The 113,242-nt window shown below is 49.1% G+C and carries 116 protein-coding genes and 4 tRNA genes (1 of these 120 cut by a window edge); 71 read left to right on the top strand and 49 right to left on the bottom strand.

Going from position 1 to position 113,242, the window contains the following annotated elements; translation table 11 throughout:
• The 7 genes from tftA to A8707_RS08650 form a co-directional block, all read left to right on the top strand.
• Nucleotides 1–354, top strand: the final stretch of a protein-coding gene (gene tftA / locus A8707_RS08680; protein ID WP_068816410.1) for a hormogonium tapered terminus morphoprotein TftA. Its footprint begins 1,023 nt before the window's first position; 354 of the gene's 1,377 nt are visible here — the last part of the coding sequence; its start codon lies beyond the left edge, outside the window; it ends in the stop codon at nucleotides 352–354.
• Nucleotides 355–449: 95 nt separating this feature from the next.
• Nucleotides 450–1,673, top strand: coding sequence for a F420-0:Gamma-glutamyl ligase (locus A8707_RS08675; RefSeq protein ID WP_331711690.1), 1,224 nt, complete (start codon nucleotides 450–452; stop codon nucleotides 1,671–1,673).
• Nucleotides 1,674–1,767: 94 nt separating this feature from the next.
• On the top strand, nucleotides 1,768–3,018 hold the full coding sequence (locus A8707_RS08670) for a GNAT family N-acetyltransferase (RefSeq protein ID WP_068816409.1): 1,251 nt from the start codon (nucleotides 1,768–1,770) through the stop codon (nucleotides 3,016–3,018).
• Nucleotides 3,019–3,037: 19 nt separating this feature from the next.
• Nucleotides 3,038–3,511, top strand: coding sequence for a Holliday junction resolvase RuvX (ruvX, locus tag A8707_RS08665; RefSeq protein ID WP_068816408.1), 474 nt, complete (start codon nucleotides 3,038–3,040; stop codon nucleotides 3,509–3,511).
• Between the two features lie 84 nt (nucleotides 3,512–3,595).
• Nucleotides 3,596–4,192: a DUF3727 domain-containing protein gene (locus tag A8707_RS08660; protein WP_231947985.1), complete on the top strand. Its 597-nt coding sequence runs from the start codon at nucleotides 3,596–3,598 to the stop codon at nucleotides 4,190–4,192.
• A gap of 146 nt (nucleotides 4,193–4,338) precedes the next feature.
• A complete protein-coding gene (mltG, locus tag A8707_RS08655) occupies nucleotides 4,339–5,457 on the top strand; it encodes an endolytic transglycosylase MltG (protein ID WP_068816407.1) in 1,119 nt (372 codons plus the stop codon).
• A 177-nt stretch (nucleotides 5,458–5,634) separates the two neighbouring features.
• Nucleotides 5,635–6,159, top strand: a complete 525-nt coding sequence (locus A8707_RS08650) for a YqeG family HAD IIIA-type phosphatase (RefSeq protein WP_068816406.1) — start codon at nucleotides 5,635–5,637, stop codon at nucleotides 6,157–6,159.
• A gap of 9 nt (nucleotides 6,160–6,168) precedes the next feature.
• Here the strand turns inward: A8707_RS08650 and A8707_RS08645 are convergent, their stop codons facing one another.
• Nucleotides 6,169–7,008: a M28 family peptidase gene (locus A8707_RS08645; protein ID WP_197484694.1), complete on the bottom strand. Its 840-nt coding sequence runs from the start codon at nucleotides 7,006–7,008 to the stop codon at nucleotides 6,169–6,171.
• A 340-nt stretch (nucleotides 7,009–7,348) separates the two neighbouring features.
• Here A8707_RS08645 and A8707_RS08640 point away from each other — a divergent pair, with 340 nt between their 5' ends.
• From A8707_RS08640 to A8707_RS08625, 4 genes are all read left to right on the top strand, one after another.
• A complete protein-coding gene (locus A8707_RS08640) occupies nucleotides 7,349–9,013 on the top strand; it encodes an iron uptake porin (protein ID WP_068816405.1) in 1,665 nt (554 codons plus the stop codon).
• 243 nt (nucleotides 9,014–9,256) lie between these two features.
• Nucleotides 9,257–10,105 carry a transporter substrate-binding domain-containing protein gene (locus tag A8707_RS08635; protein ID WP_082906289.1) on the top strand — a complete coding sequence of 283 codons (849 nt, stop codon included), beginning with the start codon at nucleotides 9,257–9,259 and terminating at the stop codon, nucleotides 10,103–10,105.
• A 148-nt stretch (nucleotides 10,106–10,253) separates the two neighbouring features.
• Nucleotides 10,254–10,913 carry an amino acid ABC transporter permease gene (locus A8707_RS08630; protein ID WP_068816403.1) on the top strand — a complete coding sequence of 220 codons (660 nt, stop codon included), beginning with the start codon at nucleotides 10,254–10,256 and terminating at the stop codon, nucleotides 10,911–10,913.
• Nucleotides 10,906–11,640 carry an amino acid ABC transporter ATP-binding protein gene (locus A8707_RS08625; RefSeq protein ID WP_074382482.1) on the top strand — a complete coding sequence of 245 codons (735 nt, stop codon included), beginning with the start codon at nucleotides 10,906–10,908 and terminating at the stop codon, nucleotides 11,638–11,640. The genes A8707_RS08630 and A8707_RS08625 overlap by 8 nt, the downstream gene beginning before the upstream one ends.
• On the opposite strand, the gene A8707_RS08620 is transcribed toward A8707_RS08625, so the two are convergent.
• A complete protein-coding gene (locus A8707_RS08620; RefSeq protein ID WP_068816402.1) occupies nucleotides 11,637–12,524 on the bottom strand; it encodes a PhzF family phenazine biosynthesis protein in 888 nt (295 codons plus the stop codon). The two genes, A8707_RS08625 and A8707_RS08620, sit on opposite strands and share 4 nt — an antisense overlap.
• Nucleotides 12,525–12,607: 83 nt before the next feature.
• Here A8707_RS08620 and A8707_RS08615 point away from each other — a divergent pair, with 83 nt between their 5' ends.
• From A8707_RS08615 to A8707_RS08605, 3 genes are all read left to right on the top strand, one after another.
• Nucleotides 12,608–13,357 carry a DUF561 domain-containing protein gene (locus A8707_RS08615; RefSeq protein WP_068816401.1) on the top strand — a complete coding sequence of 250 codons (750 nt, stop codon included), beginning with the start codon at nucleotides 12,608–12,610 and terminating at the stop codon, nucleotides 13,355–13,357.
• A gap of 663 nt (nucleotides 13,358–14,020) precedes the next feature.
• A complete protein-coding gene (locus A8707_RS08610) occupies nucleotides 14,021–14,233 on the top strand; it encodes a DUF2811 domain-containing protein (protein WP_068816400.1) in 213 nt (70 codons plus the stop codon).
• Nucleotides 14,234–14,282: 49 nt separating this feature from the next.
• Nucleotides 14,283–15,080 carry a RecB family exonuclease gene (locus A8707_RS08605; protein ID WP_068816399.1) on the top strand — a complete coding sequence of 266 codons (798 nt, stop codon included), beginning with the start codon at nucleotides 14,283–14,285 and terminating at the stop codon, nucleotides 15,078–15,080.
• A 182-nt stretch (nucleotides 15,081–15,262) separates the two neighbouring features.
• On the opposite strand, the gene A8707_RS08600 is transcribed toward A8707_RS08605, so the two are convergent.
• The gene (locus A8707_RS08600) at nucleotides 15,263–15,778 is read right to left on the bottom strand and encodes a hypothetical protein (RefSeq protein WP_068816398.1); all 516 of its coding nucleotides are present in this window, start codon (nucleotides 15,776–15,778) and stop codon (nucleotides 15,263–15,265) included.
• A 58-nt stretch (nucleotides 15,779–15,836) separates the two neighbouring features.
• On the bottom strand, nucleotides 15,837–17,651 hold the full coding sequence (locus A8707_RS08595; protein ID WP_068816397.1) for a serine/threonine protein kinase: 1,815 nt from the start codon (nucleotides 17,649–17,651) through the stop codon (nucleotides 15,837–15,839).
• A 358-nt stretch (nucleotides 17,652–18,009) separates the two neighbouring features.
• Between A8707_RS08595 and A8707_RS08590 the strand changes: the two genes are divergently transcribed.
• Entirely contained in the window at nucleotides 18,010–18,357 is a 348-nt protein-coding gene (locus tag A8707_RS08590; RefSeq protein WP_068816396.1) for a hypothetical protein, read from the top strand.
• Here A8707_RS08590 and A8707_RS08585 read toward each other — a convergent pair.
• The 3 genes from A8707_RS08585 to A8707_RS08575 form a co-directional block, all read right to left on the bottom strand.
• A complete protein-coding gene (locus tag A8707_RS08585) occupies nucleotides 18,310–19,902 on the bottom strand; it encodes a glycoside hydrolase family 3 protein (protein WP_068816395.1) in 1,593 nt (530 codons plus the stop codon). The genes A8707_RS08590 and A8707_RS08585 overlap by 48 nt on opposite strands.
• 259 nt (nucleotides 19,903–20,161) lie before the next feature.
• The gene (rbfA, locus tag A8707_RS08580) at nucleotides 20,162–20,575 is read right to left on the bottom strand and encodes a 30S ribosome-binding factor RbfA (protein WP_068816394.1); all 414 of its coding nucleotides are present in this window, start codon (nucleotides 20,573–20,575) and stop codon (nucleotides 20,162–20,164) included.
• 112 nt (nucleotides 20,576–20,687) lie between these two features.
• Nucleotides 20,688–20,885 (bottom strand): DUF751 family protein, encoded by a 198-nt coding sequence (locus A8707_RS08575; RefSeq protein ID WP_068816393.1) that lies wholly within the window; start codon nucleotides 20,883–20,885, stop codon nucleotides 20,688–20,690.
• Nucleotides 20,886–20,921: 36 nt separating this feature from the next.
• Between A8707_RS08575 and A8707_RS08570 the strand changes: the two genes are divergently transcribed.
• Nucleotides 20,922–21,773: a DNA adenine methylase gene (locus A8707_RS08570; RefSeq protein WP_068816392.1), complete on the top strand. Its 852-nt coding sequence runs from the start codon at nucleotides 20,922–20,924 to the stop codon at nucleotides 21,771–21,773.
• A 25-nt stretch (nucleotides 21,774–21,798) separates the two neighbouring features.
• Here A8707_RS08570 and A8707_RS08565 read toward each other — a convergent pair whose 3' ends face one another.
• Together A8707_RS08565 and A8707_RS08560 are read right to left on the bottom strand one after the other, a co-directional pair.
• On the bottom strand, nucleotides 21,799–22,458 hold the full coding sequence (locus tag A8707_RS08565) for a class I SAM-dependent methyltransferase (RefSeq protein WP_068816391.1): 660 nt from the start codon (nucleotides 22,456–22,458) through the stop codon (nucleotides 21,799–21,801).
• Nucleotides 22,459–22,469: 11 nt separating this feature from the next.
• Complete coding sequence (locus A8707_RS08560; protein WP_068816390.1) at nucleotides 22,470–23,393, bottom strand: metallophosphoesterase; 924 nt, start codon at nucleotides 23,391–23,393, stop codon at nucleotides 22,470–22,472.
• Nucleotides 23,394–23,518: 125 nt separating this feature from the next.
• On the opposite strand from A8707_RS08560, the gene A8707_RS08555 reads away from it, so the two are divergent.
• Both A8707_RS08555 and A8707_RS08550 read left to right on the top strand, forming a co-directional pair.
• Nucleotides 23,519–24,541 (top strand): hypothetical protein, encoded by a 1,023-nt coding sequence (locus A8707_RS08555; RefSeq protein ID WP_068816389.1) that lies wholly within the window; start codon nucleotides 23,519–23,521, stop codon nucleotides 24,539–24,541.
• Nucleotides 24,542–24,643: 102 nt separating this feature from the next.
• Nucleotides 24,644–24,716, top strand: a tRNA-Arg gene (locus A8707_RS08550).
• A 166-nt stretch (nucleotides 24,717–24,882) separates the two neighbouring features.
• Here A8707_RS08550 and A8707_RS08545 read toward each other — a convergent pair.
• Nucleotides 24,883–25,203, bottom strand: a complete 321-nt coding sequence (locus A8707_RS08545) for a PIN domain-containing protein (protein WP_068816388.1) — start codon at nucleotides 25,201–25,203, stop codon at nucleotides 24,883–24,885.
• Nucleotides 25,200–25,454 (bottom strand): hypothetical protein, encoded by a 255-nt coding sequence (locus tag A8707_RS08540; protein ID WP_068816387.1) that lies wholly within the window; start codon nucleotides 25,452–25,454, stop codon nucleotides 25,200–25,202. Before A8707_RS08540 ends, A8707_RS08545 begins: the two co-directional genes overlap by 4 nt.
• Before the next feature lie 39 nt (nucleotides 25,455–25,493).
• Between A8707_RS08540 and A8707_RS08535 the strand changes: the two genes are divergently transcribed.
• Nucleotides 25,494–26,054: a Uma2 family endonuclease gene (locus tag A8707_RS08535; RefSeq protein WP_068816386.1), complete on the top strand. Its 561-nt coding sequence runs from the start codon at nucleotides 25,494–25,496 to the stop codon at nucleotides 26,052–26,054.
• Nucleotides 26,055–26,150: 96 nt separating this feature from the next.
• Here A8707_RS08535 and A8707_RS08530 read toward each other — a convergent pair whose 3' ends face one another.
• Entirely contained in the window at nucleotides 26,151–26,327 is a 177-nt protein-coding gene (locus tag A8707_RS08530) for a hypothetical protein (RefSeq protein ID WP_156518443.1), read from the bottom strand.
• A 314-nt stretch (nucleotides 26,328–26,641) separates the two neighbouring features.
• On the opposite strand from A8707_RS08530, the gene A8707_RS08525 reads away from it, so the two are divergent.
• The 5 genes from A8707_RS08525 to A8707_RS08505 all read left to right on the top strand — a co-directional run bounded on the left by A8707_RS08525 (nucleotide 26,642) and on the right by A8707_RS08505 (nucleotide 31,704).
• A complete protein-coding gene (locus A8707_RS08525) occupies nucleotides 26,642–27,004 on the top strand; it encodes a hypothetical protein (protein ID WP_068816384.1) in 363 nt (120 codons plus the stop codon).
• Nucleotides 27,005–27,733: 729 nt separating this feature from the next.
• Entirely contained in the window at nucleotides 27,734–28,387 is a 654-nt protein-coding gene (locus A8707_RS08520) for a HEAT repeat domain-containing protein (RefSeq protein ID WP_068816383.1), read from the top strand.
• 79 nt (nucleotides 28,388–28,466) lie between these two features.
• Complete coding sequence (locus tag A8707_RS08515; RefSeq protein ID WP_068816382.1) at nucleotides 28,467–30,377, top strand: lipoxygenase family protein; 1,911 nt, start codon at nucleotides 28,467–28,469, stop codon at nucleotides 30,375–30,377.
• Nucleotides 30,378–30,463: 86 nt separating this feature from the next.
• Nucleotides 30,464–30,901, top strand: a complete 438-nt coding sequence (gene cynS, locus A8707_RS08510; protein ID WP_068816381.1) for a cyanase — start codon at nucleotides 30,464–30,466, stop codon at nucleotides 30,899–30,901.
• A 53-nt stretch (nucleotides 30,902–30,954) separates the two neighbouring features.
• Nucleotides 30,955–31,704, top strand: coding sequence for a cation diffusion facilitator family transporter (locus A8707_RS08505; protein WP_197484692.1), 750 nt, complete (start codon nucleotides 30,955–30,957; stop codon nucleotides 31,702–31,704).
• 2 nt (nucleotides 31,705–31,706) lie between these two features.
• On the opposite strand, the gene A8707_RS08500 is transcribed toward A8707_RS08505, so the two are convergent.
• From A8707_RS08500 to A8707_RS08490, 3 genes are all read right to left on the bottom strand, one after another.
• On the bottom strand, nucleotides 31,707–32,348 hold the full coding sequence (locus tag A8707_RS08500) for a HEAT repeat domain-containing protein (protein WP_082906286.1): 642 nt from the start codon (nucleotides 32,346–32,348) through the stop codon (nucleotides 31,707–31,709).
• 133 nt (nucleotides 32,349–32,481) lie between these two features.
• On the bottom strand, nucleotides 32,482–32,961 hold the full coding sequence (locus A8707_RS08495; protein ID WP_068816380.1) for a GNAT family N-acetyltransferase: 480 nt from the start codon (nucleotides 32,959–32,961) through the stop codon (nucleotides 32,482–32,484).
• 108 nt (nucleotides 32,962–33,069) lie between these two features.
• Nucleotides 33,070–33,885, bottom strand: coding sequence for a HEAT repeat domain-containing protein (locus A8707_RS08490; protein ID WP_068816379.1), 816 nt, complete (start codon nucleotides 33,883–33,885; stop codon nucleotides 33,070–33,072).
• 236 nt (nucleotides 33,886–34,121) lie between these two features.
• Between A8707_RS08490 and A8707_RS08485 the strand changes: the two genes are divergently transcribed.
• The 4 genes from A8707_RS08485 to A8707_RS08475 all read left to right on the top strand — a co-directional run bounded on the left by A8707_RS08485 (nucleotide 34,122) and on the right by A8707_RS08475 (nucleotide 36,786).
• Nucleotides 34,122–34,667 carry a DoxX family protein gene (locus tag A8707_RS08485; protein ID WP_068816378.1) on the top strand — a complete coding sequence of 182 codons (546 nt, stop codon included), beginning with the start codon at nucleotides 34,122–34,124 and terminating at the stop codon, nucleotides 34,665–34,667.
• A gap of 192 nt (nucleotides 34,668–34,859) precedes the next feature.
• A complete protein-coding gene (locus A8707_RS27990; protein WP_156518442.1) occupies nucleotides 34,860–35,006 on the top strand; it encodes a hypothetical protein in 147 nt (48 codons plus the stop codon).
• Between the two features lie 126 nt (nucleotides 35,007–35,132).
• Nucleotides 35,133–35,993 (top strand): acyl-CoA desaturase, encoded by an 861-nt coding sequence (locus A8707_RS08480; protein WP_068816377.1) that lies wholly within the window; start codon nucleotides 35,133–35,135, stop codon nucleotides 35,991–35,993.
• Nucleotides 35,980–36,786: a DUF362 domain-containing protein gene (locus A8707_RS08475; RefSeq protein WP_068816376.1), complete on the top strand. Its 807-nt coding sequence runs from the start codon at nucleotides 35,980–35,982 to the stop codon at nucleotides 36,784–36,786. The genes A8707_RS08480 and A8707_RS08475 overlap by 14 nt, the downstream gene beginning before the upstream one ends.
• Here the strand turns inward: A8707_RS08475 and A8707_RS08470 are convergent.
• Entirely contained in the window at nucleotides 36,766–37,749 is a 984-nt protein-coding gene (locus tag A8707_RS08470) for a nucleoside hydrolase (protein WP_068816375.1), read from the bottom strand. The genes A8707_RS08475 and A8707_RS08470 overlap by 21 nt on opposite strands.
• Before the next feature lie 136 nt (nucleotides 37,750–37,885).
• Between A8707_RS08470 and A8707_RS29595 the strand changes: the two genes are divergently transcribed.
• Together A8707_RS29595 and A8707_RS08460 are read left to right on the top strand one after the other, a co-directional pair.
• Nucleotides 37,886–38,107, top strand: coding sequence for a hypothetical protein (locus A8707_RS29595; RefSeq protein WP_068816374.1), 222 nt, complete (start codon nucleotides 37,886–37,888; stop codon nucleotides 38,105–38,107).
• Entirely contained in the window at nucleotides 38,104–38,454 is a 351-nt protein-coding gene (locus tag A8707_RS08460; protein ID WP_068816373.1) for a hypothetical protein, read from the top strand. Before A8707_RS29595 ends, A8707_RS08460 begins: the two co-directional genes overlap by 4 nt.
• A 98-nt stretch (nucleotides 38,455–38,552) precedes the next feature.
• Here the strand turns inward: A8707_RS08460 and psbM are convergent, their stop codons facing one another.
• Nucleotides 38,553–38,663 carry a photosystem II reaction center protein PsbM gene (gene psbM, locus A8707_RS08455; RefSeq protein WP_068816372.1) on the bottom strand — a complete coding sequence of 37 codons (111 nt, stop codon included), beginning with the start codon at nucleotides 38,661–38,663 and terminating at the stop codon, nucleotides 38,553–38,555.
• A 50-nt stretch (nucleotides 38,664–38,713) separates the two neighbouring features.
• Nucleotides 38,714–39,109, bottom strand: coding sequence for a 2Fe-2S iron-sulfur cluster-binding protein (locus tag A8707_RS08450; protein WP_082906285.1), 396 nt, complete (start codon nucleotides 39,107–39,109; stop codon nucleotides 38,714–38,716).
• 366 nt (nucleotides 39,110–39,475) lie between these two features.
• Between A8707_RS08450 and psbB the strand changes: the two genes are divergently transcribed.
• From psbB to A8707_RS27985, 7 genes are all read left to right on the top strand, one after another.
• Complete coding sequence (psbB, locus tag A8707_RS08445) at nucleotides 39,476–41,008, top strand: photosystem II chlorophyll-binding protein CP47 (protein WP_068816371.1); 1,533 nt, start codon at nucleotides 39,476–39,478, stop codon at nucleotides 41,006–41,008.
• 102 nt (nucleotides 41,009–41,110) lie between these two features.
• Nucleotides 41,111–41,206 (top strand): photosystem II reaction center protein T, encoded by a 96-nt coding sequence (locus A8707_RS08440; RefSeq protein ID WP_068816370.1) that lies wholly within the window; start codon nucleotides 41,111–41,113, stop codon nucleotides 41,204–41,206.
• 139 nt (nucleotides 41,207–41,345) lie between these two features.
• Nucleotides 41,346–41,966, top strand: a complete 621-nt coding sequence (locus A8707_RS08435) for a GNAT family N-acetyltransferase (protein ID WP_082906284.1) — start codon at nucleotides 41,346–41,348, stop codon at nucleotides 41,964–41,966.
• Between the two features lie 83 nt (nucleotides 41,967–42,049).
• Nucleotides 42,050–43,366: a cytosine deaminase gene (locus A8707_RS08430; RefSeq protein WP_068816368.1), complete on the top strand. Its 1,317-nt coding sequence runs from the start codon at nucleotides 42,050–42,052 to the stop codon at nucleotides 43,364–43,366.
• 1,064 nt (nucleotides 43,367–44,430) lie between these two features.
• Entirely contained in the window at nucleotides 44,431–45,783 is a 1,353-nt protein-coding gene (locus A8707_RS08425) for an FAD-binding oxidoreductase (protein ID WP_068816367.1), read from the top strand.
• 206 nt (nucleotides 45,784–45,989) lie between these two features.
• Nucleotides 45,990–47,114 carry a geranylgeranyl reductase family protein gene (locus A8707_RS08420; protein WP_068816366.1) on the top strand — a complete coding sequence of 375 codons (1,125 nt, stop codon included), beginning with the start codon at nucleotides 45,990–45,992 and terminating at the stop codon, nucleotides 47,112–47,114.
• Nucleotides 47,115–47,149: 35 nt separating this feature from the next.
• Nucleotides 47,150–47,302, top strand: coding sequence for a hypothetical protein (locus tag A8707_RS27985; RefSeq protein ID WP_156518438.1), 153 nt, complete (start codon nucleotides 47,150–47,152; stop codon nucleotides 47,300–47,302).
• On the opposite strand, the gene frr is transcribed toward A8707_RS27985, so the two are convergent.
• From frr to A8707_RS08405, 3 genes are all read right to left on the bottom strand, one after another.
• On the bottom strand, nucleotides 47,270–47,791 hold the full coding sequence (gene frr, locus A8707_RS08415) for a ribosome recycling factor (RefSeq protein ID WP_414858395.1): 522 nt from the start codon (nucleotides 47,789–47,791) through the stop codon (nucleotides 47,270–47,272). The genes A8707_RS27985 and frr overlap by 33 nt on opposite strands.
• Before the next feature lie 13 nt (nucleotides 47,792–47,804).
• Nucleotides 47,805–48,533 (bottom strand): UMP kinase, encoded by a 729-nt coding sequence (gene pyrH, locus A8707_RS08410; RefSeq protein WP_068816364.1) that lies wholly within the window; start codon nucleotides 48,531–48,533, stop codon nucleotides 47,805–47,807.
• Nucleotides 48,534–48,603: 70 nt separating this feature from the next.
• A complete protein-coding gene (locus tag A8707_RS08405; protein ID WP_068816363.1) occupies nucleotides 48,604–49,152 on the bottom strand; it encodes a thioredoxin family protein in 549 nt (182 codons plus the stop codon).
• A 149-nt stretch (nucleotides 49,153–49,301) separates the two neighbouring features.
• Here A8707_RS08405 and A8707_RS08400 point away from each other — a divergent pair, with 149 nt between their 5' ends.
• Nucleotides 49,302–50,195 (top strand): alpha/beta fold hydrolase, encoded by an 894-nt coding sequence (locus tag A8707_RS08400; protein WP_068816362.1) that lies wholly within the window; start codon nucleotides 49,302–49,304, stop codon nucleotides 50,193–50,195.
• On the opposite strand, the gene pyrE is transcribed toward A8707_RS08400, so the two are convergent.
• A complete protein-coding gene (gene pyrE / locus A8707_RS08395; RefSeq protein WP_068816361.1) occupies nucleotides 50,192–50,806 on the bottom strand; it encodes an orotate phosphoribosyltransferase in 615 nt (204 codons plus the stop codon). The genes A8707_RS08400 and pyrE overlap by 4 nt on opposite strands.
• A gap of 119 nt (nucleotides 50,807–50,925) precedes the next feature.
• Between pyrE and A8707_RS08390 the strand changes: the two genes are divergently transcribed.
• Complete coding sequence (locus tag A8707_RS08390) at nucleotides 50,926–51,330, top strand: hypothetical protein (RefSeq protein WP_068816360.1); 405 nt, start codon at nucleotides 50,926–50,928, stop codon at nucleotides 51,328–51,330.
• An 18-nt stretch (nucleotides 51,331–51,348) separates the two neighbouring features.
• Here the strand turns inward: A8707_RS08390 and A8707_RS27980 are convergent.
• Nucleotides 51,349–51,421: transfer RNA gene (locus tag A8707_RS27980), tRNA-Ile, on the bottom strand.
• Between the two features lie 142 nt (nucleotides 51,422–51,563).
• Here A8707_RS27980 and A8707_RS08385 point away from each other — a divergent pair.
• Nucleotides 51,564–52,214, top strand: coding sequence for a hypothetical protein (locus tag A8707_RS08385; protein ID WP_068816359.1), 651 nt, complete (start codon nucleotides 51,564–51,566; stop codon nucleotides 52,212–52,214).
• Nucleotides 52,215–52,286: 72 nt separating this feature from the next.
• On the top strand, nucleotides 52,287–53,738 hold the full coding sequence (locus tag A8707_RS08380; protein WP_082906283.1) for a hemolysin family protein: 1,452 nt from the start codon (nucleotides 52,287–52,289) through the stop codon (nucleotides 53,736–53,738).
• Between the two features lie 62 nt (nucleotides 53,739–53,800).
• Here A8707_RS08380 and A8707_RS08375 read toward each other — a convergent pair whose 3' ends face one another.
• Nucleotides 53,801–54,457 carry a TMEM165/GDT1 family protein gene (locus tag A8707_RS08375; RefSeq protein ID WP_068816420.1) on the bottom strand — a complete coding sequence of 219 codons (657 nt, stop codon included), beginning with the start codon at nucleotides 54,455–54,457 and terminating at the stop codon, nucleotides 53,801–53,803.
• A gap of 708 nt (nucleotides 54,458–55,165) precedes the next feature.
• Here A8707_RS08375 and A8707_RS08370 point away from each other — a divergent pair.
• The 3 genes from A8707_RS08370 to A8707_RS08360 all read left to right on the top strand — a co-directional run bounded on the left by A8707_RS08370 (nucleotide 55,166) and on the right by A8707_RS08360 (nucleotide 57,022).
• On the top strand, nucleotides 55,166–55,828 hold the full coding sequence (locus A8707_RS08370; RefSeq protein WP_068816358.1) for a hypothetical protein: 663 nt from the start codon (nucleotides 55,166–55,168) through the stop codon (nucleotides 55,826–55,828).
• Between the two features lie 454 nt (nucleotides 55,829–56,282).
• On the top strand, nucleotides 56,283–56,531 hold the full coding sequence (locus A8707_RS08365; RefSeq protein WP_068816357.1) for a UPF0175 family protein: 249 nt from the start codon (nucleotides 56,283–56,285) through the stop codon (nucleotides 56,529–56,531).
• Complete coding sequence (locus A8707_RS08360) at nucleotides 56,528–57,022, top strand: PIN domain-containing protein (protein WP_068816356.1); 495 nt, start codon at nucleotides 56,528–56,530, stop codon at nucleotides 57,020–57,022. The genes A8707_RS08365 and A8707_RS08360 overlap by 4 nt, the downstream gene beginning before the upstream one ends.
• A 32-nt stretch (nucleotides 57,023–57,054) precedes the next feature.
• Here A8707_RS08360 and A8707_RS08355 read toward each other — a convergent pair whose 3' ends face one another.
• Nucleotides 57,055–57,678, bottom strand: a complete 624-nt coding sequence (locus A8707_RS08355; RefSeq protein WP_068816355.1) for a hypothetical protein — start codon at nucleotides 57,676–57,678, stop codon at nucleotides 57,055–57,057.
• A gap of 18 nt (nucleotides 57,679–57,696) precedes the next feature.
• The gene (locus A8707_RS08350; protein WP_068816354.1) at nucleotides 57,697–59,421 is read right to left on the bottom strand and encodes a succinate dehydrogenase/fumarate reductase flavoprotein subunit; all 1,725 of its coding nucleotides are present in this window, start codon (nucleotides 59,419–59,421) and stop codon (nucleotides 57,697–57,699) included.
• A gap of 465 nt (nucleotides 59,422–59,886) precedes the next feature.
• Between A8707_RS08350 and A8707_RS29590 the strand changes: the two genes are divergently transcribed.
• Nucleotides 59,887–60,660 carry a PAS domain-containing protein gene (locus A8707_RS29590; protein WP_156518434.1) on the top strand — a complete coding sequence of 258 codons (774 nt, stop codon included), beginning with the start codon at nucleotides 59,887–59,889 and terminating at the stop codon, nucleotides 60,658–60,660.
• Complete coding sequence (locus tag A8707_RS27970) at nucleotides 60,558–61,877, top strand: hybrid sensor histidine kinase/response regulator (RefSeq protein ID WP_231947988.1); 1,320 nt, start codon at nucleotides 60,558–60,560, stop codon at nucleotides 61,875–61,877. Before A8707_RS29590 ends, A8707_RS27970 begins: the two co-directional genes overlap by 103 nt.
• Here the strand turns inward: A8707_RS27970 and A8707_RS08335 are convergent.
• From A8707_RS08335 to A8707_RS08315, 5 genes are all read right to left on the bottom strand, one after another.
• Nucleotides 61,795–62,394 (bottom strand): hypothetical protein, encoded by a 600-nt coding sequence (locus A8707_RS08335; protein ID WP_068816351.1) that lies wholly within the window; start codon nucleotides 62,392–62,394, stop codon nucleotides 61,795–61,797. The genes A8707_RS27970 and A8707_RS08335 overlap by 83 nt on opposite strands.
• The gene (locus tag A8707_RS08330; protein WP_068816350.1) at nucleotides 62,372–63,589 is read right to left on the bottom strand and encodes an urease accessory protein UreH domain-containing protein; all 1,218 of its coding nucleotides are present in this window, start codon (nucleotides 63,587–63,589) and stop codon (nucleotides 62,372–62,374) included. Before A8707_RS08330 ends, A8707_RS08335 begins: the two co-directional genes overlap by 23 nt.
• 45 nt (nucleotides 63,590–63,634) lie before the next feature.
• Entirely contained in the window at nucleotides 63,635–65,566 is a 1,932-nt protein-coding gene (locus A8707_RS08325; RefSeq protein WP_068816349.1) for a DICT sensory domain-containing protein, read from the bottom strand.
• A 39-nt stretch (nucleotides 65,567–65,605) separates the two neighbouring features.
• Nucleotides 65,606–66,226, bottom strand: coding sequence for a pentapeptide repeat-containing protein (locus A8707_RS08320; RefSeq protein WP_068816348.1), 621 nt, complete (start codon nucleotides 66,224–66,226; stop codon nucleotides 65,606–65,608).
• A gap of 327 nt (nucleotides 66,227–66,553) precedes the next feature.
• A complete protein-coding gene (locus A8707_RS08315) occupies nucleotides 66,554–67,636 on the bottom strand; it encodes a Gfo/Idh/MocA family protein (protein WP_197484690.1) in 1,083 nt (360 codons plus the stop codon).
• A gap of 272 nt (nucleotides 67,637–67,908) precedes the next feature.
• Between A8707_RS08315 and A8707_RS08310 the strand changes: the two genes are divergently transcribed.
• On the top strand, nucleotides 67,909–68,229 hold the full coding sequence (locus A8707_RS08310) for an ArsR/SmtB family transcription factor (protein WP_068816347.1): 321 nt from the start codon (nucleotides 67,909–67,911) through the stop codon (nucleotides 68,227–68,229).
• Here A8707_RS08310 and urtE read toward each other — a convergent pair.
• The 13 genes from urtE to murA all read right to left on the bottom strand — a co-directional run bounded on the left by urtE (nucleotide 68,218) and on the right by murA (nucleotide 79,002).
• The gene (gene urtE / locus A8707_RS08305; protein ID WP_068816346.1) at nucleotides 68,218–69,000 is read right to left on the bottom strand and encodes an urea ABC transporter ATP-binding subunit UrtE; all 783 of its coding nucleotides are present in this window, start codon (nucleotides 68,998–69,000) and stop codon (nucleotides 68,218–68,220) included. The two genes, A8707_RS08310 and urtE, sit on opposite strands and share 12 nt — an antisense overlap.
• Before the next feature lie 42 nt (nucleotides 69,001–69,042).
• Entirely contained in the window at nucleotides 69,043–69,801 is a 759-nt protein-coding gene (gene urtD, locus A8707_RS08300) for an urea ABC transporter ATP-binding protein UrtD (protein ID WP_068816345.1), read from the bottom strand.
• Nucleotides 69,761–70,948, bottom strand: coding sequence for an urea ABC transporter permease subunit UrtC (gene urtC / locus A8707_RS08295; protein ID WP_068816344.1), 1,188 nt, complete (start codon nucleotides 70,946–70,948; stop codon nucleotides 69,761–69,763). The genes urtD and urtC overlap by 41 nt, the downstream gene beginning before the upstream one ends.
• Nucleotides 70,949–71,175: 227 nt before the next feature.
• Nucleotides 71,176–72,336: an ABC transporter permease subunit gene (locus A8707_RS08290; protein WP_068816343.1), complete on the bottom strand. Its 1,161-nt coding sequence runs from the start codon at nucleotides 72,334–72,336 to the stop codon at nucleotides 71,176–71,178.
• Between the two features lie 344 nt (nucleotides 72,337–72,680).
• Nucleotides 72,681–73,997: an urea ABC transporter substrate-binding protein gene (gene urtA, locus A8707_RS08285; RefSeq protein ID WP_068816342.1), complete on the bottom strand. Its 1,317-nt coding sequence runs from the start codon at nucleotides 73,995–73,997 to the stop codon at nucleotides 72,681–72,683.
• Nucleotides 73,998–74,209: 212 nt separating this feature from the next.
• Nucleotides 74,210–74,833 (bottom strand): urease accessory protein UreG, encoded by a 624-nt coding sequence (gene ureG / locus A8707_RS08280; RefSeq protein WP_068816341.1) that lies wholly within the window; start codon nucleotides 74,831–74,833, stop codon nucleotides 74,210–74,212.
• A 27-nt stretch (nucleotides 74,834–74,860) separates the two neighbouring features.
• Nucleotides 74,861–75,529, bottom strand: a complete 669-nt coding sequence (locus A8707_RS08275) for an urease accessory protein UreF (RefSeq protein WP_197484689.1) — start codon at nucleotides 75,527–75,529, stop codon at nucleotides 74,861–74,863.
• Complete coding sequence (gene ureE, locus A8707_RS08270; RefSeq protein WP_068816339.1) at nucleotides 75,519–75,959, bottom strand: urease accessory protein UreE; 441 nt, start codon at nucleotides 75,957–75,959, stop codon at nucleotides 75,519–75,521. The genes A8707_RS08275 and ureE overlap by 11 nt, the downstream gene beginning before the upstream one ends.
• On the bottom strand, nucleotides 75,956–76,291 hold the full coding sequence (locus A8707_RS08265) for a Dethiobiotin synthetase (protein ID WP_068816338.1): 336 nt from the start codon (nucleotides 76,289–76,291) through the stop codon (nucleotides 75,956–75,958). Before A8707_RS08265 ends, ureE begins: the two co-directional genes overlap by 4 nt.
• Before the next feature lie 35 nt (nucleotides 76,292–76,326).
• Nucleotides 76,327–76,551, bottom strand: a complete 225-nt coding sequence (locus tag A8707_RS08260; RefSeq protein WP_068816337.1) for a hypothetical protein — start codon at nucleotides 76,549–76,551, stop codon at nucleotides 76,327–76,329.
• A gap of 21 nt (nucleotides 76,552–76,572) precedes the next feature.
• Nucleotides 76,573–76,654 (bottom strand) — tRNA-Leu (locus A8707_RS08255).
• Nucleotides 76,633–77,505: a M48 family metallopeptidase gene (locus A8707_RS26765; protein WP_074382479.1), complete on the bottom strand. Its 873-nt coding sequence runs from the start codon at nucleotides 77,503–77,505 to the stop codon at nucleotides 76,633–76,635. Before A8707_RS26765 ends, A8707_RS08255 begins: the two co-directional genes overlap by 22 nt.
• Nucleotides 77,506–77,598: 93 nt before the next feature.
• A complete protein-coding gene (murA, locus tag A8707_RS08250) occupies nucleotides 77,599–79,002 on the bottom strand; it encodes a UDP-N-acetylglucosamine 1-carboxyvinyltransferase (protein ID WP_068816336.1) in 1,404 nt (467 codons plus the stop codon).
• Between the two features lie 188 nt (nucleotides 79,003–79,190).
• On the opposite strand from murA, the gene A8707_RS08245 reads away from it, so the two are divergent.
• Together A8707_RS08245 and A8707_RS08240 are read left to right on the top strand one after the other, a co-directional pair.
• A tRNA-Leu gene (locus A8707_RS08245) sits at nucleotides 79,191–79,274 on the top strand.
• 170 nt (nucleotides 79,275–79,444) lie between these two features.
• Nucleotides 79,445–80,218, top strand: a complete 774-nt coding sequence (locus A8707_RS08240) for a TrmH family RNA methyltransferase (RefSeq protein WP_068816335.1) — start codon at nucleotides 79,445–79,447, stop codon at nucleotides 80,216–80,218.
• 22 nt (nucleotides 80,219–80,240) lie between these two features.
• Here A8707_RS08240 and A8707_RS08235 read toward each other — a convergent pair whose 3' ends face one another.
• Nucleotides 80,241–80,657 carry a hypothetical protein gene (locus A8707_RS08235; RefSeq protein ID WP_156518432.1) on the bottom strand — a complete coding sequence of 139 codons (417 nt, stop codon included), beginning with the start codon at nucleotides 80,655–80,657 and terminating at the stop codon, nucleotides 80,241–80,243.
• A 401-nt stretch (nucleotides 80,658–81,058) separates the two neighbouring features.
• Here A8707_RS08235 and A8707_RS08230 point away from each other — a divergent pair, with 401 nt between their 5' ends.
• The 19 genes from A8707_RS08230 to A8707_RS08140 all read left to right on the top strand — a co-directional run bounded on the left by A8707_RS08230 (nucleotide 81,059) and on the right by A8707_RS08140 (nucleotide 104,046).
• Nucleotides 81,059–81,919, top strand: coding sequence for a metal-dependent hydrolase (locus A8707_RS08230; protein ID WP_231947984.1), 861 nt, complete (start codon nucleotides 81,059–81,061; stop codon nucleotides 81,917–81,919).
• A gap of 304 nt (nucleotides 81,920–82,223) precedes the next feature.
• A complete protein-coding gene (gene rplI, locus A8707_RS08225) occupies nucleotides 82,224–82,682 on the top strand; it encodes a 50S ribosomal protein L9 (protein WP_068816333.1) in 459 nt (152 codons plus the stop codon).
• A 169-nt stretch (nucleotides 82,683–82,851) separates the two neighbouring features.
• Nucleotides 82,852–84,210: a replicative DNA helicase gene (gene dnaB, locus A8707_RS08220; protein WP_068816417.1), complete on the top strand. Its 1,359-nt coding sequence runs from the start codon at nucleotides 82,852–82,854 to the stop codon at nucleotides 84,208–84,210.
• 239 nt (nucleotides 84,211–84,449) lie between these two features.
• Entirely contained in the window at nucleotides 84,450–85,226 is a 777-nt protein-coding gene (locus A8707_RS08215) for a M48 family metallopeptidase (protein WP_068816332.1), read from the top strand.
• Nucleotides 85,227–85,321: 95 nt separating this feature from the next.
• Nucleotides 85,322–85,528 (top strand): hypothetical protein, encoded by a 207-nt coding sequence (locus A8707_RS08210; protein WP_068816331.1) that lies wholly within the window; start codon nucleotides 85,322–85,324, stop codon nucleotides 85,526–85,528.
• A 262-nt stretch (nucleotides 85,529–85,790) separates the two neighbouring features.
• The gene (locus A8707_RS08205; RefSeq protein ID WP_068816330.1) at nucleotides 85,791–86,876 is read left to right on the top strand and encodes a glycosyltransferase; all 1,086 of its coding nucleotides are present in this window, start codon (nucleotides 85,791–85,793) and stop codon (nucleotides 86,874–86,876) included.
• A gap of 50 nt (nucleotides 86,877–86,926) precedes the next feature.
• Nucleotides 86,927–89,128 (top strand): GumC family protein, encoded by a 2,202-nt coding sequence (locus A8707_RS08200; RefSeq protein ID WP_068816329.1) that lies wholly within the window; start codon nucleotides 86,927–86,929, stop codon nucleotides 89,126–89,128.
• Between the two features lie 847 nt (nucleotides 89,129–89,975).
• Nucleotides 89,976–90,905, top strand: a complete 930-nt coding sequence (gene hepC / locus A8707_RS08195) for a heterocyst development glycosyltransferase HepC (protein ID WP_068816328.1) — start codon at nucleotides 89,976–89,978, stop codon at nucleotides 90,903–90,905.
• Nucleotides 90,906–90,936: 31 nt separating this feature from the next.
• Nucleotides 90,937–92,793 carry a heterocyst formation ABC transporter subunit HepA gene (gene hepA / locus A8707_RS08190; protein WP_068816327.1) on the top strand — a complete coding sequence of 619 codons (1,857 nt, stop codon included), beginning with the start codon at nucleotides 90,937–90,939 and terminating at the stop codon, nucleotides 92,791–92,793.
• 25 nt (nucleotides 92,794–92,818) lie between these two features.
• Nucleotides 92,819–93,988 (top strand): glycosyltransferase family 4 protein, encoded by a 1,170-nt coding sequence (locus A8707_RS08185; RefSeq protein ID WP_068816326.1) that lies wholly within the window; start codon nucleotides 92,819–92,821, stop codon nucleotides 93,986–93,988.
• Nucleotides 93,989–94,007: 19 nt separating this feature from the next.
• Nucleotides 94,008–95,147, top strand: a complete 1,140-nt coding sequence (locus A8707_RS08180; RefSeq protein ID WP_068816325.1) for a glycosyltransferase family 4 protein — start codon at nucleotides 94,008–94,010, stop codon at nucleotides 95,145–95,147.
• Nucleotides 95,144–96,274: a glycosyltransferase family 4 protein gene (locus A8707_RS08175; RefSeq protein WP_068816324.1), complete on the top strand. Its 1,131-nt coding sequence runs from the start codon at nucleotides 95,144–95,146 to the stop codon at nucleotides 96,272–96,274. The genes A8707_RS08180 and A8707_RS08175 overlap by 4 nt, the downstream gene beginning before the upstream one ends.
• Nucleotides 96,271–97,653: a glucose-6-phosphate isomerase gene (locus A8707_RS08170; protein WP_068816323.1), complete on the top strand. Its 1,383-nt coding sequence runs from the start codon at nucleotides 96,271–96,273 to the stop codon at nucleotides 97,651–97,653. Before A8707_RS08175 ends, A8707_RS08170 begins: the two co-directional genes overlap by 4 nt.
• Before the next feature lie 25 nt (nucleotides 97,654–97,678).
• Nucleotides 97,679–98,887, top strand: coding sequence for a hypothetical protein (locus tag A8707_RS08165; protein ID WP_068816322.1), 1,209 nt, complete (start codon nucleotides 97,679–97,681; stop codon nucleotides 98,885–98,887).
• A gap of 281 nt (nucleotides 98,888–99,168) precedes the next feature.
• Nucleotides 99,169–100,005, top strand: coding sequence for a CheR family methyltransferase (locus A8707_RS08160; RefSeq protein ID WP_068816321.1), 837 nt, complete (start codon nucleotides 99,169–99,171; stop codon nucleotides 100,003–100,005).
• A gap of 61 nt (nucleotides 100,006–100,066) precedes the next feature.
• Nucleotides 100,067–101,689 carry an ATP-binding protein gene (locus tag A8707_RS08155; protein ID WP_068816320.1) on the top strand — a complete coding sequence of 541 codons (1,623 nt, stop codon included), beginning with the start codon at nucleotides 100,067–100,069 and terminating at the stop codon, nucleotides 101,687–101,689.
• On the top strand, nucleotides 101,679–102,071 hold the full coding sequence (locus tag A8707_RS08150) for a response regulator (RefSeq protein ID WP_068816319.1): 393 nt from the start codon (nucleotides 101,679–101,681) through the stop codon (nucleotides 102,069–102,071). Before A8707_RS08155 ends, A8707_RS08150 begins: the two co-directional genes overlap by 11 nt.
• 356 nt (nucleotides 102,072–102,427) lie before the next feature.
• On the top strand, nucleotides 102,428–103,534 hold the full coding sequence (locus A8707_RS08145) for a catalase family protein (protein WP_068816318.1): 1,107 nt from the start codon (nucleotides 102,428–102,430) through the stop codon (nucleotides 103,532–103,534).
• Between the two features lie 188 nt (nucleotides 103,535–103,722).
• Complete coding sequence (locus A8707_RS08140) at nucleotides 103,723–104,046, top strand: cupin domain-containing protein (RefSeq protein ID WP_068816317.1); 324 nt, start codon at nucleotides 103,723–103,725, stop codon at nucleotides 104,044–104,046.
• A gap of 4 nt (nucleotides 104,047–104,050) precedes the next feature.
• On the opposite strand, the gene xylB is transcribed toward A8707_RS08140, so the two are convergent.
• Nucleotides 104,051–105,505: a xylulokinase gene (xylB, locus tag A8707_RS08135; protein ID WP_068816316.1), complete on the bottom strand. Its 1,455-nt coding sequence runs from the start codon at nucleotides 105,503–105,505 to the stop codon at nucleotides 104,051–104,053.
• Between the two features lie 80 nt (nucleotides 105,506–105,585).
• Here xylB and rbsK point away from each other — a divergent pair, with 80 nt between their 5' ends.
• A complete protein-coding gene (gene rbsK / locus A8707_RS08130) occupies nucleotides 105,586–106,518 on the top strand; it encodes a ribokinase (RefSeq protein ID WP_068816315.1) in 933 nt (310 codons plus the stop codon).
• On the opposite strand, the gene nudC is transcribed toward rbsK, so the two are convergent.
• Entirely contained in the window at nucleotides 106,490–107,008 is a 519-nt protein-coding gene (gene nudC / locus A8707_RS08125; protein WP_231947983.1) for an NAD(+) diphosphatase, read from the bottom strand. The genes rbsK and nudC overlap by 29 nt on opposite strands.
• A 104-nt stretch (nucleotides 107,009–107,112) precedes the next feature.
• On the opposite strand from nudC, the gene A8707_RS27965 reads away from it, so the two are divergent.
• Nucleotides 107,113–107,286: a hypothetical protein gene (locus A8707_RS27965; RefSeq protein WP_156518431.1), complete on the top strand. Its 174-nt coding sequence runs from the start codon at nucleotides 107,113–107,115 to the stop codon at nucleotides 107,284–107,286.
• 52 nt (nucleotides 107,287–107,338) lie between these two features.
• Here the strand turns inward: A8707_RS27965 and A8707_RS08120 are convergent, their stop codons facing one another.
• Together A8707_RS08120 and A8707_RS08115 are read right to left on the bottom strand one after the other, a co-directional pair.
• Nucleotides 107,339–110,716, bottom strand: coding sequence for a tetratricopeptide repeat protein (locus A8707_RS08120; RefSeq protein WP_068816314.1), 3,378 nt, complete (start codon nucleotides 110,714–110,716; stop codon nucleotides 107,339–107,341).
• Nucleotides 110,709–112,265 (bottom strand): TIR domain-containing protein, encoded by a 1,557-nt coding sequence (locus A8707_RS08115; RefSeq protein ID WP_068816313.1) that lies wholly within the window; start codon nucleotides 112,263–112,265, stop codon nucleotides 110,709–110,711. The genes A8707_RS08120 and A8707_RS08115 overlap by 8 nt, the downstream gene beginning before the upstream one ends.
• A 426-nt stretch (nucleotides 112,266–112,691) precedes the next feature.
• Here A8707_RS08115 and A8707_RS08110 point away from each other — a divergent pair, with 426 nt between their 5' ends.
• Nucleotides 112,692–113,063, top strand: a complete 372-nt coding sequence (locus tag A8707_RS08110) for a hypothetical protein (RefSeq protein WP_068816312.1) — start codon at nucleotides 112,692–112,694, stop codon at nucleotides 113,061–113,063.
• Nucleotides 113,064–113,242 lie beyond the last annotated feature (179 nt).

Genomic DNA, 113,242 nt, shown 5'->3' with positions numbered 1-113,242 from the left:
TACGATATCGCCTTTTCTCAAATGTGTTTAGAAACAGACTTTCTGCGATTTGGGGGGGTGGTCAAACCGAGTCAAAACAATTTTGCAGGGCTAGGCGATGTCGCAGGCACTCCCGCCGGAGCTTCGTTTCCCAGTGCCCGCATCGGGGTCAGAGCACACATTCAGCTTCTCAAAGCCTATGCCAGTACTGCCCCACTCACTCAAGAGAGTGTGAATCCTCGATTTAATTTTGTGACGCGTGGGGTTGCGCCGCTCATCGATCAGTTGAGTGGACGTTGGGCAGCCGATTTGCAATATGGTGCAAAAATTACAGCAGTTTTGAGACGACTGTATGAGGTGGCACAAGTCTTATAGGTTGGAAAGCGATTCATCAATTCAACGTTCAAAACTCTTTCCCGTTTCCCCTTTTGCTCTAGACTTTGTTACAGCGTTATTGAGAGTCAGAACTCGTGGCAATTATCGAGAGCGTCTTCATTGGCATCATCGGCAGCGCGATCGGCTTGGTCGTGCTGATCCTTTTAGCACTCGAAGCGCAATATCGGCAGCGTCCCGGCAACGATTTAGAACTGACCTCTGGAAAGTGGGAGTTTGACCTCTATGAGCCACAGCGATATTTGCTAGTCGGCAATCTAGAGTTCCGCAACCGCACTCGTCGCCTCGAAGTCATGGTGCCAGAGATTCGAGCGCACGTCACGCTCCTCTCGTCTGGCAGCCTAAAAGGAGTCACCACAGACACTCGCATTACGCCACTCCACCCAGACGCAAACGCTAGAGACGATCGCTACTGGGAAAGTCGGATCGTCACAGTCAGCAACGAAGACCCGATCGAGATCTCGATCGACGTGCAAGGTCAAAACCTCAGCGATCTCAAAGTCGCCTGGGTGCAGATTCACTACGTCACCTATGGACCGCAAGGGCGAATTCCTAAAACTCGGCACATCATCGTGCCTCTCAAGTTTCCTAGCACTGATGACTCTAAACGCTGGCGACCTGCCGCTAACTCAGACGTGTTGCCCATTCGGACTCATCTACTGACCGAGTTAGACGACCCCGTAGAAGTGGTGCGCCGCTATGTTTTGCCCCATGCCCAACCTGGCGACGTGGTGACGATCGGAGAATCGCCCCTCGCCATTATGCAAGGACGCTTTATTCACCCCAGCGAGATTAAACCGGGCTGGTTAGCGACTCGGCTGTGCTATCTATTTTTGCCAGCTTCGAGCCTTGCAACCGCGTGCGGATTGCAGACCTTAATCAACATCGTCGGACCTGTGCGCGTATTTCTGGCGTTTGTCGCAGGCGCGATCGGAAAAGTCTTTGGACAACCAGGCTTCTTTTATCGAGTCGCCGGGGATCAAGCTCGCCTGATTGATGATGTCACCGGAACCCTGCCTCCCTACGACAAATTCATCGTGCTTGGACCTGAGAACGCTCAAGGCATCGTCGATCAAATTCAGCGCGAAACAGGACTATCTGCGGCGATCGTAGACGTGAACGACTTGAAAGCGGTTAAGATATTGGCAGCGACCTCTGATTTGCAGATGAATTTTCTCAAACAGGCGTTAATTACCAATCCTGCTGGAAATGCCGACGAGCAAACCCCTGTGGTGTTAATTCGTCCGACTGAATCGCTGCTCGATCGCACGTCTGCCCAACCTAACGCTGGCACCCTTTAAGGTTTTGTCTAATTCAGCAACGAATCTGCCTTAAGGTTAAAACCAGAATCGCAGCCAAACCCACACCCTGAGGGTGAATAGCCGCCTTAACACTATGATTCGAGCCTTTCCCCAAACCACCAATATTGTGATTCGTCCCATCCAGTATCGCGATCTGGAGTTGGTCGAACAGCTTTGCGCGGAGGCAGAAGACCCCGAAAGCCCCAATTGCTCGATGGTGAGAGAAAAGCCATTAGCCATTCGACGCTGGTATGGCATTCTCAAGGTTTTGAGTCTGTTTCCCAATCCCTTTCAAAACTCTTTCTGCATTCACGTTGCCGAACTTAACCAGCAGATTAAAGGACTCATTCAAGTATCGCCCTTTAACCGCACGGGGACGACTTGGCGCGTCGATCGAGTGGCAGTCGATGCGGTCATGGTTCAAAACGCCGCAGAGCTAGAAGACGCAGAAGACGCAGAACCTTCGACCGCCGCATCGTCTCTCGTGACCTCCAGCGATATTGGCTCGCTGCTGCTGCGCTATTGCCTAGAGAAAATTTGGCAAGCCCGCACTTGGATTTTAGAAATTGACATTAACGACAAGTCAGCCTTGGCGCTCTACCGCAAAAACGGGTTCCAGCGCTTGGCACACATGACCTATTGGGGCATCGCTCCTGAGCGTCTCAAAGAGCTGTCAGAACGAGAGCCAGATTTGCCCAACCTTTTGCCCGTCAGCAATGCCGACGCTCAGTTGCTTTATCAACTTGACACAATGGCAATGCCGCCTCTCGTGCGTCAGGTCTTCGATCGTCACGTTCAAGACTTTAAAACTAGCTTGGTTGGCTCGGTTGCCGAAGGAGTCAGGCAGTTGTTTAGCCGCACTGAATTTGTGAGCGGCTATGTATTTGAGCCACAGCGCAAAGCCGCGATCGGCTATTTTCAGGTGCAACTGTGTCGCGATGGCTCTCAGCCCCACGTCGCCCAACTCACTGTCAATCCTGCCTACACCTGGCTCTACCCCGAACTCATGGCTCAAATGGCACGAGTGACGCAAGAAGTTCCGGCGCAATCGCTTCAACTCTCGTCATCTGACTATCAGCCTGAGCGAGAAGAATATCTAGAGCGAGTTGGAGCCGATCGCATTGCCCACACGTTAGTGATGTCTCGATCGGTCTGGCACAAACTCCGAGAAGCTAAACCTGCCGCAGCGGAAGGGCTACAGCTTTCCGACGTTTTACAAGGGCTTCAGCCGTCTCGCAAACCCGTCCCCGGACGCATCTCACTGCTAGAGTCGGTGAAACGAGAAGAATCTAAACACGATTCACCGTCTAAAAAAGAGCCTCGCGGGGAAGATCCTTGCTGTTAAATTATCTAACCGTCCAGGCATGAGTATGATTTTTATCTCTGCCCTGGGGTTAGATGTGGGTCAAAAGCGCATCGGCGTTGCGGGTTGTGATGGCACAGGGCTAATCGCAACCGGGTTGACGACGATCGAGCGCAAATCTTTTCAGCAGGTCATCGATGAATTGCAGGCGATGATCCACGATCGCCAAGTTCAAATCCTAATTATTGGGTTGCCCTACAACATGGATGGATCATTGGGCTTTCAGGCAAAACAGGTGCAAAAGTTTGCTAGGGCAATTTCTCGTGCGCTCAGTCTTCCGATCGAGTATGTAGACGAACGTTTAACTAGCTATCAAGCCGAACAACTCCTCCACGCTGAAAATATTTCACCCTCTCGCAACAAAGGACTCATCGATCGCAAAGCTGCGTCCCTTATTTTGCAACAATGGTTAGATGAACGGCGACTTCAGAAAAAGATCAGAGATGAGGAACGAAATTGGACTGAATCACTCTAATCGTTACCCTTTATCCGTTTTAATGGTTCCCATTCTGAGGGATACTTTTCTGAGAGCTAAGTGCGATCGCGCCGAGGATCAATAATGCCTAAGTCGAATCAAGATAGAGAGAGTCCAATGGATGAAGATAGCATTGATATGGATGCTCCGACCGTCACCCTGACCGATGAGGCAGGGCTAACCCTTACCTGCTACATCGAGCATTCTCTAGAAGTCGAGGAGCAGGAGTATGTCTTGCTGCTTCCAACGGACTCTCCTGTAGAAATTTTTGCTTGGCAGGAAGACGGAGAGGAAGATGAAGCGGTTTTGGTCGAAGATGAGGAAGAACTCAATCGAGTCTTTCCGACCGCTAGAGCCGTGTTAGAGGAGCAAAACTTGACCCTCAAGCGCACAGCGGTGGTGTTGACGGTTGAAGGCGATTTGCCCGACTTTGTAGACGACGAAGAAGAGTGGGCAGGCGTTGAGCCTGAATCGGATGATGAGCAGGAAGAACTCCAGCTTCTATCTAGCTTTTATTATCAGGAGCAGGAGTATGCCATCTATGCGCCGCTCGACCCCTTCTTTATTTTAGCGAGAATGGACGAAGAGGGTCAACCTCATCTACTCTCTCAAGAAGAATTGGAGAAAATCGAGCCGATGTTGCCCATGATCGAAGACCAACTCTTTGATGAGATGGAGTAACCTACACGGGTGAAAGGTGAAACAATCTCGACTTCTTTCATCTTTCACTCATCAGAACTTCTAATAAATCTTGACTCGTAGCTCTTTAGCGTCGATTATTTGTTCTGACTCAAGCGATCGCTCCGGGTTCAACTTAAATAATTAACATGAAAGCTGTCCAGAGAATTGCAAAATCGTCGTTTTATCTGCTGCTGATCGGGTCGGCGATCGGGCTATCAGCATGGCAGGCAAACGCTTGGTGGAGTTGGGCAAGCGCGCCTACCGTTCAATCTCTGCCTCAGCAGGGTAAACGAGTCATGATTCAAATCCCGCCCGGAACGTCGGCACAGCAGATCGGGCAAGAATTAGAGACGGCAGGGCTGATTAAATCAGCAAGAGCCTGGGATCTGTGGACGCGTTGGCTGATGTGGAAACAGCCCGACGGAGGCTTTCAAGCCGGAAACTATGAGCTATCAACGGCAGAACCGCTGCAAACGATCGCTCAAAAAATTTGGACGGGTGAAGTCGCTCAACGGAGTTTCACCATTCCTGAAGGCTGGTCGCTCAAGCAAATGGCAAGCTATTTTGAGCAGCAGGGCTTCTTTAAGGCACAAGATTTTCTCAATGCCGCCAGTCAACTCCCGACCGGAAAATATCCCTGGTTGCCGACTGGGTTTGCTAGCTTAGAGGGCTTTCTCTACCCAGATACTTACCAGATCTCAGCCGGAACAGAGATTACGCCTGCTGAAGTGATTGCTCAAATGCTCGATCGCTTTGAGCAAGTCGCGTTACCTCTCTACAATCAAGGGCGCGGGCGCACTCAATTCTCATTATCGCAATGGGTGACGCTGGCAAGCATTGTTGAGAAAGAAGCCGTCGTTACGGCAGAACGTCCTCGCATTGCCGGAGTGTTTGTAAATCGTCTGAAACAGAATATTCCATTAGGATCTGACCCAACGGTTGAATATGCGTTGGGCATTCAACAAACCAAAGAGCAGCCGCTTACCTTTGAGCAAGTGAAAGTTGCATCTCCCTACAACACTTATATAAATGTGGGGCTGCCACCCGCCCCGATCGCTAGTCCGGGGATTGCCAGTCTCAAAGCCACTTTAGAACCCGAAGCCACCGATTATCTTTACTTCGTGGCGAAATATGATGGCACTCATGTATTTAGCCGCACTTTAGGTGAGCACGAGTCGGCACAGGGAACGATTCGAGATACGATCAATGCTCAGCAAGCGACCAAATCTCCAGAAAAGTCGCCGCCCAAAAAATCCGGTAATTAATCGGGTTACGATCGGACTTCGACGCAGACTAAAGGGAAAGATTAGATTTCTATTGCAGGGTCTAAAGATTGGAAAGAGGAATCTGTTATCATACGAAGCTCTGCGTTTATTTGCATGGGCGTTTAACAGGGAACCCCTTCATTTACTGAACACTTATTGATTACCGGACTGCATTTTATGTCTTGGGGCAAACTCTTACAACCTGATCTCATCTTAGAAAGCTCTATTCTCAGTTTGACCCCTGAAATCATTCAGCGCTCTGGTCTCAGAGGTCTCGTGCTAGATGTAGATGAGACACTAGTGCCCATCACATCGGCTCACGCGTCTGAGGAACTACGACCGTGGGTTGAAGCGGTGCAGCAGGTGGCAAAGCTCTGGTTGGTCAGCAATAATATCAGTGAGCCTCGAATCAAACGAATTGCTGACCCGTTTGGTTTGCCCTATATTACTGGAGCCGCAAAGCCGTCTCGTCGAAAGTTAAGACGTGCTTTAACTGAGATGAATTTGCCTCCCGAACAGGTCGGAATGGTAGGCGATCGCTTATTTACAGACGTTCTAGCCGGAAATCGCTTGGGGATGTTTACGATTTTGGTGAAGCCGATGGTAGACCCTGCAGAAGCCGTCCGAAGCTACCCGGTCCACACGTTTGAGGTTTGGCTTTCTCAACTGCTAGGCGCTTCGTTGACCCCTCACAAACCCTAAAGTTCTGACTTACAAACTGCGAATTCCTGTGATTAACCCGTGACAAATTTTGGTTAAAAAATCAAGATCAAGCGTTTCTAATCGATCGCTCGATTTGTGATAGTTGGGATTGCGAAGATCTGCTGTATCAGTCACCATGAGCGCACGATCGCCGCGATCCCAAAAAGGGGCGTGATCACTCCGACGCGTTAATGGCAGAATCTTGCCATTATTGGGCACCGGAAGCAATTCGCACTTGACTCCTGCTTGACGAATGTTTCGTCGTAAATGGATCAAATCTGGAATCGATTTTAGGTTACCAATCAATCCAATAAAGTTGCCTTGATTTGGATAGAAATACTTCAATCCGATCGGGTAGATTTGCGAATTGGAACGAGACACGCAGTAGCCCAACATCTCTAAAGAAATCATCAGACGTAGCGGCTCGGTGAGAGAACGTGCGTAATGAGTGCTTCCGGCACGATCGTACGAAGTCTCCTCAAAGTCAAACGCCACAAGTCGAATCGGGTATCGAGCAGGTTGGGCATGAAAAGCCCGTGCCATCTCTAGCAGCACCGCAACTCCTGTCGCATTATCATCAGCACCCGGCGAACCCGGTACCGTATCGTAATGGGCACCGATGACGATCGCAGGTTTGTTGGACTGACTCAACGCAGGCAGATTCAACACCCAATTAAAGTGCGGTTTGGTGCCCACTAAAAATTCGTGAGTCTCAGCCGCTCCCCACTGGCTAAACTCTTGACGAATATATTGCTGAACGTAGAAATGTCCCTCAGTTGCGAGATAAGCATCCCGTTCGCGAACGATTTGCTGAAGGTGCGATCGCAGCCGTTCTTTTAACTCCAACATTCTTTAGCCTTCTCTTAATAAATTAATTAGTCTTCAGATAGATGACGACTTATAGCAGTCGCCAATCAGGTTACAACAAGGGGCTTAAGCCCCTTGTTCAGACGGTGTGTGTTTTACGTGCCGCAATGTCCTAATCCAGTTAGCTAAAGCTATACAACCTGTTTCAAGAGTATTCTCCTTGACAGTTTTTTTCAGTTTGTAGTTAGAAGATTAGCTGACCCATGTGATTAAGCTGCTTTATTTTGAATGCTATTTCATCGGACTTTTCTAATAAGAATGACGACTGTGATAGCTTGACAAATTTTCGTTTTTCACGAGTGAGTAGTGTGAGTGTGTAGCTATGACAATGCAATTAAAAAGTGTCGGAATTGGGCTTACCCTTTTAGGAAGTGGACTGGTTTTATCGCCTGTTGCCCTAGCGGAAGATAGTTCGATTAAAGAAATTTCTACTCAGCCGATTGAGGTGATTGACCAGTCTGCTGTCAACTCTTTAGAGCAGGCAGCTTCAGAAGATCAGGTAACTTCAGTCTCTCAGTTAACCGATGTTCGCCCGACTGACTGGGCATTTCAAGCATTGCAGTCATTAGTTGAGCGCTATGGCTGCATTGCGGGCTATCCTGACAAGACCTATCGGGGCAATCGTGCCATGACTCGCTATGAATTTGCAGCAGGGCTGAATGCGTGTCTCGATCGCGTCAATGAGCTGGTCGCAGCTTCAACGGCTGACCTCGTAAAGAAGGACGATTTGGCAACCCTGCAAAGACTGCAAGCAGAATTTGTCATAGAATTGGCAACGGTGCGCGGTCGAGTGGATGCGCTAGAAGCCCGAACCTCTGCGTTAGAAAAGCAGCAATTCTCCACGACAACAAAGCTTGGAGTTGAACTGGCTAGCTATCTAGCAGATGCCTTTGGAGAAACTGCGAGTGACAGAAACAACGCAAACTTGGGCTATCGGCTGCGGTTAGATTTTGATACCAGTTTTTCGGGCAAAGATCGCTTAAGAGTTCGGCTGCAATCTACTAATTTACGACGGCTCGATACGGCAACCACCTTTCCAGCAGGTCCTCTAGCTGGCGGCACTGATGAGTCTCGCTTCCTCGCAACTAGCGTTTCTCAAAATGGTGAATTTCGGATCAACCGCTTGCAGTATCGCTTTCCGGTTGGAGAAAAAGTCACCCTTTTTCTGGATGCCAACACGGTTGACCCCAGCATTGTCACCGATCCGATCACGCCGTTTAATGATCAAACCCTTGGCTCTCCGTCTAACTTTGCTCAAATTAATCCCATCTTTTTCCCTGTTGGCAACCGCGCTGGACTCGCCGCCAATGTTCATCTCACCCCCGCCATTAGCTGGGATTTTGGCTACTACGGTGAAGATTCGACGATCGGAGGACCGAACTTTACCGACAATAAATCAGGGCTTTTTAACGGTGGTCACAGCGCTTGGACTCAACTAATTTATAGTGCAGGCGCGCTCAAAGCTGGGTTTATATACGTCAATACTTACTCAGTTGTGAATGGGGTCGATTCGCTGGCTGGCAGCAACGCGGCAAAAGTAATTGGCGCAGGTCCGACGATGGGTAACTCCTACGGCTTTCAGTTTGACTATCGCGTTGCGCCCACCTTTGAGCTAGGCGGCTGGGTTGGCTACACGGCGGCTCGGACGTTAGGAGATGGCACAAAAGGCGATGCGTCTATCTGGAACTTCGCCCTCAACGTCGCCTTTCCTGACTTAGGCAAAAAAGGCAACTTGGGCGGCTTTATCTTTGGGATGCAGCCAAAACTCACTTCAACCAGCAACGATGCTGTGGCACAAGCGATCGGACTTCCCGCAGGTCAGCGCAGCGATCGAGACACGGGTTATCACATCGAAGCGTTTTATCGCCATCAACTCACCGATAACCTGTCGATTACGCCTGGTGTAATTTGGTTGACGGCTCCCAATCACGACGGTCGTAATCCTGATGTGGTGATCGGCGTGATTAGGACGACGTTTGTTTTTTAGCAAAACCCTATTGTTCGTATACTAAACATACGAATTTCTAATAAGTAGGTAGGCACAATTAAACTGAAGACCCTCATCCCCTAACCCCTTCTCCCCAAGGAGAAGAGGAACTAGATTCTGGCTCCCTCTCCTGCGGGAGAGGGCTGGGGTGAGGGCATCTCCGGCATTTTATGTTTAATTAAGTCTGTCTACTTAATCGTCAACGACCACAAGATTTAGATCAGCACACATGAGGCATCACAAGTGAAACGCAGAAAACTAATATTATCCGGTTTGTTTGCAGTGTCATTGGCAACTACTACGATCGTCGGTTGCAGCAATCAATCCGCAAGCAATTCAAATGATCCTAATAAGAAATTATTAACGCTAGTGACATCACCCGATTATCCGCCCTACGAGTTTTATGATACGGCGAGCGGCGGTCGGACGATTGTTGGATTTGATATTGATATTGCCAACTACATCGCTAAAGAATTAGGACTTGAGCTAAAAGTTCAAGAATCTGATTTTAATGGTTTGATTCCGGCGATTCAGGCAAATCGGGCAGATTTTGTGATGGCAGGCATGACTCCCACCGACGAGCGCAAAAAGAACGTAGACTTTTCGACCCTCTATTTTCAGGCGCAAGACACGATCGTTGCCCCGGTAGGCAGCAATCTTAAAAAGCCCGAAGATCTTGCAGGCAAGCGAGTCGGCGTGCAATTAGGCTCCATTCAGGAAGGAAACGCAAAGAAAATCGCTGAGAAAGTGAAAGGAATTGAGATTAAACCTCTGAATAAAATTCCTGAGATTGTGCAAGAAGTGAAGGCAAAACGCATTGATGGCGCGATCATCGAAAACACGATCGCGGAAGGATTTCTCAAAGCAAATCCCGATTTAGAGTTCACACTCATTCCCAATGAAGGACCGTCAGGCTCGGCGATCGCGTTTCCTAAAGGGTCGCCTCGCGTGGCTGACTTCAACAAGGTGCTGCAAAAAATGAAAGAAAACGGCGAACTCGATCGGCTAGCGAAGAAGTGGTTTTCTCAAAGCATTCCACCGTCTCCAGCAGCGTCGCCATCGGCTTCTCCGTCTCCCTCACCCAGCAAATAATTCATAGGTCTATCTAGCATTTCCGATTCTAGTGAGGTTGTGAACAAGGGGCTTAAGCCCCTTGTTGAAAGGTATCCGCTCGACTTCTGTTGTCTAGAAATCGCTATAAAAACGTTAGACGATTTGTGCTCTTATCACTTCCACAACCATGAATCTAGATTTCGCTCGCATCCTGCCTGATATTCCTTTCATTCTCAGTGGCGTTCCGCAGACGTTGCTATTCACATTCTCATCTGTGTTTTTTGGACTGCTGCTAGGAATGCTCTTATCACTATTTAAAATTTCTGGCATTAAACCGCTCTATTGGTTTGCAGTTGCCTACACTTCTGTATTTAGAGGCACACCTTTGCTGCTGCAATTGTCGTTAGTCTATTTTGCAACGCCGCAACTAACAGGCTATGACATTTCTGCACTGCAAGCGGGGGTGCTTACCTTTAGTCTCAACTCTGCGGCATATATGTCAGAAACGATTCGTGCTGGAATTCAAGCAGTTGATAAAGGGCAAACCGAAGCCGCGCTCACGCTAGGAGTTCCTTACCCTCAGCTAATGTGGGATATTGTGCTGCCCCAAGCGCTGAAGAATATCCTCCCGGCACTGGTGAATGAAACTATTTCACTGCTCAAAGATTCTTCGCTGGTGTCTACGATCGGAGTCGTTGAAATCCTCCGCAGTGCCCAGATTGTCGGCGCAAACAAATATATCTACTTTGAGCCGTTGATCATAGCAGGATTAATTTATTACATTTTGGTGATGGGGTTGACTTATACGGCATCCATTTTAGAAAAGAGGTTAAGACGCAGTGAATGAAGTTGTGATTCGAGTTGAATTTCTCTGTAAATCTTTCGGCACGCTCAAAGTTCTTGATGACATTTCTACCGAGGTTCATCGGGGCGAAGTGGTGTCGATTTTGGGTCCTTCTGGCTCTGGCAAGTCTACGTTTTTGCGCTGTATGAACTTGTTAGAACGACCCACACGAGGGCGAGTTTATTTCAACGAGCAAGACATCACTGACCCTAAAGTTGACATCTCAAAGGTGCGTCAAAAGTTGGGTATGGTGTTTCAACACTTCAACTTGTTTCCCCATCTAACCACTCTGGCAAATGTGACTTATGCCCCAATTAAGCTCAAAGGCATCAGTCATGAGCAAGCTAAACAGCAAGGCTTAGAGCTACTCGCCAAAGTCGGGTTAGTTGAAAAAGCCGATGTCTATCCCTCCCGATTATCGGGCGGACAAAAACAGCGAGTCGCGATCGCCCGTGCGTTAGCGATGGAACCCGAAGTGATTCTCTTTGACGAGCCGACTTCAGCCCTTGACCCTGAAACCGTGAAAGAAGTGCTGGAAGTCATGAAAGCTCTGGCTAAAACCGGAATCACAATGGCAGTTGTCACGCACGAAATGGGCTTTGCGCGAGAAGTTGCCGATCGGATTCTCTTTCTCGATCAAGGAAAACTAGCTGAAGACAGTTCGCCCGACGAGTTTTTTAGTCATCCTCGCTGCGATCGCGCCAAGCAGTTTCTCGAAAAGATGCTCTAGACAAACTCACCTCGTGCGACCATCACTACATGACCGCCGACTGACACCTCAATATCGGCATCTGTTTTTTGCGCCTTGAGCAACAGCAACGAAGGTCTGCCCATCTCATAGCCTTGCTCAACGCGCACGTCAACTGCGGCATCGCCAAAATAATTATAGTGAGCCAGATATCCGGCGAGGCAACCGTTAGCGCTTCCTGTTGCTGGATCGTCTGGGATGCCCAACCCATCGACAAACACGCGCACACAAAGCTGATTCTCGGCGTGATAGGTTTCAGGGCAAAAGACGAGAATTGCTTTGGCTTCTATAGTTTGAATCAGATCAAACAATCGCTCTTTGTTGATTTTGGACTGCTGGAGCGATCGCTGCTTTTTCAACGGCGCAATGATAAACGGCAATCCGGTTGAGACAGATTGAATGGGATAGCGATCGTCAAATTCATCGACATCGAGATTGAGAATAAGCGCGATCGTGCCCCGATCGAATTGTTGTCCAAACTGGGGCGAATTTTGACGCATCCACAGCAGGTCGATCGCGTTTTGTTGATACGTTAGCGTGACCGGAATCTGTCCCACTTGCAGATTTAGCATCACCGTTTCTACAGCGTTTTGAATCACTTCTTGCTGCAAAATAAATGCGGTTCCTAACGTCGGATGTCCGGCGAACGGCAACTCTTGATGAGGCGTAAAAATCCGAACGCAATAGCCGCCATTCTGCATCGTTTCAGACACGATAAACGTCGTCTCGGAGTAATTCATTTCTTTTGCAATCTGCTGCATCTGCTCAGTAGAGAGCTTTTCCACGCCACGAAACACTGCAAGCTGATTTCCTGCATACTTCTCTTCAGCAAAGACATCGACAATATAAAACAGACGTTTTTCCATCGCTCAAAACTCAAAACTTACTAGAATCTCCCAGCGTAGGGTGGCAAAATAGACGTTACTCTTTTCGTTTGTTGAGAAGCATCATGACGATTCATCCCACGCTACAGAATGCCCTTGATCACGCCCACGCCTTAAAAATCATCAGTGGCTTAAATAACTTTAATGCAGAGCGAGTCGCGGCTGTGGTCAAAGCAGCCGATCGAGGCGGTGCAACCTTTGTCGATATTGCGGCTGACCCCGATTTAGTGCGGATGGCAAAACAACTCACGGACCTGCCCGTCTGCGTGTCTGCCGTCGAGCCAGAACTGTTTGTGACTGCCGTTGATGCAGGTGCAGACCTGATCGAAATCGGCAACTTTGACAGCTTCTATGCTCAAGGTCGTCGGTTTGAAGCCGCAGAAGTCTTGGCGCTGACTCATGCCACTCGCGCTCTGTTGCCGACCATTACTCTGTCGGTTACAGTGCCTCACATTTTGCCTCTCGATCGACAAGTCCAACTGGCAGAAGACTTGATGAAAGCCGGAGCCGATATCATTCAAACCGAGGGCGGCACTAGCAGCGCCCCGGCTCACGCTGGCAGCTTAGGTTTAATGGAGAAAGCAGCCCCAACCCTAGCAGCGGCTTATGAGATTTCTCGTGCGATCGAGATTCCAGTGCTTTGTGCATCGGGGTTATCGAGCGTGACGGTGCCCTTGGCGATCGCGGCGGGTGCATCGGGTGTCGGCATCGGGTCTGCAATTAATCAACTCAACAGCGAAGTGGCAATGGTTGCAGCGGTTCGCAGTTTGGTTGAGGCGTTGGCAACCGTGAGCCGTGCAGCGTCACGCGTTTAGTGTTTCGCCGTGGAAGTAGGCTTTTCTAGGACTTCCAAGTCTACTGTAAAAATGGAGAGAGGAGTCATCTTCTCTCCATTTTGGTGCGCGAATTGAGGTAAAAGATTGCATTGAGAGTAAAGCTGCATCAGAATTCCCTAACAAAGTTGAGAATTTGGGTTGCTCTTCATAAAACCCAAGAAACGTTACAAAACTTTACATCAACGGCTCTTTTCCCCAGGCGTTCCCCACTCATTCCACAGATAATGAATGTCTTTTCCCCAGGTTTTCCCCACCCTTATAAAAGTTTTCCACAGGGGATCGGCTTCTGATCGGCTTGATCGGTTCACCTGTGGATAACTCGATCGTGACCTTAACCTGTAGTGGAAAGCCCCACACTTTGCAAAGTTATGTAACGAAAAAGCGCCTCAAAGCTTGATTCTCTCGTTGGTTGTTTTTTACTCCTCGCCGCATCTTTACACGCCGTGACGTTGTAATTTTGAGGACGATCGCGCAAGATATAGCGACTGACCTGAAGCGCTCAGACCTCAGCGAAACTCACCTCCTGCTAAAGATAAAAACTGTAGGAAATAGAGTTCAGCGGGGTTTGGTCTGCGCGAATTTTTCCAATGCAAATTCGTTCTCAGAAAGCAGTCCCATCACTCATTCACAAAAAGGTTTGTCATGGATAGCAACATCAGCATTTTGGTCGAAATTCCTGAATCTCTGCACCAATCATTTATGACGTTTGTTGAGACGCGCCCCGATTGGGATCAAGACCGCGTGTTTTCGGCAGCCCTCTCGCTGTTTTTGCTGCAAAACCGAACGACGAACGATCGTCAAACTGCTCGCATCTATCTCGACTCCCTTTTCAAACGCACCGTCGAGCCAGTTTAAGTCTCTACTGCTTCATCCCTACCACCTTTGTCACTGCGATTGTTGGGCTATGACCTACCAGATTTCTGCAACCAAACTCCAGGCTTATAATCGATGTCCTTATGCTTACTATCTGCGCTATGAGCGGCGGCTGAGTTCTAACGAGTTCTTTGGCTCTGCGGCGTTGGGTTCTGCACTGCATCAAGCCCTTGCAAAATTTCATCGAGATTGGCACTACAACGACCCTATCCCTGACCTGCGCTGGGCGCAGCGTTGTTGGGATGATTATTCAACCGGGCTGACTGCCAATCAGATTCTCGAAGGCAAAGATATTCTCGAAGGCTATTATCAAAAGTTTGTCGCTGGCGAGTCATCGCTGAGGCAACCGCTGGCAGTTGAAGGCAAGATTCACGCTTATTTGCAAGTTGAGAATCTAGAATTTTGCGTCACGGGGCGCTATGACAGAATCGACTACTTAAGCGATGGCTTGGAGCTAATTGACTATAAGTCAAGCCGAGAGGTTAAGATGCTTGACCCCAATGAGATGGATCTGCAAATTGGGCTATATTATCTAGCGCTAGAGCAGACTTATCAAAAAAGCCTGAAGTATCTCAGCCTGCTGTTTTTACGAACGGGAGAAATGGTGCGGTTTCGGGCGACTCGGAAGCACAAAAAGCAGGTGCAGAAGGTGATTTCTGATTTGGCAGTGCGACTGCGCGAAGACCACACCTGGGAACCGACTCCTGGAAAACAGTGCGATCGCTGTGCCTATGTCCGCTATTGCCCTGCGATGACTCCCGATCCAACGCCCCTACCCGCGTCTCTCGGTGCCTCTCCTGAATTACAGCTTGCCTTGAGCCTGAAATAAAGGATTTCTACCACTAAGTCCGATCGCCCATCTGAATGCAACCCTGATGAATCGATTTATCCGACTGTCTCAATCTTCTGCTTCTGTGTCATCGCTTCGCGTCTCGTTGTTTGAAGACGATCGAGTCTATGGCGGCTATTCAGCCGTCTGTGTCCATCCGACGCACCGAATTAAAGTTCAGGCTAACTCTTTGATAAATAGCGCAAAACGCGCTCCTCGACCCGTTTGCCGCTGGGGAACTCAATCCCTAGCACTGGGTTAGGAATCTGAGACATGGGCATTTGCAGCACATAGCTATAGCCCTTGTTTTTGAATTCAAAGTAGCGCATTTGGCGAGGGTCATAGTTCGTCGCTTCTAGATTGAGGCTGCTTTTGCGATTGCGGCGATCGCGGCTTCGATAATATCGGGGCTGGGTGCGATCGCGCTTATCGGCACAGATATAAACCAAAAAGCTCTTGGTCTCGGCGTAGGTCATGATGCCCCCGGTGCCCTGACACGTTTTATCTCCCCTTAACTCCTTAAGCGAACCTACTTTGATGGGTTCGTTTTTTTCTTTAAGCAGTGGGGTCAGCGCTTGCTGAGTGATTTCTGGCTGAAGTGCAAACGACACGGGACTTTGATTGGCATATAAAGCGGTTAATGTGCTGATGGCGATCGCGCCTACAATGCCGAGCCGTTTGTCGGGGTAAAAATCCATTGTTGCCTCCTCTCACTTCGTCCTTATATAGGGAGAATCTCGCAAAAGTGGAAACAAATCAACGCCCTAATTTAATGGTGAGTTGGTAGCTGGTCGATTCAGAGGTTTGAGACACGATCGCCAGTTCATAGATGCCTGTTTTGGTGATCTTGCCTGACCACGATAGATCAGAAGAGTTTTGAAACTTGGGCAACTCTGACTCTTGAGAAGGAAACAGGGATAGTCGAATGGCTCGATCAGGCGCTTTGATCGCAACTTGCAGCGTTTGACCCTGACTGACGCGAATGCTATATACCTTTCCCTGTCCGGGTTTTAAGGTGTTTTGCTCATTAAAAGATTGGGTGCTAACGCGACTCAAACCGGACTGGTTGCGAAAAGCACTGACCTGATCACGAGCGATCGCATACCAAACTTGCCCAAACTTGCGAGGGTTCAAGGGTTTGCCCTGCTGATCAGGAAACCAATAGACAAATTGGGCATCGGTTAAGGCAGAGAGCGATCGCCCACTCACATTGAGTTGATTAGCGGCTGTCACCCAGGCGTTATAACTGGCGCGATCGTAGCGACCTAAATTCCTCCGAGTGTCTTGGCTCAGGTTTGCCAACTTTTCCAAAACCGTCTCAGCTAGGGCGTTCCATTCGGCGCGAAATTTGGCGGCTTCGGGTTCTGCGTCTAAGTTGCGGGTTTGCAGTTGAGGATGTTGAGCATAAAACAATTCATCGACTAAATCAGTGAATAGATTGAAAGAAATCCCTAATTGTTTGCGACGATCGCGCAAGGCTTCTTGAGTCTGCTCATCATTTGGGCTAGATTCGGGAGACGTTTGGGACGCGATCGCTCCCAGTGGGTCAGGTTTTAACAGCGATAGAATTCTCCATCCGGCGATCGCGGTTAGCCCGACGAACACAGACACCAAGATCAAAAATGATAAATCTTGCCAGATTGGAGGTTGAGCCGAGATTTTTGGGGTTTGAATCTTAGATGTTTGCGTCAGATCCCTTGATTTTGAGCTTCGGACTTTGGAGTTTAAAGTCTTCTCTTTAACGGTAGTTCTCAATGCCTGTGCCACCTTGCTTGCTGTTGAATATCGCCTATTAGGATTTGATGACAGCATTCGCTCTAAAACTTGGGTAAATTTTGGGCTAACTGCTGCCCATTCTTGCCAAGACCAGCGCTGAGTTTTGTCATCATAAAGTTCTTCTGGCTCTCGCCCCGTCAGCAGCACAACGGCGATCGCTGCCAGCGCATATAAGTCACTATCTCGTGCGACCCGATCGCCCAATCGCTGTTCTAACGGTGCATAGCCCCAATCACCCGCCTTGCCGTAAGGACGAAGCTGCAACGCTAACGACACGTCTCGCACTAACCCAAACTGCATCAAAACAGGCAACCGATTGGACGTTCGCAGCACAACGCTATCGAGATTGAGATTTTGATGAATCAGATCACGATCGTGGAGTTCTCGCAGCACGGGCAATACGTTCTCTAACAGCGTCAACACTTCTGCCTCTGAGAAGACGTAGCCTTGCGCTAATCGTTGGTTGAGCAACGCTCGATAAGTTGAGCTGTCGATATAGTCTCTGACCCAAAACAACCGTCGATCGGACTGGTCAGAATGAATAATCATCACCCGAAATCGCGGAATCTGAGGATGGTGAAACTGCGTTAAGACACTCACCTCTTGTTGAAATTGATCGCGAAGTTCATCAAGGGCATCGGTTTTAAGCGGAATGAATTCTTCTAATACACAGAGTTCGTCCGATCGCTTCAAGTCTTGTGCAACATACGCCCAGCCATAGTCTCCTTGTCTTAGCACCTCAACGATTCGATAGCGATTGTGCAACAGAGTTTCTAATGGAATTGGAGATGGCATATCAGATTCGTAATACTAGATTTGCTCCCAAGCCTGAGTGTTAGATAGGGTAATCGAATAAAATAGAACTTTTGTACTAATTTAACATTAGCAATCAATTTGGAGCTAACTTTTTGAAGAAAATCAATATTTTATGCTGACGGGAATAAAACGAAGCTTGTCGTTATGGACGAAAAATTTGTGAGAATTCTCACATTAGAACTTACGCACGATCGTCTGGCGTTGCTGAATGCAGATATGAAGTGCCCTCCTCACGAAGTGGGGCGAAGCTCTCCCCAACCCTTCTCCCTAAGGAGAGGGGAGTCAGAACTCTTGTCCCCTCTCCTTTTGGGAGAGGGCTAGGGTGAGGGTAAAATCTGTGCCTCATAAATCGATTCAGCAACGCCTCAATTTTCATCAGCTTTCGGTTAAGAAAAAACGTCTTCAATGTGAGCTAGACACGATCGAGCCGCGTCGCGAGCGCATTCAAAAGCGGTTGACATTTTTAGAGAGTCAGGTTGTTGAACTTCAAAAAACCCCACAGCCCACAGAAGAGGCTAGATCGCCCGTGCGATCGAGTGTCTCGACAGCCGCTCCTGATAAAGCTGCTTTCAAGACGATGTTTCTCGAATATCAATTTGACCTGAAACCCAAGAACTTTAGAGGCGCGATCGTGCCTCTATTTTTTTTGAGCAAACAAAGCGGCGATCGCAATTTCTTGAGCTAACTGCATTTGTCCATAGCTAAAAACGTAGGGCACTTCTGACGGCAACAAAGGCAGAAATTGCTCCAACACATAAGGGCTACCGTAAATAATTAACGCTTGTAGTTGCTGGGATTTTAGCAGGAACTCAAACCAATTTTGGGCAGTTTCCGTCAAGCCTGCGCTGCCTCTAAACGGGTTGCCTCGAATAAATAATTGCAGAAGAGTGGGATAAGAACTTGTGAGATTTGAGTCGAGTGAGAGAGTCGGCGTGTAGCGGTCAATCACCTCAACGTGAGTAAACCCAAACTGACTCGGAGCGGCGATCGCGGGTGCAGTTCGTCCTAAAAAGTCACAGTCAATGCCATCGTCAATCAAAATCAGATTTCGTCCCGTATCAGGCAGGCGGTCTAACCGCGAAGGCGTAGGATGATGCACTCGCATTGAGGCTTGCAATATTTCTGTGTTGGTCGCGATCGCGCTGGGTTCTGCCAGTTGAGACATCAGCGATGGGGTTTCTGAAGGTGAACAGACTTTGAGTTTGGCGCGCCAAATCCGTTCGACTGATGCCCGAATTCGTTCAGGTGCAATCCGGTTTGCGGTGACGGCTGCACAAACTGCGTGAATTGCCTTCTCTGCATCAAGGGGCATTAACAAGACATCGGCTCCGGCTTCGACTGCCAAAACTGCCGACTCTTCAACACCGTAACGGTTGGCGATCGCGCCCATTACTAACGCATCGGTAACGATCAAGCCTTGAAAGTTCAATCGTTGTCGCAACTCTTCAGTCAAGACTTTGGGCGACAAGGTTGCAGGATAGCGATCGTCCAACGCAGGAATTTGAAGATGAGCGCTCATCACCGCATCGACTCCGGCTTGAATCGCCGCTTGAAATGGGGGAAGCTCAACTCGTTCGAGTCGTGCCCGATCATGCGACAAAACAGGCAGTTCCAAATGAGAATCGATCGCCGTATCGCCGTGACCTGGAAAATGTTTTGCAGTCGTTAAAACGCGGTAAGACTGTGCGCCTCGAATGAAGGCGGTTGCTAATTTGCTGACGATTTCTGTTGTTTCACCAAACGCCCGCACGTTGATTACCGGATTATCGGGGTTGTTGTTGACATCGACGATCGGAGCCAGCACCCAATTGATGCCGATCGCTACCGCTTCTTGAGCAGTCACGGCTCCCATTTTTTCTGCGTAATCACAGGCGACGGAGAGATTGGTTTGGGCGATCGCATTCAGCGCCATCGGCGGCGGAAACCACGTTGCGCCTGAAAATCGTTGCCCAACGCCTTCTTCAATATCGGCTGAGATCAGAAGCGGAATCTTTGCCTGGTCTTGAAGTTGCTGAGTCCGCAGCGCAATCTCTCCAGCACTTCCACCTAACAAAATCACGCCGCCAACTCCTAAATCTTCGAACAGATAGCGGAGAGTTGCAGCGTTTGCCTCCCAGCTCGGATATTGAATCTGATGGTCAAACAGATAGCCAGAAGTGCGAACGGTGACCATTTGAGCGACTTGCTGGGTCAGAGTCAGTGAGTCGATATCAGGCAAGAAAGACTGCATATAGGAATGGGTGCGCGATCGTCACTCACTATAGGATCGTGGATTAAATAACCTGTCAATCTTGTCATCAAATCTCTTGATTCGTCATGGCTGAGATCTTCGCCCCCAAAATGGAGGATTTAGGGGGCACAAGACGACTCAAACGGAGCCATCAATGAACTTATACATACTCTAGTTGAGGACAAGAAGGTGCACCTTGATAAATCCACGTTCCTATAGCGGTTCTCACCTGTCTAAATCACATTTCTACGGCTATGGTCTATTCCTCAGATGAAACCGATTCTTCAGTCGAAGCGGATTCATCACTGGGATCTTCATCCTTGCGTTCTCGACTTAGACGACTAATCAAATTCAAAATGTTGTCGCCGCGTTCTAGACCGCGATCTTCAACAAAAATGATCTCAGGCGTGCGACGCAGCCGAACTCGACGACCCAACTCGCCCCGAACAAACCCAGTCGCAGATTTTAACCCCGCCATTGTCTCAGCTTTCGCTTCGTCTGAGCCATAAATACTCACAAAGATTTTGGCGTGCTGTAAGTCACCAGACACATCGACATCCGTGACGCTCACCATTCCACCAATGCGATCGTCTTTGATGCCGCTCAACAACATCTGGCTAATTTCGCGTTTAATTTGCTCTGCAACACGAGCCATGCGCCGATCGGTAGCCATTATTTCTCGTCCTTTCTCTGCAACCAAGACTCTTATACTAGCACCGTGGATTTCGTAGACATCAAGCCAAAGGAAGAGGGATCAGATGTGAACTCTATCCCTCTTCTTGGTCTTAGCCTAACGCCAGCATTGCCTTGAGCGTAAAGCTGAGACAGGCAAAGGCAGCTACAAAAAGACCGACGAGCGCGATCGCCGTCACAGGTTTCTTAAACAGAGGGGCAAAGGGCGCAAACGCATTGAAAATTACGCCCAAGATCACGCTGATTAAAAAACGAGGATATTTAGAAACAGTACTCCAAAGGTCTTGCATGGTTTCAATTCGCGGATTCCCTTTTATGATAATTGAATGATCACACAAATTCGTGCCCCAATTTGCCCTCGTCCTTTTCTTAAATGGGCAGGTGGAAAAAACAAACTCATTCAACAATATCTTCCTTATTTTCCAGAAGGTTATCGTCGTTATCACGAACCATTTTTAGGAGGAGGGGCAATTTTTTTCTACTTGCAGCCTTCGCAATCGTTTCTTACCGATATCAACATTGAGCTTGTCAACGTCTATCGGTGTGTGCAAGAACAGGTCGAGGAACTAATCGTTCTTCTTGAAGAACACGCTGCTTTGCACGGTCAAGAACACTTTTATGCGGTGCGATCGCAGCTTACAACGTCTGATGATTGGTTCCTTGATGGCAACAATTTAAAGCGGGCAGCGCGATTTATTTATCTCAACAAAACCTGTTTTAACGGTCTTTATCGAGAGAATTCTAAGGGGCAGTTTAACGTTCCGATCGGAAGCTACGAAAAACCCCTAATCTGTGATCCTGATGCGATTCGAGATGCGTCTTCTGCGCTGCAATCAGCTCAGATCGATCGAAGTTCGTTTGATATTGTGTTAGACCACGCCAAAGATTCGGACGATTTTGTTTACTTCGATCCGCCTTATTATCCCCTTAGCGCAACGAGCAAGTTTACGAACTATAGCCGCTATTCGTTTAACGAGTCTGATCAGATTCGACTTAAAGAGACGTTTGTTGAGTTGAGCAACCGAGGCGTAAAGGTGATGCTTTCTAACTCTGATTGCCCCTTTATTCGAGACTTATTTAAAGATTTTAAGATTCACACTATCTATGCTGCACGCAACATCAACTGCAACACTGAGAAGCGCGGCAAAATCACAGAAGTGTTAGTGACCTCTTATTAAAGCTGCGATCGCACATCTGATTCGGTTACGAACGCCGATAAGTCACGCGAAATCGTCGTGCAGAAGTGCCTGTCTCAAAATAATCCTCAAACTCTACCTCGTCTAAGCCGTTAGCTTGAAATGCGTTTAACTCCTCACGAGTCAACGGAAATGGCACCGTTTCGGCAAGTTCATTTGCGCTGCGTCCTCGACAGATGATCAAGAGAGAACCGTTAGTTTTAACGAGCGCGGCAACTTTGGGAACGGCTCGATCTCGCACCTCTTTCGGCATGGCTTGCAGCGTGTAAGACTCCAATACAAAATCAAACCCGCCCTGCCAAGTCATCGGAGTCTCAAATAAATCGGCGACCTGATAGCTCACCGTTGAGTCAGGAAAGCGAGTTTGACACCACGCGATCGCCGTTGGAGAAATATCAAACGCTGTGACCTCAAACCCCAATTGCGCCAGCGCTTCGGCATCATCTCCCAACCCACAGCCGACGACGATCGCGCGGTTGCCCTCACCTCTTATCCGCTCTCGCTCTAGCCACTCTGCAAGATTGAGATTCACCGTCATATCTGCCCAGGGAACCGCTTTTTCGTCTCCGTTGGCATCGTCATAAAGCCGCTCAAACCAGCCGAACGGATCGCCCTTGTCGATAAATTCTTTGGCAAGCTGCTTGGTTTTATTTCTAATGGGTTCCACGATGCAACTCTCTAAACGGATTTAATGGGAACGATACCCCGATCGAACACCTGACTATCGGTTCCGATGCCCTGAATCTCTAAGCGATCGTCATAGACCTCAACTCCTGAGAAGCCAAATCGCGAGACCGAGTGTTCTGTCCAGGGCGATCGACCGACCGGACGCAAATGGGCACCGCCGATGCCCGTGATCAGATAAGTTGTGCCATCAATGGGACGAGTGCGCTCATAGTTATGCTCGTGACCATTGATATAAAGCTGAACGCCATGCTTTTTAAACAGTGGCGTTAGCATCGAAACCATTTCTGGACTGGTGCCATATTGCCCAGACGAATAGATTGGATGGTGCCCATACACGATTTTCCAGGGTGCGGTGCTGCGGCTCAACTCTTGCTCTAACCAGGCGAGTTGCCCCTTCCAATCGGCATTGGTGTTGGTGTCTAAAACGAAGAACTGCGCCGACTTTTCGCGGTAGGTATAGCGCCGCCCATCCATGTGGTATCCGGCATAGCGCAGTTGCAGCTCGCCGTTTTGATTGCGGATGTCATGGTTGCCGAGACAGGCGTGAAACTTGACTCCCTGTTTAAGCAATGTGGCATAAGGCTGTTCAAACACGGCTCCAATCTTTTCCATCTCGCCATTGGTGTAGATGTTGTCTCCTGCCAGCACCGCCAGCGAATAGGGATTTTGCTGATAGTAGCGAGTCATCGCGTCTGAAACCGCGTTCTGATTGCGATCGCCCGCTCCCACATCTGCCACTGCCACAAATCGCAGCACTAACTCTTTGTTTGTTGGGGGCACGATCGCAGTCGAAGCAACCGCATTGAGTGGATAGGGTGCCGATTGAGATGATTCCATCAAGGTCTTCGCCAAGACGCTCAACCCTAAACCACTCACTCCACCTAAGATCAAAAACTTGCGGCGTTTTAAGCTCATAATTCTAATTTGCGTGAGGAACGAAAGAGAGGGCTAACGTGAAATGGTAAATTGATGCTCGTAGGGTGGCACCCGTAGACGTAACTACGCTGATGTTTGTTTGTGCCGCCGCCAAGGAGATTTGTATGCCGCAAAACGAACCCAACCCGTCAGACGCTTTTGAGGAAACCCCGCCTCGACCCAGTGTGGCACAGCCTCCCACCTCTGAGCAAACGGGCATTCAAATTCTTCCTCTGCTGAGAGGGGTAAGCATTCGAGCGTTGAGAACCACCGTTCGAGGACTTGAAGGTGCCATTAACAAGCTAGAAGCCGACACCTCAACGGGGGCAACGCTGCCCATCTCACCCAAACTGCAAACTCAGATGCGATCGGGCTGGAATCGCGTTGTGCCGTTTTTCAAAAATCTTTGGCAGCGATTTGTGCCGCTTTGGGCGAAACTTGTAACCCAAATTCGGACTCGACTCCCAGAAAATCTGAGCCAGACTCTTAACGATCGCGCTCTTTCTAGCATTGTGGCAAGCGTTCTGATCGTTTTGTTTTGGACAACCTCTAGTTTATTTTCGTCTAAACCTCCTACCAAAGTTGCCGTCGCTCCAGTGCCGACTGAAAGAACGGCTTCTAAAAAAGTTACGCCCGTTTCTAAACCAATCCAACCCGAATTTGGTAGCCCTGCTCCGATCGCCGTTCCAACCGATTTGACCGCTCCCGAACCAGAAAAACCTGCCGTCAGCCCTGAGCCGATCGCAGAAGAACCTTCTGAACCTGTAGTCGTAGAACCTGCTCCCGAAGCTGCACTTCCCGAACCGGAGAAACCTGCGGCTCCGATCGTCCCTTTGACTCCAGAACAAACGTTAATTGCCTCGATTCAAGATCAGGTCGTGACCATCACTGATCCTTATTTAAGTGGGTTAATTGAGTCGATTAAGCCTAGCTTTGGCAAAAGCCGTTTGAGCGTTTTAGTCAACGATGGCTGGTATGGGCTGAATCGATCGCAGCAAGATAAACTCGGCGATGAACTATTGAAGCGATCGCAGGAACTCGATTTCAGCAACTTAGAAATCACCGATGCCAAAGGAACGGTATTGGCGCGTAGCCCAGTGGTTGGCTCGACAATGGTAGTTTTGAAGCGCAAGGCAGACGTTGCTTAAAACTTTGAGTGTAGCGAATCGGTTTGCCTCGCAGACTGAGAGAGAGCTTCTAGGCCATTGACAGCTTCCCTTGTTTTCGGTGCTATAATTTCACAGTGACGAGGGTATGTAGCTCAGTGGATAGAGCATCAGGTTCCGGTCCTGAGGGTCGGGGGTTCGAGTCCCTCCATGCTCGTAAATATTAAAGCCTTGAGGAATGTCGATTTCTTAAGGCTTTTTCTGTTGGGTGAAACAAGTCTTGATCATCAAGTCATTTAGATCTATTAACCCAGCAACGATTGATCGGTCATTGCAGAACTCTTTCGCCCCCAAAATGGGGGATTTAGGGGGCATAAGCCGACTCAAACGAAGTCAGAAAGCCGAGGTGCAATCTCATGTTCTGAGCTTCCAACCAGATCTCCCCACAGCAGCATCGTTTCTGCATCAAGATTTTGAATTCTACCTGCAAAACGATTTGAAAGATCTTGGTGCAGCCAATGGATAAGTGTTGATTTGCGCTGAGATTCTGGCAGTTTACGAATGCCTTTCGCGATTTCACCAATGGTAATAACTGCTAGATAGAGCGTTTCTGAAGGCTGGGCATTAACCCAATCGAGAACAGATTGATTAGGCTGTTTTGCAATTAATTCTGAAACAATGCAGGTGTCGATCAGATATTTCACAGGATGACTCGATCGGGAATAGAACTCTGATCACGGGTGAGATCAATCTGATCAGCAACTTCGCAAAGTGGTGAGTTGCGGAAGAATTCTACCAAGGAGTTTGACTCCGCCTTTTGCATAGGTAAAGTAGGAGGGGTTGATGAATCGATCGTGGGTTCTGTAGTCAAACTTTGAGTGAGAAGCTGAATCAATCGGCACTTTTCAGCAGGATCAAGGCTAAGGAGTTGTTGTTCTAATTCCTGGATAGTCATTATCGATCGCGGCTATCGGCTTTTGTCTAGTCTATCTGATTGGCAAATAACCTAATTCCAAAATCGATTGTGCCGAACGGTGGCACAACGTCGATCGAGCCTGCAAGCGAATATATTGATGGACGGAGCGTTCAAAAACCAATGCCACAAGGGGAGCATAGTGTAATTCGGGGAGAACTTGTACCTGCTATCAATGTAATCGTGAAGCCTCAGCGCATTGCTCGTGCGTTTCCTGAGCTTCGCTGTACGTTTGGTGGGCAATCGATCGTGCCGGATGTTTCTGTATTTGTGTGGAGTCGGATTCCTCGAAAGGAAAATGGTGGGGTGGCTAACGTTTTCTCGATCGCGCCAGATTGGACGGTTGAAATTCTTTCGCCTGACCAAAGCCAAACGAAAGTCACTAAAAACATTTTGCACTGCTTGAAGCACGGAACGCAGATGGGCTGGTTGATTGACCCGTCTGAGCAATGTGTGTTTGTTTATTTGCCCGATCGACCCACAGCATTTTACGATGAGCCGGATGCACGGTTGCCAGTGCCAGAGTTTGCAAGAGAATTTAATCTTACGGTTGAAGGTTTATTTGCTTGGTTGCTTGAGTAAGTGAAAACTTGACGATTATCTATTAAGTAGGTAGGCGCAATTATTTGTAGGACGGGTTAGCATAACCCATCTGGGCGTTGAGTTTTGTGTCTCAACTCAGCCTACAGCTACGTTGGATTTAATTCTACTCACTTGCTCACCTGCTGCTTGTTTTAGCTGAATAAATACGTTACTTATGTTGAGGGAATAATCTCGCTTTATTCCAAAGTTACCTGTGTCGAATCGCTCTAGCGCACCGCCGATCGAGCCACCCCCCGCAACGTCGATCGCCAACCGCAACACCAAAAATTCTTGTAAAACATTCCCGTACTTGATTTTGCATAAGCATTACTTAATTAAAAAATCCCGTACTTGATTTTGCATAAGCGTTGCTTAATTAAAAAATCCCGTACTTGATTGCGGATATTTTTCTAACTTTCAGCATCCGTTTTTTCATGAAAATTAAAAATTTTGGTGATTTCAGCAAAATTACTAAGATTTTTAGCCTTTTAGATCAATAAATCCGTAATTCAACAGACTCTGGGTTGCTGAAGCGGATAGATCGATGGGAACTCTGAGAAAGCAAACCCCTATTTATGGAGGTCACTATGCCTCGTGTTAAGCGAAGCTCAACCATTGTCGAGAAAGCGGGACAGCGGCTTGCTAGCCTACAAGCGATTGATCCTAATCTCGATCTCAATAAAGGACTCACCATTCAAGCCTTTTCAGACTCGATCGAGACTGCCCGCCGCCGAGTTGCTGCTTACAACACTACGCTGTCTCACCTTGATGCCGATCGAGCCGCAATGGTCGAAGCCGAAAAAGCTGTTAGCGCATTTGCAGAAAAAATGCTGATTGGCGTTGCGTTTGAGTATGGCAAAGACAGCCGCGAATATGAAATGGCGGGCGGCACTCGCAAAAGCCAACGCAAACGCCCTGCCAGAAAAGTGAGTGAGCCAGCGCCTGTCTAAGACACGGCAACGATTCGCGATCGACAGACCTCGCTTCGCAAAGTCCTTACTTAACATGAATCACTCTCATCCTCGATTTCCCTCTTGGGAACGTGGATTTATTAAGGTGCCACTTCTCGTCCTTAACTAGAGTGTAGATAAGTTCGTTGATGGCTCCGTTTGAGTTGGCTGGTGTCCCCTAACTCCCCCAATCTGGGGCAGGGCTAGTTTATTGAGGAGAGAAAAAACAGACGGGAATTCTGGCTCAAAATCTCCCATTCATAGGGGATTTAGGGGGCGAATATCTCAGCCATGACGAATCAAGAGATTTGATGACAAGATTGACAGGTTATTTAATCCACGATCCTTAAAGGAGATCAGAGCTAAAGATCTTGTTCCCTCTCCTGCGGGAGAGGGCTAGGGTGAGGGCGAATTCATTGATTCATGCCCAGGTTTAGCAACACCAAAAGTTCATCATTTTGGCTTGATAACCTCTTCAGCAAGTTAGATGCCCAACACAGTTTGATTAAGCTGCAATAGTAGGGTGAGCTAAATCAATACTTCGGACAAAATTTGAGCAGGTTTCAGACCTCAAACCCTGATTCAGCCGTAGGCTTGATCTTTTTTTCAAAGTCAGAGGTGGAGCTAACTTTGAAAAAATAGCTCAGTCCTGAAGCCATAAGCCCTGAAAGCCTTTTGAAACCGTTCAAAAAAATGTCCGGAGTATTGCTAAATAGAACTAACAAAAAAATGACTATTGCATTAAGCATTTTGGCACTGTTTGCGATCGTAACCGCGATCGGAGCCGCCTCTCGTGTGCAGAGACAAATAGCACACCCTCAACCTAGTCGTTCGTCTTTGCAAGAGCCTAGTTTGTCAGCAACGTCTAAAACTCAGTTAGAGCCTGACCGCGACGTAGATCGAGCGATCGACGATTCTCCTAAATCTCAGCCATCTCCTGCTGATCAATGGGGAAATCTTGAGAGGTTACAGTCTAATATTTCGCTTGCCGGATCGCTTTCTGTCTCAGAAGTAATTCACCCCAGTGAAGTTGAGCCGTCAATCTTTGTGAAGACTGCCCATGAGTCGGCGATCGCGGGGCTAAGTTCTCACGATCAAACCACGCAATCTAATAGTCTGCTTCAAGAAGTCGCTGAGTTAGCACCCGGCGGACACAAAACTCAAATTTCTCATCTTGCCCACTATCTAAATCACGCTGACTCAGTGATGCGAGCCGCCGCAGCCTTTGCCCTTGGCGACCTTGCCCCACACTGTCACGGAGAGGATCTCGAAAAAATCTTTTCTATTCTCCAGCAATTTAGTCAAGATGCAAATCCACAGGTGAGATTGCAAGCAGTCACCGCACTAGCAAATCTGAAACCCTCTGACTTATTCTCTGAATAGCTGCACTCAAAAATTCTATTGAATTATGAGCTGAGAATTGCTATACGATCGGGCTGTCGCATATTTACGGGAGCCAGCAATGTCTCAGCGTTCACTTCAGCAACAGCAGGGTCATTATCGCTATGACCCGACTCAACTCAGTCAGGCTGCCCCGGCGCGAATCTTTCCTCACGCTGGAGAGGATGGTGCATTACGATATGTTCTGACTGAGCTACGACACAATTTATTAAAGCAAGGGCAACTGTCTCCGCCGCTCACTTGGGCATTAGAACAGATTGAGTCGAGCGACCATCAGTTGACTGAAACTTGGCTAAAGTTAACGACGCTGTTGGTCGATTTTAAGATTTTTCAGTCCGATTTGTTTAACTTTAATCTGCCGCCAGATGAGCAATTTAACGCGGAGTTTGTGCAGTTGCGGCGACAGATGGGGGAAGCGCTAAACGCCGCAGACAAAAAAGTGAAGACCCTGAATCTCGGTGAAGTTGCTCAGGTTCAACGCCTCCAGTTTTATCAGACCCTAGAAGAACATGGACGATCGCGCCCTAAAATTATTAAAATTCACGAGCGAGATGGCGGACTGAGCGATCGTGAATTTGCCCGTCAGCGTCTCTCAGGACCGAATCCGACTTCGATCAAAAGAGTTTGCGATCGAGAAAATTTATCAGATTGGCAAAGCGATCGAGTGTGTGCGCTTTCAAATGGTGAGACGATTGGTTTAGACACTGCCGCCGATCAAAATCGCCTGTTTTTATTAGACTATCCCTTCTTAAAATTCTCACCCGTTGAGTTGCAAACTGGGCGCTATGTAGGCAGCCCGAAAACGCTATTTTATCGAAGCGAACAGGGATTAGAACCGCTTTTGATTCAATTAGAATTGGGTGGAAAAATCCACGCGCCGACCAGCGATGCCGATGATTGGATGCGATCGAAACTGTTTGTTCAAGTTGCAGATATCACCCAACATGAGTTGTTAACCCACTTGTGTTACACCCATCTCTCAATGGAGGCATTTGCGATCTCCACTCCGCGCAGGTTGCCCGCCAATCACCCCGTTTATCGATTACTCAAACCGCACTTTAGATTTTTGCTTGCCATTAACACGCGCGGCAATGCCATTTTGCTTGGAGAAGGGGCGGCGATCGATAGTCTCATGGCTCCCACGCGTGAAGCGTCGATCGCGGTGATGAATCGGGCATATCGCGATCGCTCGTTTGAGTCTTATGCGCTGCCCACCGATCTCAAGCATCGAGGCGTAGAATCTGAATTTTTGTCAGACTATCCCTATCGAGACGATGCTCAACTGCTGTGGGATGCTATTCATCGCTATGTCACTGCTTATTTGCAGCGCTATTATCTCGATGATTTAACCGTTCAGCAAGACACAAACTTACAATCGTGGGCGGCAGAACTCGGCGCGCCATTAAATACCCGATCGCAAACTGAATTTGCCCAAGCTCCTGACTGGGTTTCTCCCGAAATTGCCGCCGAGGTAGGCTTATCGATCGCGGATCTGCCCAATTATCCGCGTGTTCCAGGGTTTCCTTCCCATCGAAATCCGGGGACGATCGTGACTCTTCAACAGTTAATCGATGCGGCAACGCAAATCATTTTTACGTGCAGTGCTCAACACGCAGCAGTGAATTTTAGCCAATTCGACTATTTTGGCTATCCTCCCAATGCGCCCCTGGCTGCTTACACAAAGCCTGATGCTTCTGCATCGCTGGATGAAATGCTGCCAAAACCCGCTCAAGATCTTGCCCAAATCGAGTTAACCTTCGCCCTCAGCGGCATTCTTTGGAGTCGTTTAGGAAGTGACGACGTGATTCAATTTGTAGATCAGGGTGATCGAGCAGTTTTGCATCAGTTTCAAGCCGACCTTCGCACCATTGAAACTGAGATTCAAACTCGCAATCGAATGCGCGATCGCGACACCGGAATCGATTATCCCTACCTTTTGCCTTCTCAAATTCCTAACAGTATCAACATTTAGCGATTCGGCTTGTATTTGTAGCATCGATTACAAACACAACCCATCAGTCTTGCTAGGAGTGGTATCAAACGTATCGAAACTATCTCATGATCTCAGATGTTACCGAGAAACTTTTGACCGCTAAAAAGGCAAAAGGATTGAGTTTTGCTGATTTAGAAACGACGATCGAACGCGATGAAGTGTGGATCGCCGCTTTGTTTTATCAGCAAGCCAGTGCCTCTGATGACGAAGCCACCAAATTACTAAACGCTTTAGGACTCAGCCTCGATCTTGTTCCCGCTTTAACCGCATTTCCCGTGAAAGGATTGGGTCCGATCGTGCCCACTGATCCCTTAATTTATCGCTTCTATGAGATCATTCAAGTCTACGGGATGCCAATGAAAGAAATTATTCATGAGAAGTTTGGCGATGGCATTATGAGCGCGATCGACTTCACTCTAGATATTGACAAAATAGAAGACCCCAAGGGCGATCGCGTCAAAGTCACGATGAATGGAAAATTCTTAGCTTACAAAAAGTGGTAGGCACGGAGGCAGTCAAACGGGAAACCAAACGAGGATAGTTCAAGTCGAGTAGGATGGGTAGAGCACCTGCGAAACCCATCAAAACCTACACTCGATCGAGCGACCCACTGACCCGATTTCCTCAATTCACTATGCACTCAACAAACTGTGATTGCCATGACATCGATTCTAAAACAAAGCAAAAGCAATTATTGATCGCACTCTTATTAGTGGGCGGTTTTGCGATCGTAGAATTAACCGTAGGGTTAAGCATTCACAGTTTGGCACTGCTTGCAGAATCAGGACATCTTGTATCTGACTGTCTAGCGTTGCTGTTAGCATTATTAGCCACTCGCATTTCTCAATCACCACCAGCGTGGGGGTGGCTAGGAGTAAACCAAGTGGCGATCCAAGAAAACCACTCGATCGAAACGTGGGCAGCTTTGATTAACGGATTGGGATTAGTCGCCGTAGCCCTCGTGATTGGCTGGGAAGCCGTGAGTCGATTTCAAATTGATGCCGTTGAGATCGCCAGCAAACCGATGTTAATCACCGCGATCGTCGGGTTAGTGATCAATGGCATCAACATTTCTCTGCTGCATCAGGGAAGTGATCATGACCTCAATTTGAGAGGCGCTTTTCTGCACGTCGTGGCAGATGCCTTGGGCGCGATCGGGGTGATTGTCGCAGCAATTGCGATCGCGGTTTGGCACTGGTCTTGGGCAGATGGTGCCATTAGTTTAGTGATTTCAGCCCTAATTATTGTGGCGGCGATTCCGTTAATCCGTCAAAGCTGGAGAACATTGCAGACGATCGCGACGTGACATCAAACCCTAGCGTTTTGGATCTGCTGTTGAGCCAATCGAACACGGGCACGAATCGTTAAACTTTCATCGGTTTCAGCCAACTCATCGAGCCTGGTCTGAATTTGAGCCAGCCAATCGGGTCGAGATTTTGACCCCTCGATCGCAAGAGACTGCAAACTCAAAATAGCTGCATAGCGCACAATCCACTCGTGATCTTGAGAGACGTGCAGCAAAGCTTCGAGCGCTTGAAGTTGAGCAGATTGAATCCGATCGTCCTCTAATTTCTGCCAGTGAATGCTGCCTAACCCTTTGGTTGCTGCCCGTCGCACGCTCATCGCAAAATCGTTTTGTGCCGCATGAAGCAAAATCGTCAAACCACGCGGATCACCAATGCCAGCCAGCGCTCGAACTGCCCAAGCTCTCGCCCCATAGTTATAGCCATCTAACTGCTCTAAAAGCGGCAGCACCGACGGCTCCCCAAGACGAATCAGCCCATCGACTGCCGCAACAGCTGCTCCCGGATTGTTGTAGCCAAGGGCAGCAATCAAGCTAGGAATCGCGGCTTGAGTATGGGCGATCGCCAACGCTTGCACCGCTTCTAGGAGATGAGTTGAAGAATCTGCTTCATCAACTGCACGAATCAGAGTTTGAATATCAGTCACAGGATTTTGGAGAAGAGTGAACAAGCTTCAATTCCTATTCTAAAGCTGATCGATCCACCCTTATATCAAGATGAGCAGCGACAGATAATTGCGACCTTACCAAAATCTCGCAACTGTCTCCTTCATCGCCTCGTTATGCAGCCATCCACGGAACCCACCTCAAAAAACATCGATTACCATGCTGCTCTATAACGTCTGCACCCAGCCGATCGTAAAAACTAAGCCCACGAGTATTTCGAGCATCAGCATTCCAAGCAAGATGGCTACAGTCATTTTCCTTAGCAATATGGGCGAGGCGATCCATTAGGGCGGCTCCTGCACCTTGACTTCTCATCTCTTGATCCACGTACAGATCATCAAGCCAGATGCTAGGTTGACCTGCAAATGATGAATACCTGAATCCATATAATGCAAAACCAACCTCATACCCTAAGATCTCCGCGAACAAAACGTAAGCAAAGGGAATAGTTCTGAAAATTGTTTTGTAGATCTTGTCCTCGGATATTTGCAACGCACCAGAGAATGCGCCAATGTCTCTATCAAATTCTGATTTCTTCTGAATGAACGAGAAAATCAGCGACACATCAGTAGGAGTAGCAGATCTGACTTTCATTGACTTACGATCGCTTGAGGATTTCCTTGAGTTTCTAAAGTGTGCGTGAAACCACCGCAAACTCCTTTATCTCTGTGTAGAACACATTCTTCTCTAGCGCAAACATTATTAAAGCAGCGAGTCCATTAAATTCATAATCTTGATGGCTCCGTCAGAAAGACTAGGCAGAGGGATGTCACAAAACTGGTGTTCTAACAACCCTTTGAGCGCAATCAACTTCAGACTATTTTCAGCTAGTGTTTGCGCGATCGCGTCAGCGGCAGGAAGATAGCCGATCGCGCCCAAATCAGCCAGAGCTGATCGCCGCAGTTGCAAATCTTTACCCTTCAGCGCTTTGACCAGCCGATCGCCATATCGACTATCCGCTGTAAGTTGATAAAGCGCACGGGCTGCTGAATATTGCACTCGATCGACCGGATGGTTTAAAAAAGATTTGGCTAAGGGAATAGCTTCAACGGCTCCCAGCGTTCCTAATGCCTCTAAGATCGCATCGTAGGGTTGAGGAAAATCGAGCCGAACGGGTGACGGCTCTGTCCCAGGAATCTCATTCTTGAGTAGCTGAATTAAAACAGGAATGCATCTGCGATCGTCCAACATCTCTAGCGCTTGTGCGGCAGCTTCTCGCACGTAAAAATCCGAACATGAGAGACTCTCGATCAGAGCTGGAACAGCACGACGATCGCCCAGCTTTCCCAACGCTCTCGCTGCATTTCGCCGCAGTGGATAGCCACCCGCTGGGGTGCGATCAGCTTCATCTTCGAGAGCGTGAATCAATCGTTCTACGACTCCGGGCTGATTGACGCGAAACTTTCCTAACCACCAGGCAGCATAGACGCGCAAACCCAAATCAGGCGACTGCAAGGTTTCGATCGCTTGGGACGGAGTTAGTTGTTCACCGTTAAAGCTGTCAGAGACATCAGACATGGGATCTGTGAAAAAAGAGAACTTGATGTTTAGTTTATCTGAGATCTTACACCTGATTAAAACCCCTTATTCAGGGCGAGTTGTCGGGCTGACTGAGAATGCTGCAAGACCTCAGTTAACGCTCGATCGTTGCCCCCATATCGGCAACAAACCGCAGTATTTATGCACACATATCATTAATATATGTTAAGATTATGAATATAAATCAATAATCCCTTCTGTAACAGGCATCCATCATGTCGATTACTGCTCTCTTAACCAAAATTCTCAAGCCCAGCGTCAGCACTGGCTTTTGGACTCAGACTACTTGGGCTATCTTGCGAACCGTTGCGGGCATCATGATGATCCACAATGGGCTAGACAAGCTCGGAGATATCGAAAGCTTCTCTCACGCTTATGTTGAGGTGATTGGCTTACCCTTTCCGATCGTATTTAGCTACCTGGCAGCGTTTACCGAGCTACTAGGTGCGCCCCTTCTGGCAATTGGGCTATTGACTCGTCCAGCAGCGCTAGGGCTATTTAGCACCATGTGCGTTGCGATTTACCATCACCTTCTCGTCGCCGGGCTAAATCTTCCTTATTTAGAACTGTCTGCGGTTTATGCGGCTTGCTTCCTGCTCTTTGCAGTAAATGGGGCGGGTTTATTCTCGACCGATGCGCTGATTGTCAATTGGCTTGATGTTAACGCATTGTCTCTGCAAGCGAAGCAAGTGATGGGTCTAGAAAAGGTTTATCAAGCTTCAAATTCTCAAAAAGAACCTGCTACTTCTGCTGCTGAGTAGTCGCTTTGACTCTCAATAATTGAGTTGCAGGTTCTAGAAATCAGTGAACGTGTGAGCAAGCCCCGGAAGGAATTCTGGGGCTTTTTTTAAACTCATGATCTAACTTGCGGATGAATGCTGAATCTCTCTTTTGGGCGTAGCATCTCCGTAGAATCTCCGATAAAGTTTTGCTTTACTTAACGGAGTAATCTCATGCTAGTGGCAAAATTCCTATCTAGTTATTATGCAAGCGCTTATATCAAAGCATTCCAACTGATGACAACTGCGCGTCTAGACTTGCTTGAACCGATCGAGTATTCAGACGATCGTGCTCATTCTATAGACGCAGATAAAGACTAGATGTTAGGTAAAATGCAAGTGGCACTTGCAGCCCACGCTCGAACTTGATAGCATATAAACAATCAGGGCTTGCGTGGATTACACCGCAACGCTCTGTGAGCTAAAAATCGAGTCTCTAGAACTTTAATGACCTCAAAATCTCTGGAGACTGTTCTTCCTAAGAGCAGTGAGCCACTTGCGATTGATTGGACGACGGTAGCTTTTTTGACGGCAATGCACGGGCTAGCGCTTCTAGCTCCCTGGTTTTTCTCCTGGTCTGCTTTGGGTATAGCTTTATTTCTCCACTGGTTGTTTGGCGGAATCGGCATTTGCTTAGGATATCATCGCCTCTTGAGCCATCGCAGTTTTCAAGTTCCTAAGTGGTTAGAGTATACGATCGCGACGTTGGGTGCGCTTTCCATTCAGGGCAGTCCTCTTTCTTGGGTCGGCGGACATCGTCAGCATCACGCTCACACCGAGGATGTTGATAAAGACCCCTATTCAGCAAGGCGTGGATTTTGGTGGAGTCATATGCTGTGGCTGCTCTATCGTCGCCCTGAATTCTTCGATCGCGAAATCTATTCCAAAAATGCTCCTGATCTGGCGCGCCAACCGTTTTATCGCTGGCTCGATCGCTACTTTTTAGTGTTGCAGATTCCGCTGGCGATTTTGTTATATGGTTTGGGCGGATGGTCGTTTGTGCTATATGGAATTGTGGTGCGATCGGTCTTGCTGTGGCATTCGACTTGGCTAGTCAATTCGGCGGCTCACGCGTGGGGCTATCGCACGTTTGAATCCGATGATGGTGCTCGCAACCTCTGGTGGGTGTCGCTTTTAACCTACGGCGAAGGCTGGCACAACAATCATCATGCTTATCCTCATGTGGCAAAGTCTGGCTGGCGCTGGTGGGAAATTGATACAACCTGGTGGGCGATTCAAGTGCTCAAGAGTTTGGGGTTAGCAAAGAAAATCGTCATGTCTCCAGCAAATTTAAATGTTGAGCGATAAAACGGTTCAGACCGCTCTCGCGCAATCATTTATCTATCAGCCTCCGATGTCTGCTCATAACGCTAAACGTATTCTCGTTAAACCCAATTTGGGCTACCCAGTTGCGGCTCCGGTTACGGTGAGCATGAAGATTTTGGGTCAAGTTTTAACGGCGCTGCGGCAGGCAAGTCCGAGTGCTGAAATCTTGATTGTGGAGGGAGTTTGCTCTCCGGTGAGTTTGGCGGATATCGCAGGACGAAATGGGCTGTATCCTCTGCTAGATGAGGGGATGCAGCTTGTGGATGCCGATACTCTTCCGCTTTTGGAATACCCAAATCTTTCTTCAGTTCCAGTGCGCTTTCAGACGATGTGGGCACCTGCTCTGCTTCAAGAAGTCGATTGTCGGATCACAGTCGGGACGCTGAAGCGAACGATTCTAAAGGATGAACCGCTGATTTCTGCATCTCTAAAGAATCTCTATGGGCTATTTCCACGATCGAAGTATAAAGCCCGTAGCCCAAATTCTCGCGGACAACTGCATCGCCCGTCGGTGCCTCAAGTGTTGCAAGATGTCTACTTTTGCATCGGACATCTGTTTGATGGGGCAGTAGTGGATGCCGATCGCCGACTGATTAGCCGCGACTGGAAGCCCGATAAAGGAGACACGATCGAGTTCGGCAAAGTGTTTTTTGGTGACGATCCAATCTCGGTCGATCGCGCTGCCTGTCAAGCAGCAGGAGAGGCAATTCCTCACTATTTGGACGTGATTGATCAGATTCGATCTCGTCAATCATCATCTGATCAGCGTTTTTAAATCTTCGACAAAACTGGTAAAGAATCCTACCCGATCGACGTGCAGAGCAACCCAGGCGTTCGCAGGTCGCTTGACTCGCTTTCGACGATCAATCAGAGCTTGCCCGCGAGTCCATTCACCTTGGGTTTCAACGTGGACATTAGCTCTGCAAAACGTCAGAGTTTCGGGGTAGAAGAGATACCCGATCGTGGCAGCATCGTGAACCAAAAACCCCTCGATTCCTTCGGTTTCTCGGTAGGTGAGAGCAGTCTGAATCATAAACCCGCAGAGGTTTTGCATGAACTTAGCAACCTCGCCGTCTGAGTTGGTCTGGACGATCGTGTCCGCCATCTCTCTTGTAAAAATCAGATGTCTCGTCACATCTAATGGCATCACTACCAGATCATCTCGGCTGTCAAAAACAGTCTTTGCGGCGGCTGAATTGAACCAAATATTGAATTCTGCATGAGGCGTGACGTTGCCGGGGCAAAGAAATGCGCCTCCCATCACTACAATTTGCTTTGCTTTTTTGAGAATGCCGGGACTCTTCTCTTCTGCGGCTGCCAAATTAGTTAAGGGAGCGATCGCGACCAGAATAATCTCTCCGGGCATCGCATTGAGTTTATCGATAATAATGTCGTCAGAATATCGAGCCGTTTCATAATCATCTAGAGGCTTCGGCAGCGTGGTCGATAAGTTGCCCATTCCATCACTGCCGTGAATGTGTGCCGCATCCTCAGCAGGGTCTCCTTTGATTAAGACTCCTCGCCCAATCTCAACGTCAGGCAATCCTCCTAGTTTGAGAATTTGACTGGCACTCGCAAACGTCTTTTTAGCAGACACGTTGCCTTCGGCAGTCGTTATAGCAACGAGTTCTAAATGCCCCTGCTTGACCAGACTTTGCAACCAAAAAAACGCGAAAATATCATCACCGCCCGGATCGGTGTCGAGAATGATTTTTGAAATGCCAAACAAATCAGACATAGTTGAGTGGGTGGAATCAAATGTAAGATAGACGTAGGTCGGGTTGAAGCATAAAACCCAGTGTCCGTATGGGTTACACTGTCGCTAACCCATTTTACAAGCAAGGGTGCTTCTCTATTTAGCTGACTGGTCATTTATGGCGAAGAGCCGACTCCTCTATGGGTCTCACACCCTATACCCTTCTGAAAAAGCTCTTCAGAGTCCGGTCACGTCTCAAGTAAGTAATGAAACAGGCGGAGTGCAGACCCCAAATTTAGCTGAAGCTATAGCGAAATGCCAACGCCTGATTAAGCTGTTAAGAGCGGGTATGTTTAACTATGCAGACGGTGTGGAATTTCGAGGGGTAGGACTGGGATGAGTAGGGATGTGAACGTTGAGTCAGAATTGCCTGATTTTGAGAAAATTGTAAGCTCGATTCAGAAGCTAGCCGAAGCGTCAAAGGGTGACAGTATAAAGCTTCTTGCCTTGCTCAGGCTTCTAGAAGGATTGCATCGAGACATATGTGAAGGTCTATTTCAGGAGTCATTGCCAGACAATCGACAAGCGCTTTATGCACTCTTGAGAGACATTGAAGCTGAAGGTGGCTGGCCCTACATTCGACGACTGGGGCTGCAATCTCTCATAGTCAATTTGCATTCAGAGCCTTCTAGTGAAGACCCTGAATCCATTACTTCTAAAACAAAATCTGAGACTGAAGCTTCATAATTCGTAATATCTAGCGGCTTTTCTCGTAAAGCAAAGAGGGTACGGAGCGATCGTTCCATACCCTCTTCAAAATAAACTTAACCAGTGGAGATTTGCTGTTATTTGTCTGACTGACGGCTGGCGGTTTGAATATAGAGAATCAGCAAGAACACACTGGGAACTAGCACAAACAAAAGGCTTGCAATAAACCCTAAATCATTAACTTGCATAAAGCCCAGCCCCTATCTAAAATCTCGGCATCGACCCCTTTAGAATACCACTAAGGCTTGGTTTTGACGCTGACTGACCCGTGGACTAATGCTTGGCAAGCCAGTCGATAGGCAGCAGGTTTCTTTTTGAGTTTGCGGGTCTCAAAATCGGTGCGGGGCGAGAGATTATCCATGCCATCTACGATCTCTACAATGCAAGTGCCGCACTGACCATAGCCTCCACAGTTCATCATTTTTCCGCCGAAGGTGTAGATGTCAACCCCGTTCTCGATCGCTTTGATTCTCAGATTTGCTCCGTCAGCCACGATCGCTTCTTTCCCTTCTTTAACAAACGTAATGCTGGCGGATCGAAACAGTGGCTTTGTGGGGTCGCTCACGGTCTCTGGCTTGACTGCGGCTGTTTCATCGGTGCCGATCAATTGAATATCGGTGTCTGCTGGCTGCATGACTTTTACCTCTTAACGGGATTTTTTGTTGACTAGATTGGACTGAAAAACTATCTATTTAACTTGTAACTTAGTTTGTCAATCAATTAAGAATTATTAACGGCTTGGCGATCGATATTTGTCCTTTTCTCACGTATCTACAAATTACTTGCAATAGGCTCTAACACTGGTTACACTTCTTTATACACCTTCATTTTTACAGTAGCGCATCAAACCATCCACGCTCTTCTTTTGAGGGGTCGCGGAGCGCGATCGCAAAGTGAGAAGTCGCCTCTAAATCTGGTAGATTTACAAGTACATGGCACTTTAACAAAATGCTGAAACGAGCGTTGCAGTAGACATAATTTATAGGAGGAGCGTAGTCACATGGGACTACCCTGGTATAGAGTCCATACCGTCTTGGTGAACGATCCAGGTCGGTTAATCGCAACCCACCTAATGCACACTGCCTTAGTGGCAGGTTGGGCGGGTTCAATGGCGCTGTATGAACTAGCGATCTTTGACCCCAGCGATCCAGTCTTAAATCCGATGTGGCGGCAAGGGATGTTTGTGCTGCCGTTCATGACCCGCTTGGGCGTGTCTTCTTCGTGGGCGGGTTGGAGCATCACGGGTGAATCCGGGCTTGATCCTGGTTTCTGGTCATTTGAAGGAGTAGCGATCGCCCACATTGTGCTGTCTGGTCTGCTGTTTTTAGCCGCTTGCTGGCACTGGGTTTATTGGGATTTAGAGCTGTTTAGAGATCCTCGCACGGGCGAACCTGCTCTAGACTTGCCGAAAATGTTCGGGATTCACTTGTTCTTATCTGGCTTACTTTGCTTTGGCTTTGGTGCCTTTCACTTAACCGGGCTGTTTGGTCCTGGAATGTGGGTGTCTGATGCCTATGGAATTACGGGCAGCGTTCAGCCCGTTGCGCCAGAATGGGGTCCGGCAGGATTCAACCCCTTTAATCCGGGTGGAATTGTCGCTCACCACATTGCGGCGGGCATCGTCGGCATTATTGCAGGTCTGTTTCACTTGAGTGTTCGTCCTCCTGAGCGACTTTATAAGGCGCTGCGGATGGGCAACATTGAGACCGTGCTGGCAAGCAGTATTGCGGCAGTGTTTTTTGCAGCGTTTATCGTCGCCGGAACGATGTGGTATGGAAATGCGACAACTCCGATCGAGCTATTTGGTCCGACTCGCTATCAGTGGGATGCGGGCTACTTTAAGCAGGAGATCAATCGGCGCGTTCAGACTAGCATTGCCAATGGCACCAGCCCTGAAGCGGCATGGGGAGAGATTCCTGAGAAGCTGGCGTTCTATGATTATGTCGGCAACAGCCCTGCGAAGGGCGGTTTGTTCCGCACAGGTCAGATGGACAAAGGCGATGGAATTGCCCAAGCTTGGTTAGGGCATCCCGTGTTTAAAGACAGTGACGGTAGAGAACTCTCCGTTCGTCGTTTGCCAAACTTCTTCGAGAACTTCCCGGTCGTGTTGACGGATGCTGATGGTGTCGTTCGCGCCGACATTCCGTTTAGAAAGGCTGAGTCGAGATACAGCTTTGAACAAGCAGGTGTCACGGCAACCTTCTATGGCGGAGTGTTGGGCGGTCAAACCATTTCTGACCCTGCTCAAGTCAAGCGCTATGCGCGTGCGGCTCAATTGGGTGAACCGTTTGAGTTCGATCGGGCAACGCTCAACTCTGATGGGGTGTTCCGCACCAGTCCAAGAGGTTGGTTCACATTTGGTCATGCAGTCTTTGCTCTGCTGTTCTTCTTTGGGCACATCTGGCACGGCTCTCGCACCATCTTCCGAGATGTGTTTGCAGGGGTTGACCCAGATCTGGCAGAAGAGCAGGTTGAGTGGGGCTACTTCCAGAAGTTGGGTGACAAGAGCACCCGCAGACAAACTCAGGTTTAAGGTGGGTTGGCTTGGGTTCAGCCGCTTCTGTTTTGAGGACTGGCTGAACCTGACTGACCGCTGGATAGTCTGAGATACACTCACAACTGAGGATATGGAGATATGGAAAGCGTTGCTTACATTTTGATTATTGCGCTCGCGATCGGCGTGCTGTTTTTTGCGATCGCCTTCCGCGAACCTCCTCGGATTGGCAAATAGCACGAGCGATTCGTGAGCCAACACCTGTCTAGTTCACCTTTGGCTAGGCAGGTATTTTTATGTCAAAAAACACGTTTTGGGTTGCGGCAGATTGTGCTGCTCAACTTAGGATGGTCTGTGTTGCCTTATTCAGTTGGTTGTGAACACTCCTTCTTCACCTCGCGAACAAGATTCTTCAGAGCCGTTATCGAGTTCTCCACGCTTTCTGATCCGATCGGTTGAGCCGCAGGACTTGTCGGAGATTGCTGGAATTTTGGCGGAAAGCTTTCATCTGCAACCAGAGTTTATGCGCTGGCTGATTCCGATTATGCGAGTGGGAATCTATGAAGATTTGCGAAATCGATTAAAGACGGCTCCTTCTCACTATGTCTGTCTGGTTGCGGTCGATAGCGGTGTCTTGGTGGGGACGGTGGAGATTGGGCTGCGATCGTTCAACCCCTGGCAGCCGCGCACGAGTCAATATGCTTATCTGTCAAATTTGGCGGTCAAGCTAGAGTGTCGGCGTAAAGGAGCCGCGATGCAGTTGCTGGAGGCGTGCGATCGAGTCGTTCTCGCGTGGGGATTTGAAGACATTTATCTGCATGTGTTGGAGAATAACCATTCGGCAGAACAACTCTATGCAAAAAGCGGGTATCGTTTGCGAGATACGGATGCTGGATTGATAACCTGGCTGTTGGGTCAACCCCGCCGACTCTTTTTGCACAAACCTTTAGAACCGATTCGCAGAGTGAATGCTTCTACTGACAGTCAACTGAGTTGAAATCAGGGGCGGGTTAAGCTTTTTTGGGTGAGGGTTACTGGTAAGTTAGGACTGAACTCCGATCGCACTGGCTCACTGCTCCTATGCTGTTTGACTCTCATCGCTACTGGCTCAGAAATGCCCACGTTCCTCCGTCGTTGATTGTGAGTGGAACGAAGTGGACTAACAAAAAATCGTCTGGTGACTCGCTTCTCGCCGTTGATCTAGAAATTGTAGATGGCACGATCGCCTCGATCGTGGCTGCCGGAACGTGTAGCACCTACAACGATCCCTCAGTCGATTTGAAGGGTAGCATGGTGTGGGCGTGTTTTGTAGATATGCACACTCATCTCGACAAAGGGCACATTTGGAACCGTGCCCCAAACTCTGACGGTACGTTTAACACTGCTCTGACGACGGTTAAAGCAGACGCGGCTAAAAACTGGGACGAGAACGATGTCTATCGCCGCATGGAGTTTGGACTCAAATGCAGCTACGCCCACGGCACAAAAGCCATTCGGACTCATATTGACTCCTTTGGCGAGCAGGGAGACATTGGCTTTCGGGTTTTTAAAGCGTTGCGCGATCGCTGGGCAGAGAAGCTGATCCTTCAAGCCGTCTCGCTGGTGACGCTAGACTACTTTCTGACCCCCGAAGGAGAGAAATTAGCTGATTTAGTCGCTGATGTTGGGGGAGTATTAGGCGGTGTTGCCTACATGAACCCAGACATTGATGCCCAACTCGATCGAGTCTTCGCTCTCGCCCAGGAACGCAAGCTAAATTTAGACTTCCACACCGACGAAAATGACGATCCTGGCTCGATCACTCTGAGGCGTGTTGCAGAAGCCGCAATTCGACACAAATTTAAAGGAAAAATTGTCTGCGGACATTGCTGTAGTTTGGCAGTGCAAGAGGAAGCCGAGGCAACTAAAACGATTCGTCTCGTCAAAAAGGCGGGAGTCGGAGTCGTGAGTCTGCCGATGTGCAATCTTTATCTGCAAGGTCGCACGGCGGGACAGACTCCCCGATGGCGTGGGGTGACGTTGTTGCACGAAATAAAGCAGCAAGGCGTATCAGTCGCGATCGCCAGTGATAATTGTCGCGATCCATTCTTTGCGTTTGGCGATCACGATGCTCTGGAAGTGTTTAATCTCTCCGTTCGCATTGCCCATCTCGATCGCCCTTACACCGATTGGGCAAACGCGATCACCCTGACTCCGTCAGATTTGATGGGTCTTCCTCAAGTCGGCAGAATTGGAGCCGGACTTCCCGCCGACCTCGTTTTATTTAAGGCGCGCAGCTACAGCGAATTGCTGTCTCGCTCACAGCACGATCGGATTGTGCTACGAGACGGCAAATCGATTGATACAACTCTGCCCGATTATGCAGAGTTAGACGATCTCTTTCACTCTTCTCAGTAGCGGTCGATCGTCACCCACGATCGTGCCGCTTAGAATTGAGTCATTCCCGTACACTAGGTTAACTCGATAGGCTTGGTAGCCCCGATCTTTCAAGTCGGGGTGGAAAAGCCAACGCGCAGTTTTAACTGCCGTGATAAGATTGAAGCGTGATTAAGGAAACACTCCTACGTGACGAAGCAACTCCAGTACGGTGAAATTCCGGCATCCTCGGAATCGCATTGCGACGATCTCCCCGGAAGGCAAGCAAGGCGGATTGTGGAGCGTACCGAATTGGCTGAGTGGAGAATCCCGGAAAGCATTCAACAATTGAAAAGTAGCTGCAAGGTTCATGGCTCTCGTGGTCAGTGAGTTCGAGCAGGTAGGGGGACTTTTGACTGTCCCTTCCAAGTGCGGCTTGGAGAATCCCCGTCTCTTTAGAGCGGGGAGTGTCAAAGTCCTGTATTCGCCATGCAAGTCAAAGATTTGACGACAGAAGAACTCAAAGCCCTGATCCGCGAAACTGTTATGGCAGTTTTAGAAGAAGTTTTGGACGATTTTATAGTGATAAGCGACAAAAGAATATAGAGTAAACGGCAAGCGCTTTCTCAGAGTGGCGAGTGTAGATCGCAGATCAAGTAACGACTGGTATATTGCCCACAGCCCAAATATATCCGTTGCCCCTGTTTCCGATAGACAAAAGTGCTACCTAATCGATCCTCAAGTTTTAATCCGTGACCTTCTAGAATGTGCTGAAGCTCTGTCAGGTCGCGAACTAGATAGCGTTGTCCACTAGCATCGATGGCGGTCGCTCCTTTCGATTCTAGTTGTAACCTTGCCGCTGCCCACAAAATTGCAACGGTGTCTTTCTATTGCCCTAAAGCTGACCCAAACCAGAAGAAGAAGCCGACCGCGCTAAGTGAGAGACTCAGTAGGAAGATGGTTAGGAAATTTTTGTAATCAGTAATCATTGATGATTTGGGGTGGTGATCGTAGCGTCTGTTCCTCGATCGTCTAGAAAGTTTGGATACCAATTTCTCTTCAGAATCGATTTAAGATGCAGAAGAACTGTTCATACAGAACGTCCGATGACTTCGACAAAAACTAGCCCCATCCACCTAAATTCCCTGATTGCTGACCTCGCCGGACTCGACATTGTTACCGATGCCAACCAGATTTTCAAACTCTCGCAAGATTATTACACCTTTAGCCCAGTGCTACAGCCTCTGTTGGGAGACAAAACAGGTGATTTAGTGGTGCGTCCCGCTAACGAAGCTGACGTTCTCAAAGTGGCAGCGGCGTGCGTGAAATTCAAAGTGCCGCTCACCGTGCGCGGAGCCGGAACCGGAAACTATGGGCAGTGCGTTCCCCTCAAGGGTGGCGTGATTCTCGATATGACGCGGATGACTGCCATTCACTGGGTCAAACCCGGATTCGCTTGTGTCGAACCAGGGCTAAAAATGGCGGCAATGGACAAGCAAACCCGCGAGAGTGGCTGGGAAGTCCGCATGGCTCCCTCGACTTATCGCACTGCCACGATCGGAGGGTTTATTGGCGGCGGCAGTGGGGGCATTGGTTCGGTGACCTATGGGCAACTGCGCGATCGCGGCAACCTCAATGCGGTTCGCGTCGTGACGATGGAAGATCAGCCTCGCGTGATTGAGCTTCGAGGAGACGATGTTTATAAAGTCGCTCACGCCTATGGCACTAACGGCATTATTACTCAGCTAGAGATTCCCCTCGCTCCTGCTTATCCCTGGGCAGAAGTGATTGTTAACTTCTCAGATTTCATGTCTGCCGCCAGATTTGGGCAAGCGCTCACTAATTCTGATGGCTTGATTAAAAAACTGGTCTGCGTCTGTGCAGCACCGATTCCCACCTATTTTGCGGCTCTCCGCAGCTACATTCCTGATGGCACTCACTGCGCTCTAATCATGATAGCTGAGAGTTGTTTAGAGCCGTTGGGTGAATTGGTTGAGGAATTTGGGGGCACGATCGGCTATCAAAAAACCGCCCAAGAAGCCAGCAAAGGCATTACGCTCGGAGAATATTCCTGGAATCACACCACGCTTCACGCCCGCAGTGTCGATTCATCGCTGACTTATCTGCAAACGATGCTGCCAGACGACAATCTCGCCTTGCTTGAGCACCTCTATCACCATTTTGGCGATGAAGTCATGCTGCACCTAGAATTTTTGCGCGTCGGTGGATCTGCCCGTCCGGCGGCGCTGCAAGTCGTCCGCTATACGACAGAAGACCGTCTCAATGAGATCATCGCTTACCACGAGTCTAAAGGCGCGTTTATCTTCAATCCGCACACCTACATTCTGGAAGATGGCGGCATGAAAACGGTGGATGTTGAGCAACTCAAGTTCAAAGAAATGGTCGATCCCTACGGACTACTCAATCCTGGTAAAATGCGTGCCTGGGCAGAGCGATAAAGGCGATATCTTCATATCGCGTGAACAACACTTCATAGTCAGGCATTCGATCGCACAAAAGGGTATAAAACTAAGGAACCGTTCTCAAATTATGTCCAGCGAATTTGGCAGAGGCTTGATGAGGATTGCTTAAACGGTGCTGATCTTGAGCAACAACCTCTGTAGTGAGCAATGAACGCATAAATTAGGGAGTGAATTCCAGAGTGATGTTTGATTGTATTGTCGTAGGTGCCGGACCCGCCGGAGGAACTGCTGCTTATCATTTAGCAAAACGTGGGCGATCAGTATTGGTGTTAGAACGAGAAGCGCTGCCTCGATATAAACCCTGTAGCGGTGGCGTGTCGCCTGCGATCGCCCAATGGTTTGACTTTGACTTCTCACCCGCAATTTCGCTCAAGGTCGATGCAATCCGCTACACCTGGAAGCACGGTGACCCTGTTGAGGCAACGCTCAACACACCAGAGCCGATGTGGATGGTTAAACGCGACGTATTTGACCACTTCCTGATTCAGCAGGCACAGCAAAAAGGGGCAGAACTGCGCGATCGCACCACCGTCACTGGAATCGAATTTAAGGGCGATCGTTGGATCGTCAACACTTCCAGCGGGGCGTTAGAAGCCCGCTATTTGATTGCCGCAGATGGATCAAAAGGTTCGATGGCAAAATGGCTGGGCTTTAAAGAACGCAAAACCCGCATGGGTGCTGTGATGGAAGCACCGCGATCGACCGATGACGGTCGCGCCCAATTCGACTTTGGCATCGTCAAAAACGGCTTTATCTGGAATCTTCCCAAAGCGGATGGTGTCTCGATCGGAACCAGCACCTTCCGAGGCGGCGACTCTGAAGATCTGAGGGCTGACCTCGCTGAATATGCTGCTCTTGCTGGAATCGATGCCAAAAGCAGCCAAGTCCATCTTCACCCAATTTGCACCTGGGACGGCGACCAGAAGCTGCACGCCCAAAATGCAATTCTCGCGGGTGAAACGGCGGGTGTCGTTGACCCATTTACTGGGGAGGGCATTCGTCCCTCTATCTTTAGCGGCGTGAAAGCAGCCGAAGCGATCGACCGGGCGCTGTCGGGCGATCGCACGGCACTAGAAAACTACACCTCCGTGATTCAAAAAGAATGGGGCGTAGATATGGTCTGGGCGCAGCGACTCGCGGGTGTGTTTTATCGCATTCCTGGCATCGGCTATAAAGTCGGGGTGAAGCGACCTACCGCCACCGATCGCCTGGGTAAAATTATGTGTGGCGAGATGCGCTATGCTGATGTTGCGACCCGTGCGCTAAAACGTCTCAGCGGAAGTCTGATTCCTGGCATGGGCGGCTGAATTACTGAAATTTACTTACAAGTAAGGCGATCCGAATGGTTGGATCGCCTCTGTCAATCGAAAGCAGTGAGACGTTCCGGTGGAACGTCTCACTGCGTTGGGTAAATTCGGTGTTGATCGCGTTTGTGGATAAATTTGGTATCACGATCGATCTCTTAGACGGTCAAAATGTCTTTTTCTTTCCCTGATAGAACTCTGTCTACTTCGGCAACATATTTATCCGTCAGCTTTTGAATTTTGTCCTGAACATCTTTTGATTCGTCTTCAGAGACTTCTTTTGCTTTCTCTTGCTTCTTCACCGCATCGATCGCGTCTCGACGAATATTCCGCACAGAGACTTTGCCCTCTTCAGAATATTTGGTCGCAAGTTTCACGAGTTCTTTGCGGCGATCGCTGGTCAACGGGGGAATATTTAACCGAATCGCTGACCCGTCGTTGTTTGGCATCAACCCCAAATCAGACATCGAAATCGCTTTTTCAATAATCGCCAGACTGCCGCGATCGTAAGGCTGAATCTGAATCGTGCTCGAATCAGGCGTACTGATGTTCGCCAAAGCCTTGAGAGACGTAGGAGTCCCATAATATTCGACCGACACTTTATCTAAGAGACTGGTGCTGGCTCGACCCGTCCGAATGGTATTAAAAGACCGTTGAGTGGCTTCGATCGCCTTCTTCATGTGGTCCTCGACATCAGCAAACTTCACAGAAACCTCCGACAATCGTTCCGATAGATTCTCCCATCACTGCACGGCGCACATTTCCGGCAACCGATAAGTCAAAGACAATGATGGGGATATTGTTATCTTTACACAATGAGATGGCGGTGCTGTCCATCACTTTGAGATCGTGAGTCAACACATGAGAGTAGGTCAGACTCTTAAAGCGCTTTGCGTCGGGGTTGTGCGTAGGATCGGCATCATAAACTCCATCAACTTTTGTGGCTTTAAACAGCACATCTGCCCCAATCTCAGCCGCTCTCAGAGCAGCCGTGGTGTCTGTGGTGAAGAATGGATTGCCCGATCCCGCTCCAAATACGACGACGCGACCTTTTTCGAGATGACGCATGGCGCGCCGACGAATGTAGGGTTCGGCAACTTCTTGCATGGCGATCGCTGTTTGCACCCGTGTGGGCACTCCAAGGTGCTCTAGGGCATCTTGTAAAGTCATGGCATTCATGACAGTGGCAATCATGCCGATATAATCTGCGGTGGCTCGATCCATTCCGGCTGCTGCGCCTTTGACGCCCCGAAAGATGTTGCCGCCGCCAACGACGATCGCAATCTGCACTCCGGTGGCGGCGATTTCCGCAACTTCTTCGGCAATCCCGTTGACTACGGCAGGATCGATCCCGTAGGACAGATCGCCCATCAGGGCTTCGCCACTCAGCTTCAGCAGAATCCGCCGATATGTTATTCCCATGTGACGATGACTTGCGTGACTTTAATTGCTTTCACTTAAGATAGCAGCAGATCAGACGCTTTTATCATTTCTAGCTGTTGCGCCATTTAACAGAACAGCCGACTGGGTCAGTCGAGGTGGGAACGATCGTTTCTCCAGTTAGAACTTTAGCGATCGCGTCTCTTAAATAATTTGTTTTGACCGATCTGGAGTCTTGGGGGTTGTCATCGATCGCGCCTTTATAGCAAAGCACGCCTTGCTGATTAAGCAAAAACACATGAGGCGTTTTCGTTGCCCCAAACGTGTAGGCGACTTCTTGAGTCACATCTCGAATGTAGGGAAAATTTACCTGATTATCGGCGGTAAACCGCTTCATTTTTTCAAAGCTGTCTTCAGGAAACTGCTCTGCATCGTTGGGGTTAATGCCGATTAGCGTCAAGTCCTGTGGGTTAAAGTCGCTCTGAATCTGCTTCAGCCGCTCTAGATACATCTTCACGTAGGGGCAGTGATTGCACATAAACACGACTGCCACTGCACGAGATTGTTCAAGGTAGTGAGCGAGATGATGCACCGTGCCGTCGGTTCCCGGCAGTTCAAAATCTGGGGCGTAACCGCCAATCTGAGTTCCGATCGGGTCCATAGAGTCAGCCTTGAAAGATGAAGAGTACAGAACTTTAATAGTAGTCGTATCCGATCGTGACACCAAGATCAATCAGATCTGACTCGCAGCCGTTAAAATGGACTACATAAAAGTTCACAACCGTCTCATTAAACTTGTCTTTAACCTATATGGTAGCTTCTACTTCTCTCGCAATCGACACTAAAATCTGGATGTGGAAAGGCTTTAAAGTTGCCTATCAAGCTCAGGGCAGTGACGGACCTGCGGTCGTTTTGATTCATGGGTTTGGAGCGTCGTTTTATCATTGGCGCAAAAATACGCCAGAGTTAGCAAAGACGTGTCGGGTTTATGCAGTGGATTTAATTGGGTTTGGTAAATCAGAAAAGCCCATTCCGATCGAGCAAATTGACTACACGTTTGAGACGTGGGCGCAGCAGATCGCCGATTTTTGTCGTGAAGTGGTGGGCGAATCGGCGTTTTTGGTCGGCAACTCGATCGGCTGTATTGTCGCGATGCAAGCTGCTGTCGATTGTCCAGAAATTGCGCGGGGATTGGCGTTGATCAACTGTTCGTTAAGGTTGCTGCACGATCGTAAACGCATCGGGCAACCCTGGATTAAGCGCGTCGGTGCGCCCGTTTTACAAGGAATTCTCAAGCGAAAATGGGTCGGCAATCTGTTTTTTAAGCAACTCGCACAGCCGAAGACCGTTCGGAACATTTTGCTCAAGGCGTATGCCCGATCGGAAGCTGTCACCGATGAGTTAGTCGATCTGCTGATGGAAGCCGCCAGCGATCAGGGTGCGGCAGCGGTGTTTATCGCGTTTACAGGCTACTCTCAAGGACCCTTACCCGAAGACTTATTCCCGAAATTGCCATGTCCGACGATTATTTTGTGGGGCGCTCAAGATCCGTGGGAACCGATCAAGCTTGGCAAAGCGTTTGCAAACTATCCTCAGGTCGAAAAGTTCATCCCGTTAGAAGGGGTGGGTCACTGCCCCCAAGACGAAGCTCCTGAACTCGTGAATCCCATCTTAGAAGAGTGGATTTTGTCGCACTCAAGTTAAGCGTGGAGTTCCTGCCAGCATTTTTGCAGGTCTTGAATGGTGAAAACGGCTTGAAACTTTAACCCTGCTTTCTCGTAAAATTCTGCGCCGCCCTGCTGTCGATCGACCAGCGTAATCACTTCTTCAACCTGATACCCTGCTTCTCGCAAGCGATCAACTGCTTTCATCGCTGATTGTCCTGTTGTCACCACATCTTCTAACACCACAACTGGACTGCCCTCTGGTAGCGTCGGACCTTCGATATAAGCCTGAGTGCCGTGTCCTTTGGGTTCTTTGCGGACAATTAAAGCGGCAAGCGATCGTCCTTCATAGGCGGCAACGACACTCACTGCGGTGACGATCGGGTCTGCTCCCAGCGTCAAGCCTGCCACCGCTACCGTTTCAGATGCGATGGTGGGTAACAAAATTCGTCCCACGGCTAAACCGCCTTGGGGGTGCAGCGTCACCTGTTTACTATTGATGTAATAGGTGCTTTTCTGACCGGAAGAGAGCAAGAAATCGCCTTCTCTATAGGCGACTTCACAAAACAACTTCAGCAAGGCTTGACGAAGAGCAGGCAACTCTGCGATCGACCACGGGAAATTTGCTGAAGATTGAGACAGATTTGTCATAGGTAGGGCAGACTAGAGTTATTAATTACTAAGAAGATAGCGTTGTAAACCAGTTTAAAAGCCTGGTTTTAACCATCAATCCAAAGTTAAACTTTAGCGGAATAGTGGAGACAAATTCTATGGGCGTGAGGTTAAAGAGTGTGTTGAGCTTGATGGCTCTGGTGGCTGCGTCTACGGTTTCAACAGCAGTGACTGCTCAAGAAAGACCTGCAGCGTTTAAGCCTCGTGAGACGATTCCCAATGCGGTTGATCGGGCATTCTTTGGGTCGAGCGAAGGGTTTCAGGATTTCAAACGTCCGATCGAGGCATTGATTGGGATTCCTAGATTTCCAGAGAATGGAATTGCTCGTGATGGCGATCGCCTCGATCGCATCTACCGCGATTTGTTGATTCAGCAAGCGGCTAATGACCCACTTATTCGCACACCAGATTTGCCAAATCCTTACAACACATCAATTTTGACGCTTCCTAGTGCTAGCGTCAGCAATCGATTAGTCGGCAGTGAGCTAGTGTTTGAGCGCTAGATTTCAGAGGTTGGGCAATGCGCCGTGCTGGAATCGAACCAGCCTGAAGGCGAATTATGAGTTCGCTACCTCCCCAATCGGTCAACGGCGCGGGTCAGTTCTGTGTAACATTTTAGCCTGAGTTTCGCGGTTGTCAGTCAGCCGCGATATTTTTTTTAATAGAGGTGTTCTCAACCCCGTTTAGCGAATACAATTCAGGTCACCTGCGTTCACTTAATACTTGATCACGATCGATGCGAATTAATTCTACGGTTGCCCTCACGTTTATTTTGCTCACCTTGATGTTTGGCGCAGGCATTGTAACGGGAGCGTGGGGGTTTGCGATCGGACGAGAAGCCCTGAAGGGAATTACGCAGCCCGATGCCCGCCCGACTAATAAGGTCAGCAAGAAAAGTGGCTCGGCGCGCGCGACAGACGAGCTAGTGGTATTGCAAGAAGCAGACATCATTAAGACGGTGAAAGCCCGCTTAGATGGAAACGCAAAATCGGCTTCTGCGAGCACGTCTCAGCCAGAGCCAGAAAAGACAGCAGCGGCTCCGGCTAAGTTTCCGATCATTAGTCAAGACAAGGGTGTAACCGTGGAAGTGAGCGGAGTGCGGCAGCGGAAAGACTCTGTGGTCTTTGATGTCTCAATGCGAAACGAGGGCACTCGATCGGTGAAGTTCCTCTACAGCTTTTTGAATATCACCGACGAGCAGGGACGGGTGCTGAGTGCAGACACTGACGGCTTGCCGACCGAGTTGCCGCCTAATAATCAAAAATTTGCTGGCACGGTTTCGCTTTCGACGACCTTGCTCGACAAGGCGAAAAAGATTTCGATTCAGCTCACCGATTATCCCGATCAAAAGCTCCAACTGCGGATGGCTGACATTCCAGTTAAGTAAGAGCAAACTGGGACGTAATGTCGCGTTTCTGATCATCTACGACGGTGCATTGTTCATTGGTTTTCTTCGCAAATGATTGCCCCTTTTGCGGTTGGTTTAGCGCCGATTGCCCTTCAAAGTCTTAGCTGGACGGATGTGGCGCTGAGGTTTTTGTCGGTTTTGCTGCTGATTACGATCAACGCGTTTTTTGTGACCACAGAGTTTGCGATCGTCTCGGTGCGGCGATCGCGAATCAATCAACTGGTTGACGCAGGTGACATTCAAGCTCGCACGGTGCAGAATTTGCAGCGCAGCATCGATCGCCTGCTGTCTACGACTCAGTTGGGCATTACGCTGTCGAGTCTGGCACTGGGCTGGATTGGTGAAAGCACGATGGCAGTCGTCGTTGCAAGCTGGATTGCTCATCTGCCGTTTCCACCGACGATCGTACAAACGCTATCGCACTCGCTGTCGGTTCCTCTGGCGTTTTTGCTGATTGTCTATTTGCAAATCGTGTTGGGAGAGTTGTGTCCTAAATCGGTGGCGATGCGCTACGCCGAGGAGATTGCGCGATTTTTGGGTCCGTTTAGTTTGGCGATCGCTCGATTTTTTAACCCATTTATTTGGGTTCTCAATCAGTCTACGCGCTTGCTGCTGCGGCTGATCGGGGTTCAATACACGGGGCAAGGCTGGTATAACCAAGTGACTCCTGAAGAGTTGCAGCTCATTATCTCGACCTCTAGCGAATCGACCGGGCTAGAAGCTGAAGAACGCGAGATTTTGAGCAATGTCTTTGAGTTTAGCGACGTTCCGGCGACCGAAGTGATGATCCAGCGTCCGAGTATGACGACGCTGTGGGTTGATGCCACCGTTCGAGATTTGCTCGAAGAAGTGGCGCATTCGGGGCATTCTCGCTATCCGGTGATTGGCGACTCGCTGGATGATATTTGCGGCATGATTCACTTCAAGGAGCTTGCAGAGCCGCTGGTGCAGGGGACATTGACCCTCGATAGTCCCATTAAATCCTGGATTCACCCGGCTCAATTTGTTCCTGAATACACGCCATTAGGCGAATTGCTGACCTTGATGCAGCGATCGCGAACGCATATGGTGGTCGTAGTCGATGAGTTTGGCGGCACCGCCGGGTTAGTCACAATTCAGGACATTATTAGTCAGATTATTGGCGATAGCTCTGAGCCACAGGGCGATGAAGAACATTCGATTCAGATTTTGGATGAGAACACTTTCCTGATCCAGGCACAGATGAATTTAGAGGAAGTCAATGAAGAATTGAGTCTAGACTTTCCCCTGGCGGAGGAGTATCAGACATTAGGGGGTTTTTTGTTTTACCAGTGGCAAAAAATTCCGGCTCCGGGTGAGACGCTGCAATATGGTGACTGTGAGCTAACGGTGATTTCAGCCGAAGGTCCGCGATTGCATCAGATTCAAGTGCGGCGAATTGAACCCTCGGACGGGACTCGATCGTCCGATCATGCTGTAAATCGGGAGAGGACGATCGGGGGGGAATCGTGGATGGGGGATTGATCGGGTTACCCGATGGTTTGCGGGAGACGTTCCACCGAAGAAGACGTTCCACCGAAACGTCTCTACGGGCGTTCAAACCATCCGACTACGGCAAATAGTAGAAATAGGATGCCGCCCAACTGGGTGACGGTTCGCTCTGAGATGCGTCCGGCGATCAGTTTGCCACCGACAACCGCGATCGCGGTACAGATTGTATGTCCGGCAATTGCGCCCAATGTCACCCCGACAGGATTGTTGGCAGCCGCCAGAGCGATCGTGGCAAATTGAGTCCGATCGCCCCACTCACCCGCAAAAACCAGCACAAAGGCTTCTAAACAAATCGCGAAGGGCGTTTTTTGTTTGAGGTTCGCTTCGGCTTGAGTGACGGCAGCGATCGCGTCTCGCTCTGCTTCAGAAGCACATTCAACACAATCATCTTCGCCTGCTAATGTGTGATCGCGACATTCAGGTGACATTTGATGGGCATCGTAGAGCAGCTTGATGCCAAACGCGACAAACAGCAAAATCGATGCGTAATGCGTTAGGTCTTTGGGCAACAGTGACACCACCCGTCCCAAACAAACCGACAGAATGGTCATGGCAGCGAGTGCGACCACGCTTCCGGTAAACACATAGCGGCGACGATGGCGCATTGCCAAACACATTGCAATGAAAAACGTCTTGTCGCCCAATTCAGAAACGGTGATCAATAATAGACCCGCAGTAAACGCAGTTAACACGCTCTCAAGCTCCTCAGAATCAACAGTGTAGAGATTTTCTGAGTGGGCTTGATGAGGGTGCAACGACTCCACCAAGCTCACATCAGATGTGAACTCAGTGAAGGTCTCGCTTACAAGTTGGGGTTCAAGTTTTGGGTCTCAGAAAGAGTAAGTTTTTCTACTCGATTCTCTGAATCCTTAATCTCCGACCTCTGCTTATCACTTGAACCAGGCTCATCACCAGTATGTTGATTCAAGTGGGCTGGTGTTGAGACCAGCAGCTACTCCCCTTCAAACTACGGTTATTATACCTGTCTTTGGAGAGAGGCGATCGAGAGTTTAATTTTTATGGGACGATCGTGTCAAAAAATGAGCGCAGCAGGCAAAGGATGAGCGATCGCTGTCAGCTGTACTGAATTCTGCAAATAGGCGGAACCTTTCCGCGTATCCATCCGCATGAGCATACTATGCAGAAAGATTCTATCTATCTATCTATCTATCTACCTGATTTGGAGTGTTATGCGGAAACCATCTGCTTATCTACCCGTTTTGGCATGATATGGAGAAAGTTTCTCCCTAAAAAGAAGTTAGGCAGCTTAAGTCCTTGGCAAAGATAGTGATTGAAGATGGTCTATGAGATGATTAATAGCTGTAGGTTGTAAATTTCTTTATCTACGGTAGGAACAGTTATACTCATAACAGCAAACTTAGCCGCTTTGAGGACAACAGATGGACTTGAATCCATTCACAAAACTAGAAATTCGAGATCTCTTCTACTTAATTTCATTACTCATATCCGCAATCTCTCTATTTATATCTGGTTATTGGAACAGCCTAAGGGGGGCAAAATTTATGACCATAGCTCCTCGTTTTATTATCTATATCTACGCTGTAGAGAAACAAGATTTTCTTATTTTGCCAATAACAATCGCGAATATTGGCGCTCAAATTGGGGTTGTTGACTCTCTATACCTCAGAATAACTAAGTCAGCTTACAACAATGGTTCGGACTATTGTTACAAGAATGATTCAACTTTCTATGCTATCTCAGACGGGGAAGGGCTTGAGGAATTTTTTAAGCATATTCCACTAACAGATATACCGTATGCGATACCGTTCACTGAACCTAGTCTGGGAGATTTACCTCGTCCGTTTGTGCTTAAGCCAGGAGAAAGCCAAACGAAATACTTATCTTTTATCGCTCCTATAGATTGGGACTTATCTTTGTCCATCAGAAAAATTACTGTTTACGGCAATATTAGCGGTAGGAAAAAACCACAAAAGGTTTTAGAGCAGGATTTCAAAATTCAAAATCTCCCAACTATAACAAGTTATGCTCAAGGCTTCAATCTTGTGCCAAACCAAACTCTAGTATTAGGTAACTTTCCATAACTGAACAGCTAGCGATTAGTCATCAAGATCACTAGCTACAAGTTCACATTGCCTAACAACGCCCATGCACACCGACCGCCAAAAGTTGATTGGTTATTATGCAGAGGTAATTTGCGGCGGGTGATGGGCAACGTTAGTTCGTTAAAATCGATCGCCAACATCAAGATTTAGATGTACTTGCTAATTTCTCTTAATTGGCGCGTCTCATTAGCAAGACGGCAGCGATCGCGCCCATCAAAATTCCCAAAATTTGGTTGACTTCTCGAATGTAGTACTCGATCGCGTCAATATGAACCGTTTTTCCTCAACAATTCCAAATTCAAAAGTTCTTGATCTTTTTCGAGCTAGGCACTATTGATTTGTCGTGATGGATCAGTACCTAAATAAATGTTATCCGTCAGCCTTGAAGGTTTTTGGGCTACCTTGAAAACATAGTTGGTGAAGTCGTTCTACTATGAGCATTACAATTTCAGACGAGATCCTGCAAGCATCTCAGCTTACTCCAAGCGAGTTTCGCCAAGAAATTGCATTACACCTTTTTCAAACAGGTCGGTTGACGCTGGGTTACGCGAGCAAATTAGCGGAGATGCCCCTTAGTGCGTTTCGCCAACTCCTCAAACAACGGAGCATTCCCCTCTATGTTTACGACGTTGAAGACTTTGAATTAGATTTGAAAAACTTACAGGCATTGGGGCGATTGTGATTGTCATTAGCGATACATCAGCAATCACAAATCTAGCAGCCATTCAACACTTACAACTCTTGCCTCAACTCTACAAGCAAGTCACTATTCCCGAAGCGGTGTATCGTGAACTTGCAGAAATTGATCCTCCGGTTCCAGGAAGTCTCGAAGTTCAAACTGCTCCTTGGCTTGAAGTGAGACAAGTTCTCGACCGCACGGCTGTTGAGCGTCTTCAGATCGAAGTGCGATTAGACCCTGGCGAATCTGAGGCGATCGCTCTTGCCTTGGAACTCAACGCAGATTTGCTTTTGATTGATGAGCGTCGTGGCAGAGCAGAGGCTAATCGCTTGGGGGTAAGGATTACTGGATTGCTTGGTATCTTAGTTGAGGCAAAGCAGAAAAATCTAATTGTTGCCGTTAAGCCACTGATGGATTCTCTGATCACCACGTCAGATTTTAGAGTATCTTCAGCTTTGTACAACCAGATTCTAGATATCGTTGATGAGATGTAGTTGCTAAAGAGGTTTTGGCTTGCCAATTTCTCTCAAGCGGTGCGTTTCGTTAGCAAGACGGGAGCGATCGCGCCCATCAAAATTCCCAAAATCTGATTGACCTCTCGGATGTAGTATTCGATCGAGTCAATGTGAACCGTTTTTCCTTCTAGGGTTATAAACCGCCAAAGGGTGCCACTGGTCGTCGCACCATAGATAACAGAAATTTCATTTCCTGCCTTTTGGTTAAACCGTTGAGCCGCAATCATCGAAGCTACACATTGTCCTAAACCCGCTTTGATGTTTTCATTCTTTGCTTCTGTGATTAGCACAACGGGCGCAGCTATAAAGAACTGTTCTCTTGAGCCACTGATGATAAAGTCGCAAAAACCAGCGAGTCCTTGTTCGGGTTCGACATTAAATTCGGTTCCTGAAAACAGGCTGATTTGGCTTTCTAACTGTCGTCTGACTTCAAGTAAAATTGGCGCGATCATCATCTCAGAACGAGCCTTTTCAGTATTGATTGCAGTGGCTAATGGAATGTAATCTTCTAGGATTTGTTTGAGCAGATCAGAAGGTTCTACGCTCTCAATTTCAGCAAAAAGATTCTGCCTTTCTTCGAGGGTTAAGTCAAAGTCTTGCTGAACTTTGGCGAGAGTGAAGTCACTGTAAGCCATAAGAGAAGGTTGCCTTTATTAATATTTTCGTTCTTGTGGCTCAAACATATTGACGACGACGGGCATATAGTCGAGATCGATTCCAGCCGGAGAGTAGTAGGTGAGGGTATGCTTCAAGAAGTTTTGATCGTCCCTTTGTGAAAAGTCTTCGCGGAAATGAGAGCCTCGGCTCTCTTGTCGATTAAGGGCGGATGTAAGAATCATGTCGCCCACGATCAAAAGGCTTCTTAGCTCCAAGGCTTCTGTGATTTCCGTGTTCCAGAGTTTGCCTTTGTCGTCGAGGCGAATCTGAGTATATTTCTGCTGAATTTCTTTGAGCTTCGCCAGTCCTTCTCGCATCACGGCTTCGGTTCTAAACACGCCGCAGTGATCGGTCATGCAGTCTTGATAAGCTTGACGAATTTCGGCGATGCGATATTGTCCCGGTTGGTCGAGGAGCGCCTGAATTTGGGTTTCAGTTTCGGTGATGTAGCAATCGCCATTCACCTCTGGCAGTTTTCGGGTTTGGACATATTGGGCGATCGCGGCTCCCGTTCTGCGCCCATAGACGACGCATTCCAACAGAGAATTGCTGCCCAGCCGATTGGCTCCATGCACCGACACACACGCCGCTTCTCCGGCTGCAAAGAATCCTTCGACGAGATCGTTTGCGCCGCTTCTCACCCGTCCGTCGGTGTTGACCGGGATGCCACCCATTGAGTAGTGAACCGTCGGACGAATTGCCATCGGCTGCGTCACGGCATCAATGCCTAAAAAACGATGGGCTTCTTCCCAGCAGAAGGGCAGCTTGCTCATGATCTTTTCTTTCCCCAGGTGGCGCAAGTCTAGATAGACAAACGAGCCGCCTTTCGTGCTGTCGAGATTGACTCCTCGCCCCGCCCGAACTTCGTAGGTGATGGCGCGAGAGGTGATGTCGCGGGGGGCAAGCTCCATGCGAGACGGGGCGTAGGATGCCATGAAGCGATCGCCCTCGCTGTTGATCAAATACGCCCCTTCTCCGCGCACGGCTTCAGAGATCAAGACTCCGACGGGCAACCCGGTGGGGTGAAACTGCACAAACTCCATGTCTTCGAGGGGCAAACCTGCCATTGCGGTCATAGCTAACCCGTCACCCGTCGAGGCGTAATCATTGGAGGTGGTACTATAGACGCGACCATAGCCGCCCGTCGCAAACATCACGGCTTTTGCTCTGACGACTTCCAGAGTCCCGTCTTGAATGTTTCGCATGACGATGCCTTTTGCCTGCCCGTCTTCGAGAATCAAGCGGGTGACATACCATTCTTCGTAGACCTTAACGCCGTGTTTCATCAAGTTGCAGATTAACTCGTGCAAAATGGCGTGTCCGGTTTTGTCGGCGGCATAGCAGGTGCGGTTGTGGGAGTGCCCACCGAAGGCACGTTGAGCGATTCTGCCGTCTGGGAGGCGAGAGAACAAAACCCCCATGTGTTCTAAATCGATCACGACATCGGCGGCTTCTTGAGTCAAAATCGCAACCGCATCTTGGTCTGCTAGATAGTCTGACCCCTTGACCGTATCGAAGGCGTGAGCTTCCCAAGTGTCGGTGGCATCGACATTCTTTAAGGTGGCAGCCATTCCGCCCTGTGCCGCGACTGAGTGAGATCGAATCGGGTGAGTTTTTGCGACTAAGCCGACGCTAAGACTGGGATTTGTGCGGACAATTTCTAGAGCCGCACGAGATCCTGCCAATCCGCCGCCAACGATAATTACGTCATGATTGATCATGGTGAAGGGTAAAGGGTGAAACGCTAGAAATCAAATTTTGTGAAGGTAGATTTCAAACTTACCCTTATATTCAAACAGATTTTGTTCAGATTCTTTGAGACCGATCGTGCAAAACCCAGCACATCGTCAAAAATATCCCTGTATTGCCCAACACTGTCCTACTTATGCAGAGAACTCTCTCTTTGTGTAGATAAAGACACCCCTCTCTCTCCCATACTCTGCTTTGATGATCGGTGTTTGAAGGGTTGCTTTGCAATTCGGCGTTGCTGAATGCAGATATGAGATGCCTTCCTCATGAAGTGGGGCAAGCCCTCGCCAACTCTTCTCCCCAAGCAGAAGGGAGTCAAGAACTCTTGTCCCCTCTCCTTTTGGGAGAGGGCTAGGGTGAGGGCAAAATCTGTGCTTCATCGATTGATTCAGCAATGCCTGCAGTTCTAAACATGTTTGATTTTGCCAAAAGATAAAATGTCTTCTGAAGAAGTTAGCGCTATGCTCCCTGATCAATCCTTAGAGCAAGACACCGATAGCAGTGAGCAGTTAGAGGAACGAAATGAAGCGTTAGCCACCGTCAGCGAAGAGTTGCAGCTTACCTATGAGGAACTGAAGGCGGCGGAAGAAGAACTGCACGAGCAAAATCGCAAACTGGTAGCCGAACGGCAGCGCTATCAAGACCTGTTTAATTTTGCGTCTGACGGCTATTTAGTGACCGATGAGGCTGGGGTGATTCAAGAAGCCAATCACGCGATCGTCAACTTGCTCTCCCTAGACTTAAAGGTTTTAGTCAAAAAACCCCTGATTGTTTTTACTGCTCCTTCAGAGCGACGGGCTTTTTATCGCCGCCTCAGTCGCTTGCCAGCGCTTGAGCAGATCCAAAACTGGGAGTTGCTATTGAAGCCTCTACGGAGTGACACGATTCCGGTTGAGGTGACAGTAACTTGCATTCGAGGCGCTTTTGGCAAGCCTGAGGGTCTGCGCTGGCTGATTCGTGATATTCGCGATCGCAAGCAAACAGAGGCACGTCTTCTAGAAAAAGAGTCTTTTTCCGAGCAGCACGAGACGCTGAGAACGCCAATCGTCTCAAAGATGAGTTTTTGGCGGTGCTTTCTCATGAATTACGCTCACCCCTCAACCCAATTTTGGGCTGGGTCAGGCTTCTGCAAACTCGCACATTTGATCAGGCAAAAACCGCCGAGGCACTCGCCACGATCGAGCGTAATGCCAAACTACAAGCAAAGCTGATTGAAGATCTGCTAGATGTCTCACGAATCTTGCGTAATAAACTCACGCTCAAGATGATCCCAATTAATTTAGAATACTGCATTTCTGGGGCGCTTGACACGGTTCGGTTAGCGGCGCAGGCAAAAGAGATTGATATTCAAACCGTGTTTGATCCGACGGTGGAAGTGATGGGAGATCCCACACGCTTGCAGCAGGTGATTTGGAATCTGCTGTCCAATGCGGTCAAGTTTACCTCCGAAGGAGGGCGAGTTGAGATTCGGCTCAGGTGCATCGATGCTCATGCCCAAATTCAGGTGATTGACACAGGGAAGGGCATTGGCGCAGACTTTTTGCCCAACGTATTTGACTATTTTTGTCAGGAAGATGGCTCGACAACCCGCAGCTTTGGCGGACTGGGGTTAGGACTGGCGATCGTGCGTCAAATTGTTGACCTACACGGGGGCACAGTTGAGGCAGATAGCCCCGGCGAAGGGCAAGGGGCGACGTTCACCGTTTATCTACCGCTCACCGCAGAGTCTGCACCTCCGGTTGAGGGGCTGCAACCTACTGCTGCTTTGAGCCTGGAGGGAACGAATATCTTAGTCGTCGATGATGACGCAGACTCCCGCGAGTTAATCACTTTTGTGCTAGAGCAGGCAGGAGTCAGCGTCACCAGCGTCACCTCGGCTGAAGAAGTGCTGCAAACGCTAGCGCAGACTCCTCTCGATGTGCTGGTGAGCGATGTCGGGATGCCAGAGATGGATGGCTATGAGCTAATGCGACAAGTGCGAACCCTGCCACCTCAACATGGGGGAGAGATTCCGGCGATCGCTGTGACTGCTTATGCTGGAGACATCAATCAGCAGCAGGCTTTGTTGGTTGGGTTTCAAGGGCACTTATCTAAACCCATTGACCCAGACGAACTGATAGCGGCTGTGGCGAGGCTGGGCAAACCCGAAATATCCGGCGATCGTTCCCAGTCCTTTAGGACTGGGAACGATCGCTACACGAGACCTCTTGCAAGAGTCCCTGCCCTCACCCTAAATTCCTCTCCCACATGTGGGAGAAGGACTTTGAAATCTGGCTCCCCTTCTCCCAAGCTTGGGAGAAGGGCTGGGGATGAGGGCATCTTCGGACTTTTGCGAGAAGTTTACGCTACTTCCGTTTGGTCAGCCAAACCACGACTCCTAGCAGGGCAGCGATCGCGACTCCAGGCACGAGCCAGCGGGTTGCACTAGCTGTCTCAGTTGCCGTCGGAGCTTGGGCAAGAGGTGAGGGAACGATCGACGGCTGCGCCGCTTCACCCGACTGAACAGTGACATTATAAGACAGTTCAAACGGCTGAAAACTTTGCCCATCTTTGGCAGTGCCACTGAGTTCTAACTCGTAGATCCCCGCCTTCGGAAAGATAATCTCTGCACCCGGAACGCCCTGATATTGCTCGGTAGAAATCGCTTTGAGCGGTGGTTTTAACAGCGGTTCTGAGCCTTCTTGATGGGGTTCTTGATGAACTTCTAGCTTACAGTCACATTTTTCTAACGGAATTAGCTCTCCGCCCTTTTTAGTTAAAGCAAACCAGGCGCGAGAAGCCTGTCCCGCTTTGGGATTGTGGTCTGGCTCAATGTGAAACAGGGCTGCCACATCGCCAGAGGTTTTAACGTTGTGCGCCTGAGCAGCCAGGATAGGCAACAGGCAAGCCGCGATCGACACCCCGGCAGAAATGATCAGTCTTTTACTTGCGGGACGGTGCGACATAAAATTTTTCGAGCGATAAGAGTGACCAAACGAAGCGCGATCGAGCCAAGAACACGCCGATCACAGACACGCTTAACAAAATTACCCTTAGCCAGTGAGCGCTGGTGAGCTGCAGTTCTCCCAGATAGCTAGAACCCACCAATCCCGTGTGAATGGCGACCAAAAGCAGCGCAGGCAGACTCAACAGGTGAATTTTGCGCCACACATCACCCAGTTTTGTCATTAACCCATCAAAGCTGGTGAGCGCCGCCGGAACCATCAGCAGCAAGGCGAGAATGCCTGCCCACATTCCCCACTGTTGCCGAGGCAGCATGAAGAAAATTGCCTGAAGATTCCAGTTAAAGGCGTGATCGACAAAGTGCGAAACGTGCGCCAGCGACAGCACGAATGCGCCGACTCCCAACGCCCGACGATAGCGTAAGGGTGCAGACCACAGACGGCTAATTGGTCGGGCAATCAGTGCCAGCATCAGCATTATCAAGGCAGCGTGTCCGGTGTAATCGACCATATCACCACTTCGCAGCAGCAGCAAAAGACCGATCGTCAAACTGACCCAGCCCCCCAGCCGAAACAGTTGGCTGCGACGATCGGCACTTACCAGCGCAGTCGAAACGCCGACCCCCAACATCATCGGCGTGGTTCCCAACCCAAACGCCAGCATCGTCACGGCACCCATCCACAAACTGCCAGTCTCAGCCGCTTTAATTTGCGCCGCATAGAGAAACCCACACGGAATCAAGCCCCACACCATGCCTAACAGCGCGGGGGTCCACCAGCGATCGGACTGGGAGAGGTGGATCATGGCGCGACTGAGACGATCGTGCAGCTTCCCCGCAACTGGATGCAGCACGGGCACATGAGGCAAAAATTTGGGATTGATATTCGAGAGTCCAAACCAGATCAGCAGCAGTCCTGTAAAAATCGCCAACCCGCGCCGCAAACTGCTATCGATTCCCGCGAGTTGTCCTCCCGCGATCAGGACAGAGCCTAACGCCCCGATCGCTGCCCCAACTAGCGCATAGCTGACCACTCGCCCCAAGTTGAGCAGCAGATTAAAGGTGATCTGACGCTGCCACGACGAAGCAGCAGACTGCCCAGACAGAGAAAAAGCGGCAGTCAAAGGACCACACATTCCTAAACAGTGCCCAAAGCTTCCGAGAAACCCCAGGGTCGTGATGAGCAGCAGATCGAGCATTTTACGCTGAGAGTGGAAGTTCTTTCATCGTCGCACACTCGATCGCTATGCCACCCCCACCGTGAAGTGGAACTCACTGCCCAGATTTTTGCCCATTGACTCTGCCCAGATCGTGCCGTTCATTGCCTCGATCGTGCGTCGACAAATCGCTAATCCCAATCCAGTCCCGCCAACGGTGCGCTGCAAAAAGCCTTCTTCTTGAGAGAAGCGATCGAACACGGCTTCTAAGCGGCTCGACTCGATGCCCCGTCCCGTGTCGGCAATCACAACTTCTAATTTAGAATCTGCCAGATCGGGTTCTGGAATCCGGGCACTGATCATAATTTTTCCGTCCGCAGGGGTAAACTTGCAGGCATTGTCGAGGAGTTTGCTCAACACTTCGATCAAGCCATCCCCATCGACTAAAACGAGAGGTAGCTGTGACGGGATGTCTAACCCAATGTGCGGTTGATCTGAGCTAGAGGCATAACGGCTCAACACTAAATCGAGACATTCCTGAAAGGAGATCGGCTCGACAAACCAGCGAGTTGCTCCACTCTCTAGTCGCGACAGCGTGAGAAAATCTTGCACCAGTTTTCGGAGCCGTTCGGAGTCTTCTAGCGCCGTTTCGAGCATGATTTGCTGAAAGTTGAGCGGCATATCTGGCTCGGTTGCCAAACTCTCTAGGCAAACCTGAATCGTCGAGAGAGGGGTTCGCAATTCATGACCGACGATCGCGATCAGGTTGCTCTGAGTTCTTTCTAAATCGGCAAGCTGATGATTCAAAACTTCCAGACGGCTATAAGCCTGAGCCTGCATCAGCGCCACCGCTACCTGAGCCGAAATTGTCTCGACGAGTGCCACCTCATCGGCTTTCCAGATATGAGCGTCGGGCTGATGCAGTTCTAATAGCCCCAGCAAATTGCTTCGATAGCGAATCGGCACCATTAAGCAAGACCCAATCTGATAACGCTGAAGCTGTGCTTTGAGATCTGCGTCAGACTGAATGCCTAAATCTTGACTGACATCGGCGATCGCGATCGTGCGTTCTGAGTCAGAGGTTTCAACTTGGGGTTGCTCTAATGTCTTCTGAAACAGAGGATGCGATGCTAATGACCAAACCTGCCCCCGCAGAGACTCTAACCCAGGGGCAACCGACTCATATTCGACCTCTGGACAGTCTGATTGGTCGCGATGCAGCAGACACCGCCCCAGTCTAAAGACCTGCCCCAACTCGCTGACAGTGACGCTGAGAATCTGTTCGGGGTTGAGAGAGCGACGAATTGCCGTGGCGATCGAGTTGACCAGCCGCTCTTTTTGCTCTTGACTGGCGATCGTGCGATAAGCGTTGAGCAAGCGATATTGGCTGGCTTGCAGATAGTTGACCATGCGATCGACAAAGAGATTTGGATCAATCTCGCTGGATGTCTGAGTCGGCAAACTTGACTGGGTTAGTCCATATTCTTGCTCTGCCAACCGAACTTTGGGTGCCAATTCTGGTCGATAGTCAACGATGCGCTCTAGCAGCAGCCGAGCCGCCTGCACCGTGATTTCAGGGTCAAACGTCCAAAATCCTTGAAACTGCCTGACTTCATCTAGAGAAGGGGTGCTAATCGGTGCCGCGTGTTCTCGACACACCAAACACGCTGAATAGTGATGCCCCACAATCACCAAATGCCACTCTTGAGCGAGTTGGTCATCGGGGGACAGAGCAACTGTCATGTAAGAGACAGAGCCTTCGTTAAAAGCGGTTTCTGGAGCTGCCAATACATAGACCTGATCGGTGATCTCACCAATCTTTTGATAGCGCGGGGCTTCTTGACGATAAAAGCGCTCTTGTTGAAAATTGGCGATTACCAGGGGCTTGTCAGTCCCAGACAGCACCAGGTCTTCCATCGCGTGAGAGAGCGCTGTTAAAGACGCTTTGAAATAAATTTGCGATCGTAGCTGCGGTAAAGCTTGGCGCAAGTCTTGCAATAAAGAATTTTGAGTCCTCATCACCAGTGATGTATGCATTTAAAGGGGGCAATCGTTCTATTACCGTTGCGGGGTCAGATCGGCGGTTGAGAAAATGGCATCCGTCAACGTCGCTCGACGCAGATCAGTTTGGGTGAGATCAACTCCTGTCAGATTGGCTGAAAGAAGAGTTGTTCGGGTCAATATCGCTCTATCAATACAGGCACCCGTTAAGTTTGCCTTGCTGAGATTTGCGCCTGTCAAGTCTGCCCTGCTGAGATTTGCGCCCGATAGGTTTGCGCCAAACAAATTGGCATAGCGCAAGTCGGCTCCGGTGAGGTTTGCGCCCGTGAGGTCAGCATACCGAAGGTCGGATAATCGTAAATCAGTTTTGATCAGAGACGCTTTTAGAAGGGTCGCATGACTGACTCTGGCTCGAATTAGGTTCGATCGGTTCAACGTTGCCCAAGTTAGCGTTGCCCCTTGAAGGTCAGTTCTCCAGAGGCTAGCGGCAGTCAGGTTTGCTTCGCTCAAGTTGGCTTGGCGCAAAATGGCTTGAGACAAAATGGCGTTGGCAAGATCCGATCGAGCCAAATTGATGTTTGCTAGACAAACCTCGCTCAAACTCGCGGTGTGCAGGTTTGCTTGAGAAAATTCGCGTTCCCCAGTTGCATAGCGCTCTAGAAGTTGATCAGCGTTCATAACAGTTTTTGATAGTTGATAGGTCACAGAATTTTCTAGTAAGCGAGTTAAAGCAGGGAACGGATAGGAAGTTTCTGATCTTTATGTAAACTAATTTAAACAACTTGTTACAAATTAGCAAGTAGTTTCAAAGAGAAGAAGCCTATTCCTCGATTGATGCAGATAGAGTCACTGAAACGAATCTAAACTACGATGCAAACTATTAAGCAATATGAAGGGTTTTTAAACAGATTTATCATTTCTGAGAAGATGCTCCGATGAGGCGACACAAAAAAGGCGGACCCATTGCCCGCCTCGTAGAATGTAAAGAAATTGATTTAGAAAACTCTAAACTGCCATCGCTGGAGCGTCTAGCTCAACCACGTTGCTTTCTCTCGGCGATTGCCAAGCCTTTCCATCTAGCGCCATCTGCTCAATCAGGCTAGCTAGACGCAGCGCTTTCAGGGCTTGCTCACCGCCCACCGACGGCTGATTGCCTCCGCGCACACATCCTACAAAATGTTCTAACTCGGCGTGAAGTGGCTCGATATTGCTGGTGTAGACTTTTTCGATCAGCCCGTCTTGGCGATATAAGACTTGACCATATTCAGCCATATAGTTCGCCGTGGTTTGACGGTGAATCAAAATCTCATTGTTGAGAAAATCAGCTTCGGTCAGCGAGTTTTTGCAGTGAGCCGCAATGCGACGAATTTTGCGATGGGTGACTTTGCTAGACGTTAGAGTCGCCACGATGCCGTTGGCAAACCCTAGGGTTGCTGTCACATAATCTAAATAGCCCGAATCAGAGGCGCGACTGCCGCTTGCGGTCAGCTTCACCACTTGTGATCCTGCCAGTTCTAACATCAGGTCGATGTCGTGGATCATCAGATCTAAAACGACCGAAACATCGTTGGCTCGATCGGAATAGGGACTCATGCGATGAGCCTCGATCGCCAGCAGTTCTTCTGTCTTCAAGACTTTGCTCAGTTCTTGAAAGGCGGGGTTAAATCGCTCGATGTGCCCAACCTGCAAAATGCACTGACATTCGGCGGCAGCGTTGACCAGCGACTCGGCTTCGCTGATGCTAGCCGCGATCGGTTTCTCGATCAGCACATGCACCCCTGCTCTCAAGGCTGCCATGCCAACGGCGTGATGCAATCGGGTTGGCACCGCGATACAGACGGCATCGACATGACTGATTAGGTCGTGATAATCTTCAAAAAATCGGACACGATATTTACTAGCCGTGTCCAATCCTCGTTCTACATTAGTGTCTGAAACCCCAACCAGTTCAACGTCTTTGAGCATACTCAAGACTCTGGTGTGATGCTGACCCATGTTGCCCACCCCGATCACCCCAATGCGAATGGGTTCTAGGTGACTTCGCTGTAGATATAGACTCGAATACCCGATCGGTATACTATCTTTCACTCTTACTCCTCCTCCACCACCGAAAGTATGCTGATAAACAGCCGTAACGTCTCCTCAAACATCCAGATACTAGCACAGCAACAATAAGTATGAAGAATTTCAAAGATTCAGCGAAGTTCCCATGAATCTTATGTTTCTCAGTTTCAGGTTTTTATGCCTCAAGAAGAAACACCTCTACTTAGAAGGAACGACGCTATGCGTTCTTTTGTTCCCCAATAGTTCAATAATCTCGAACGACTGAACTAGCGAGGGCTGTATGGCATAATGCAGGTATGAGATTGTTTTATCACCCGGAGATCACAAAAGTCTCGCTAGCAGGGGTTTTGTATGCGCTAGGCGACCCGGTGCGGTTAGAAATTGTGAAGCGATTGGCAGATCAGGAAGAATTGCCCTGTGCAGCGCTGTGTATTCCGATCGCCAAATCCACCCTGTCCCATCACTTCAAAATTTTGCGCGATGCTGGCGTTTTGCACTGCCGCAAAGAAGGGACGCAGCACATCAATTCACTGCGCCGTCAAGAATTAGACGATCGGTTTCCTGGCTTGCTCGATGCCGTCTTAGAATGCTCTGAAGCTGATGAATCAGACTGCTAAAAAGCGCTGAACGACTTCGTTGCTTAACTCGCTGGTAGATCCTGATGCCACAATGCCGCCTTTTTGCATGGCGTAATACCAGTCTGCCTGACGGACGAAATGCAGATGTTGCTCGACGAGTAAGACTGAGATGCCTGTGGTCGCGACGATACGACGGACTGCCACCTCAATTTCGAGAATAATCGAGGGCTGAATGCCTTCTGTAGGTTCATCGAGCACGAGCAGACGGGGACGACCCATCAACGCACGAGCGATCGCGAGTTGCTGCTGTTGTCCGCCGCTTAAGTCACCGCCTAATCGCCACAGCATCGTCTTGAGTACGGGGAATAATTCAAAAATCTCATCGGGGATATCTTGAGTTTTGGACTTGCGAGTGCGAAGCAATGTTCTTTCAGAAACGGGCAGTGCCTCCATTCCCAAAATCAGGTTTTCTTTAACCGTCAATCGCGGAATCACTTCGCGTCCTTGAGGCACATAGCCGATGCCCGATCGGGCGCGTTGATCGGTCGGTTTGCCAAGAATCGGGATTCCGGCTAGCTCGATTGAGCCACTGCGCGGTTTCAGCAAGCCCATAATGCTTTTGAGCAGAGTCGTTTTGCCCACGCCGTTGCGTCCAATTAAGCAGACCATCTTGCCGGGATGCACCGTCAGATCGACGTTTCGCAGAATGTGACTCTCGCCGTAATAAACGTTGAGATCCGAGACTTGCAGCATGGGAGTTGCGGTGGTCGAATCGGTGAAAGATGCGGTTGCGCCGTTTGTCAAACTCATATCGTTTGGGATTTTAGAGTGCCAGTAATTCAACTCAAATGGTTAGGCTGCTTCGTCTTCGTCTTGATGTCCCAAATAGACTTCGATGACGCGGGGGTCGTTTTGCACCTCGTCCATCGTGCCCTCACACAAGACAGTGCCCTCACACAAGACAGTGACTTGCCGGGCGATTTGACGGACAAATTCCATGTCGTGTTCGATCACAATAATCGAGTGACTTTCGGCAAGTGCCATCAGCAAATCACCGACTTTTTCAGTTTCTTCATCGGTGAGACCTGCGACGGGTTCATCGACGAGCAGCAGATCGGGAGACTGGGCAACCAGCATTCCGATTTCTAATCGCTGCTTTTCACCGTGGGATAAGAGCGCGGCTTGAATGTCAGCTTTGTGGGTTAGCCCGATCGTCTCTAGCAGTCCGCCGACAGTGCGCCGTTCAGCCGTGGTGGGTTTGCCAAACACGGCTCCAATAATGTTTTTGCGTCGATTGCACGATAGCTCTAAATTCTCGCGGGGCGTGAGGTTTAAATAGACACGAGGCGTTTGAAACTTGCGACCGATGCCCATGCGCGCAATTTGGTATTCTTTAAGTCCGCGCAGGTCACGACCTTTGAAAATAACTCGTCCGATCGTCGGCTGAGTTTTGCCTGTGATCGTGTCGAGAAAGGTGGTTTTGCCTGCGCCGTTGGGTCCGATGATCACCCGCAATTCGCCTGGATCGAGGCTGAAATTGAGATTTTTGATCGCTTTGAAGCCATCAAAACTAACCGTCAGATTTTCGATTTGTAAGATCTTGTCGCTCATATTCCACATCCGGATCTTCTTCAAGACTTGGGTAGGTTGTCACTCGCTGTTTGCCTCTGAGGAGCGTTCGTGAGTAGTCGAGTCCCTGCGATCGCACCCAGCCGACCAATCCACCCGGCAAAACCGTAACCACAATCAGGAACAATGCCCCTTGAAAAAACAGCCAGACTTCGGGAAACTTCTCGCTCAAAAAGCTTTTGGCAAAGTTGACGATCAGGGTTCCTAAAATCGCACCGATGAGGCTAGCGCGTCCGCCGACTGCAACCCAGATCACCATCTCGATCGAGAAGGCGATATCCATTGCTTTAGGGGTGATGATGCCAGACTGCACGGTGTAGAGCGCACCCGACATTCCAGCTAACCCGGCTGATGCAGCAAACACCAACACTTTGAATGCCGTGGGGTCATAGCCCGTAAACCGAACTCGCGGCTCATCATCCCGAATCGCAATTAACAGCCGCCCCAATCGCCCACTGGTAAGCCATCGACACAGCGCATATGCTACTGCCAGCAGCACTACTGTCAGCATATAGAACGACCACTGCACGGTAGACGATCCGACCGTTTGACCAAAGATCGTCGCGGTGTCGGTCTTGAGACCGTTGGTGCCGTTAATTAGTTTTTGCTGACCGTTAAAGAAGTTGAAAAAGACGATCAAAGCCGCCTGTGTCAAGATGGCGAAATAAACGCCTCGAATGCGGTTGCGAAACACGAGATATCCCAAGACAGCCGCCACGACGGTTGGGATGATAATCGCCGCAAAAATTGTAAAGGGCAACGAGCTAAACGGCTGCCAAAAGATAGGTAACGATTCCACTCCGTAGAGCGAAAAGAAATCGGGCAACTGTCCGTCTGGCTGCAACTGGAGATACATCGCGAGGGCATAGCCGCCGAGGGCAAAGAACAGCCCATGACCCAGGCTGAGAATGCCCGTGTAGCCCCAGATGATATCAATGCCGAGTGCCACGATCGCCAGTGCCAGATATCGCCCTAGCAGATTGACGCGAAACGCTTGACCAATGCTGACCAGAAACGGTGGAATCACAAAAATCAACAGCAAAATGATCGCTAGCACGATCGCGCCTTCGATTAGCAAGAATCGTCGTTTACGCCAATCAAACCCTGGTTTTGTCGCGGTTATGTCCACTGCGATCTCCCTTTACAATGTTTCAGTTCGGGTTTTGACTTTAGATCAGACAGCATTTAGCCTCTGAAATCCTACATTAAACTTCTCGTAGAAGCCTGAAGATGCCCTCATCCCCCAACCCCTTCTCCCAAACTTGGGAGAAGGGGAGCAAGATTTCAAAGTCCCTCTCCCAAACTTGGGAGAGGGATTTAGGGTGAGGGCAGCGACGTTTGCAAGAGGTCTATTCATCATGCGTCAACGGTGCGTCCCTTCTGCGGAAATAATCCTGCGGGACGAAACTGTAGAAACACGACAATCAACGCAAATACCATCACTTTTGCCATGCTGGTGGTGGCAAAAAAAGTAAAGAAATCTGCAAGTGGTTTGACAGGTTCTAGCAAGTTAGCTAAGGTTCCAGATCCCACCAGATAAGTAGCCGTGCCAATCACCATTGCCGCCACGATGCTGCCCACCAGTTTGCCAACGCCGCCCACGACGACCACCATAAAGGTGTCAACGATGTAGTTCTGTCCGGTGTTGGGTCCGACCGAGCCGAGCAAACTTACCGCACATCCTGCGATGCCTGCGAGACCCGAACCGAGGGCAAAGGTCAGCGCATCTACTTTTTGAGTCGGAATGCCTAGACAGGCGCTCATGCTGCGATTTTGAGTCACCGATCGGATTCGCAACCCCCACGCCGATCGATTCAGAAACAGATAGACCGCAACGACGCAGGTGATCGTCAGCACAATAATAAAGATCCGAGCGTAGGAGAGTTGAAAGTCTCCGACCGGAAGCCCCCCGCGTAACCATCTGGGCGCAGTCACATCGACATTTTGGGCACCAAACCAGGGTTTAGTTGCAGCAAGTTTATAGGTCTGTCCGATTACAATTCCGGTCACGATCGCGATCGCTGCTGACAATGGCAGCATGATTGTAATCACCCAATTGCGAATGCGATCAAAATCAGGACGACGCGACAAAAATTTTAATGCACCAAAGAATAGGAGACAAAATAAAACAATTCCAATCACTAAAACCCAGCTAACGCTGCGCACAAACTGCTGCAAAATTAGACTTACGCCCCACGTTGCCAGCAATGTTTCGAGCGGTCTGCCATAGAGATAGCGAATCACACCCCGCTCTAACACTAAGCCAAACAGAGCTGTGACAATAAAGGCAGCGATTAGCGCAAAGAAAATGTAGAGATCAAACCACACACCGCCAAATCCTTTAAACACGTTCTGAACCACAAACGTCGTGTAGGCTCCGAGCATCATTATCTCACCGTGCGCCATGTTGATCACACCCATGAGTCCGAAGACGATCGCGAGTCCCAACGCGGCTAGCAGCAAAACGGAACCGATGCTGATTCCGCTAAAGATACCGTCTAATAATCCTGATAGCATTTAAATTTCGAGTAATGGGTTACGCGAACGGAATCTAGAATCCCACAGCGCAAATTTGAAAAGTGTGCTGTGAGATGCAAAGTGAATCTGAGCAGAATGTCTAGGCAATCACTGTAGGGTACGGTTCAAGAACGGGACTGCTTAACTTAGGTGTTAGAAGATTCTTCCTAGAAGTGGGCACGATCGTCCGTTGCAAAGGCGTGAACTGTGTACGTTTCGCTCAACCTAAATCAGAGGGTTTGGGAGTTGAGTTTAAGTAAGAAAGCACGACTATTGATCAATAGAATGCGACAGATAAAGGATCTATCGCATTCAAAAATCAGTAAGCTCTAATCAACTCAGAGTTAAGTCGTCTTATATTTGCCGCCTTTTGCAGGATCAGACCAATCGCAGGCATAGCCTTTGGTGTCGGTCACAAACTGGTTCCAAGGAATGGGCTTCACCGCGTCTTTGGTTGCGTAGACGATCTTAAATAAGCCATCATCTGCGACTTGACCAATCCGCACAAACTTAGACAGGTGATGGTTCGTGTTCATTGTCACCACACCTTCAGGGGCATCAAAGGTCTGTCCATAAGCTGCCATCTTCACCTTGTCGAGATCGTCTGCTGTTTTCGCTTTCTCGACCGCTTGCTTCCACAGATAGACCATGATGTAAGACGCTTCCATCGGGTCATTGACAACCCGATCGGCACCATACTTCGCTTTGAATGCATCGACAAACTTCTTACTCGCAGGAGTATCCACTGTTTGGAAGTAGTTCCACGCTGCGTAGTGACCTTTGAGATATTCCACCCCGATCGCTTTGACTTCTTCTTCGGCAATGCTCACCGACATCGACGGATATTTGTCAGGACCCATCCCAGACGCTTGCAGTTCTTTAAAGAAGGCAACGTTGCTGTCTCCGTTCAAACTGTTGTAAATCACGCCACCGTTAGGAAGCGCTTGCTTGATTTTGGCGATGACTGCCTTTACTTCAGTGCTGCCGAGAGGGATGTAGTCTTCACCCAGGGTTTTGCCGCCCTTTGCTGCGAGTTGGGCTTTGATAATCGTGTTTGCCGTTCGAGGGAACACATAGTCTGACCCGACGAGGAAGAAGTCTTTGCCTTTGTTGTCGAGCAACCACTGCACCGAAGGCTCGATTTGCTGGTTAGGCGCAGCTCCCGTGTAGAAGACGTTGTTAGAACATTCTTGCCCTTCATACTGCACCGGATACCAGAGCAAGCTCTTCTTCGACTCAAACACGGGCAACACGGCTTTGCGGCTGGCAGAAGTCCAGCAGCCAAAGACGGTTGCCACCTTATCTTGGTCAATTAACTTCTTGGCTTTCTCAGCAAAGGTAGGCCAATCAGAGTTGCCATCTTCGACGATCGCTTCAATCTGTTTGCCTAAAACACCGCCTGATTTGTTGATTTCTTCGATCGCCAGTTGTTCAGCATCGACGACGCTCTTTTCAGAGATTGCCATCGTGCCACTCAGCGAGTGCAAAATGCCCACTTTAATGGTGTTGCCTGATGCGGCAGACGTGGCGGCGGTGGTTGCTGCCGGAGATGTCGAACTGCCTGCGATCGGAGGTGCACTAGAACACGCCTTTAATAAGATACTGCCCGTTGCAGCCGAGCCAAAAATCAGGAATTCACGCCGACGAAATCGCTTTGTCATATTCAGCTACTTTGCTCCCCACGAGCGAATCGAAACAATGAGGTCAAACCAAGTCTAAAGTCACTGTGGTCTAGAGATTCAGGTCATAAACCTCTAGGGTCTATCGTCTAAAATCCATTGTTCAAACGACTAGACTCACAGACTCAGCCGTGACTTTGTGATATTAAGACTGGCTTTGAGGAGTAATTGTATAGCAGATTACAAAAAATGGACTAAGTTGTTACGTCTGTCTCCAAAGTCAGCCCTGCGCGGGATTGAATGAAGTCTACGATCGCTCCTAATCCGTCTTGAGTTTTGAGATTCGTGAACACAAATGGCTTTTGTCCTCGCATTTTTTGGGCATCTCGCTCCATCACGCCCAAATCTGCTCCAACGTAAGGAGCGAGGTCGATTTTATTAATGATCAGTAGATCAGATTTTGTGATGCCCGGTCCGCCTTTACGCGGGATTTTGTCACCTCCTGCTACGTCAATGACATAGACATTTAAATCCACAAGTTCGGGGCTAAAGGTCGCCGCTAAATTGTCACCGCCACTCTCGACAAAAATCAGATTCAAGTTGAGAAAGCGCTGTTCGAGTTCTTCGATCGCCGCCAAATTCATCGAGGCATCTTCGCGAATTGCTGTATGTGGACAGCCGCCCGTCTCGACACCGAGGATGCGATCGCGCTCTAGTGCCTGACTTCGCACCAAAAACTGGGCATCTTCTTGGGTATAAATATCATTCGTCACGACCGCAATATTGAACGTCTGCCGCATTGCTTTGCAGAGCGCATCAACTAACGCGGTTTTACCTGACCCCACTGGACCCGCAATCCCGACTCGAAAAGCATTCATATAATCTCACTCAATATTCAGTATTGTTTAACTGCGAAACAGGCGACTATAAAGCGTTTCGTGTGCCATGCTTGCCAATGATAAACCCCAGCCGCAGCTACTCAAATCGTCATCTTGCAACGTTAGAATCTCCTGAGTTGCCCGATCGAGTTCCTCATCCAGTTCTAAAAGCAGCCGTTGCCCTGCCGTTTGCCCTAGCGGAATCAGCTTGATGCCTGCACCAATTAGATTGGTTGCCCAACTGTGAAGATAGCCGATAGTGGCAGATTGTTCGTCGATTTGCCATCGAGCCGCGACGGTGCCAAAGGCGATCGCAAAGTTGCAGTCTTGCTTTAAAAGTAGCGTTGTAATCTCGTTCTCCTGTAAGTCCTGAATGAGTCGCAGCAGCGATCGCCCCATTTGCCAGCTTTGCGATCGTAGCTCCTCAGTTTCTCGCGTGGCAGACAGCCAGCGATTCCAATCAGTCAATGCCAAAAAATCTTGGGCGAGGCTCGATCTATAGGCGCGAATCATCACCGCCGCTTCTAATCTGACAGCTCCATAGCGCAATTCTTGCCGCAGCCAATGGTCGAGACTGGCCGCACTCGTGATTTTGTCTGCCAGCGCTTCGAGTCCCTCAGAATAGCTGTAGGCACCAACGGGCAGAGTCGGACTGGCAAGCTGTAGCAAACTTCGCAACGCAGAATTAGTGGGCATGGTGTCCATAGGCTCCGGTTTCTGGCTGAAACGGGGCGATTTCTTCGACCACGGTCAACCCGCGATGGTTGAGCAAATCTTGCAGCACCGGATCGGGCGAAAGGCGCAAGTAAGTCTCGGTGATTTCGAGCGAAACGTGACGATTGCCCAGATGATAAGCCGCTTGCAGCAAGTCGATCGTTCTCTCCGCCGTGACAGTGAGTACAGGTTCGGGGCTGGCACGCACTTGAGCGAGTTCCCCCGATTCGGCTTGAAGCCAATCGCCTTCTCGCAGCGTCGTGCCTCTGGGAAGATGTAAATAAACCGCTTCCCCAGCGTCAGTTTGAACGGGATGACGCGATCGCGATCGTTCTTCTGCATTCAGGGATAAAACGTGGTGAACAGAGCCACGATCAACTGCCGACAGACGTTGAGTAAATGTCAGAGTCATTGCCAAACTCCCGAAAAAATGCTTCTTACGGCGGCAGCGATGCGATCGAGGTCTTCATCCAACAACGGCGGACAGTCAGAATTCTGTTTGAGTCCGGCTTCAAAGAGTCGTCTGCCTTCACTGGCGATCAGATAGAGCGCGTAGGAGAGGTCACGATCGAGCGTCGTCTCTCCTTTTAATGCCTCGAACAAAACTTTGAGCGACAGCAAAATCGACGTGACCTGACCTGGAATCGGCGGTTGCCCTTGCCGCAATCGCACGACAAAGCCATCAGAACCCAGGTTTTCGCTGCTTTGATCGATCAATAAGCGACGAGCCGTTTCATAATCCACGATCGAGACGCTCTCAAACTATCAACTGTTAGACTTTAGCCTACTCTTTTAACGGGTTGCGGTATTTTTTTCAAAAAAGAAGGGAGAGAACTGAATGTGTTCTCTCCCTGTTTGACTTCAGGCTCAAAGCCTTCTTGGAGCTTTTTGCGAAGCATTTGAGTCTGTTTTTTGAGCTGTCTTTGACGAGCAGAGCCGCCTTTGCCTTTGTGGTTGCGTCCCTCACGGCGAGGAGACTCCCAGCGTTTGAGCAGTCGAGCCATAGTAACCTTCCTTAATTGAGATGGGCGGAGGGAGAATCGAACTCCCATACCTTTCGGTGCCACATTTTGAGTGTGGTGCGTCTACCAGTTTCGCCATCCGCCCTTAGATTTCGCTTCACTATCATAGCCTATTGTCTGCTTTTGCAGCAAGGATTGATAACTTTGGCTGCTTGCCCAGCGATCGATTTCTCGCGCCCGCAAAACGGGCACTGGGTGAGTCAGTTGAGACGTTTGCATTTGTTTGAGCAGTTGACCGATCTCGGTTTTGTCTACGTCGTCATACGCCCGTGCCTGAGCAATGAAGGCATCCAGATTAAGCTGACTTGCGAGAGATGGTGAGCCTCCGGTAAGCTTCATCATCACAGACATGATGGTTTTGGGGTCTTGAGTGGCAAGTAGGGCGGCGCGATCGCACGTAAATTCCGCACAGCGAACCCATTCTAAAATCTGAGCCTGTAGCCCTTGTGTAATCACGCCTCCGAGGGGAAGCTGCCCAGCGGCTAACACGATAATATTTGCCAGAGTCAGGTAAACCCCGTGATCACATTTGAGGTGCCCCAACTCATGGGCAATGACCGCCTGAATCTCTTCGGGTGTCAGCAACTCAATCAGCGACGTGTGCATCACAATAAACGGCTGCTTACCGCGCATTGCAAACGTGTAGGCATTGGGAACCGGATTTTGCCGCACATAAAGCTGGGGTGGCTCAACATCTAGCACTCGACAGGCTTCTAGCAGCAGATCATAGATTTGAGGCAACTGCTGTTCACCGACGAGAATGCTCGACGCAATATTCTCTAAATAAAAAAACTGTTCCGCAACGGGTCCCAGCAGATTGCGGATCAGCAAATCGAGTCCGGGTAGCTGCTTGAGAGAATTGGTGGCTTCTAAATCAAGAGGGTGACGGAACTGGTCAGCTTTTAAGCCAACAAGGAGCGACTTTGAGAAAGACATGAAGGGTAGTCAAAAGGGCATCTCAAAGACAGTATAACGAGAAGAACGAAAGGAAGGATGAAGGCAGAGAAGACTGTCATCCTTCCTCGGGTTTTAAGTGGACGATCGGACAGACGTTGGCGCGATCTCGATCGTGCTTGGTTCTAGGTCAGAGGGTTCTTGAACGCGATGAAGTTTGGCTCCGAGATTCTTCAGTTTTTGCTCTAAGTTCTCATAGCCTCGATCGAGGTGATGCAGCCCTTGAATTGTGGTTTTGCCTTCTGCCGCGAGCGCCGCGACGACCAGAGCCGCCGAAGCCCGCAGATCCGTTGCAACCACAGGCGCACCTGAGAGCAGTGGTACCCCGCGAATGATGGCGTGATTGCCTTTGACGCGGATGTCTGCGCCCATGCGATTCAGTTCGGGCACATGACCCAGACGATTCTCAAACACCGTTTCGCTAATCACGCTATCGCCTTGAGCAAGCGTCAGCAGCGACATAAAAGGCGCTTGCATATCCGTTGGAAAACCCGGATAGGGAAGGGTTTCGATGTCGGTTGAGCGATAGTTTTGACTGGGCAAAACTCGCATTTGCTTGGGGCTGTCCATCACGACCCGGATGCCCATGTCGCGCATTTTGGCGAGAACGGCAGTCAAGTGGTCAGGAATAATTGGGGATAGAGTAATCTCCGATCGGGTCATCGCCCCCGCTAGCAAAAAGGTGCCTGCCTCAATGCGATCGGGGATGATGCTGTAATCGACCGAGTGCAGACTGGGAACGCCAGAAATGACGATCGTGTTCGTGCCCGCCCCGCGAATCTTGGCACCCATTGCTCGACAGAAATTTGCTAAATCTGCGACTTCGGGTTCTTGAGCGGCATTCTCGATCGTCGTCTCACCCTCGGCTAGAGTCGCCGCCATCATCAGAGTTTCAGTCGCTCCGACGCTGGGGTAGTCGAGGTAAATCTTGGCACCCTGAAGGCGTTTGTTTGCACCCGTCACATAGGCGTGAACGATGCCGTGATCGATGTGAACGTTTGCGCCCATTGCCTGTAACCCGCGCACATGCAGATCGACAGGACGAGCACCGATCGAGCATCCTCCGGGCAGTGGCACCCTCGCCACACCCATTCTGGCAAGCAGAGGACCGATCACGAAAAAGCTTGCCCGCAGTTGGCTGACCAACTCATAAGGCGCTTTTGTATGACTGATATGAGAGGCATCAATATCGAGGACATCCCCATTTTGAGTCAGCTTGACTCCCAGCGCTGCTAAAATCTCGCCCATTCGGGTGACATCGGCTAACAAGGGAACATTCCGAATTCGGCAATCTTGTGAACATAACAACGCGCCGACGATGATCACCAGCGCCGAGTTTTTTGCGCCACTGATCTTGACGTGTCCACTGAGAGGGGTTTTTCCCCAGATTTCAAGCACTGAATTAGTTTCTTCGGGTGAAGACTGAGAGTTGGGCAGGCTGAGAGCGGAAGTAATGGGTTTGTCCTCCTGAGTTAGCATTTTTACAACAACTTCAAAGTTGGTTTTGATTCTACTGGAAAGATCACAGATGTCCAGACTTTGAAGTCACAGCAACTAAAAGTCAACCGTGTCAGTGTAATCTCGATCGCTGAATAAATTTCAAAAATCATTGACAGGTGGATCACTCTACTGCATAGTTGGAGATCGTGACGCTCAAAACGTCTCATGCGGGACTGGCGGAATTGGTAGACGCGCTAGATTCAGGTTCTAGTGTTCGCAAGGACTTCCGGGTTCAAGTCCCGGGTTCCGCATCGTTGGAAGAGCCATGCCTTCCCAAGGGTTATCGACTGTCTGATAAACCGATCGGCACGATAAACCCTCTGATCACTGCAATTCTGCTTATGGATGGTTAAAGTTTTGTAACGAAATCTTAATCACTTCCGCAACCAGTGTTCTGACATTCTCAATATTCTTTAGCGCAATGTTGACAAGTCTCCAAAACTCTTTGGTCAAGCAATTGCGGAGGTTGCATCGCGCCAAAGACCGACGAGAACAGCAGCTTTTTTTGCTAGAAGGAACACACTTGCTGGAAGAAGCCTGTGCCGTTCAAGCTCCATTAGAGGTTGTCTGCTACACCGAAGCGTGGCGATCGCGACACGAGGCGCTGTGGCTGCGTCTGTCAGAAGTTGCCCAACGAATTGAGTTGGTCAGCCCCGACGTTTTGAAAGCGATCGCAACCACCGTTGAACCTGATGGCGTTGTGGCAACAGCAGAGCGAATTCATACGCAGTCGCTGCACTTTGCTCAGTTGGGGTTGGTTCTAGAAACGATTCAAGACCCAGGCAATTTAGGAACGATTATTCGCACAGCGGCGGCAGCCGGAGCAGATGGCTTGCTGGTGAGCGATAACAGCGTTGATTTAGATCATCCCAAAGTGCTGCGATCGTCCGCAGGGCAGTGGTTTAGACTGCCGATGGCAGTGAGTGCTGATCTCAGGACCGATATTCTCAAGTGCAAAGCGGAGGGAATGCAGGTCATATCGACCGTTCCTACGGCATCTCAGACATATTGGGAAGTCGATTTTTGTCTGCCGAGTCTGATTTTGTTGGGCAACGAAGGCGCAGGGCTATCTCAAGAGTTAAATGACCTCGCGGATCAGCAAGTGACAATCCCGTTGAGTCCGGGTGTGGAATCATTAAATGTGGCAATCTCAGCCGCGTTGATTTTGTATGAGGTCAAGCGGCAAAGGGTCTAGAATTCGCGAATGGAAACCGACATTACTTCGGCACTCGATGCCAAGATTCAGGGATCTGCGCCAACGTCCAAACAGACCCCAGCTTGTGGTCATGAGTGAGCGTTTCTTCAGATGAGGATAGGCTTTTAACATCTGACCCAGAAAAATCTCGGTTCAAGACTTCGTGGCTGACTAGAGTATGGTCAAGCCAATGATCTCGATCGGGTTCTAAGCCAATCACAGCGTCTGACTGCTTTAACTGTTGGTAAAACTGCGAGTCTAAAACGGAGGCAAATTGTGATCGCCTTCCATAAGAGCGAGTTGCCTGAGACTCTGAAGACAAAGACAGGTCAGATATAATCTGAGTAGAGGCAACTTCGATCGCGACTAGCGCTCCCATTGAGGCGACCCAACTGCCCAAGGCAGCGATCGTGAGCCATTTTTCAAATTTTTCGTTCATCTCTAGACTCCACAGGCTGCATTGTGCAGTGGTTTCTTTCGAGGTTTCTAGATTCCCTGGGGCGTTGGGGTTTGCAGACACGACTTGAAAATTAAAAGAAGAAGCGATTTCTTTGAGGCTGGTCTAAATCTATAGCCTTTCTAGTAAGACGGCAAGGGTATTTATGGTGTAATGTCAACGGTCAATTGACGCAATTACACACGAAGTTTTGCTGAAGCAGTGGTTCTCTCTGTAAAAGTGAAGTTGTTCATCGAGCTGCTGATTAAGATTAACCCTAGTCGTAAGGGAACGTCACTCTATCAGACTGTTTTAGAGACGCATTAACGGTAAGCTATGTTCCAAAAATGGCTCTAATCTGAATAGGTGAGCAGTTTATCTCTACTAGATTAAGGCTTGATAAAATGACGACTTTAAAGCAGATGAAGGCGCATCTCTCTGTAGCTAGAGGTGCATTTGCCGCCCTCGTTTTGACAGCGATTGTCTTTAGCAGCAACGTGTTCAGCAGCAGTGCTCAACCTGCTCTTAATACTCAACTTCAGTGGTATGGACAGTCTGCCTTTAAACTGACAACGCCTTCGGGCAAAGTTTTGTTGATTGATCCCTGGCTCACAAACCCAGTCAACCCGACCGGAAAAGCAGATTTGGCGAAGCTCGATCGAGTCGATTTGATTCTGATCACTCACGGACATTTTGATCATGTGGGAGATGCAGCCACGATCGCTCAAAAAACAAAAGCGAAACTTGTTAGCACGGCTGATCTCGGTCAAGCTCTGGTAAATTACGGAGGCTATCCAAAAGACCTCGTAGGGTTAGAGACTCAAGGCAACTTTGGAGGAGAGCTTACCCTGCTCAATGGAGACGTAAAAGTAGCCTTCATTCCTGCGATTCATAGCTCGGCGGTGGCATCAGATGGTAGCCCTGCTCACTTTGCGGGCAACCCTGGCGGATTTTTGATCAGCGTCAAAAATGGACCTGTAATTTATCACACGGGCGACACAGACTTGTTTCAGGACATGACGCTGATCCCCCAGTTTCACAAAGTCAATCTAATGCTCGCTTGCATCGGGGATCACTTCACAATGGGACCGACGCGAGCAGCCGAGGCGGTTAAATTGGTGAATCCCACGATCGTAGTGCCTATGCACTTTGGGACTTTTCCAGCCTTGACAGGAACCCCAGACGCGTTTTCTCAGGCTCTCAGACAGCAAGGAGCCAAGAGTCAACTGCGAGTGATGAAAGTTGGGGAAACGCTGAAAATTTGAGGGTTGAAAGCTCTCATATAGAGAGATAAAGAGCGATATGCGACTTTCCTGAAACACCTGCGAAAACTACCCTCACCCTAGCCCTCTCCCGTAGGAGAGGGAACCGGAACGGTCCGAGAGCCTTTCTCCTTGGGGAGAAGGGTTGCGAGGGCTTTGCTCCACTGCGTGAGGAGGGCAATTAGTTGCCCATCGTGTAGACTGAAGAGCGATCGTATCCCTTAAATTCAACCCTCAAAGATCACCACCCAGCCCTTTCTCCAGTAAGATAGGAAGTTCGGCGGCACAGTTGACAACAGGAAACATTATGGCGAAGCGCATTCAGTTAGTCCTCAATAAGGACGTTAGCAAGCTCGGTAAATCGGGTGATTTGGTCGAAGTGGCTCCCGGTTACGCCAGAAATTATTTGATTCCGCAGGGTATGGGGCAGAACGTGACTCCTGGGCTGCTTAAGCAAGTTGAGCGACGCAAAGAAAAAGAGCGTCAGCGTCTCGCAGAGCTGAAGGAAGTCTCGATGACCCAAAAAGCAGCGCTTGAAAAAGCAGGTCGCTTGACGATCGCCAAGCAAATCGGTGAAAACGATGCCATCTTTGGAACGGTCACCAACCAAGATGTGGCAGATGTGATCAAGCAAGTCACAGGTCAAGACATCGATCGGCGGGGGATCACCGTTCCCGATGTTCACAAGATTGGTGACTATAAAGCTGAGATCAAGCTGCATCCTGAAGTGACTGCGACGGTGATGATTCAGGTCGTTGCAAGTTAGGGTTAAGAGTCGAGGGTTGCATCAGGTCTTCTGATGACAATCCTCAACTCTTAGTACAAGGCTACTATTCTTTGCTAAACTATCGTTGTATAGTGATGGGGTCGAGTGGAGCATTTGAGGCGGTGGCTCACCCCTAAAAATGCCCTTAATCTGCGGTAGCCGCCTGATCATGGCTCAAGAACAACTTAGCTTTCAACCATTTCAAGATCGAGTCCCCCCCCAGAACATTGATGCAGAAGAAGCGATTCTGGGAGGCATCTTGCTCGACCCCGAAGCGCTGACTCGCATTCTCGATCTGATTGCTCCAGATGCGTTTTATCTCAGCGCCCACAAAGAAATTTTTAGGGCAGCGATCGCCCTTCAAAGTCAGGGCAGTGCGACCGATTTGATGAGTGTCACCACTTGGCTTCAAGATCGCGGCTTGCTCGATAAAGTAGGTGGGCAAAATAAATTAGTGCAGTTAGTCGATCGCACGGTGAGCGCGGTCAACATCGACCAATATGCGCAGCTTGTCACCGACAAACATCTGCGTCGTAAATTGATCAAAGTTGGGCAGCAAATTTCTCAGCTAGGGCACGAAACGGCTGAAGATTTAGAAACGGTCTTAGACGACGCAGAGCAGAAGATCTTTAATGTCACTCAGGCACGCCCCCAGCAGGGACTCGTCGCTGCCGCCGATGTTCTCACTCAAACATTCTCTGAGATCGAACGTCTCTCAACCGGGATGGCAACCCCCGGTCTGTCTTGCGGATTTTATGATCTAGACGCAATGACCCAGGGATTTCAACGATCGGATCTGGTGATCGTCGCGGGTCGTCCATCCATGGGGAAAACCAGCTTTGTGCTGAATATCGCTCGTAACATTGCGGCTTATCACAAACTTCCGATTGCCATCTTTAGCTTAGAGATGTCAAAAGACCAGCTTGTGCAGCGTCTCTTAGCCAGCGAAGTGCGAATCGAGAGCGGACGACTGCGAGCCGGACGCATCAGTCAAAATGAATGGGAGCCGTTAGGACACGCGATCAGCACTCTATCGCAGTTACCAATTTTTATTGACGACACGCCCAACCTGGGAGCCAACGAGATGCGATCGCAGGCTCGACGACTGCAAGCAGAGCAAGGCGGCGCTTTGGGACTCGTGCTCATCGACTATTTGCAGTTGATGGAAGGCAGCGGCAGCGAAAATCGAGTTCAGGTATTGTCACGAATTACGCGATCGCTCAAAGGTCTGGCGCGTGAGTTAAACGTTCCGGTGATTGCGCTGTCTCAACTCAGCCGAGGCGTAGAATCGAGAACCGAAAAGCGCCCGATGATGTCTGACCTTCGCGAATCGGGATCGATCGAGCAAGACGCTGACCTCGTGATGATGTTATACCGCGATGAATATTACAACAAAGACACGCCCGATCGTGGCATCGCAGAAGTAATCATCAGCAAACACCGCAATGGACCCACAGGCACCGTGAAACTTTTGTTTGAGCCACAGTTTACGCAGTTTCGGAATCTCGCCTCCCCTAACCGAAGTTAGCGACGATCGAGCCAAAACCCTTCCTTAGACACTATCGTTTGGTTTAGGCAATCCTTAATATGGGACTGAATCCAACTCAGCAATCCCAATGATGCTGGTATTATAAATAGTAGTAATCTTACTAATTCATTCGGCAGCCCGTTATGTTGGCGCTTAGCAGGGTGAGAGAATTGAATGCCTCCTTCAGTCAGTCACCGTTAAATTATCTTACTGATTAGCAATCGCCGCAATAGATACAAATGGCTGAGTCTACACTGATCACGGGTCAGCTTACGGCGCTCCCCGGCTACAGAGTTCGGGAGAGCTTGAAGGCAAAACACGTTAGCCTGAGAATGACCGTCCAAGGCGGGCTAGAAGTCATCGTTCCGAAAGGGTTTGATCAGAGTCGCATTCCTGAGATCTTGCACACCAAGCAAAGTTGGATTGCTAAGACAACCGATCGACTCGAAGAACAACGTCAACAACTATCGCTTGAAGCATCTCATGAGTTGCCCGATCGGTTGCAGCTTAGAGCGATCGACCAACGCTGGCAAGTCGAATATCAACCCACTCAGTCTAATCGCGTCACCCTGACCGAAAAAGACAAATCACGGCTGATTTTGCGAGGCTGCACCCAAAACGAAGATGCCTGTAAATCGTTGTTGCAGCAATGGCTTAGCCACAAAGCCTATCAGCGTTTGGTGCCGTGGTTGTGGTTAGTCAGCCAAGAATTAAATCTTCCCTTTAATAAAGCGTCGGTGAGAGGGCAAAAGACCCTCTGGGCAAGCTGTTCTCAGCAGAAAAACATCAGTCTTAACTACAAACTCTTATTTCTGCCGACTCATCTAGTCCGCTATGTGCTGATTCACGAACTTTGTCACACCATTCATCTCAATCATTCATCGCAATTTTGGGGGCTAGTCTTCGAGAAAGAATCGGACTATAAAGCGCTCGATCGAGAACTCCGTAAGTCGAGTCACTATGTTCCTAGCTGGTTAGAGCCTTCGATATTAGACAAGAACGAAGATCAGATCTAGCGATCGACTTCTGTGATAAATTCCTCCTATAGATAGGCGTTGTCAGCACGATCGTCTCTCTAAGCTTGGGCAAGCTGTCATTGAGAGAATTTGCTATGAGCACTGAGCCGACCGAAAGACTTCCCGACCTAGACAGTGACGATGCAGAAGAGCGGAAAGCGAAGACCGTTAACCCAATGGATCTCGTGTATTCAGGGGGTTATGTAGGTGACCCTAGAGAACTGGTTGAAAATCCGGCGGTGACTCCAGAGATGCTAAACGAGCCGGGAGATTTACGGGCAGATGAAATCGATGGAGATTAATAGTCTGAGATCGCGAGTATCTAATCTTGCACAAGCCTACTGACTCATGTCATTAGACATACAGAAGGCAGTGAGATAGATACTTCGATCGGATGATGATAAGTTCTTCTCACAAAATTAGAGTGTTGCGGTAAATGATCGTCTAGAAGAATTAACCGTCGTCAGCTTCGTGCCGTTTGTTTTACCTGTTTATAACGCTTTAACTGTAAATTATTCTTCAAAGATTGGCTCCAAGACTATTGCCTTTACTCAGCGTGCAGTCATGAAAGTTGCCCTCGTCCATGACTATTTGACGCAGCGGGGTGGAGCAGAGCGAGTCTTTGAGTTGCTCTGCAAACATTACCCTGATGCAGATATTTTCACCTCTCTCTATGATCCCCAGCATTCGATCGACTTTGGCGATCGCCAAGTATACACCACTTATTTGCAGCGAATTCCTTCTGCGGCTAAACACTTCAAACTGTTAGCCCCTTTCTATTATTCGGCGTTCCGTGCCCTTGATTTGAGTGACTATGATTTGATTATTAGCAGCAGCACAACGTTTGCAAAAGGGGTAAAAAAGCGTCCTGATGCAAAGCACGTTTGCTTTTGTCATAATGTCACTCGCTTTTTGTGGGACACCAAAACCTATCTGCGAGAATATTCTGCATATCGACGGTTTTATCCTTTAATCGAGTCGCTGTTTCAACAAATGCGAAAGGCAGATTTGGCGTTTTCTCAAGAGCCAAGTTTGTATATCGCAAACTCTAGCGTTGTGGCACGGCGGATTCAAGAGATCTATAAAAAACCCGCTTTGGTCGTTAATTATCCGATCGACAGCGCTCAGTTCACGTTCTCAGACCAAAAAGAGGACTTCTATCTAGCGTCAGCTCGGTTACTCAGCTATAAACGGATCGATGTCATTGTCGAAGCGTTTAACTGGTTGGGATGGAAGCTCGTGATCACCGGAGATGGACCAGAACGAGAAAACTTGCAGGCTCGTGCTTTAAAGAACATTCAGTTTCTAGGTCACGTCAGCGATGTCGATCGTAAGCATCTACTGGCAAAGTCTCGATCGGTGATTGTGACGGCACTCGAAGATTATGGTTTGGTTCCGATCGAGGCAAACGCCAGTGGAACGCCCGTGATTGCCTATGGTATGGGAGGAGTGTTAGACACTCAAGTTCCTGGCAAGACAGGCGTGTTTTTCAAGTCACAAACGCCAGAATCACTGCACAATGCCTTGCTCGACGCAAGCGAGATACCCTGGGACTACCGCACCATTCGTCACCATGCCCTCAGCCATTTCTCAGAAAGCGTCTTTTTCGACTCAGTAGATCGGGTGGTTAAAGAGGTCTGTCTGGCATAGCAACGGTGGCTTTAACAACTCAACGTTCTTTCAGTTAAGGAGTTCCGATCGTGGCTCAGAGCAATCTAAATTTAATCACGGTTGCCGACCCTGATCCGGGATATGGACAACTGCTGTCGGTGCTGATGCGGCGGCGGCTGTGGCTGATTGGCGGGTTGGGGCTATCGCTGTTGGCAGCGGCGGCGTTGACGCTATTTTCTAAACCGACTTATCGTAGCTCAATGCAACTGCTGAGTGAGTCTAATTATCGCAGTCGCAAAACAGACGCAACGGTCAACACCCCATCATTTGCAGACTCGAATGTTGAGATTGACAATGCCACGCAGTTAAATTTGATGCGATCGTCGCAGCTTCTGCAACGTGCGGTGGATCAGTTGAAAATCAGCGATCCCGACCTGACGGTAGGGGATCTGCAAAAAGGACTCACCGTTAGCCAAGTGATGGAGCAACGAGGCAATGACAAGATCAACACCAGCATCTTTGATGTTGTTTACGTTGACCACGATCGTCAAAAGACCCAAGCCGTTTTGCAGGCGCTTCAGCAGGTTTATCAGCAGTATAACCTTGAGCAGCAAAAGTCGAGATTGACCAAGGGCTTAAGGTTTATTGACGAACAGATCCCCATAGTTGAGGCGCGAGTCAATCAGGCAGAAGCCGCACTAGAGCAGTTTCGCAAAACTCAAGATTTGATTGATCCCGAACTTCAGTCAAAGGCAACGGTCGATTCTCTCGCGGCAGTGCAGAGAGACCAGCGGACAAACCGGACTGAGTTGCAGGATCTGAAAGCTCGCAATGGGGCACTTCAGCAGCAGCTAGGGCGATCGCCTCAACAGGCTGCGATAGCGGCGCGATTGAGCCAATCATCTCGCTATCAGGCGTTGCTTAACGAGATTCAAAAGACCGAGGTGGCGACCGTCCAGCAGCAGTTGCGGTTTAAAAAGGGTCCGTTTATCGATCAGCTTCGCGAACAGCGACAGAGACAGCAAGCCCTTTTGCAGCAAGAGGTGCAGCGCATTTTAGGAGCGCAAGCAGGAGCGATTGCTCAGTCGGGTGATAGTTTGATCTCGATCGGGCAGCTTGGAGAAAACGATCTCAAATTTGCCGGCTCACTGGTGGAGTCTCAAGTCAACTTAGTGGCGGCTCAAGCGCGCGATCGCAGCCTCACCAATAATGAGCTACAGCTTCGGGCTGAGCTAAAGCGATTTCCGAGTCTGCTGGCTGAATACAATCGCCTTCAGCCCAATGTGCAGGTGAATCGCGACACCCTACAGCAGTTGCTCAAAGCCAGACAAGATCTAGGGCTAGAAATTGCCCGTGGCGGGTTTGATTGGCAGGTGGTTGAGCAGCCAAAAGTTGGGCGACAAACGGGTCCAAGCTGGCTGCGAAATTTGCTGCTAGGAGCCGTGGGTGGCTTGATGTTAGGAGGGGTTGCTGCCTTTTTGCGAGAAGCTGCCGATGATGCGGTTCGCACCTCTGAAGATTTCAGGAAGCAAGTTTCGCTCCCGCTGTTAGGCATGGTGCCGGATGTACCATTAGGAGAGATCAATCCCCGATCGATGATGCCTTTCCAGAGAACCGAAACTCTGGCTCCTTCAATGATGCAGGTGATTCACTGGGCACCGTTTCGAGAGTCGCTAGATCTGATTTACAAAAACATCCAGCTATTGACGGCGGCGAATCCGCTGCGATCGCTAGTGGTCACGTCTGCGTTAGCCGGGGAGGGAAAATCGACGATCGCGCTAGGGTTAGCGATTAGTGCGGCGCGACTGCATCAGCGAGTATTGGTTATTGACGCTGATCTGCGTCGTCCGGGGCTGCACAAACAGCTTGAATTGCCGAACGAGCAAGGATTGTCGAATCTGCTGTCGAGCGATCGGATGCCTAGCCAAAGTGTGATTCAGCCAGCAGGCAACTACAGCGATCTGTCGATTTCGGTGTTGACAGCGGGTCCGGCTCCGAGCGATCCCGTTAAGCTGCTCAGTTCTCGGCGCATGAAGGAACTGATGGCAGTGTTTGAGCAAACCTACGATTTAGTGATTGTCGATGTGCCCCCGGTCTTAGGAATCGTTGATGCAATGCTGGCAGCTTCGTTTTGTGATGGAACGTTGATGGTCGGCAAAATTGGGCAGGTGACGCGCCAAGAAGTGACGCAAGCCGTGACAGCGATGAATCGGTTAAATTTGATTGGCATGATTGCTAATGGCGCGACTCTTCCTAGCAATCAGTATTATCGGAACGTGCCAGCTTATTAGAGATAGCTGCAAGGATTTGAAGTCCTCTAGTTTAGGATCGTGGATTAAATAAGAGCCGGATTTGCCCTCACCCCAGCCCTCTTCCTAAGGAGAGGGAGCAAACGTCTAGTTCCCTTTCTCCCTGGGGAGAAGGGGTTAGGGGAGGGCTTGCCCCACTTCGTGAGGAGGGTAACCCCGTTTTGCAATGACTGACCTCATTTAATTCATGATCCTTGACTTTCTGATGCGATCGGATCTCAGAAACTAGATGAAAAAACACGATCGTAGTTTCAAAATCTTTTAAAGGATCGGTGAAACACTCACACGATTGTTCTCGACTGAACGAGCTTCAATAGAGTTTGTGTCGATGAATTTATGAGTGCGATCACCTCTCGCAAAGTGAGGGATCAAGAGTTGGACGTCCCTTGCGGGAGATATGAACTTCTGTTAGAAGAAACTATATTACTGGGATCACAGATTAGGCTTTCAAGAATTCTACATTTTTTGTATAGAAGCCTACTTTCTTGTGCAAGAGGTGATCAACAGACGTTAATTACTTCTTAATTGATAGTGTGTATCCTTTATTACTTAAAAAATTATCCTGCCTTTTCTTTACTTACATGACTCAAGTTCCATGAACAAAGACCTATGCGAGATTTCACTTCTAGACTCAAAATCAGAGACTCTGTATCTAACCTGATGTAGATTCTTTTTCTCGCTCACTCATTAACATTTGGGTTATTCAATACTTCATGTAGATGAAGAGGATTTAGGAATTTATCTGGACTGAACTGCCAATAGACAAAGCAGTTGTATTGATTCGCTCATCTCAATTTGTGCCTCTTGTTGTAATCCCAGCCAAACTCCTATGACGACTTTTAATCCTTCAACTTTGCAGGAAAGCCGTTCTTTAATCAGGGAACGATCGAGTGTTGAATCTCCTGGATGTGTGCTTAAATGGCGGCAAAAACAGTTGCTCGTCTTGCAATCTCCTCAGCAGACTCCTCCCCATCTCCCCCCTCTGACTAACGAACAGTGGCTGATCGACTGTCTCAACCACTCGCCGATTCGCTTAGTGAGAATTGATCCAGGCGTGGGCGAAACCGGACTAAGATTTTGGGCAAATGCCTGTAAGCGATCGGGCAAGATGCTCTATTTGAGATTGCCCAATACTTCCCGGCTTCCCAATCGCGTCAGCGTTTCTTGGGGATGTAAGCGCCTGTTAGACTTGAGTCTAGCGTCGTTGATGCTGTTGCTGTTGAGTCCGTTGATGGTGGCGATCGCGGTATTAATCAAGCTTCATACACCGGGTCCGATCATGTTTCAGCAGTGGCGAGTTGGGCAGCGAGGCAAACTATTCAAGGTGTTCAAGTTTCGCACGATGACTGTTAATGCTGAACGAGAGCATCATCAAGTGATGGCAGGACAGGTGTCAACAAACTTGCACAAACGGGAGGACGATCCCCGCATCACCTCCTTGGGCAAATGGCTGCGAAAATATAGCCTGGATGAGTTGCCTCAACTGTTCAACGTGCTGCGAGGTGAAATGAGCCTCGTCGGACCGCGACCCTGGGCAATTTATGATGCAGTTCGCGTTCGTCCAGATAGGTTGCAGCGGCTAAATGCACTGCCCGGAATCACAGGCGCATGGCAAATTGAATCTCGATCGCACCTCCTCGACATTGACACGGTGAACGATCGTGACTTGGAATATCTGCGAAACTGGTCTTTGACAGAAGATTTAAAAATTCTGTTGAGAACAGTGCCCAAAGTGCTATCAGGATTTGGGGCGTGTTGAGCTAAACCAAGAAAACTTTTAATGAATATCCATGCGATTTAAGTGTCTCAACGGTGTGCGGAGAGGAGTCAAAGCTACGCGATTTTGGCGAGACAACTCCTTGATTTTGAGAGAATTTCGATTCTTCCCGTGGGTTGCGATCGCGGCGATTTTCTTTGCGCTGTGTGCTGCCTCCTTTGAAGGGTTTGGGTTTGGCTTTCTCTTAGCGTTTCTGCAAAGCCTCGTCAGCCCAACGGCTACCCCCTTTAAAACCGGGGTCAACTGGTTTGACCTCTGGGTTTTGGGGATCAACACATCCACGACGAGCCGCCTCTATCGAGTGTCGGGTTTGATTCTCGCCTCCACCTGGATTCGAGCCGGATTTAACTACTTGACTCAGGTTTACACTGAGTTGACTCAGCAAAAGCTCGTCGATCGACTCCGCAAACAGATTTTTGAACAACTGCAATCCGTCAGCCTCAGCTATTTTGGCAAGACTCATTCGGGGCAGTTGATCAACACCCTGACTGGTGAATTGGGTCGATTGCAGTCAGCCTTTTCGCTGATCGCTTTCATGATTTCTAAGGGATTAACGCTGATCGTCTATGCCGTGTTGATGTTTACAATCTCCTGGCAGTTGACGGCGATTTCTTTAATGTTGTTCACACTGTTAGCTGTCGGGTTGTCAACGCTGAACGCACGAGTGCGTGAAAGCAGTTTTGCCGTCTCGACTGCATCAGGGGCGTTTGCAACCATTTCGCTAGAGTTTATTAATGGAATTCGCACGGTGCAAGCCTCAGCGACTCAGGATTATGAGCGCAAACGCTTTTATCAATCTAGTCACGAGATGCTGAGAAGCAGCATGAAGGCGACCACTCACAGCGCGATCGTGCGACCCATAGCAGAAGGGTTAGCCACGACCGTTTTGATCAGCATGATTATTGTGGCGATCACCATCTTTGTCGCGAACGGAACGCTACAAACCGCGTCGCTGTTAACGTTTCTGTTTATTTTGTTTCGGCTCGTTCCGGCGGTGCATGAGTTGAACGGCAACCGGGCACAGTTGAGCGGCTATGGAGGCACGATCGCCAATATTACCGAGGTGCTGCGAAGTGACAACAAGCCCTATCTACTTGATGGAACCAGTCAGTTTTCAGGATTAGAGAGAGCGATCGAGTTCATCGCCGTTGATTTTGGTTACGATCCCGCGTCTCCAGTGCTGAAAGACATTACGCTCACCATTCCTCGCGGCAAAATGACGGCACTGATCGGCGCATCGGGTGCCGGAAAAACGACGCTGGTAGATTTGATTCCTCGATTCTACGATCCGATCCGGGGACAAATTTTGCTGGATGGTAAGGATCTGCGATCGTTCTCCACCAAATCTCTGCGACACAAGATGGCAATCGTCAGTCAAGAGACATTTGTCTTCAATGCGTCGGTGCGGTATAACATCGCCTATGGTTTAGAGAATGTGACTGACGCTGAAGTCTGGACTGCCGCGAGACAGGCAAACGCGCTGGATTTCATTCTAGAAATGCCTCAGCAGTTTGAGACGACTTTGGGCGATCGAGGGGTGCGGCTCTCAGGTGGACAACGGCAGCGACTCGCGATCGCCCGTGCCCTTTTGCGAAATCCTGAAATTCTGATTCTTGACGAAGCCACCAGCGCTTTAGATTCTGTCTCAGAGCGATTGATTCAAGAATCGCTAGAGCAACTGTCAGAAGGTCGCACCGTGATCGCGATCGCGCACCGATTATCGACAATTTCGCGTGCCGACAAAGTTGTGGTGTTAGAACAAGGGCAAATCGTTGAGCAGGGCACTTATCAAGAGTTGCTCAACCTGCGCGGCAAACTGTGGAACTATCACCAAATTCAGCATGACGTGAACGTGAAGACAGACGGATAACTTAATGTGGAGGAGAGGGAACCCGATGCACTTAATTGCTCTAGAGCGAGTGCCGTCTTCAGATCGAGGCGGACAGGAAAAAAACCTATTAGAAATCTGTCGAGATTTAGTCAATCGGGGTCACAAGGTCACCCTTCTTTACGAACGGGAAGGCAATTCTCTCGACCAGTACCGCGAGTTTTGTGAATCTGTCTGGCACGTTGATGCCTACGGGTTTGATCGGCGGAGACCCAAAACTGTTTTGCAGTTTTTTCGCAATGTTGCTGGAATGGGCAAAATCCCGGTTTATAAAGACAGCATTGTGTTTAGCAACACCTGCCACACGGTCACCTTTGGATATGCCTTATCGCGGTTTAGACGGCTACCCTTTGTTTGCTATTTTCAGACTCCCTTCTCTTCTGACCTAAATCGACAAAATCAGTTTGCGCTAGCTCATACCGATCGCTATATTGCCGTTTCTCACCAAACCAAACAGACTTGGGTCGAGTTTGGTCTGCCTGACTCAAAAATCGAGGTGGTTCACAACGGTACTGATCTGCGTCAGTTCAAATCTCCCCAAGATTTTTTAGCGACTCGCCAACAGTGGGGGATTTCTGAACACGCGAAAGTAGTTAGCTATGCGGGGCGCATCGATCCCGAAAAAGGAATTGAATATCTGATCAAAGCAGTGGCACTTTTAGCAACTCAAGAGCCAGACATTAAGCTCATGATCGCAGGAAGACCTGTCGTCCATATCAATGCGGTGAAGGGCACCGAATGCGAAGACAAAGGGATGAACTATCAGCGATCGCTAGAGCAGTTAGCAAAAGATTTAGGCATCGGCGATCGAGTCCAATTTGTAGGTCATTTATCTGACCCGGCTTCTCTCTATCAGATTAGCGATGTCAGCGTCTTACCGAGCATTTGGGCTGAGCCGTTTGGTCGCTCAATTATTGAATCTCTCGCTTGCGGAACGCCCGTTGTTGCCAGTCGTGCTGGAGGAATTCCTGAGATTTTGACGGGAGAGCTTGCCGCTAATCTAGTGCCAGCTAGAGACGAAAAAGCCTTAGCTAAAAGACTTTCTGAAATCATTCACTGGCGAGAGACTGACCCGGGACTTGGGCAGCGATGCTCTGATCATGTGGTCAATCACTTCAGCTTAGAAAGCATGATTAGTGGAGTCGAAAAAACGTTGTTGAGCGCTGCAAAAACGTAACTCCTATCTTCCATAACCTATGAACACTCCTAGAATTTTGTCAGTCACTGAAAGCTTTCTCGGACATCTCACTTATGGGCGTTTGATGCGAGACCATTTAAGTCAATCTTGCCCGATCGACGCTTATTGGCACAACGACGATCGAGAACTGCGAACTCGGATTGCGATCCGGGTGTTTGGGTATTACCGCATCCCGCCGACTCGCTGGACATCGGAACAAAATGCTGACTTTTATCTGTTTCGGTCTCAGATGTGTCTAAGTTATTTTGCGCGGCGAGTGATAGCGAGAAAAATGGCAAAAACTCACTATTCAGCCCTCCATTTTCATACTCAGCCGCTTGCCTATCTGTGCCTCGATCTGATGAAAAAAATGCCGACCGTGGTGAGTCTCGATCGGACTGCCGCTCAAGCCTCTAGAGACTCCACAAAGCCAAGTATGAGATGGACGTTTGCACCCAATCTTCATCTCGATAAAAAAGTCTTTGACGCTGCAAAAACCATCGTCAGCTTCTCAGAAGTCGCCCGACGATCGGTGATTGAAGATTTTGACATTTCACCTCAAAAAGTCGTTGTTGTTTATCCCGGAGTCGATATCGATAAAATCCCCTTAGCTGAGTCGCGAGACAAATCCCGTGAGAAACGCCTGAACATCCTGTTTATCGGCGGCGATTTTGAGCGGAAAGGCGGTCATGATCTGTTGAACGTGTTTTTAGAAAACTTTGCCGATCGAGCCGACCTTCACCTCGTCACCCAAGTCCCGATTACGGTTGATCATCCCCACGTTCATATTCACAGAACGATCAAAGCCTACACACCCGAATGGTTGGCGCTTTATCATCAGGCAGATGTTTTTGTCATGCCCACCTATTCAGAGCCGTTTGGCTGGGTGTTTATCGAAGCAATGGCTGCCGGATTGCCGATCGTCGCCACCAACATCACTGCCATTCCTGAGATGGTGACATCGGGTGAGAACGGATTTTTGATTGAACCCGGCGATCGCATTGCGCTTTCTCAAAGCATTGATCAGTTGATTAACGACCCTGAGTTAAGAAAAACAATGGGCGATCGAGGGCGCGATCTCGTTGAACATAAATTTAATGCTCAAACCCATTTTGAAAAGTTAGAACATCTATTTCATGAGGCGATCGCGGCACGATGAAAACGTTATTCACTTGTCATTATCCGTTTGATGTCAATGCAGGTGCGGCTGGCGTTACTTGGCGGCTTGGTCAAGAATATCAAAAGCTAGGACATGACGTTAATTATTATTCGCTTGATGATGTGCCACCCATTCATAAACTGGCAAGATTTTCGGCGTTTCCGATTTTTGTTGCTCGTCAGATTTCTCAACTGCTAGACCAGCAAGCCGTCGATGTTGTCGATGCTTCCACAGGTGATGCTTGGATGTGGGCAACGCTGTTCAGCAAATTTCGCAAACGTCGTCCTTTATTAGTGGCACGGTGCCACGGCTTAGAGCACATTGAGCACCTCGAATATTTGGAGGAAGCGCAACGCGGCAATCTGCGCCTGAGTTGGAAATATCCGCTCTACCGCGGTAGCATTCGCCTCTGGGAAGCCGCCACTTCTATGCGCTACGCCGATGTGGTTTTGTTGCTCAATCAGCGCGATCGCCAGTATGTGATTGATCATTTAGGGGTTCATCCCGATCGTGCTCACATCGTCCCTAACGGTATCTCTGATGCTTATCTCAATCTCCCGTTTGAGCCGACTCCTGCTCAGGGTGAGCCGTTACGCATTGCTCAGGTTAGTAGCTACATTGTCCGCAAAGGCATCCAATACGGTACACCTGCACTCAATCGCATTCTTCAACGCCACCTTCATGTTGAGGTTAGTATGCTGGGCACCGAACGTCCGATCGAAGAAGTCTACGCAGAGTTTGATCCGGCTGTGCGAGATCGGGTCAAGGTCGTTCCCTACTATGCCAATAACACGCTGCCAACCTTGCTGAAAGGGCATCATATTAAACTCTTCCCCACCATCTCAGAAGGGTTTGGCGTTGCACTCGTCGAGGCGATGGCGTGTGGACTAGCACCCATTACTACTGCCACTCCGGGTCCGCTAGAAATCGTGCAAGATGGCAAAGACGCGATCGTGATTCCCTGCCGAGATAGTGACGCGATCGAGCAGGCGTTAGACCGATTGATTGGCGATCGTGAACGCCTCGATCGACTTCGCCGCAATGCCTACAGCACGGCTCAAACCTATAGCTGGTCACGGGTCGCCCAAGACAATCTTCGCTGCTACGAAAAAGCCCTTTCCCCATGACTTCTTCCTCCCGTCTTCTCTATCCTGCCCCCGCCTGGATTGCGATTCTCAGCCTGGTTCTGTTTTCAGCGCTCTGTCTGGCTGTCCATGCTGGCGGACTGTTGCGCTATGCCTTCCCAGCAGGCTCTTTGGCGGTCGGGGCGTTTCTCTATTGGCGCTATCCGCTCCTCTATATCGGGTTTACGTGGTGGATCTGGTTTTTAGTGGCATTTGTGCGGCGATTGGTAGATGTGCAAGCGGGATGGGCTGATCCCAATCCGGTGCTGTTGGCTCCGTTTTTGGTGACGATCGTCTCTCTAATCACCTTTGCCAAAGAGTTGCCCAAAGCCTTGAATGGAGGAGGTTTACCCTTTGTGCTTTGCATGATGGGAGTGCTATATGGTTTTTTGGTTGGGCTGATTAACAATTCGCCGCAGACCACGATCGTCCCGTTGCTAAACTGGTTAGCGCCCGTTGCGTTTGGCTATCATCTTTATTCTAATTGGCATATCTATCCTGATTTGCGCCAGAGTTTTCAGCGCGTTTTTATGGCAGGTGTGTTGGTGATGGGAGCCTATGGCGTAGTGCAATTCTTAATCGCACCCGGATGGGATCGGTTTTGGCTTCAAAATCAAACCACTCAAGTGTTTGGAACACCAAACCCACTGGGAATCAGAGTGTTTAGCACGATGCAATCACCGCAGCCGTTTGCCTGTGTGATGGTTGCCGGATTATTTTTGCTGCTTGCGAGTCGAAACCCACTGCGATTTTTGGCATCGGGTGTGGGTTATCTATCATTGTTATTGTCGTTGGCTCGATCGGCGTGGCTGAGTTGGGTCGTTGCATTGGTCGTGTTTTTGCCATCGCTGAAACCAAAGCTACAAATGCAGCTTCTCTTAACGCTGTTAGTCATGATGATTGTCGTGTTACCGTTGACGACTATTGAGCCGTTTGCGTCGGTAATCAGCGCTCGCTTTCAAAGTGTGTTTGCGGGACAAAATGATGTGAGTTACGCAGATCGATCGCAGGGTTACAGCACGATTCTCACCGACGCTGTAACTAATGTTCCGGGTTTAGGAATGGGATTTGTGCTCCAAGACTCTAGCATTGGCGGCAATGATAGTGGAGTCATTACGCTGCTGTTAACGCTTGGATGGCTCGGACTGTTGCCCTACTTAGGAGGGTTGCTGTTACTGATTGCGAGTTTGATTCAAAGTCGCGAGGCGATGAATGACTCGTTCATGAGTGCAGCACGAGCGATCGCTATCGCCACCTTTTCTCAAATTGGGTTGAATAATGTGATGTTAAGTTCGTTTGGTATGGTGCTATGGAGTTTTATTGGCATTACGATCGCTGCCCGTCAATATTATGCAAAGTCAGCGTTAATAAGCAACGTTTAGAATCAACTCGTTTGGAGTAATTACTGTGACTCAAGCAAACAAATGGCTCAAACCCGTCAACATTTATTGGATTCTAGGGTTCTTAATCATTGGTTACGGCATTTTTGCCTTAAATGGCTATGGAAATGATGACGACACCTATCGAATGTTAAATACTTGGAAAACGCTCATCAGCGAGGGTCGATATGTCCCGTCTAGATTTCAAGGTTATTTGATTCCAGAATTGTCGATCGGGCTAGCGTCTGAAATTGGAGGATTTTATCTCGCAAACTTTGTTTCAGTTGTGCTTTCTGTCTCTAGTCTGTTTATTTTCTATGTACTGCTATTAAGAGTTACAACTTCTTTAATCGCAGCTTTATCGGTGTTGGCGATTGCGTCAAATCCCTTTTGGATCATTGCATCTACCACATCAATGGACTACGTTTATGGGGCGTTTTTCTTTATTTTAGGACTCTTTCTTCTAATTAAAGAAAAGCCGAGATGGGCTGGTGTGCTATTTGCAGCATCGGTTTGCTCTCGGTTGACCTATGGACCGATGGGCGCGATCGCGTTTCTACTCTACTTTCCTTATGTTCGGGAGAACCTCAAGCTCAGAAATTCACTGATTCAAGGCTTTCTAGTTTTTTTGGTGACGACTGGCGTATTTTATTTGCCTGTCTTTTTCGCCTCTGGAATGTCCCTCTCATTTTTAGCAGTTGGACCGGATGCCTCTGGTGGGTTTATTGGCATTATTGCCAGATTTATCTACAAGAATGTCTACTTTTGGGGACTTCCCGCGTTTGTCTTATTGGTCATCTTCTTCATTCAAGGCGAAAGCATCTATCAAAAAATTGCGACGAATCCTTTTCAAAAGGTTCGGGTTAAGAAACTGCTATTTCATGGAGCTTTATGGTGCATTATTTATAACGAAATCATGTTTTTCAAGCTTCCTCATGAGTATGCCTATTTGTTGCCACTCTTATTTAGTGTCGCTTACCTGATTGCAACTTCCGATCGCGTTAAAAAAACTAGATATTTGAGTTTTCTGATCGGGCTACAGCTTTTATATGGGCTAATTTTTAATCTCGACGTTCTTCAGACTTATCAAAAAGATCCCGTTGCCAAGACGATTCACTCAGACTCTGCAAAAATTCACGTTTCAATCAAAGAAGGAGTTTTAATCAGAGAACTGGATTGGCGATCGACCTATCAGGCTTATCAGTTGGGCGAGTTCAACAAAAAGTGGCATCAGTAACGCACTACGAAGACTAGAAAACGGATAGGGGCGTTGCTGAATGCAGTGAAGTGCCCTCCTCACGAAGTGGGGCAAGCCCTCGTCAGCCTTTCTCCCTGGGGAGAAGGGAGCCGGAACTCTTGTCCCCTCTCCATTAGGGAGAGGGCTAGGGTGAGGGTAAAATCTGTGCTTCATAGATCGATTCAGCAACGCCCGGATAGTCTGATCACAGGGATAGTTTTGCGATGATCTTCCCTAAGAGTGAGCAATTTTATGCCCTTTGCTGAGTAGACTGTTTTGCGATGAGCGCCATTTCGTCTGCCCCCACCTTAGAGGATATTGAGATTCAGTTGCTTTTAGACGGTATCTATCGCTACTATGGTCACGATTTTCGCAACTATGCTGCCGACTCGATTAAGAGACGCATTCGTCGCTTTTTGAGTCTAGAAGGAGTTGAAACCGTTTCGGCACTTCAAGCGCAAATTTTGCACGATCGCGCCTGTCTTAAGCGATTTTTACTCAATCTGACCGTCAACGTGACATCAATGTTTCGCGATCCTAGCTTCTTTCTCGCCTTTAGAACGCTCGTCGTGCCCCTCCTGCGAACCTACCCTTTCATTCGCATCTGGCACGCTGGTTGCTCGACTGGGCAGGAAGTGTATTCAATCGCGATCGTGCTACACGAAGAAGGACTCTATCATCGCTGTCGCATCTATGCGACTGACACCAATGAAGTGGTCTTGCAAAAAGCAAAGCAGGGCATTTTTTCGCTAGAGTCGATGCAAGAATATACGCAGCTTTATTTAAAGGCAGGTGGCAAACACAGCTTCTCAGAGTACTATACGGCTGCATATGACGGTGCAATCCTTCGCTCATCGCTGCGAGAAAACATTGTCTTCTCACAGCATAATCTTGCTACCGACTCATCATTTAATGAATTTAACGTGATTATTTGCCGCAACGTGTTGATTTACTTTAACCACATCCTCCAAGATCAAGTATGCAATCTGTTTCACAATAGTTTGTGTCCGTTTGGCATTCTTGGTTTGGGGCGACAAGAATCGCTCAAATTCACGTCTTACGAAAAGCAATATGAAGAAATCGCGGCGAGTGAAAAGCTCTATCGGAGACTGAGCTAGTGACATTAGCATGTCCCCTCTTTCCCAGCTAACTCTTATCTTTCTTTACTCCCAAGAGCGTATGCAGTCTGACACAAAAATCAATATTCTGCTGGTAGACGATCAGCCAGAAAACCTGCTGGCACTAGAGGCAGTTTTGGGTGATTTAGGTGAGAATCTGGTCAGAGCTAACTCAGGGCAAGAAGCGTTAAGACATCTGCTCAGTCGAGATTTTGCCGTCATTCTGATGGACGTGCAAATGCCCGGAATGGATGGATTTGAAACCGCCACATTAATTCGTAGTCGCGCCCGATCGCGTCACGCTCCAATCATTTTTCTCACTGCCTTTAGCGCCAGCGATCAGTTGATGTTTAAAGGCTATGCTCTGGGTGCTGTTGATTATCTGTTCAAACCCATTGAGTCCAGCATTCTTATTTCTAAAGTAACTGTATTCGTCGATCTGTTTAAGAAATCTGAATCGGTGCAGCGACAGGCAGCCCAACTGGTCGCGATGAATGGAGAACTGCGGCAGAGCGAAGAACGATTTCGATCGCTGAGTGCCTGCTCTCCGGTCGGCGTATTTGTGATCGACTCGGCAGGACATTGCACCTACGCAAATCCTCGGTTTCAGGCGATCTGTGGTTTAACCGAGGCTCAAAGTTTAGCCGCAGGCTGGTTTCCATCGGTCTATGCAGCCGATCAAGATCGCGCGATCGCTCAGTGGATGGCTTACGTGCAGAGCAGTGGCGACTATTCTGAAGAAGTGCGCTTTGAAAGTGTCGATTACACTCTGCGCTGGATGCACGTCCGCTCTAGCCCGATGCTGTCGGCTCAAGGCGATCTCTTAGGATATGTGGGCACGATCGAAGACATTACCGAGCGCAAACAAGCCGAAGAAACCCATGCTGAAATGGTGCGCGAACAAATTGCCCGACAAGAAGCCGAAGCCATGAGCCGCATGAAAGACGAGTTTTTGGCAGTGCTTTCTCACGAGCTGCGCACGCCCCTTAACTCGATGCTGGGCTGGGCGAGACTGCTGCAATCGAAGAAAATGGATGAGACGAGCGTGGCGCGTGCGTTAGCGACGATCGAGCGCAATGCCGAAGCGCAATCGCGACTAATCGAAGACATTTTAGATATGTCTAAAATCATTCGTGGCAAGCTTCAGCTTAATTGTTGTGCGGTGAATCTGATTCAGGTAGTTGAGATTGCTCTCGATTCGGTACGTCTGCAAGCCGATGCTAAAGCGATTCAGATCACGGCGACGATCGATCGCTCCATTGGCAAAGTCTGGAGTGACCCGGTGCGGTTGCAGCAGGTGATTCTCAATCTGTTGACCAACGCGATTAAATTTACGCCCGACAAAGGAACGGTTGAGGTGCGGCTAGAGTGGGAGAACGATGAGGAAGTCGTGCGGCTGCAAGTCGTTGATACAGGAATTGGCATTCACGCTGACTTTTTGCCGAGAGTCTTCGATCGGTTTCGACAAGCCGATAGCAGCACGACTCGATCGTTTGGGGGTTTGGGTTTGGGGTTAGCGATCGTGCGTCATTTAGTCGAGCTGACGGGGGGCACGATTCGAGCAGAAAGCCCCGGCGAAGGGAAAGGATCGACGTTTACGATCGTTCTTCCACTCTGGCAGGGCAGCGATCCGCTGCTCAATCATTCAGTGTCAGAAGATTTAGAAGGCGCAAATGTCTCGTAAATCGCCTATTAAACGTGTATTGGTGATCGACAACGAATCCTATATTCAAGAAATCACGAAAATTTGTTTAGAGACGGTTACAGATTGGCAGGTGATTACGGCAAGTTCGGGGAGAGAAGGCATCGTCAAAGCCGAAACCGAACAACCCGACGCGATTTTGTTGGATGTGATGATGCCTGACATGGACGGGCTGACGACTTTCGCTAACCTTCACGCCAACGCTTTGACTCATGACATCCCAGTGATTTTGTTGTCTGCTGAGATTCAAACCGCCGATCGTCGTTACTATTCTGAGATGGGCATTAAGGCAGCGATCGCCAAACCGTTTGAGCCGTTAGACCTTGCTCATCAAATTGCGAATGCCTTAAATTGGGAAGTCTGATTTAGGGGTAGTGAATCAAAGCTTATGAACTGCTAAGGATCGTGGATTTAATGAATGCCGGAAATTTGCCCTCATCCCCAACCCTTCTCCCAGCAGGAGAAGGGAGTTAGAAATCTTGTCCCCTCTCCTGCTGGGAGAGGGCTAGGGTGAGGGTAAATCCGGGTCTTATTTAATCCACATTCCTAAGAGACTGGTTCTCTCTCCGTCAACATGAATCAACTGAGAATATCGCTCAACAGTGAGACACAATGCTGCCCTTGAGCTACCTACGATCGTGGATACTTCATCTAGCAGACTCACATTCAGATTGTTAAACTACGACTGTCTAGAATCAAGCCTTAAGCCCCCAAAATCTTATGTCAAACTCGCTTGAACAGTACGTTCGCTATTCAGATGACGTTGAAGTAAAACAACCCGATGAGGATAGGCTCATTGATGACACCCTCGCCTCGGTAGCTCGGATGGGGCAAAAGGTGTTTGACAAACATCGTTATGCCATGCGAGTTGCCCACGCTAAGGGGCATGGCGGGCTGAAGGGAGAACTAAAAATTTATGATAACCTGCCGACATCGCTCGCCCAAGGGCTGTTTCGCGAACCCCGAACGTATCCGGTGATGATTCGCTTCTCAACGGCTCCGGGTGACATTATGCCCGATGGGATGTCTGCGTTTCGGGGCATGGCGATCAAGGTGATTGGAGTGGAAGGGTCTAAACTGTTTAGCCCTGAGCCAGATGCCTTGACCCAAGATTTTTTGATGATCAACCGTCCGGTTTTTCCGGCAGGAAACGTTACGCGCTATCTTAACGAACAACTCCTCCAAGAAAAGGTTGTGGTCAGCGCTCCTGAAGAAGCACAGCAACTACTGACCACTGTCCTACGCACTGTGAGTGCGGTGACTGAGAAGGTGGGAGTAGACCTGTATCCGACGGCGTTAGGCATCACGCTGCCAGAAACGCACATTCTGGGAGAAACCTATTACACGACTGCCGCTCTGCGGTATGGAGACTATATTGCCAAAGTCAGCGCGATTCCTGTATCCGACAGCCTTCAGCCGTTTGTGGGCAAACTGGTTAAAACAGATGACCCGTCGGCTTTGTGGGATCTGGTTGTTGAGTTCTTTCGTCAGCAGGCTGCTGAATATGAACTGCGGGTTCAGCTCTGCACGAATTTAGAGACGATGCCGATCGAAGATGCCTCGATTCAGTGGTCGGAGCAAGAAAGTCCTTACCGGGCGATCGCTAAGATTACGATTCCGGTGCAGGAAGCCTATAGTCCAGCCCGTCGGGTTTATGTCGATGAAGTGCTGTCGTTCAACGCTTGGCACTGTATTGCAGAACATCGACCGCTTGGCTCTATTCAGCGCGTCCGGCGGCAGGTTTACGAAGCTTCTAGCCGCTACCGCCACGAGATGAATCAGCAGCCCAAGGGTGAGCCGCGCAGTATTGAGGAAATGCCCGATTAGAAATAGAGCGACGTTGACCCGTGTCAGTCAACAGATGAAGGCATTATTCGTCGAAATTCAAACCCGAAATCGATGACAAAACTCTGCCATTCGATAGACCGCTTTCAGGCTCACAGCTTACTAAAGCAAGAGGAAAGCCCACTCCTAAAGGTCTAATGTTCAGTCATTCATCCGATTATAGGAATGTTATGACTGACACTATCGCAAAAAAAGTTGATGCTGCCTCTTCATCTCACGGCGACATGGGTCAAACCTATTTAGCATCGGGCAAACAAGTCTCCATGCGACTCTGGGAAAATGAGCAGCCTCGCGAGGCAAAGCCCCACACTCAACGAGACTATGAAACAGTAGGGTATGTGATTCAAGGTCGAGCAGAGCTGCATCTCGAAGGGCAGATGGTTTTGCTAGAACCCGGTAGCTCTTGGGTGGTTCCTCAAGGCGCATCTCACACCTACAAAATCTTAGAATCGTTTACGGCAGTTGAGGCAACGGCTCCTCCCGCACAGGTGTAGGGATTCAGAGATTGAGCTTCCAGTGATGAAGAGGTGAATAGAGCGATCGGTAGCGGTGCCAAGCGGCTTCTAGATCTGGGGTGGGCGGATTGGGATTGATGACTCGATCGCGGTTCATCTCCTCGATCGGCACTGCGGTAATGCTGCGATACACTCCTGTTCCTAACCCTGCTAAAATCGCCGCTCCTCGACCTGAAGCCGCTGCTACTGTCGAACAGTAGAGAGGGACTTGCAGTACATCTGCAAGAAGCTGTTGCCACGCAGGTTCGATCGTGCCTCCTCCCGCTAATCTCAAGGATGGCACCCTGATCCCGGTCGCTGTCATTGCCTCCAATCCCTGCTTGAGCGAAAACGCAACGCCTTCTAGCGCTGATCGCATCAGGTGCGATCGTGAATGATGCAATCCCAAACCTACCCACGCGCCTTGTGCATTGGGGTCAAGATGAGGCGTGCGTTCCCCGGTCAGGTAGGGTAAAAATGTCAGTCCTTCACAGCCCGCAGGAATGGCGAACGCTTGGGTATAAACCTGTTGCCACGTTAGCCCCAGCATATCGCGCACCCATTCCAACGCCAGTCCCGCATTTTGCATCGCAGCCAGGGTATACCACTGCTGAGGCAACGCAGACCGATATAAATGAGTGCGGTTTTGAGGATCGGCGATCGGCTGATCGCGAAGGCTGACGATTTGGGCACCTGTTCCGATCGTCAGTTGCACTACATCGGGAGCCACAACGCCCGTTCCGATTAGAGCGGCGGCGGTGTCGGCGGCTCCTGCTACCACGGGCAAACCGGGCGGCAAGTCTAGATGTTCTGACGCTTCGGGAGTTAGATATCCCGCAATGCTGCTCGATGGAATCAGTTTTGGGAGCCAATCCGATCGTAGATTCAGTGCGTCGATAACGGTGAATGACCAGCGATCTCTGACCGCGTTATAAAGCAGGGTGCCCGATGCGTCAGAGGGTTCTGTCGCGACCTCTCCGGTTAGGCGAAATCGCAGCCAATCTTTCGGCTGAAGTGCCCATCGAGCGATCGCATAAATATCCCGTTCATGTTTACGGAGCCACAGCAAGCTCGTTCCCGCCATCCCAGTTGTGATCGGGTTGGCAAGTTTGGCGTGTAAATCTGCCCCGATCGCGTGATAGGCATAGAGCATTTCGCTCGATCGCGTGTCTGCCCAAAGAATCGCCGGATAAAGCGGCTGGGCGTTGGCATCGGTTAAGACAACTCCGTGCATCTGCCCCGAAAGCCCGATCGCGGTCACCTGGTTTCGGCGATCTTGAACCGCAGATTTAACGGCGATCGCGACCGCCATCCACCACTCCAGGGGGTTAATCTCTGCCCACCCCGGCTGAGGTGTTTGTACCCAATAAGCGATCGACGATTCAGCAATCATTGTGCCATCATTGCCCAACAGCACCGCCTTTACCGAACTGGTTCCTAAATCAACGCCTAGCAGCATAATCTGGTTTAAATTTTGGACGGGACGCACGGATTTCCGTAAATGATCTAACCTTGACTCTAGATCTGAATTAAAATCCTATGTCTCTTCCTCATGTGGTTGTTTTTGGCAGCATTAACATGGATCTGGTGGCAAAGACCCCTCACCTTCCCGCGCCCGGAGAGACGTTAATCGGTCATCGGTTCTCAACGGTTCCAGGTGGAAAGGGAGCCAATCAGGCAGTCGCGATCGCCCGTCTCAACCTCCCAACGGTGATGATTGGACGAGTCGGAAACGATCGCTTTGGACAAGAGCTTTTACAAAGTCTGCAATCTGCAAAAGTTGAAACTAAAGACATCTTAATAGATGACTCAATTAGCTCTGGCGTTGCGCTCATTGCAGTCGAGGATCAGGGTGAAAACACTATTATCGTGATTCCCGGTGCTAATGGACAGATGAATGAATCTGATATCGAACGATTGTCATCTTATTTAGCGGGAGCCGATTCACTATTATTACAGTTAGAGATTCCGATCGCAGCCGTCAAAGCTGCCGCTCAAGCGGCTCAGAAATTGGGAGTTCGGGTGATTCTCGATCCGGCTCCGGCACAGTCAGAGTTGCCGATCGAACTCTATCCGCTAATTGATATCTTGACTCCTAACGAGGTCGAAGCCGCACACCTGGTTGGGTTTCCGATCGAGAGTCCGGCTTTGGTCGCAGAGGCAGCCACTGTTTTGCAGCAGCGTGGAGTCAATACTGTCGTAATCAAATTGGGGGCAAAAGGCGGATTCTGCGCCACGCCCGACGAAGCGTTCTTTTTTCCCGCCTTCCGAGTCGATGCGATCGACACCGTAGCCGCCGGAGATGCCTTTAATGGGGGACTTGCTGCCGCCCTCGCAGAAGGAAAATCGCTTCGAGAAGCTGTGACTTGGGGATCTGCTGCCGGGGCACTCGCGACTACGAAATCAGGGGCGCAGGCTTCACTGCCCGATCGAGCTACGCTGATCACGTTTCTTCAACAAACCGATCGATAAGCCTGCGGGCAATGCTCAATTTGGGCGGAATGTTGGGCAGGTCGTGTTTATGAAACCAAGCGGCTTCGGCGATTTCTGCTGGCTCGATCGTGATCTCTCCCCCCGCATAAACTGCCGTAAACCCAATCATCAACGAGTTGGGAAACGCCCAGGGCTGAGAGCCAAAATAACGGATGTCTTTGACCTCAATGCCCACCTCTTCACGCACTTCACGAATCAGCGTTTCTTCGAGCGATTCTCCTGGCTCCACAAAACCTGCCAACACGCTAAACATCAACGACGGAAACCGAGGCGATCGCGCTAACAAAATGTCTTCGCCACGAGAAATCAATACAATAATCGCAGGCGACAGCCGGGGATAGTTAACCAACCCACAGTTAGGACAGCGTTTGGCTCTGTCTCCGACTATCTGAGTCATCAGAGTTGCACAGTATCCACAATATTGATGAGTCCGATCCCACTCTTTAATCTGAACGGCGCGACCACTCAATGCGAACAGGTCATCGTCTAGAATGGGGCTTTTCGCAAGTGGTTGTTGATACAGATTTACACGCTTGAGCTTCTGAACCCGAAGTTTGCAGTTCTGAGGTTGGAGTGTCGGGTTCCAGGCTTGACATTCCGGGTTCTGAGGTCGGAGTTTCAGGCTTTGAGGCTGATGTGTCGGGTTCTGAGGTCAAAGTTCCGGGTTCCGATGTCGGAGTTTCAGGCGTTGAGGTCGGAGTTATGGGTTCAAAGGTTGAAGCTCCGTGTTCAGAGGTTGAGTGGTGAGGAGTGGGGTGGAGGGCGATCACAGCTCCAAAACTTCCCTGGCTCAGAATTCCTATTCCAGATACACTAAGGCTCGAAATTGTTCATCATCTCGAATACCGTCAAAATCTGGGTTGTGCTTTGCCGAACTTCGGCTATGGCGAGGTGCAATCTCAAGCGCTTTTATTAAATTATCGATTACCTGTTCAATCTCACCTTGCAGGGCGTAGTAGCAGGCTTTGGCGTAATAGCCGCTCTCATGTTTGGGGTCTTGCTTTACCGCTTGCTCACACGCAGCGAGAGCTTCAGCATATCGACCCGCCCTTGCCAGAACAATACCGCGATTTGCTGTAAACAACACTTCTTCAGGCTTTAATTTGATTGCTTTGTCAATTGCTACAATCGCTTTCTCAAACTCTTTGAGGAAGCTCAAGGTTAACGCTTGAGAATTCAGTGCATTAGAACTTTCAGGATCAATCTCAAGCGCTCGATCGCAAGCGGCAATCGCTTCACCATACTGCTTCAGTTCGCATAGTGCATCCCCCCGATTTATCCAAGCATTAACATCTTTAGGGTCAAGGTCAATTGCTTTTTGATAGCTCTCCAGTGCTTCCTCATGCCGCTCTTGATTAAAGAGTGCATCCCCTCGATTTATCCAAGCATTAACATCTTTAGGGTCAAGGTCAATTGCTTTTTGATAGCTCTCCAGTGCTTCCTCATGCCGCTCTTGATTAAAGAGTGCATCCCCTCGATTTATCCAAGCATTAACATCTTTAGGGTCAAGGTCAATTGCTTTTTGATAGCTCTCCAGTGCTTCCTCATACCGCTTGAGATTAAAGAGTGCATCCCCTCGATTTATCCAAGCATTAACATCTTTAGGGTCAAGGTCAATTGCTTTTTGATAGCTCTCCAGTGCTTCCTCATGCCGCTCTAGCCTGCCGAGTGCAGCCCCTCGATTTATCCAAGCATTAACATCTTTAGGGTCAAGGTCAATTGCTTTTTGATAGCTCTCCAGTGCTTCCTCATACCGCTCTAGCCTGCCGAGTGCAGCCCCTCGATTTATCCAAGCATTAACATCTTTAGGGTCAAGGTCAATTGCTTTTTGATAGCTCTCCAGTGCTTCCTCATAGCGCTTGAGATTAAAGAGTACATGCCCCTTTCTTGAAAAAGTAAGTGCACTACCTTCCCACAACTCTAGGGCTTTCTCACAACAATCCAGGGCATCTTGATAACGTTCTATGTCGTTCAGCAAGCTCCCAAGATTTGAAAAAAGACTATGCAGTAGTTTTGGGCGGCAGCGCGTCATTGGCAGTTCTGCCTGATGCTTCGCTTGCAAAAGTGAGTCAATTATGTACCTGGATCGATTGCAGTGTAAAGACTTATACATTAGCCCTACACCCTTACTAAAGCTATCCTGCAAGTTGCCTACCTGCTCCAGCAAAACTTGCAAAGAATTCTCAACCTTTTGCAAGCGTGCCTCAATCTCCTCTTCTGATAAATTGTCCTCACCTTCAAATTCAAGCTTGTAACTTTTTAGAGGTTTACCTAGAAAAACCCAACCGAATCTGAGAGCTATTGCAGAATCTTGAAAAAGTTTGCCTGTTGCTTTAGGAAGCAAATTTTGGTTCTCTTCATTCATCTCTGCACGAATAAAAGCGAAGGGAGCGATAAAGACACTCGGCTCTCGCAAATAAGCTGCAATAAAAACCTGTTCTATATATTGCTGGAGTCCCTCCCTTCCCTTACCAAAAAGACTGTAATAGACAGACTCGGCGATCAGTTTCCGCCACTCCTCATCCTCATACGGATCGGGTAAAAGACTTGAAGGCTCAAAGAGTTCATTTGCCTGTTGTTTGAAATAGTCCGCGAGTAGGGAATGGGTTTTACGAAACTGATTCTGTCCATCCTGAAAATAGGACTGCCGAAAGACATCCCGTGCCACGTCGTCTAGGCGATAGTGCCCTTTGCTAAACTCAACGAAGTCTGAGCGCTTTAACCATTCAAAATAACTCTCTGCACTATCAGCATCTTGTTGCAAGTTCAAGCCATTTCTCCCCAACAGATACCGCATCATTGCCAGATCAAACCAGCGGCAACAAGCCACTACCTGCAAAATCTTGCGCTGCTGGGAATCAATGCCCTGCAAAAGGAGTTCAGCGATCGCCTGATTCCCTTTAGAAAAGTCAGGTTCTTTGCCGCCCTCTCGTTGCTTTCGTACCCAATCCAGATAATAGGGTAATCCCTGGGTGACTTTGTAGATTTTGGCGCGTGTACCCCCACTTTGAATACCAATCTGCTGAAGATAGTCCTCAGTTTTCTTTCTGTCAAATTTCTTGAGTGATGTCTCATGCAGCAACCTCCGATCTTGATTGAGCTTGCGCCACCCTTCATCGGCTTGCAGCGATCGCCGCCCGACCACCACCAGTCGCACTGGGGAAGAAGCAAGCGGAGTGTCTTCGACCAAATACTGCCATAGCCATTGATTGAGGTAAGCCTGCGCTTTCTCGTAGGTATCTAAAATCAGCACGAGCGATCGTTCCCTGCGTTGGGCAACGTGCATTAAACTCTCGGCAAAGGCTTGCGTCAGCTTAGAAACAGGTTCTAACATGAGTGCCTGTAGCTCAGGCCGATCTTTCGTCGCAGGGTGATTCCGCACTCGCTGCTGAATCCATTCTTTCAACCCCTCGGCATCCTCACCAATTGCCCCTAACGGCGCAAATCCCGAACCTGAAGTTTCATAGGATTTCGGTTGATTTGACATAGAGGCAAAGCTGGCTGTCCCTAACCAGATAAATCGTTCAAACCAGCTAGTAATCTTTCTTGCGTCTTCACTACTAGTTTCTGTGCCATCTATCGATCGCTGACTCAACTCAAAAAGGGTTGTTGTAAACTCCTGCTCTCGCTGTGCAAATGCATCGGTACTTATTTCGGAGCCTGAAAGGTCTCTTGCCTGCTGATGCAACTTCCGCATTAGTTTTAGCGGAGTTTCGATATCAGCCGTTTTAGCAAAACAAACTCCTAAAAAATTAACTTCTGTATGAGCTTCCTGCAAACGCCCCAACAAGGTTGTCTTGCCAACTCCGCCAATGCCGCAAATATTAAACAATAAGGGTTGTCCCTCTGGTTTCTGAAGTGCACGTTCAAAGCTTTCTAAGAACCTTTTCGCCTCATCTCGCTCGATGTAATGCTCGTTTTGCACTCGCGATCGCATTGGAGATGGGCGATTCAAACCTGACTGAGCAGCTTGTTGAGTTTCTTTTTTTTCTGATGGCACTGTTGCCTTAGTTAAACGAGCCTCAAGCTCAGCAACTTCCTTGCGTTTCTCCTCCAAATCTACCTCTAGATTGGGGGGCATTGAGAGGAATGTATGACCAGCTTTTTGTTGTTCTAGCTTCGCAAGCGTCTGCTTTGCAATGGCTAAAGTTTTTTCCAAATTGGCACAATCATCCATTGGATTCCCCATCCCTCAATCTTGCTTCCAATTCTGCCACTTCCCGCCGTTTTTCCTCTAGGTCAATCCGCAGATGGGTAGGTATTTGCAGCTTGCCATAACCAGCGGCTTGCTCTTCTAGAATAGCCAATGATCTCCGTGCCATTACTAATGCCGGAAGCACTACCTCCTGATTTGCATTTTCTCTGTGTAATTCTGGATTTGGGGTAGCCTTCGTTGTCTTGCCTCGCCGTTGCTGCCAATTGATTGCTGCCAATTGCAGTGCCTCCAGCACAAAAGCAGCGGCATTCTGAGCAGCGGTTTGCTGACGAGCATCTTTATCTTGAGCTTTGTTGCCATCCGCCCAATCACAAATCGCCTTGACCAGAATCCAATCCACTTTCTTATCCTGACAGGCGACATACAAACCACCTCCTTCCATCTCACCACCAATAGCTTCTGGCTCAAAGCTCCGCAGTTGCTCCCGAAAGTCTATATTATCCACTAGCTTTTCGCCAGTCAAAACCACACCAAAGCTAACCCTGGCACCATCCCACAGCAGATCAGCACTCTTGAAGTGATTAATGAGCCAGGGCGAAGCATGGGGTTTATCACCTCGTAAAATAATTTGCGGTTGGACATCCTGTGTACCCATCCGTTGTAAGTCGTATAACCTGAGCTGTTCCGTCACCAGAATCTCGCCGATGGCTTGCTTTTGATCATTGATGCCAAAGGCAATCCCCGCCATAATGACAGCCGTAGGTGAAAGTGAATCAATCCCCTTGCGAACCGTAAGCAACGACGCATCTAGTCCGCCACTGCCCATCTCAGATTGTGTTAGAAAAACTTTCGCGCCGTTGACTTCCCCCAGATTAAAGTACAGACGATTGTCAATTGATTGCGCTGTTGTCCGACGACCAGTAGTTTGCTCAAACGTTTGCAACACCGCATGACTTTCGATCTTAGTCACAGTGACGATTAGCACATCAGCTTCAGATGTCCCTTGCGCCTCATCCCGTTTGATATAGTACTCATCTGGTACCCGCCCGCTCAAAGAAGACTGACGCATTAATTCCCTCGATTGAGTGACTTGCCTTCTTTCTTTTTCCTGCTGAATTTTACTGACAGCTATACGGATACCCCTCGCAACTAGTACCAAAGCTTCATCCCGATTGTCCCATTTAGTAATCGGTTTGCTTGGCTCTGGTAATCCTTGTAAAGTTTGTAGCGGAGTGCCCTCCAGTGCTTCAAGATCGAGCGGTCTTAGAAAAATAGGAATGATGCAAGCTTCTCCAGCATCATGACGTTTTCTAGCCTGTTCCAGTTCAGTGCAATAGCAAAAATCTGAATGGACAAAGCTTGGGCTGACAAGCAGCAAAATAATGTCTGCCGAGTTTAGCTGCCTGTCAAGCTCTTCACGCCAATCTGTGCCGGGGTCAATCTTACGATCGTGCCACGCTTCAATCTTATTTTGACGTTCTAGCGGCTTTAAGTGTTTTGCTAACTCATCACGCAAGCTTTCGTCTTCGTGAGAGTAAGAGAAAAATACCTTGACTTTGACATCAGTCATCTAGCAAGTAACCCAGAATCTTTGACACCGTAGCCTCTATTTTGAATCATTTTATTTATTGACACCACCATATCTCCATAGTGCCCATCCTTTCGTACAAATGTTTCTACTGATTCAAGGCTTAAATTAGGGCGATTGCCCCTTCCCTAGTTGCCATCCTCCCCGCTTCTCTAGTGCTTCCTGTTACATTACCAATGCAATTTAATACTTAATCAATGCGACCCGATCCTTTTCAAATGTAACCCTTTACAAATTAAATGTGTCTCGATGCAAGCCGAATGTAACCCGATACATTAACGTTGCGATCGCCTACAAAGGGAATGCAGCCTGGTACATTTCCATTTCAGCCTAAAATTTCCCATGCCTGTTCAACTCAGTGTGACTTTAGGCACTCTAAAGAAGTCAACTACTATTTAGGAGTGCATCATGCCCTCTGCTAACACAAACCGTCGCCTGTCTCCCCCAATCCTGAATCAAGATACCGACTCCCTCAACGGCTTGAACACGATCCAGGGTTACAGCACCCAACGCCAAGAAGCCACCCCCGAAGCCGTGCACCAAGCCTATCAAACCATGCTGGCAAAACAACAGGCTGAAACCGAAAAACTTGCCCTCTACCGTGCCGCCTCCGACGCTGCCCGTTTAGCAGAATGGGAATTCCACAACGCAGTTCTAGCAATGAAAGAAGTTGTGCGAGGACAATTCGGTGCCGACAGTAATGAAGCCCAGTCCGTTGGCTTGAAGAAAAAATCAGACCGCAAGCGCCCTTCCCGTCAAAAACTCGCTGCCGCCAGTTAGCAAATTGGGATTACCGGATAACAAAGCGATCTCACCCACTGATTAACCGATTAAACAGAGGGGCGATCGCTCTTCTCATCGCTTACCGGAATGGAGGGCTGGGGAACCCTTAAAGCCCCTGTCTTTTAAGCATGGGGATGTAAAAGGGGTTCCCGCGTGGCGGTCACGCCACAGAGTCT

It is taken from the genome of Phormidesmis priestleyi BC1401 (assembly GCF_001650195.1).
In the GTDB taxonomy this organism is placed as follows: domain Bacteria; phylum Cyanobacteriota; class Cyanobacteriia; order Leptolyngbyales; family Leptolyngbyaceae; genus Phormidesmis_A; species Phormidesmis_A priestleyi_B.
This window is presented reverse-complemented; position numbering and strand designations above follow the sequence as displayed.

Excerpts from the sequence above, each read along its gene's own strand:
- A8707_RS08670 (WP_068816409.1), top strand. The coding sequence starts at position 1,768 with ATGATTCGAGCCTTTCCCCAAACCACCAATATTGTGATTCGTCCCATC.
- ruvX (WP_068816408.1), top strand. The coding sequence starts at position 3,038 with ATGAGTATGATTTTTATCTCTGCCCTGGGGTTAGATGTGGGTCAAAAG.
- A8707_RS08660 (WP_231947985.1), top strand. The coding sequence starts at position 3,596 with ATGCCTAAGTCGAATCAAGATAGAGAGAGTCCAATGGATGAAGATAGC.
- mltG (WP_068816407.1), top strand. The coding sequence starts at position 4,339 with ATGAAAGCTGTCCAGAGAATTGCAAAATCGTCGTTTTATCTGCTGCTG.
- A8707_RS08650 (WP_068816406.1), top strand. The coding sequence starts at position 5,635 with ATGTCTTGGGGCAAACTCTTACAACCTGATCTCATCTTAGAAAGCTCT.
- A8707_RS08645 (WP_197484694.1), bottom strand. The coding sequence starts at position 7,008 with ATGTTGGAGTTAAAAGAACGGCTGCGATCGCACCTTCAGCAAATCGTT.
- A8707_RS08640 (WP_068816405.1), top strand. The coding sequence starts at position 7,349 with ATGACAATGCAATTAAAAAGTGTCGGAATTGGGCTTACCCTTTTAGGA.
- A8707_RS08630 (WP_068816403.1), top strand. The coding sequence starts at position 10,254 with ATGAATCTAGATTTCGCTCGCATCCTGCCTGATATTCCTTTCATTCTC.
- A8707_RS08620 (WP_068816402.1), bottom strand. The coding sequence starts at position 12,524 with ATGGAAAAACGTCTGTTTTATATTGTCGATGTCTTTGCTGAAGAGAAG.
- A8707_RS08615 (WP_068816401.1), top strand. The coding sequence starts at position 12,608 with ATGACGATTCATCCCACGCTACAGAATGCCCTTGATCACGCCCACGCC.
- A8707_RS08610 (WP_068816400.1), top strand. The coding sequence starts at position 14,021 with ATGGATAGCAACATCAGCATTTTGGTCGAAATTCCTGAATCTCTGCAC.
- A8707_RS08605 (WP_068816399.1), top strand. The coding sequence starts at position 14,283 with ATGACCTACCAGATTTCTGCAACCAAACTCCAGGCTTATAATCGATGT.
- A8707_RS08600 (WP_068816398.1), bottom strand. The coding sequence starts at position 15,778 with ATGGATTTTTACCCCGACAAACGGCTCGGCATTGTAGGCGCGATCGCC.
- A8707_RS08595 (WP_068816397.1), bottom strand. The coding sequence starts at position 17,651 with ATGCCATCTCCAATTCCATTAGAAACTCTGTTGCACAATCGCTATCGA.
- A8707_RS08585 (WP_068816395.1), bottom strand. The coding sequence starts at position 19,902 with ATGCAGTCTTTCTTGCCTGATATCGACTCACTGACTCTGACCCAGCAA.
- rbfA (WP_068816394.1), bottom strand. The coding sequence starts at position 20,575 with ATGGCTACCGATCGGCGCATGGCTCGTGTTGCAGAGCAAATTAAACGC.
- A8707_RS08575 (WP_068816393.1), bottom strand. The coding sequence starts at position 20,885 with ATGCAAGACCTTTGGAGTACTGTTTCTAAATATCCTCGTTTTTTAATC.
- A8707_RS08570 (WP_068816392.1), top strand. The coding sequence starts at position 20,922 with ATGATCACACAAATTCGTGCCCCAATTTGCCCTCGTCCTTTTCTTAAA.
- A8707_RS08560 (WP_068816390.1), bottom strand. The coding sequence starts at position 23,393 with ATGAGCTTAAAACGCCGCAAGTTTTTGATCTTAGGTGGAGTGAGTGGT.
- A8707_RS08555 (WP_068816389.1), top strand. The coding sequence starts at position 23,519 with ATGCCGCAAAACGAACCCAACCCGTCAGACGCTTTTGAGGAAACCCCG.
- A8707_RS08540 (WP_068816387.1), bottom strand. The coding sequence starts at position 25,454 with ATGACTATCCAGGAATTAGAACAACAACTCCTTAGCCTTGATCCTGCT.
- A8707_RS08525 (WP_068816384.1), top strand. The coding sequence starts at position 26,642 with ATGCCTCGTGTTAAGCGAAGCTCAACCATTGTCGAGAAAGCGGGACAG.
- A8707_RS08520 (WP_068816383.1), top strand. The coding sequence starts at position 27,734 with ATGACTATTGCATTAAGCATTTTGGCACTGTTTGCGATCGTAACCGCG.
- A8707_RS08515 (WP_068816382.1), top strand. The coding sequence starts at position 28,467 with ATGTCTCAGCGTTCACTTCAGCAACAGCAGGGTCATTATCGCTATGAC.
- cynS (WP_068816381.1), top strand. The coding sequence starts at position 30,464 with ATGATCTCAGATGTTACCGAGAAACTTTTGACCGCTAAAAAGGCAAAA.
- A8707_RS08505 (WP_197484692.1), top strand. The coding sequence starts at position 30,955 with ATGGGTAGAGCACCTGCGAAACCCATCAAAACCTACACTCGATCGAGC.
- A8707_RS08495 (WP_068816380.1), bottom strand. The coding sequence starts at position 32,961 with ATGAAAGTCAGATCTGCTACTCCTACTGATGTGTCGCTGATTTTCTCG.
- A8707_RS08490 (WP_068816379.1), bottom strand. The coding sequence starts at position 33,885 with ATGTCTGATGTCTCTGACAGCTTTAACGGTGAACAACTAACTCCGTCC.
- A8707_RS08485 (WP_068816378.1), top strand. The coding sequence starts at position 34,122 with ATGTCGATTACTGCTCTCTTAACCAAAATTCTCAAGCCCAGCGTCAGC.
- A8707_RS27990 (WP_156518442.1), top strand. The coding sequence starts at position 34,860 with ATGCTAGTGGCAAAATTCCTATCTAGTTATTATGCAAGCGCTTATATC.
- A8707_RS08480 (WP_068816377.1), top strand. The coding sequence starts at position 35,133 with ATGACCTCAAAATCTCTGGAGACTGTTCTTCCTAAGAGCAGTGAGCCA.
- A8707_RS08475 (WP_068816376.1), top strand. The coding sequence starts at position 35,980 with ATGTTGAGCGATAAAACGGTTCAGACCGCTCTCGCGCAATCATTTATC.
- A8707_RS08470 (WP_068816375.1), bottom strand. The coding sequence starts at position 37,749 with ATGTCTGATTTGTTTGGCATTTCAAAAATCATTCTCGACACCGATCCG.
- A8707_RS29595 (WP_068816374.1), top strand. The coding sequence starts at position 37,886 with ATGGCGAAGAGCCGACTCCTCTATGGGTCTCACACCCTATACCCTTCT.
- A8707_RS08460 (WP_068816373.1), top strand. The coding sequence starts at position 38,104 with ATGAGTAGGGATGTGAACGTTGAGTCAGAATTGCCTGATTTTGAGAAA.
- psbM (WP_068816372.1), bottom strand. The coding sequence starts at position 38,663 with ATGCAAGTTAATGATTTAGGGTTTATTGCAAGCCTTTTGTTTGTGCTA.
- A8707_RS08450 (WP_082906285.1), bottom strand. The coding sequence starts at position 39,109 with ATGCAGCCAGCAGACACCGATATTCAATTGATCGGCACCGATGAAACA.
- psbB (WP_068816371.1), top strand. The coding sequence starts at position 39,476 with ATGGGACTACCCTGGTATAGAGTCCATACCGTCTTGGTGAACGATCCA.
- A8707_RS08440 (WP_068816370.1), top strand. The coding sequence starts at position 41,111 with ATGGAAAGCGTTGCTTACATTTTGATTATTGCGCTCGCGATCGGCGTG.
- A8707_RS08430 (WP_068816368.1), top strand. The coding sequence starts at position 42,050 with ATGCTGTTTGACTCTCATCGCTACTGGCTCAGAAATGCCCACGTTCCT.
- A8707_RS08425 (WP_068816367.1), top strand. The coding sequence starts at position 44,431 with ATGACTTCGACAAAAACTAGCCCCATCCACCTAAATTCCCTGATTGCT.
- A8707_RS08420 (WP_068816366.1), top strand. The coding sequence starts at position 45,990 with ATGTTTGATTGTATTGTCGTAGGTGCCGGACCCGCCGGAGGAACTGCT.
- A8707_RS27985 (WP_156518438.1), top strand. The coding sequence starts at position 47,150 with ATGGTTGGATCGCCTCTGTCAATCGAAAGCAGTGAGACGTTCCGGTGG.
- frr (WP_414858395.1), bottom strand. The coding sequence starts at position 47,791 with ATGAAGAAGGCGATCGAAGCCACTCAACGGTCTTTTAATACCATTCGG.
- pyrH (WP_068816364.1), bottom strand. The coding sequence starts at position 48,533 with ATGGGAATAACATATCGGCGGATTCTGCTGAAGCTGAGTGGCGAAGCC.
- A8707_RS08405 (WP_068816363.1), bottom strand. The coding sequence starts at position 49,152 with ATGGACCCGATCGGAACTCAGATTGGCGGTTACGCCCCAGATTTTGAA.
- A8707_RS08400 (WP_068816362.1), top strand. The coding sequence starts at position 49,302 with ATGGTAGCTTCTACTTCTCTCGCAATCGACACTAAAATCTGGATGTGG.
- pyrE (WP_068816361.1), bottom strand. The coding sequence starts at position 50,806 with ATGACAAATCTGTCTCAATCTTCAGCAAATTTCCCGTGGTCGATCGCA.
- A8707_RS08390 (WP_068816360.1), top strand. The coding sequence starts at position 50,926 with ATGGGCGTGAGGTTAAAGAGTGTGTTGAGCTTGATGGCTCTGGTGGCT.
- A8707_RS08385 (WP_068816359.1), top strand. The coding sequence starts at position 51,564 with ATGCGAATTAATTCTACGGTTGCCCTCACGTTTATTTTGCTCACCTTG.
- A8707_RS08380 (WP_082906283.1), top strand. The coding sequence starts at position 52,287 with ATGATTGCCCCTTTTGCGGTTGGTTTAGCGCCGATTGCCCTTCAAAGT.
- A8707_RS08370 (WP_068816358.1), top strand. The coding sequence starts at position 55,166 with ATGGACTTGAATCCATTCACAAAACTAGAAATTCGAGATCTCTTCTAC.
- A8707_RS08365 (WP_068816357.1), top strand. The coding sequence starts at position 56,283 with ATGAGCATTACAATTTCAGACGAGATCCTGCAAGCATCTCAGCTTACT.
- A8707_RS08355 (WP_068816355.1), bottom strand. The coding sequence starts at position 57,678 with ATGGCTTACAGTGACTTCACTCTCGCCAAAGTTCAGCAAGACTTTGAC.
- A8707_RS08350 (WP_068816354.1), bottom strand. The coding sequence starts at position 59,421 with ATGATCAATCATGACGTAATTATCGTTGGCGGCGGATTGGCAGGATCT.
- A8707_RS29590 (WP_156518434.1), top strand. The coding sequence starts at position 59,887 with ATGTCTTCTGAAGAAGTTAGCGCTATGCTCCCTGATCAATCCTTAGAG.
- A8707_RS08335 (WP_068816351.1), bottom strand. The coding sequence starts at position 62,394 with ATGTCGCACCGTCCCGCAAGTAAAAGACTGATCATTTCTGCCGGGGTG.
- A8707_RS08330 (WP_068816350.1), bottom strand. The coding sequence starts at position 63,589 with ATGCTCGATCTGCTGCTCATCACGACCCTGGGGTTTCTCGGAAGCTTT.
- A8707_RS08325 (WP_068816349.1), bottom strand. The coding sequence starts at position 65,566 with ATGAGGACTCAAAATTCTTTATTGCAAGACTTGCGCCAAGCTTTACCG.
- A8707_RS08320 (WP_068816348.1), bottom strand. The coding sequence starts at position 66,226 with ATGAACGCTGATCAACTTCTAGAGCGCTATGCAACTGGGGAACGCGAA.
- A8707_RS08310 (WP_068816347.1), top strand. The coding sequence starts at position 67,909 with ATGAGATTGTTTTATCACCCGGAGATCACAAAAGTCTCGCTAGCAGGG.
- urtE (WP_068816346.1), bottom strand. The coding sequence starts at position 69,000 with ATGAGTTTGACAAACGGCGCAACCGCATCTTTCACCGATTCGACCACC.
- urtD (WP_068816345.1), bottom strand. The coding sequence starts at position 69,801 with ATGAGCGACAAGATCTTACAAATCGAAAATCTGACGGTTAGTTTTGAT.
- A8707_RS08290 (WP_068816343.1), bottom strand. The coding sequence starts at position 72,336 with ATGCTATCAGGATTATTAGACGGTATCTTTAGCGGAATCAGCATCGGT.
- urtA (WP_068816342.1), bottom strand. The coding sequence starts at position 73,997 with ATGACAAAGCGATTTCGTCGGCGTGAATTCCTGATTTTTGGCTCGGCT.
- ureG (WP_068816341.1), bottom strand. The coding sequence starts at position 74,833 with ATGAATGCTTTTCGAGTCGGGATTGCGGGTCCAGTGGGGTCAGGTAAA.
- A8707_RS08275 (WP_197484689.1), bottom strand. The coding sequence starts at position 75,529 with ATGCCCACTAATTCTGCGTTGCGAAGTTTGCTACAGCTTGCCAGTCCG.
- ureE (WP_068816339.1), bottom strand. The coding sequence starts at position 75,959 with ATGACTCTGACATTTACTCAACGTCTGTCGGCAGTTGATCGTGGCTCT.
- A8707_RS08260 (WP_068816337.1), bottom strand. The coding sequence starts at position 76,551 with ATGGCTCGACTGCTCAAACGCTGGGAGTCTCCTCGCCGTGAGGGACGC.
- A8707_RS26765 (WP_074382479.1), bottom strand. The coding sequence starts at position 77,505 with ATGTCTTTCTCAAAGTCGCTCCTTGTTGGCTTAAAAGCTGACCAGTTC.
- murA (WP_068816336.1), bottom strand. The coding sequence starts at position 79,002 with ATGCTAACTCAGGAGGACAAACCCATTACTTCCGCTCTCAGCCTGCCC.
- A8707_RS08240 (WP_068816335.1), top strand. The coding sequence starts at position 79,445 with ATGTTGACAAGTCTCCAAAACTCTTTGGTCAAGCAATTGCGGAGGTTG.
- A8707_RS08235 (WP_156518432.1), bottom strand. The coding sequence starts at position 80,657 with ATGAACGAAAAATTTGAAAAATGGCTCACGATCGCTGCCTTGGGCAGT.
- A8707_RS08230 (WP_231947984.1), top strand. The coding sequence starts at position 81,059 with ATGACGACTTTAAAGCAGATGAAGGCGCATCTCTCTGTAGCTAGAGGT.
- rplI (WP_068816333.1), top strand. The coding sequence starts at position 82,224 with ATGGCGAAGCGCATTCAGTTAGTCCTCAATAAGGACGTTAGCAAGCTC.
- dnaB (WP_068816417.1), top strand. The coding sequence starts at position 82,852 with ATGGCTCAAGAACAACTTAGCTTTCAACCATTTCAAGATCGAGTCCCC.
- A8707_RS08215 (WP_068816332.1), top strand. The coding sequence starts at position 84,450 with ATGGCTGAGTCTACACTGATCACGGGTCAGCTTACGGCGCTCCCCGGC.
- A8707_RS08210 (WP_068816331.1), top strand. The coding sequence starts at position 85,322 with ATGAGCACTGAGCCGACCGAAAGACTTCCCGACCTAGACAGTGACGAT.
- A8707_RS08205 (WP_068816330.1), top strand. The coding sequence starts at position 85,791 with ATGAAAGTTGCCCTCGTCCATGACTATTTGACGCAGCGGGGTGGAGCA.
- hepC (WP_068816328.1), top strand. The coding sequence starts at position 89,976 with ATGACGACTTTTAATCCTTCAACTTTGCAGGAAAGCCGTTCTTTAATC.
- hepA (WP_068816327.1), top strand. The coding sequence starts at position 90,937 with ATGCGATTTAAGTGTCTCAACGGTGTGCGGAGAGGAGTCAAAGCTACG.
- A8707_RS08185 (WP_068816326.1), top strand. The coding sequence starts at position 92,819 with ATGCACTTAATTGCTCTAGAGCGAGTGCCGTCTTCAGATCGAGGCGGA.
- A8707_RS08180 (WP_068816325.1), top strand. The coding sequence starts at position 94,008 with ATGAACACTCCTAGAATTTTGTCAGTCACTGAAAGCTTTCTCGGACAT.
- A8707_RS08175 (WP_068816324.1), top strand. The coding sequence starts at position 95,144 with ATGAAAACGTTATTCACTTGTCATTATCCGTTTGATGTCAATGCAGGT.
- A8707_RS08170 (WP_068816323.1), top strand. The coding sequence starts at position 96,271 with ATGACTTCTTCCTCCCGTCTTCTCTATCCTGCCCCCGCCTGGATTGCG.
- A8707_RS08160 (WP_068816321.1), top strand. The coding sequence starts at position 99,169 with ATGAGCGCCATTTCGTCTGCCCCCACCTTAGAGGATATTGAGATTCAG.
- A8707_RS08155 (WP_068816320.1), top strand. The coding sequence starts at position 100,067 with ATGCAGTCTGACACAAAAATCAATATTCTGCTGGTAGACGATCAGCCA.
- A8707_RS08150 (WP_068816319.1), top strand. The coding sequence starts at position 101,679 with ATGTCTCGTAAATCGCCTATTAAACGTGTATTGGTGATCGACAACGAA.
- A8707_RS08145 (WP_068816318.1), top strand. The coding sequence starts at position 102,428 with ATGTCAAACTCGCTTGAACAGTACGTTCGCTATTCAGATGACGTTGAA.
- A8707_RS08140 (WP_068816317.1), top strand. The coding sequence starts at position 103,723 with ATGACTGACACTATCGCAAAAAAAGTTGATGCTGCCTCTTCATCTCAC.
- xylB (WP_068816316.1), bottom strand. The coding sequence starts at position 105,505 with ATGCTGCTAGGCGTTGATTTAGGAACCAGTTCGGTAAAGGCGGTGCTG.
- rbsK (WP_068816315.1), top strand. The coding sequence starts at position 105,586 with ATGTCTCTTCCTCATGTGGTTGTTTTTGGCAGCATTAACATGGATCTG.
- A8707_RS08120 (WP_068816314.1), bottom strand. The coding sequence starts at position 110,716 with ATGGATGATTGTGCCAATTTGGAAAAAACTTTAGCCATTGCAAAGCAG.
- A8707_RS08115 (WP_068816313.1), bottom strand. The coding sequence starts at position 112,265 with ATGACTGATGTCAAAGTCAAGGTATTTTTCTCTTACTCTCACGAAGAC.
- A8707_RS08110 (WP_068816312.1), top strand. The coding sequence starts at position 112,692 with ATGCCCTCTGCTAACACAAACCGTCGCCTGTCTCCCCCAATCCTGAAT.